The organism is Pseudomonas gozinkensis, assembly GCF_014863585.1.
GTDB classification, from domain to species: Bacteria; Pseudomonadota; Gammaproteobacteria; order Pseudomonadales; family Pseudomonadaceae; genus Aquipseudomonas; species Aquipseudomonas gozinkensis.
Genome location: NZ_CP062253.1, coordinates 2,941,929 through 3,052,558 on the forward strand (window position 1 = coordinate 2,941,929; position 110,630 = coordinate 3,052,558).

A 110,630-nucleotide genomic window follows, 5' to 3' on the forward strand; every position below is an offset into this window, starting at 1 on the left:
GATCGCCGCGTGCCGCCGTGACCGGGCTGACAAGCGAAGTGCCGTTTTTCAGCGTGACGGTGACGCGTGAAAGAATTTCATTGGGGAATCGCGCGGAAATATCGGCCGCTTCGACGATCTCGATGCGTGTGCTCAAGGCGCGGATGTCGGCGGCGTGGATGGATTCGCCGGTGACTTCGTCCGGCCCGAGTTTGCCCCTGACGATCAGCGCCGCCAGCGGAAAGGCCAGGGCGTATTGCGCCTGATCGGCATCCGCCGGAGTGTGACCTTGCAGGCACATCGACTCGTAAAAGGTCTCGACGCGGATTGTCTCGATGAGGTCAGCGTTTAGCGCAGGGTTGTCTTCTTGTAACTGAAGCATCGCGGTCAATGCTGGCTGAGCCCAGCGGCACACCGGCCAGGGTTTGAAATACTGGCTGTCGATTTCCCAGCGCTGGCCGAGATCACGCCAGTGCTCGGCGACCGAGGCGTCCTCGACAGTTTCCGCCGGCGCGCCGGTCACGCCTTCCCTGGCCATCAGCAGCGCATTCAATCCAACAAAGGCGCCGCTGCCGTGGGCATCGCGCAACATGGTCGGGAAGGCGATCAGGCGCATCATCGGGCAACGGGCGCTGAAGTACTCGGCAATGCCCAAGGCATGGCGAAAGGTCGATTCGTCAAAACCCAGCAAGCGGGCGCCAGCGCAGACCACGCCAATCGCCGAAAAACCGCCGGACGCGTGATAAGTCGGGGAGGTCGCCATCAAGGCCGTTCCGGCGCGCAATCCGGTTTCATAGCCGAGGCACAGAGCGCTCAACAGCTCATGTCCGCTGATGTTTTTGCCTTGGTGATGCAGGGCATCGGCGAGGGCGAGCAAGGCCGGCACCACGGTCGCGCCGGCGTGCCCCTTGGATCGGAAGTGGCCTTCGTGGGCATCGAGGCTGTCGGCTGAAAAGCCGCCGGCCCAACCCGCGCCCAGCAGGCTCACCCGCTGACCGTCGAACAGCAGACGGCTGCCGTACTCGCCAGCGGGGTAGTGCGAAACGGCGAAACGGCGCAACGCCACACTCGTGTCGTTGGACGCGGCACCGGCCATGACGCCGACGATATCCAGCAGGCTGTTTTGCAGGATCTCCCGGGTCTTGGCCGGTGCCTTAAGGAAATCAAAGTCGCGGTAGAATTCGTAGAGTGACATTCAACAATTCCTTCCTGTGAGGGGAACCGGCCAGATCCCGGCCGGCGCCGCTCCACAATGAGTCAGGAAGGTTGTGCGGCTCCAACGACATTTTCGTCGGGCAATTGATAACTAATCCGATGGCTAGCGGCGGGGAAACTTCGACAGGATCCATTCACGAAACCGGCGCAAGGCGTCTTCGTTGTCCGCATTTTCCCGGCAGGCCAGGTAGTGCCAGCTGTTGCGCAGCTGGACTTCCTGTTCAATCGGGCGCACCAGCAAGCCCTGTTGCACCAGCGGTGCGACCAGATGATTCCAGCCCAGTGCGATGCCTTGATGGGTGAGCACCATGCTGATCAGCAGGTTGTAGTCGTTGGCATTGAAAATCTGCGGGCTGGTTGCCGGGCGGTCATCGATATCGATGGCCTGAAACGCCAGCCACACGCCCCAATCGACATGCTCTGCCACTTGCGAGCGCCCGTAAGGGCTGAGATTGAGCAGGGCCGAATCGCGCACACCCTCGATGGTCGAGATCTCCGGATGCATCTCCAGATACTGCGGCGTGCACACCGGGTAGATCAGGTCATGGCACAACGGGTAGCTGCGGTAGCCTTCGCGGACACGCGAGATCTTGGTGATGAACACGTCAGGCTGGACACCGGGTTCCATGGTCAGGAAGTTCTGGGTGGTGATCAGGTTCAGCTCGATGCCTTCGCTCTGGGCAAAAAACTCCGGCAGATGATTCGACAGCCACAGTGCCGAAAACGCCGGGGAGCAGCAGATGGTCAGCACTTTCTTGCCGGACTGACTGCTGCGGATGCGCTCGGCAGCCTGGGCGATGTTCACGAATGACAGCTGCGCGGCATCAAAGAACAGCGCGCCCGCCGACGTGAGCTCGACGGCGCGCCCGACACGGGTGAACAACTGTGCCCCCAGGTAGCTCTCCAGTTCGCGGATCTGCCGGCTGATCGCAGCCTGGGAAACGCACAGTGCTTCGGCGGCGCGGGTGAAACTCTGGTACTTCGCGGCCGCGACAAATGCCTTTACGGCCCTCAAGGACGGCATCTTCAACAAGATGGTGTCGGGGTCGACATGCTTGGTCATTCGTACGGCCTCCTGATGTTGCGGGGTGCGGGTGAAGCGCGACGAGGGTAGCGGAAGCCTGCGGTCAGGGATACGCCAGCGTCGCAGCAAGGATAGTCCCGGTCGCGGATGAGCGATGTCTGTCTCGTTACGTCGGCGCTGGCGCGATCCATAACCCGACGTTATCAACATGCCCCTGTAAATGTCGTTGGATTAAGCCGGGGGATGCTAATAAATTTGAAACGTCCCTCGTTCCTGGGGTCCCAAAAATAATAAAAGGAAACCCGTCGTGACGACATATAACTATTACCGCTGCCGCTCTAAACCAGTTTCGCTCGATTGCATATTGTTTGAACCCGAATATGCACTACGCGATGGAGGCAAGGTATGACTCGCTCCGACGAAATAATTTGCGTAAAGAATGTTTATAAAGTCTTCGGTACTCAGCCATCACTGGCCATGAAGTTGATCGAAGAAGGCGCATCGAAAGCGGAAGTTTTCAAAAAGACCGGCCAGGCCATCGGTGTATTCGATGCCAGCTTCTCGGTCAAACGAGGCGAGATCTTTGTCATCATGGGTTTGTCCGGTTCCGGCAAATCGACCATGGTTCGACTGTTCAATCGCCTGATCGAACCGACCTCCGGCAGCATCTTTCTGAATGGCCGGGAAATCACCGGCCTGGGCGACAAGGACCTGTTGCAGGTGCGCCGCAAAGACATGGGCATGGTCTTCCAGTCGTTTGCCCTGATGCCGCACATGAGCGTCATTGACAACGTCAGCTTCGGCCTGGAAATCAGCGGTGTCAGCGAAAAGGAACGCTACTGCCGGGCCATGGGCGCTCTTGAGCAAGTCGGGCTTTCCGGGCAGGAAATGTGCTTTCCTCACCAACTCTCCGGCGGCATGCAACAGCGGGTCGGACTGGCCCGGGCGCTGGCCAACGATCCGGCCATCCTGCTCATGGACGAAGCGTTCTCCGCGCTCGATCCGATGATCCGCAGCGAAATGCAGGGCGAGCTGATCAAGCTTCAGGCCGAGCAGGATCGCACCATCATTTTCATCTCCCACGACATTGAAGAAGCCGTTCGCATCGGTCACCGCATCGCGATCATGGAGGGCGGGCGCGTGGTGCAGATCGGCACGCCCCGTGAGCTGCTGTGCAACCCGGTGAACAAATATGTCCGGGATTTCTTCAACGGTTTCGACACCAGCCGGATATTGCGCGCCGGTGATATCGCACAAACCGATTCGGGCATTGTTTACGAACCGGGTCGTCAAACTCCAATAAAGGCCGACGCTTCCTTGCGCGAGATCTTTCATCTTGTTGCGGCTTCATCCACGCCAATGCCGGTAGTTGATGAAGTTGGGCTTTATAAAGGGTCGATCTCGCAAGGGCATTTATTAAGTTGCCTCGGTAATAGCTGAGCTCCTGTTTAAAAAAAGAATGATCACGCAGTACGCAAGTGCGAGGTAGCGTCATGTCCGACTTTAACTTTCTGGATCCCTTCCAGAGTTTGAATATTCCGCTGGGGTCGTGGGTTGAAACGGCTCTTAAATATCTGGTGCATAACTTCCGGGATGTCTTCCGCTCGATTCGCTGGCCGGTCGATCAGGTACTCGACGGCGTCCAGTGGGGGCTGCTTTCGCTGCCGCCGACGGTGTTCATCATCATCGCCGGGCTGATCAGCTGGCAGATCGGCGGCAAACGCATCGCGATCTTCAGCGTGGCAACCCTTACGGGGCTTGGGCTGATCGGCGTGTGGAACGACGCGATGGTCACCTTGGCACTGGTGCTGACCTCGCTGTTGTTCTGCGCGGTGATCGGGATTCCGCTGGGCATTCTGTGTGCCCGCAGCGACCGCACGGAAATGGTCATCCGCCCGGTGCTCGATGCCATGCAGACCCTGCCGGCGTTCGTGTACCTGGTGCCGGTGGTGATGCTGTTCGGCATCGGCAACGTGCCGGGTGTGATTGTCACGATCATCTTCTCCGTCGCGCCGCTGGTACGGCTGACCAACCTCGGCATTCGTCAGGTGCCGGCGGACAAGGTCGAAGCGGCGCGGGCCTTTGGCTGCACACCGATGCAGATGCTGATGAAGGTTCAATTGCCGCTGGCCGCGCCAACCATGATGGCCGGTTTGAACCAGACCTTGATGTTGTCGCTGTCGATGGTGGTAGTCGCCTCGATGATTTCGGTCGGGGGGCTGGGGCTGATGGTGCTCAGCGGCATCGGTCGCCTCGACATGGGCCTGGCCAGTGTCGGCGGAGCAGGGCTGGTGTTGCTGGCGGTGTTCCTTGATCGCCTGACCCAGGCCATGGGTGAACGCAGTGCCGATCTGGCCACCGGGCAGCGCTGGTATGAAAGCGGCCCGGTCGGCCTGGTCATGAAGTTGAAGAAAAAGAAGAACGTTGCTCGTGCGGTTATTAACTGAACCTTTCTGCTCACCGATTAAAACTCCAAAGCGTGGTGAAACATGAAACTGGCAAATCTCAAGAAAAGCGTCGTAGCGGGTGTGGTTGCTTCAGTCATGGGCACGATCCTGTGCTCGGCAGCGTTCGCGGCGGACGCCAACAAGCCCGGCGCGGGTGTGTCGATCACGCCGATTTTCCCGACCATCGCCGAAGAGCGCTTTCGCGGTGAAGTGGTCGTGGCCGGGCTCAAGGAGCTTGGCTACGACGTCAAGCAGCCGAAGGAGACCGATTACCCGGCGATGTTCCTGGCGCTGTCCTACGGCGACGCGGATTTCACCGTGCATGAGTGGGAGCACCTGCACGAAGCCTTTTATGAAAAGGCCGGCGGCGATGACGTGATGGTCAAGGTCGGGCAGATCATGAAAGGCGTGCTGCAGGGTTACCTGATCGACAAGAAAACCGCAGACGCCTATCACATCAAGGACCTGTCGGATTTGAAGAAACCGGAGATCGCCAAGCTGTTCGACAGCAACGGTGACGGCAAGGCCGACCTGACCGGTTGCAACCCGGGCTGGGGCTGCGAAGTCATGGTCGAGCACCACATGAAGGCCTACGGCCTGGAACCGACCGTCGTCGACAACCGTGGCTCGTACTTCGCATTGATGGCCGACACCATTGCCCGTTACCAGCAAGGCAAACCGGTGCTGTTCTTCACTTGGGTGCCGCAGTGGATTTCCAGCGTGCTGGTCGAAGGCCGCGACGTGGTCTGGCTGCCGGTGCCGTACACCGATCTGCCTGACGGCAAGGAAAGCAAGGACACCTTCTACGAAGGCAAGAACCTCGGCTTCCCGGTGGATACGGTCAACGTTGTCATGAACAAGGAGTTCGCCGAGAAGAACCCGGTGGCCCGCAAGTTCCTCTCCGAAGTCAGCATCAGCACCGCCGACGAAAGCGCGCAGAACCTGAAGATGCAGCAGGGCGAGAAGTCCCTGGCCGACATCAAGCGCCACGCCGCCGAGTGGATCAAGGCCCACCAGCAAAGCTACGACAGCTGGCTGAGCGATGCGCGGGCGGCGGCCAAGTAAGCGGGTTGTTCCCGGGTTCGAGTGACGGTTATCCAGTGGCGCAAACGCCGGGCGAAGAGCCGTCATTGCGAACTTCCAACCGATTCAAGCGCATTTGATAACGCAACTTTGATGGCTGTTTTCATTCAACGCGATTCCGCGCGTTCGCTTCGTGTCGGGTTCGATTTGTCATTTCAACAATAAACGGTTCAACACTATGAAAGTCAGTTCGCTGCCCGCCGATGATGACAGCTGTGGCTGGTTCCACCTGAGCCGGCCACGCAGCCCCGAGCCTGGCCATCGCGGCCACCGTTCGGCGCGTTGGGTCGTCGTGGGTGCCGGCTTCACCGGTCTGGCGGCGGCACGCCAGCTCGCGCTGAACTTCCCCGACGATGAAGTGGTGCTGATCGAAGCGCAGGAAGTGGGGTTGGGGCCGTCCGGTCGCAATGCCGGTTTCGCGATCGATCTGCCCCACGACATCGGGGCCGAGGACTATATCGGTGATATCAATCTGGCCAGGATCAGTCTGAAGCTGAACCTGGAGGGTCAGTCGATCCTGCGCAATCTGGTCGATCAGTTCGGTATCGATTGCCAGATGAAAGCCTGCGGCAAGTATCAGGCCGCCGTGGAGGAACGCGGAATCGCGGTGCTGGAAGCTTATCGCCGAGGGCTCGACAAGCTCGGTCAGCCGTATCAGATGATCGAGGCCGAAGAACTGCCCGAGCATCTGGGCACCCGTTTCTATCGCAAGGCGTTGTTCACCCCCGGGGCGGTGCTGGTTCAGCCGTCGGCGCTGGTGAAGGGCCTGGCGGACAGTTTGCCGGCGAACGTCACCCTCTACGAACACACGCCGATTCTGGAAGTGGAATACGGCGCCAAGACGTTGCTCAAGCACGCTCACGGCAGTATCACTGCCGACAAACTGATCCTGGCCAACAACTCGTTCGGCATGCGCTTCGGTTTTCTGCAGGGCCGCATGTTGCCGATCTACACCTACGCCAGCATCACCCGCCCGCTGACCGATGAAGAGCAGGTGCGTCTGGGCGGCAAACCGTTCTGGGGCGCGATCCCGGCCGACCCGTTCGGCACCACGGTGCGGCGCACTCCCGACAATCGTTTGCTGATCCGCAACAGTTTCAGCTTCAACCCCGATGGCCGTAGCAACAGCAAATACAACGAGCGCTTCGTGCGCCGGCACCGCGCGTCGTTCGATCAGCGTTTCCCGATGCTGCCGGGGGTGAAGTTCGAATACACCTGGGGCGGGGCGCTGGCCATGTCGCGGAACCACAACGGCTTCTTCGGCGAACTGGCGCCGAACGTTTACGGCGCGCTGGGCTGCAATGGCCTGGGCGTCACCCGTGGCACGGTCACCGGCAAGTTGCTGGCCGACTGGCTGGCCGGGGAGCGCGACGGCTTGATCGATTTCCTGCTGCAGGCCCCGGGGCCGTCGGGCAACCCGCCCGAACCTTTTCTGTCGCTGGGCGTGAACATGAACCTGAAGTGGGGGCAATACCGCGCCGGCCGCGAAAGTTGAACGCTCATCGCCCGCCCTGCGCGATGAACTGAAGTAGCGATGCACTGAATACAAGGACAAGAAATGAACAACGTTGCTGTATCAATCGAGGACGTACCGCTCAATGGCTTTCATCGTCTGCTGACGATCCGTTCGGCCGGTGGCTCCTTTGTCGACGGGTATGTTCTGAGCATCATCGGTGTGGCACTGGTGCACATGTCCAGGTCTCTGGCGCTGGACGATTTCTGGGAAGGCATGATCGCCGCCTCGGCGCTGATCGGCATTTTCTTCGGCGGTTTTCTCGGCGGCTGGCTGACCGATGTGCTGGGGCGCAAGCGTCTGCTGTTTGTCGGGCCGAGCCTGTTCATCGTGGCGTCGCTGGCGCAGTTGTGGGTCGACTCGGCGGTGGCGCTGTTTTTTCTGCGGCTGTTGCTGGGAGTGGCGGTCGGCATCGAGTACCCGGTCGCGACTTCGCTGCTGGTCGAGTTCATGCCGCGCAAATATCGCGGCCCGCGTCTGGCGACGCTGACGATCATGTGGTTCGCCGGGGCCGCAACGGCGTATGTGGTGGGCGAGCTGATGTTCAAGCTGTGGGGCTCCGATGCCTGGCGGCTGGTGCTGGCCAGCGCGGCGATCATCGGCGCCATGCTGTTTCTGGTGCGCATCGGCACCCCCGAGTCGCCGCGCTGGCTGCTGAGCAAGGGCCGCGCCGCCGAAGCCGAAGCGATCATCAAACAGGTCTACGGCAACGATTTCTCCCTGGCCAATCTCCCCGAACATCGCGTGGGCGAGAAGCTGACGATCTTCAATCTGCTGCACTCCGGCTACGGCAAACGCATGCTGTTTGTCGTGGTGTTCTGGACCTGCTCGGTGGTGCCGCTGTTCGCCGTGTATGCCTTTGCGCCGAAGGTGCTGGCCGCGCTGAATCTGCAGGGCGACTGGTCGTCCATGGGGTCGGTGGCGATTACCTTGTTCTTTGTCATCGGCTGCGTGATTTCGACCCGGATCATCAACCGCGTCGGCCGACGCAATCTGCTGATCTACAGCTTTCTCTGCTCCGGCCTTGCGCTGCTCGGGCTGGCCGTCAGTCATGCCGGGCCCAATGCGCTGGTGCTCGCCTTCTTTGCCGTTTACGCCTTGTTCATCGGCGGCGCCCAGGTGCTGACGCTGGTGTACCCCAATGAACTGTTTCCCACGGAAATCCGAGCCTTCGCGGTCGGGGTCGGCACTTCACTGTCGCGCATCGGCGCAGCGGCGGGGACCTATCTGGTGCCGGTTTCCCTGAGCACGCTGGGCATTGCCCAGACCATGTACATCGCGGCGGCCGTCACGTTGGTCGGCCTGGTGCTGTCGTGGGTGCTCGCGCCGGAAACCCGCTCGCTCAACCTGCAACAGGCTGCCTCGCTGAATTGAACCTTGCCCGGGCCTTATCGGCTTCGGGCCAATGCATTGAACACTGCAACCACTGGAGAAAAACCTATGAACTTTGACGGCATCTTTACCCCTGCCATTACGCCTTTGTCCGCCGATGGCCAGATCGATTATTCGGCGTTTGCCGAAGTGGTCGAGTACCTGATCGAGTCGCGGGTTCACGGCATCGTCATCGGTGGTTCGACCGGCGAGTACTACGCCCACACCACCGCCGAGCGGCTGAAAGTGGCCGAGCGCGCGAAGGAAGTGATCAATGGCCGGATTCCGCTGGTGATCGGCACGGGCGGGATCCGCACCGAAGATGCGGTGGCCTTCGCCGAGCATGCCAAGTCGATCGAAGCCGATGCGATTCTGGTGGGCTCGCCGCCCTATGCCTTGCCGACGCAAAAGGAAATCGCCGCCCACGTGCTGGCCGTGGACAAGGCCGCCGGCCTGCCGATCATGCTCTACAACTACCCGGCGCGGATGGGCGTAGCGATGGGCCCTGAGTTCTTCGAGGCGATTGCCGGTTGCAAGAACATCGTCGCGATCAAGGAAAGCTCCGGCGACACCGCCCAGTTGCATCGTCTGGCGCATTCGCATCCTTCGATCCAGCTGTCCTGCGGCTGGGACGACATGGCCCTGGAGTTCTTCGCCTGGGGCGCGCGCAGCTGGGTCTGCGCCGGTTCGAACTTCATTCCGGCCGAGCACATCGCGCTGTACGAGGCCTGCGTTCTGGAGAAAAACTTCGACAAGGGCCGGCGGATCATGTCGGCGCTGTTGCCGCTGATGGACGTGCTGGAAAGCGGCAAGTTCGTTCAGTCGATCAAGCACGGCAGCGAACTGGTCGGCCTGCGGGCCGGTGGTGTGCGCAAGCCGATGCAGCCGCTGGAAGCGTCCGAGAAGGAAGTGCTGGAAAGCGTGATCAAAACCCTCAAACAGAATGTGGCGCGCGTCGTCGCGGAGGTTTGAAATGGCCGATCTTCTGAGTCAAGCGCAGTACCGCGAACTGGCGGCGAAGCTTGAGTTTCGCAATCAGGCGTTCATCAACGGCGAGTTTCGCAGCGCGCTGTCCGGCAAGACGTTCACCACGACCAACCCGGCGACTGAAGCAGTGTTGACCGAGATTACCGCCTGCGGTGCTCAGGACGTGGACGTCGCTGTCGCCGCCGCCAAGGCCGCGTTTGAAGACGGACGCTGGCAAGGGCTGGCGCCGTCGGCACGCAAATCGGTGTTGCTGCGATTCGCCCAGTTGCTGGACGACCACTCCCATGAACTGGCGGTCCTGGAAAGCCTGGACAGCGGCAAACCGATCCGCGAATGCCAGAACATCGACGTGCCCGAGACGATTCACACCCTGCGCTGGCACGCCGAGCTGATCGACAAGATTTACGACTCGACCGCCCCGACCGGTAACGGCGCGGTGACCATGGTCGTGCGCGAACCGATCGGGGTGGTGGGCCTGGTGTTGCCGTGGAATTTCCCGCTGCTGATGCTCGCGTGGAAGATCGGCCCGTCGCTGGCCGCCGGCTGCTCCATCGTGGTCAAACCGGCCAAGGAAACCACCCTGAGCACCCTGCGAGTAGCCGAACTGGCGCATCAGGCGGGGATTCCGGCCGGTGTGTTCAACGTGGTGCCCGGTGGTGGCAAGGAGGCGGGCGAACCGCTGGGCCGTCATCCGGACGTCGCCATGGTCAGCTTCACCGGTTCGACCGATACGGGGCGGTTGTTCCTCAAGTACTCCAGCGAATCCAACCTGAAGCGCATCGTGCTGGAATGCGGCGGCAAGAACCCGGCAGTGGTGATGAACGATGTCGAAGACGTCGATCTGGTTGCCCAGCACGTGGTTAACGGCGCGTTCTGGAACATGGGCGAAAACTGCTCGGCTTCGTCACGGCTGATCGTGCACTCGGACATCAAGGACGCGTTGCTACAGCGTGTGCAGGTGCATCTGGCCGACTGGAAAATGGGCGATCCACTTGACCCGGAAAACCGTCTGGGTTCGATGATCAGCAAGGCGCACTTCGAGAAGGTCCGCTCGTACCTCGACCATGCCCGGGATGAGAATCTTTCGGTGCTGGCGGGGGGCAACACGGCCGACAACATCTTCGTCGAGCCGACCATCGTCGATGGCGTCAGCCGTGACAGTCGTCTGTTTCAGGAAGAAATCTTCGGCCCGGTGCTGAGCGTGACCACGTTCACCTCCGTCGACGAAGCGATCAGCCTGGCCAACGACACAGCCTATGGCCTTGCAGCCTCGGCGTACACCGGCAGCCTGCGCCATGCGCTGAAACTCTCGCGGGGGATCCGCGCCGGTATCGTCACCGTGAACTGCTTCGGCGAGGGCGATGCTTCGACGCCTTTCGGCGGCTACAAAGAGTCGGGTTTCGGTGGGCGTGACAAGTCGATCTGGGCCCATGACCAGTACACCGAGCTGAAAACCATCTGGATCGACGCGTCCTGATTCATCGCGGTTTTTCGCAGGTCTTTTTCGCCCCGATCGGTACGCGCGTACCGGTTGGGGCGAATTGCGTTCATTCCCGAGTATTTTGCCGCCCCGGCGGTTAGCATGGCGCTACAACAATGAAACCGATGGACCACACCTTGATCGAACGACGCCAATTCAGCGGTGGCATGAAGGGCAAGAACCTTCGCTACCTGAACGAGCCCGCCAGCGGCCCGGGACGCATGACCCGCACCGGGTTTGTGCTGCTGGAGCATTTTTCCCTGCCAGCGTTTACCCAGGCGCTGGACACCATCATTACCTCCAACCTGCTGCGGCCCGGTCTGTTTTCCACCCGAACCTTCGGCCTGAGCGATGGCGAGGTGATCAGCGATCTGGGTTTGGTCATTCGCCCGGATGCGCGACTGGAGGCGGGCGCGATACAAGAACTGGATCTGCTGGTGATCTGCGGCGGTTACCGCACGGAGTTGAAAGCCAGCGACGAGTTTATCGGACTGCTGAAACTGGCCGCCGAGGCCGGCGTGATTCTGGCCGGGTTGTGGAACGGCTCATGGTTCCTGGGCCGGGCAGGGGTGCTGGAAGGCTATCGTTGTGCGATTCACCCGGAGCATCGGCCGGCGCTGGCGGAGATTTCCAAGGCCACGCAAGTCAGCAGCGAACCCTACGTGATCGACCGCGACCGGTTGACCGCGTCCAGTCCGTCCGGCGCATTCCACATGGCGCTGGACTGGATCAAGGGCCTGCACGACAAGGCGCTGGTCGAGGGCATCGAAGACATTCTGGCCTTCGAGGAATCCCGTTACCGGCGGATCAAACCGACCGAGAACATCTGCGTCAGCGCGCCGTTGCGCGAAGTGGTGAAGCTGATGGACGCCAATCTGGAGGAGCCACTGGAGCTGGAGCAACTGGCGGTGTATGCCGGGCGCTCCCGACGTCAGCTGGAGCGGCTGTTCAAGGAACAACTGGGCACCACGCCGCAGCGTTATTACATGGAACTGCGCATCACCGAGGCCCGACGTCTGCTGCAACACACCGAGCTGTCCCAGGTGGACGTGCTGGTGGCCTGCGGATTCGTGTCGCCAAGCCATTTCAGCAAGTGCTACAGCGCTTATTTCGGTTATCGGCCGTCCAAAGAAAAACGGCTCGTCAAATGACGAGCCGTTTGGCGTGCTGCTTCAGAGGTGATCGGCGTCGATGATCGCCTGAGCGAAGGCTTTCGGGTCTTCCTGCGGCAGGTTGTGGCCAATGCCGCCGTTGATCAGCCGGAACTGGTATTTGCCGGTGAAGCGTTTGGCGTAGTCCTCAGGTGCCGGGTGCGGCGCGCCGTTGGCATCGCCTTCCATCGTGATGGTCGGCACGCTGATCGACGGGGCGGTGGCGAGTTTTTGTTCCAGTGCATCGTACTGGCTTTCACCCTGCACCAGACCCAGGCGCCAGCGGTAGTTGAACACGGTGATCGCGACGTGATCCGGGTTCTGCAACGCCTTGGCGCTGCGGTCGAAGGTGGCGTCGTCGAAGGCCCATTTCGGTGATGCCAGTTGCCAGATCAGCTTGGCGAAATCATGGGTGTTCCTGGTGTAGCCCGCCTCACCACGGTCGGTGGCGAAGTAGAACTGATACCACCATTGCAGCTCGGCCTTGGGCGGCAGCGGATTCTTGCCGGCGGCCTGATTGCCGATCAGATAGCCGCTGACCGATACCAGCGCCTTCACCCGTTCAGGCCACAGCGCCGACACGATGTCCGCCGAACGCGCGCCCCAGTCGTAGCCGCCGAGCACGGCTTGCTTGATCTTCAGCGCATCCATGAAGTCGATCACGTCACTGGCCAGCGCCGCCGGCTGACCGTTGCGCACGGTCTTGTCGGACAGGAAATGCGTGTCGCCATAACCCCGAGCGTACGGCATCAGCACCCGATAACCCTTGGCCGCCAGCAGCGGCGCGACGTCGTCGTAGCTGTGAATGTCGTACGGCCAGCCGTGCAGCAGAATCACCACCGGGCCATCGGCCGGGCCGGTTTCGGCGTAAGCCACGTCCAGCAGGCCGGCCTTCACATGCTTGAGCGGGCCGAAGGGCAGGTCGGCTTTGACGCTGGCGGCTTCGGTCTTGACCGGCTCGGGTGCTGCGGTTTGCGCTTGAGCGAACGCGCCAAACTGCAGCAGCGCGGTGGCAAGAATCGACAGGCCTAGCAGGCAGCGACGGTTTTTCCCGGTGGTGACGGTGGCGTGTGGTGCGTGCTTCATGGCAAGTCTCCTTATGATCGGCGAGGGCCGGGTTCTGGCTGAACCCTTCGTGTCTGGCGTTCATTAAAGACTGGCCACGTATCTGCGCTGTTTCCGTTTTCGTCAGCTGATGCGCGGGCATGTATCCGGGAGGCGTTCGTACACACTGCGATACAAACCTGCGGCCAACAAAAAGCCCCGAATGTTCGGGGCTCTTGCTTGCCTTGGGCTTCAGGCCTGCGTGACGTGCTTGGGCCCGGCCAGCGCCCAGGCGATCAGCCCGAACAGCGGCACGAACACGATCAATACGATCCAGACGCCTTTGTTGCTGGCTTTCCCCTCACTCTTGCGCACCCGGTTGATCGCCCACAATTCGATGAGCAAAAGAACGACGGCCAGTACGATCCACGTGGTTTCAAGTTGCATGGGCTACCTCCTGATGGTCATTGGGTTAGGCGGGGCATGCCACTCAGGGTTCATTAAATTTGCTTGATCGCCTGCTTGGCGCAGGTGCACAAATGTTCTAAACGCTTCCGCAAAGTCGCGGTAACTTAGAGGTCTTCAACGACCAACACTGCCTTCGGAGCCTTGCGTGGACAAACGCAACTGGATCGAGCTGTCTCAGGATGCCGACACCGGCATCGAGTCGATTCGTGCCCATTTCCAGGGCCACGCCTACGATCCGCACTGGCATGACAGCTTTCTGGTGGGCGTCACCGAGCAGGGCGTGCAGCAGTTTCATTGCCGGCGCGTGCGCCATCTGAGTACGCCGGGCAAGATTTTCATGCTGGAGCCGGGGGAGATCCACGACGGGCACGCGCCGACGGAGGAGGGCTTCACCTACTCCATGCTCTACCTTGATCCGCACTGGCTGGAGCGCGAATTGCGCGTACTGTTCGAGCATGCGCCGGACAATAGCCAGCTCGGCTTCACCGATACCCTGAGTCAGGATTCGCGCCTGTCCACGGCCATCAATCAGGCCTTCAACGCCCTGCATCAAGGTGACTTGCGCATCGTGCGCCAGACCGCTATCGACACCTTGCTCGGTTCGCTGACGTCCCACCTCGACTGGCGTAAGCGTCAGCCGTTCGATCCGCGTCTGCCACGAGTGGCCCAGGTGGCGCGGGACTATCTGCATGCCCATGCCTTCGAGGACATCGGGCTGGACGATCTGGCCCAGGCCTGCGGGGTCGATCGCTTTCGACTGACGCGGGCGTTCAAGGCGGCTTTCGGCCTGGCACCACACGCCTACCTGATTCAGCTGCGACTGGCCCGCGCCCGCCAGTTGCTGGCCCGCGGCGAAACACCCGCCACCGTCGCCAGCGCCCTCGGTTTCGCCGATCAGAGCCATCTGGGGCGCTGGTTTCGTCGTGCCTACCACCTGACGCCGGCGGATTACCGCAAGCGCTGCTCAAACCTTCCAGACTGAACCCCGCGTAACCGCGACCATGAGCTCCTGTTCTGATTCGGGAGTCCTGTCATGGAATCGTTGTTGCCATTTCTGCTGTTTTCCTTCGTCGCCTCGATCACCCCGGGGCCGACCAATATTCTGGTGATGAGCCACAGCTCGCGGCGCGGCCTGATGGCGACAGTGCCGATCATCTTCGGCGCGTGTGTGTCGGCGGCGCTGGTGGTGTTGGTGGTCGGGCTCGGCGTGGGGGAAACCTTGCTGCGCTATCCTCGTGTGCAGCAGGCCATGGCCTGGGCCGGGGTGTTGTGGTTGAGCTGGCTGGCGTGGCAGATCTTTCGCAGCACGCCGCCGTCGTTGGACTCGGCGACAGAGGGTGAAACAGGCTTCAGCGTGTTCGGTGCCGCCGGCCTGCAACTGATCAACCCGAAGGTGTGGATGATGGCCGTGGCGGTGGTGAGTGTGTTTGGCGGCAACGGCGACGAGAGCGCGCGGATGCTGCTGTTGTCGGTGGTATTTCTGCTGGTCTGCCTGCCGTGCATGACGGCGTGGGCGCTGCTGGGCGTGGGCAGCGCGCGGTTCTTTGGATCGCCACGGGCGTTTCGGCGAATGAATGCCGTGCTGGCGTTTTTGTTGTTGGTGTCGGCCTGGTTGACGGTGTTGGTCTAGGCATCGGGACCTTCCGCATTCCTGACAGGAATGCACCGCATAAAATCAATGAATTTCTATTATCGATCTTCGTGACGTAGGGTGCTTCAAGGACACGGAGAAACGCCCTTGAACGCTTCCTCTACTCAAAAATTCGACACCTCCCGCGCCAATGAATACGGCAAGCAAAGCCGGATTGCCCTGGCGGGGTATGACGCTTGCCACGACCTTGCCGCGTGCATGCTGGCGGCCAGTCTCGGTAACGTAGGCTCGGCGCGGATTCTGGCGGTTGGCGCAGGCGGAACAGCTCAGGAAATCATAGCGATGGGGCGTCTGGAGCCAGGCTGGCGCTTCATGGCGGTTGATCCGTCCGAGCCGATGCTGACGGCGGCGACCGAGCAATTGCGGATACATGACTTGCTGGCGCGAACGGATCTGCATCTCGGGCCGGTCGACGATTTGCCTGCCGATGAGTCATACGACGCTGCTACGGTGATCGGCGTTCTGCATCATCTGGAAGGTGATGATGCCAAGCGAGCGCTTCTGCAATCCATTCGGGCTCGTTTGAAACCGGGTGCTCCGCTGATCGTGGCTGGCAATCACTACGCGTATGCCAGCCAACCGTTGTTGCTGGAAGCGTGGGGACAACGCTGGCGCCAGAACGGTGCCAGCGCCGATGAGGTGAAGGGCAAACTGGGAAAAATTCTTCAGGGTGCCGATCCTCCGCATTCCGAGGCAGCGGTGCAAAAGCTGTTGCATGAAGCCGGGTTTGGCGAGGTCACCCGGTTTTTCAGCAGCCTGTTCTGGGGCGCGTGGTTGACGCGTAGAACGAGCTGACCTGTGCCCTGGCGACGAATCCGACCACACGTATTTGAAATCCCCACCGTTGCCCCCCAGAATCGCGCCCCGATCCGGCCACCGGTGCCGGGCGTTCAGAGTGAAAGGGGTTGCGGTTGAACGAACAGACATTGTCCATGCGCCTGGAGCGGGTGGCGGCGCACGTGCCCGCCGGTGCGCGGCTGGCCGATATCGGATCGGATCACGGCTACTTGCCGGTGGCGCTGATGCGCCGTGGCGCGATCGCGACGGCGGTGGCGGGCGAAATGGCCGAGACACCGTTCCGTTCGGCGCAGCGCACTGTGCGCGAAAACGATCTTGAGCAGCAGATCGCCGTGCGCCTGGCCAATGGTTTGATGGCTGTCGAACAGGCAGACGGGATCACGGCGATTACTGTGTGCGGCATGGGTGGCGAGACCATCCGCGACATTCTTGAGGCCGGCAAGACGCGCCTGAGCGGCCGCGAACGTCTGATCCTTCAACCCAACGGCGGCGAGCAACCGCTGCGCCAATGGTTGATGGACAACGGTTACCGAATCCTTTGCGAAGAAGTGCTGCACGAAAACCGCTTCGACTACGAAATCATTGTGGCCGAGCGGGGCGGGCCGGTGATGTATACCGCCGAGGAACTGTACTTCGGGCCGCTACAGTTGCAAGCGCGCAATCCTGCGTTTGTCAGCAAGTGGCAGCATCGGCTGCGGCATAAGCAGCAGACGCTGAGCCACTTCGCTCGGGCGCAGCATGGGGTATGCGAGCAAAAGGTGCAGGATCTGAAGCAGCAGGTGCAGTGGATCACTGACGTGCTGGGGTGAAACCCTCGGGAATACTGAATGAGGGCGATCTTTTCTGAAGTCCGGTTTGCCCGGTGCTGCGCCTGCCAGCGCCACACCGGGCAATGAATCCAGCGCAATCAGCTACCGAAAGACTCCATCAACACCTGCACCAATTCACCGCCCTGAGGCGTCGCCCAGCTACCGGCCAGTTCGGCAATCAACTGGTTGGTGCTGGTCAGCGTGACACCGGCCTTGTCCATGCGGCGCAATGCGATGTCATCGGCTGCCTTGGTCGGTGAAGCGCCGGCATCGGCGACGACCTGGACTTCATAACCATCACGCACCAGCGAGAGTGCCGGGTAAACGGTGCAGACGTCGTTGGTGACGCCGGCGATGATCAGTTTCCGGCGACCGGTCGCCTTCACTGCGGCGGCGAAGTGTTCGTCGTCCATGGCGTTGACGATGCCAAGGCGTTTGATGCGGTTCGCAAACTCAGCCGGCAGGATCTGCTCAAGCTCACTCAGGAGCGGACCTTGTGCGTGCTCTTCCATGCTGGAGGTCAGCACGACGGGCATCTTCAGAATGCGTGCGGCTTTTGCGAGCATCAGGGCGTTGCGTTTGAGTTCTTCGAAAGCCATCGATTTGGCCCAGCCCATGGTCCCGACCTGGTGATCGATCAGCAGAAGGGCAGCATTGTCGGCACTGAAGTTTTCGTACGTCATGGTGGTTCTCCTGGCATTTGAAATGGGGGGAATGCCCCCGGTGGTGGAGTCAGCGAAGATTCAGATTTCCAAAATCACCCCGTTGATAGCGGGCCACGGCGGCGGTCAGGGCTTCTGAAGAAGAGAGCGCCATCGGGCCCTGCCAATGCACCGGCTGGTTCAAGGGCGTGCCTGAGAATACGACGGCCTTGGCGTTGCCGGTCGGCGCACTCAAGATGACGCTCCGATCCGCCCTTTGCGGGAGATTGACCGGTACTTTCGGATCGGACAGATCGAAGGGGTGGCCATCGACAGACACTTCGCCGTCTATGGGCATGACAAACGCCACATGGCCTTCGGGAATCGAGACACTCAGTTCGCGCCCGGCCTCCAGGGATATGTCCAGCAGTCGCACGTCGGTTGGCAGCGATAGAGGAGACACAACGTTTCGGAAGCTGCCCAGAGGTACTCGAACCTTCACGCCCGGCGAATGAACGACCGGCACCTCCTGAGATTCAACGCTGAAGGCAAACGGTGCTTGCGACTGTTTGTCCTCCGGCAGATTGATGAAAATCTGCAGCATGTGAACGGTCTTGCCGGGCTCGGCCGGAACTTCCTCGTGCACGACGCCATTGCCCGCCGCCGTCCAGTGCAGACCACCGGGCTGGATCAGGTTGCGATTGCCCAGTGAGTCCTGGTTATCGATACCGGTTTGCGAATCCATAAACAGGTAAGACACCGCCGAGAACCCTGCATGAGGGTGGGCCGGAAACGTCGGTCCGCTGATCCAGGCGTGATCGACGCCCAAAAACGGGTCGATCGGTTTCGCATGTCGATCGCCTCGCAGGGTGAACGCCCTGAATCGGCTGCCGTGGTTCATGCGCTGCAAACGTGCGGTGGTGAGCATGGCTGCGCTCCTCAAGCTTCTGCGGAGAGGGTCGGGTAGTCGATGTAGCCTTCAGGGCCCGGGGCGTAAAAGGTGTTTTTGTCCGCAGCGTTCAACTCGGCACCACTGCGCAAACGCTCGGGCAAGTCAGGGTTAGCGAGAAACGCACTGCCAAATACCACCGCATCGGCCTTGCCACTGGAAATCAGGGATTCGGCGGTATCTTTGTCCAGACCGCTGCCGATCAGGTAGCGCCCGGCAAAGAGAGGTCGCAGCGCTGCGTGGTAGTCGAACGTGGCACCGAACAGCGCGACATGCAGATAAGCGAGATTGAAAGCGCGCAGTTGCTCGACCAGGTGCGTGTAGGTTTCCTGCGGGTTGGCATCGACGATGTCGTTGAAGTTCATCTCGGGCGAAATCTTGATGCCGACCCGGTCACCGCCGATCTCATCCACCATGGCGGCGAGTACTTCCAGTACGAAGCGGACGCGGTTTTCAACCGGGCCACCATATTCGTCCTCTCGTTGGTTACTGCCGGTAGAAAGGAATTGCTCCGGCAGATAACCCGATGCCGCATGCAGCTCGACACCATCGAAACCCGCCTCGATCGCGCGGCGTGCAGCCTGGCGATAGCCTTCGACGACGGCGGCGATTTCGACGATGGTCAGGGCGTGCGGGATGACGAAATCCTGCAAACCGTTGGCGGTGTAGGTCTGTCCAGCGGCCTTGATGGCAGAGGGCGCCTGCGGCTGAGCGCCGTTGGCGAGCAATGAAGGGTGGGACACCCGTCCGCAGTGCATCAGTTGCATGAAGATGCGACCGCCACGGGCATGCACTGCGTCCGTGACCTGCTTCCAGGCCGCCACCTGTTCGGCGGTTTCGATACCCGGCGTTCGTGTGTAGCCCTTGCCGAGTGCAACGGGAAACACGCCTTCGGAAATGATCAGCCCGGCACTGGCGCGCTGACCGTAGTAAGTCGCGACCAGATCCGTCGGTACACCGTCATCATCGGCGCGCGAACGCGTCATGGGTGCCATGACGATACGGTTGGAGAGGGTGTGGCGGCCGACCTGGATTTCAGAAAAAAGTGGGTTCATCGCGGTGCTCCTCAGCAGTGATGGAGCTATCATCAGTCAATTCAAATTCGGGATAAATCCGTCAAAATTGAAATGACTGATCCACTGGTGGAGCAATCTTTTGGAATACCTGAACGACATGGCGTTGTTTGTGGAAGTTGTGAAAATGCGCGGCTTTCGTGGGGCGGCTGAATCGCTGGGCATGCCCAACTCAACGCTTTCCCGGCGTATCAGTGGCCTGGAAAAGGCCATCGGCTTGCGTCTGTTGCACCGCACGACACGCCGGATCGAGTTGACGGAGGCCGGGCAACTTTATTTCGAGCGCTGCAAACGGATCGTGGAAGAGGCGAGGCTGGCGCATGAGCAATTGGGCGAAATGCTTGCCCGGCCCAGTGGTTTGCTGCGGGTTTCGATGCCGGTGGACTTTGCCACTATTTATCTGGCGCCGCTGATTGCCGAGTTTGCCCGTGAATATCCGGGTATCAGCTTCGATCTCGACCTCACACCACGGCAGGTGGATCTGGTCAGCGACCCGGTCGATATCGTCATTCGGATGGGAGAACCGCCGAACTCAAACCTGATTGCCCGCAAGTTGGCGAGTATGAAACGTGGTTTTTACGCATCGCCCAGGTATCTCGAACTGTTCGGTGAGCCGGAGCAACCTGCCCAACTCATCAATCATGAGTGCCTCAGAATGCGCGGCTCCGGTTCTGACCGCTGGACACTTACCAGTGAAACAGGGAGCGAACAGGTGGAGGTCGGTGGACGTTTTGAACTCAACAGTGTGGGCATGCTCCGGCGCATGGCGTCTCTGGATCTGGGGATCGCGCTGCTACCGGAAGGTATCGCCGTCCAGGATGTGGCGAGCGGAACATTGCGCAGAGTGCTGGCGCAATGGCAGGCACCACCGGTTTCGGTCTACGCATTGACAGAGACGCGACTGCTCCCGGCCAAGACGCAACGTTTCATCGAGTTTCTGCGTGACAGGCTCGATTGCGCTTAGGAACGCACAAAGAATCGGTGTTGGACTCAAGCTGATATCATTCAACAACTTTCAAGCAGGCCAAAACACCATGAACCGTCAGAAAAAACTGCAACAGCTCTTCAAGGAAAAATCCAGAAAGGCCAACGCCAAACTGGCACCCAAGAGCAACAAGCCGAAGTACATCAGCAAGGCGGATCGCCTGAAACTGGAGGCTGAAGCGGGTCCAGAGTCGATTGGATCCACTGAAGTCTGATCCCGTTTTGCTGTAACCGGGCAGGGATCCTTACGTTGTGGGGCCTGACTCCGCTTGAGCTGACGTGTCAACCTCAGGTGGTAGCCTGAGGCTGTCGGTCAGGAAGCGGTCATTCGAAGTGTCGTCGAAGTCCGATCCGATTCATTTCCACATTCAAAGCATAGTCATCAGTGCGGCAACGATTTTTTCATGCCGCTCCTGAATTGCATCCTGCCCCCAGACGCGTCCATCGCTGACAAAACTATTGATCTCTCTCTGTTGAAAGTTATGGGTGTAGGTTTTCAGCTTTTCCGTGAATGGAATGTTGCCTACTGCACAGTTATGGGATTTGGAAAGCAGTAGATAGTTACCCAGGCAGTTCAGATATTCATGTTTGAAGGTATCGTCGTAGGTGTCATAGCCGTGGGGTAGCGACGAGGGTTCGGTAGTAGGGGCGATGTGTTCCAACTCGGGTCGCTTAGTGTCACTGTAGCGCCGCTGTGCATAGCCACGGTGTCCATCCCCTTCAAGGTGAACTTCATATTTCCACAGCAGGTGTTTCGCGATTCTGTGGTTGATCTCACCATCCAGGACAACAAGCAGTTTTTCGTTGTTCCAATAGGCCCACCACCAGTCACTCGAAGTCTTGAGACGCTCGATCCGATCAAGGATGGGGGCTATCGATGAGTTCTCGGTTAAAAAATTCTCGTAAACATCATTGATGCGAGAAGTAACATCCGCACGCGTGCCAATCAGGCGATGACGGACGATAAGGCTCTCAAAAGCCACGCAGAGCCTGTTTTTGTCAGAGAGACTCAGGCCAAATCGATAGGCTTTTAGAATGAATGGCAGTGCGATCGCGATCCCGCCAAGGCTTACCAATGAATGGATCGGGAAGTTTTTTTGTTCGTCCTCGCCAAAGAATACCGATAAGTGCTCAAAGCTGATGGCCAGGGAGTCAGTGAACGCCTGTACGAAGTCGAGTGGTGACGGCCCGGCCAGCATTTTCTCTACTCTGTCCAATGCCCCGCTCTCCCAGAGGGAGTTGAAATGAACACGGAGAGTGAACTGCAGCACTTCATCTTCATTGATTTTGTACTCAACCGCCGATATCGACTTGTAAATGGTCTCGAAGCGATTTTTGATCTCGTCGATAAGGCTGTCTTTTTGTTGTTGGTCCTCTCCGTGAAGGTGGATGGCATACATGAACTGCGCTTTTACCACCTCCAGATTGGATGGTCGTTTTCCGCGGTTATTCTGGAAAATGAACATCTGAATCGCTTCCGCTTCATCCCTTACAGGGTGCGTGCTGCACGAGGCTTGGGAAACGATTCTGAGCATGTCCGTCATGTACTCTTCAGATTGATCACTCAACATCATCTTGAAGTAATCGAAGGCCATGATCAGCCGCTTGGCTGAAGTGGTCTGTAAGGCAGGAATGTCGTGTCTGGATTGATTGATTACATAGTCGACATAGACCTGATTGTCATAGTCGACTGTTTTGAAGCGGATTTGCCTTTCCCGTTTGATCAGGTCCTTGTAGCAGTCCTGTTCATCTTCGGTGAGCGGCCGCTTGCGGTGCAGGCATGCGAATAGCGCTGCGAGGAAGAGGCTGATCGTGGTCAGACGTTGCTGACCGTCGATCACCCTGAACTCTCCTTGCGTCTCCTCAAACAGGAAGTGGCCGAAGTAATAGGGACTTCGAGTCTTGCTGCGCCGGTACGACTCAAGGTCGTAGAGAAACACATCCGTTTGCGTGGTACGGCTTGAGCCTTCGGTGGGCGTTTCCCAGGCATAGGCGCGTTGGTAGGCAGGAACAACAATTCGGTTGTTGGCCATCATGTTACGGATGGTCGTTGAGGCTTCCACAGAGTCTGTCCTTATGAATAGTGGCGTAGTGCCCATAATCTCTTGAGGCGAGAGATTTTGCACGTTCCACATACAGGTGCTCTGGTAGTCGACCTGTCCTCAGGTACTCGGCGGCTTCGCCAGTTCAATCCCCGCCGCCCCCAGCCGCTTGAGAATCTCGAACAGCAGATCACTCTTGGTCGTCCCGACAATCCTCGGGCTGGCGACATACCCGGTCACCGTCAACGTAATCCCGTCCGGCGTCAGCTTGCTGAAGCGCACGAACGGCGCCGGTTTTTCGAGGATGGTTTCGTGTTCCTTGTAGGTGTCGAACAGCAGGTTCTGCACCTGTTCGGGGTCGATATCCAGCGGGAACATCAGCTCCAGCGTCGCCACGCCCTGGGCGCTGCCGCCGAGGGTGACGTTGCGCAGGTTCTGCGAGATCAATTGCGAGTTGGGCACGATCACGATCGAGCGGTCGCTGAGCTGGATTTCGGTGGCGCGCACGTTGATCCGGCGGATATCGCCCTCGACGCCGCTGATGCTGATCAGGTCGCCCACCTTGACCGGGCGTTCGGTGAGCAGGATCAGCCCGGAGACGAAGTTCTTCACAATCTCCTGCAAGCCGAAACCGATGCCCACCGACAGGGCGCTGACGATCCACGCCAGGTTGGTCCATTGCACGCCCAGCGATGACAGGGTCAGCAGGATCACCACCGCATAACCGATGTTGGAAAACAGCGTGCTGAGCGAGGCGCACATGCCCGGGTCCATGTCGGTCTTTGGCAGGAACTCGTTGTCGAGCCAGCGGCGCAGGGCGCGGATCAGGTAGATGCCGATCAGCAGCGCCAGCATCGCGTTGAGCAAATGGCCGGGGACGATGTTCAGTTTGCGCAGGCCGGCGCCGCCGAGGATCGTGCCGATGTTGTTGGCCAGTTGGCCCAGGGTGGTGCCGATTCCGCCGACAAACAGTGTGATGACCGCCAACAGCAACAGCGCAGCCCGACCGAACCCGGCCAGCAGGGTCGAGGCCTGTTCGAGGCGTCGATCACCCACACCGAGCAGCTGTTTCAGCGCCTTGCCGCTTGAATGGCGGGGCGAGAAGAAATACTCGCAGCTGTCCTTGAGCAACTGCATCAGCAGGTAAAACCCGGAAAACACGATAAACGCCCACACCAGTTCGTAGGTGATGAACCGCGCCAGCGATACATACCCCGTCAGCAGGGCGCCGAACGACAGCACCATCGACAGGGTGGCTACGGTGTAAATCACCCCTGCAAAGGTGTTGCCCGACACCTGCGTATCCCCAGCCGCCACCAAGACTTTGCGCACTCTGCCGACACGCATCAGCAACGTCGTGACGATGCCCAGCACCACTATCGCAATCACTCCGCGCCCGGCGATCACGATCTGGCTGCTCATCCCTGAGGCATTGCTGACCTGCACCGCCGTGACCAGCACCAACAACGTCGCGGCCAGGATCCGCGCGAATGGCTGGAGCGTGTGTGCGACCTCGTCGGCCACCCCCGGCAGCCGCCATGACGGGTGCTCGGTGGACAGCAACGCGCGGCTCAGGCCGGTGATCAGCACGCAGGCGTAAACGACTTTCTCGAACTCATCGGAAAACGTCGCCAGCATCGGCGGCAACGGCACGTGACGGGTGCAGGCGTAGTACAGCAATTGCAGGGCGATGGCGGTGGTCGCGAGTGTCGCCAGTGCCGAGGCGAACGCCAGTGAACTGCGGCGCAGCCGACCCTCCGGCATGCGGTGAATGCACACCCACGCCAGCCAGCGGTCGGCCAGCCGCCGGCCCAGCGTCCAGACGATGAAGGCCAGCACCACCAGCAGCGCGGTGTAAAGGCGCTGGCCGGGTTGCCAGGCTTCCGCGCCGGTCTGTTGCACCTGTTCGACGAAAAACCGCAGGCGCTGGCGGTCGTCCGCCGATGGATTGAAAAGGGGCGTCCAGAAACCGGGATTCAGAATGCTGTGGGTGCTGAGCGTCAGTTCGCTTTCGAGCAACGTGCGGCGGATGCCGGCGATCTGGGTGATCAGATCCGTTGCGCTCTGCTTGAGGGTGGCGAGGTTCTTGAGTGCGGTATCGACCTTGTTTTTTTGCTCGATCAACGTCGCCCGCTGCGCCGCGATATCGGCTTGTTCGGCAGCGACCGCTTCGGCCGGCGCGGCCCCCAGCACGCCCAGTTGAACGGTCAATTGCGCCTGCTGCGGCAACAGCGATGCCGACAGTCGATCAATGTCCAGAATGAACGTCTGCACCCGGTCCTGCGGGCCTTCGAGCTGGTTGTAATTGTTGGCGGACGAGATCTGCTGCTTGAGCCCGTCGAGGCGCAGTTGCAGGGCTTGCAGATCACTTTGCGTGACGCCGGGGAGCGGGGCGCCGGTGCTGACATCGGCGGTGCCAGGCAAGTCGCCGGCCGACACCGCCACGAACCCCGAGCCGAACAGGATCAAAGCGACGAACATCAATGACTTCAATGCATTACGCATGGGACTGGCCGATTCCGGTTGATCACACAAACATTGAGGTTAGGTGATGGGACCGGCGGGCGCGGAAAAGTTTCGGTGACCCGGGTGACGGGCCACCGTTCGCGGCGTTGCGGTTGTTCAGATCGACCGCTGATTGACCCGCTGCATCAATTCCTCCGCCGACTCCTTGCGCTCGGAATAGCGATCCACCAGGTCCGGGCGATCACGCAGCAACAGCGTGAATTTCACCAACTCTTCCATCACGTCCACCACCCGGTCGTACAGCGCCGAAGGTTTCATGCGGTTGCCTTCGTCGAATTCCAGATAAGCCTTGGGCACCGACGACTGATTGGGGATGGTGAACATGCGCATCCAGCGGCCCAGCACGCGCAGTTGATTGACCACGTTGAAGGATTGCGAACCGCCGCAGACCTGCATCACCGCCAGGGTTTTGCCCTGGGTCGGACGTACCGCGCCGAGGGCCAGCGGCACCCAGTCGATCTGCGCCTTGAACACCGCCGACATCGCACCGTGACGTTCCGGTGAGCACCAGACCTGGCCTTCGGACCATTGCATCAGTTCGAGCAGTTCCTGGACTTTCGGGTGATCGCCCGGCGCATCGTCCGGCAGCGGCAGGCCCGAAGGATTGAAGATTCGCGTCTCGGCGCCGAAGTGCTCCAGCAACCGTGCGGCTTCTTCGACCAGCAAGCGGCTGAAGGAGCGCGGGCGGGTCGAGCCGTACAGCAACAGGATGCGCGGCTTGTGCGCGTCTTCGCCACGCGTGGTTTTTTGAACCAGTGAAGGATCGAGGTTGGGCAGGTCGGTCATGTCGGCTCCGGTTACAGCGTGCTGATGCGTTCGAGCTCGCGCTTGAGGGCATCACGGTCAAGTTCGGCGAAGGGCAGGGCGAGGAAGGCCCGGCAGCGGGTTTCGATTCGGGCGAGGGTGGCGTGGAAGGCGGCGTCGATGGTGCCTTCAACGCCGTGCACATCCGACGGATCTTCCAGCCCCCAATGGGCTTTCAGGGCCGGGCCGAAGTACACCGGACAGGCTTCACCGGCGGCCTTGTCGCACACGGTGATGACGATATCCGGCGGGTTGTCTTCGAAGGCCTCGTTGCCCTTGCTGCTCAACCCGGCGATGGAAATTCCGGCCGCCTGCAACGTGGTCAGGCTGCGCGGCAGTACCTGGCCCTTGGGGAAACTGCCGGCACTGACTGCTTCGAAACCGGCTGGCGCCAGATGGTTGAACATCGCCTCCGACAGAATGCTGCGGCAGCTGTTGGCGGTGCACATGAACAGGACGCGCATTTTCGGTCCTCAGCAGCAGGCAGACGTATTGAGCGGGCGATCGCCCATGGCCGCCAGCCGTGCGCTGTTTTCTTCCAGCCAGGCGGTGTTGGCGGCGAGCGTGGTTTCAAGCAGCGTGCGAATCCATGCCGGCAAATCGGGGTTCAGCCGGTAATAAACCCACTGGCCCTGGCGACGATCCAGCAACAGGCCGCAGGTGCGCAGTTGCGCGAGATGGCGGGAGATTTTCGGCTGACTGTCGTCCAGCGCGCAAACCAGTTCGCAGACACACAACTCACCTTCACGGGTGATCAACAGCGTGGCCCGGGCACGGGTTTCGTCGGCGAGGCATTTGAAAACGGAGGCGGGGGTGAGCATGACGATGCCTTCAGTACATATGGTTGTCCGAATATACGGATATCCATATGTGGTGGGCAAGCCTGGAGTTTGATGAAGGTGGCAGCTCTCGACCGAAGATTTTTTAGCGCAGGCGCTTCAACGCTTGCTGAACGCCAGCCGTGCGGCAAACAGCACGAAAATCATCCCCGTGGTGCGATCCATCCAGCGAATCACCTTCTCGCGACGCAGGAAACCGGACAGTGGCTGCGTCGCGCCAATCAACACCAGCGACCAGATCAGCCCGAGGACCACATGAATGCTCACCAGCCCGAACGTCCACGGCACCAGCGGCTGACCTTGCGGAATGAACTGCGGCAGAAACGATACGTAGAAAATCCCGATCTTCGGATTCAGCACATTCCCCAGCATGCCCTTGAAAAACCAGTTTGCCCCCGGCTTGCCGTCGCCCTCGGCCGGTGCCAGCGAGCGGCGAGGGCGCAGCAGCATGTTCAACCCCAGCCATGCCAGATACGCCGCGCCGCAATACTTCAACAGGTTGTAGGCCAGCTCCGACACCGCAATCAACGCCCCCAACCCAAACGCCACCGCCGCGCCCCACAACAGACAACCGGCATTGATCCCCAACGCCGCACGCAACGCCTGCTGCTTGCCTTCGACGGTGGCGGTGCGCAGCACCAGCGCAGTGTCGAGACCGGGCGTCAGGGTCAGCAGCGTGGCAGCGAAAGTGAAGGCGAGGAGGTTGTCGGCGATGGACATGGCGCGTGGGTTCCCTGTTCTGGATGAGGGGAACGGTAGCGGTTTCAGGCGGGGGGATCCAGCAGGGAAATCAGGCGCGGTTCGATGCGGTCGGGTTGTATCTCGAGGATCGCCAGCGTGACCGGCAACTTGAAACGCCGAGGGCCGGCGCTGCCGGGGTTCACGTAGAGACGATCACCGCGCCATTCGATGCGGGGTTTGTGGGAGTGGCCGGTGATGATGAGCCTGATGCCCGGATCGAGATCGGCGGGGACGTCGGCGATGTCGTGGAGGAGGAGGGTTGGCCAGCCGTTGAGGGTGAAGGTCAGAAGGTCTGGGAGATTTTCGGCCCACGGGCTGTTGAGATCGTTGTTGCCGCGCACGGCGTGGACAGGGGCGATTTTGGCCAGTTGTGCGAGGATGTCCGGGTTGCCTATATCGCCGGCGTGGATGATCTGGTCACAGCCCTGGAACGCGGCGAGGGCTTCGGGGCGGAGGAGGTTGTGGGTGTCGGAGATCAGGGCGGTTTTCATGGGGGCACCGTGGCGTTTTCGGGCAGAAGCTGATGTTTACGGCCAAAAGCGGACGCCGCCGTTACGCATGGTGGCGTCGAGTCATATCCAGACGTCGTTCAAGGCAGTCCGTTCACCGTCTTCATGCCCCGTGTTCAAAATGCCTCGTGGCTCGATCATCATCAGTTTCGCTTCACCTCGCGAGGCGGTCCTGTGCGCCACGCCGCGTGGCACCACATATAACTCACCCGGATTTACATGAACGCATCCCTCCGGCAAATCGATGCGTAGGGTGCCTTCCAGAACAAGAAATGCTTCATCAGTTTCCGGATGTGAGTGCCAGATGAATTCGCCTTCGATTCTAACCACCTTGAACTGGTAGTCGTTCATTTCCGCAACGACCCTGGGGCTCCACTGCTGTTCGATCAATGAAGCTTTTTGCGCGAGGTTTACGGGGGATGATGCTTGTGGATGAAGGGGCTCAGACATGACGGATCCTCTGTAGTTGGAGTCGTCAGCCTATAGAACAGGGTAGCTACTGTTCTTGTACGATCCTGCAAGTCAGCGGGCCAGTCGCAAGCGTTCCAGCCAACGCATGGGGGGGACCCCGTAGCAGCGCGTGAAGTGTCGGGTCATATGGCTTTGATCGTGAAAGCCCGCAGCAAGCGCGGCGTCCACCAGTGTGAAACCGTCAAGAACAAGCTCACGAAAACGGTCCAGACGACGTAAGGTGACGAAGCGGTAGGGACTGGTGCCATAGAGCGTCCTGAAGTCCCGTGACAGGCTCCAGCGTTCGCGTCCGCTGGAATGCTCCAGCATCTCCAGGGTAATGCTTAAATGCAGATTTTCCATAATGAAAGCCCTGGCGCGTTCGGCAGAGCGATAATCCAGGCGTTTGCGACCAGGCGGCTTGCCACCTACGGCACACAATGTCATTGCCAGATCATACAAGGCGTCCTGTTCCTCCAGCGTTTCCAGCGGATGATCCACCGCTCGCACAAATGCTTCGGTGGCGTGGTACAGGCGTGGATCGCTCGAGAGGCCACCGGCGATGAAGGGCAGAGGTTGCCCACCCAGGACGTTCTGGATCAGTCCAGGATCAACGTAGGCCATACGATAATGAAAACCTGCATCAGTGCCAGCCATACCGTCATGCAGTTCGTCAGGGTGTAACACAAGTGTGTTGCCTGGCACACCATGGCGCAGCGACCCCTTGTAATGAAAACTCTGCACACCTGCCAAGGTGCGGCCTATCGAGTAGGTGTCGTGACGGTGTGGGTCATAACCGTGGCTGCCGAACCATGCTTCGATACGCTCTATGTTGCCGGGTTGAGCACTGCGGATTACCCAGTCGGCGCTGGCAGGTCTGCTTTTTTTTCGGTCCATGAAGGTATTTTCCGTAGATGCACAGTATTTGGGTGCTGTAGACGAGATCAGCAGTCGAAATAATCCTCATGATTCAACCTCGAAGGCACTTGACCCTGCTCTCCGTAAGTTAGCTGAGCAAGACCAGTGCCCTCCACCAGAAAACGAAGTCGCTCTCAATTGTCAGCGAGTTCTCATCATTTACTTTGGCATCAACACTGTATCGACGACGTGTATCACTCCATTGGACTGCATGACATCGGCGATGGTGATAGCTGATTTTCCGCCTTTGGCGTCCTCAACCCACAACTTGCCATCGTGCAGCCAGACAGTAAGAGACTCTCCCTGAACGGTTGTGAGCATGACCTTGCCGCCATGCATTTTGGCGTCCTCCATGAGTTGCCTGGCGGTATGAGTACCGGGTACCACGTGATAGGTGAGGATCTTGGTCAGATCGGCTTTGTGCTCGGGCTTGACCAGCGTGTCGACTGTTCCGGCCGGCAACTTGGCGAAGGCCGCGTTAGTGGGAGCGAAGACGGTGAAAGGCCCTTTGCTATTAAGTGTATCGACCAGGCCGGCGGCTTTGACAGCTGCAACCAGCGTCGTATGGTCTTTAGAGTTGACGGCATTCTCTACGATGGTTTTGTTTGGGTACATGGCTGCCCCGCCAACCATCACGGTATCCGCAGCAAAGCTGAGTCCGGTGTTGATGCATAGAAGGGTAAAGCAGGCAATCGCAAAGCGTTTGATGAGCGTGTGCATGATACGTCTCCTTGATTTTCAACCCTTCGTATGAGGGTGACGTACTTACGTAGGAGACAGCGAACCGGATGCACCCCCGCGAAAAATAAATCAAGGCAGCTTTTGGCTGGTTATCGACCTTGCATCGGTTGGCCAGCCGTGCCCTTCGAGAGATGAGGGACTTGTCATGAACATCTTCGCTAACAACAGGCATTAGCCCGGCAACAAGGACAAATTGGTACGGCCTTGGTTTTTACCGAAAGGTTATAAAAAATCATATAAACCTAATTGCCAGCTTTATACCAAGTCAGAGTTATCACGGATTATTTAACTTTTCGTGAGGATTTGGGGATGTATAGATGGTCATTATCCTTACAACACAACGTAAGGAACTGGTCATGTCAGCCCTGCCCCGAACAACTCGCGTTGCTGATCTATCGCCGAAGAGTATTCATCCTCGCTGGTTGAGGCTGACTCACTGGATTAATGCGTTGGCCGTGTTGGTAATGGTCACCAGTGGTTGGCGAATCTACAACGCTTCACCTTTGTACGACTTCAGCTTTCCCAAGTCATTGACACTTGGAGGCTGGCTAGGCGGGGCACTGCAATGGCATTTCGCGGCAATGTGGTTGCTGGCCATAAATGGCATCGTCTACCTCAGCATCAATGTCACCAGCGGTCGTCTTCTTAAAAGGTTTTTGCCGGTATCACCAAAAGGTGTTTTTCATGATTTTTGGGCGGCGCTGAGAGGGCGATTGGGCCATGGTGACCCGAGCCACTATAACCAGGTTCAGCGAATCGCTTACCTTTTTGTCATGTTCGACGTCGCTGTGATGGTGGCTTCCGGACTGGTGCTGTGGAAGTCCGTGCAGTTCCCCATTTTGCGGGTATTGCTAGGCGGTTATGAAGGGGCGCGGCAGGTGCACTTTGTTGGAATGTCGCTGTTGATGGCCTTCCTTGTGGTTCATTTGGTGATGGTCGCTTTGGTTCCCAAGACTCTGTGGGGGATGATCGTCGGCCGGAAGGAATCCGTATGAAAAAGCGCAATGAAGCACCTGACGAGTCGTCTATCCTGATCGACGCCCGGAAAATATTGGCAGCGCGAATCGATGATCGCTCACGGCGCTCGTTCTTGTTGCGCAGTCTGACCCTTGGTGGCGTGGCAATGCTGTCGGGTTGCAACATCACCGACAACGACAACGTCGAAGCCGCGCTGTCCTCCATGTCGCGCTTCAATGACCGGGTGCAAGGATGGCTGTTTGATCCTGACAGGCTCGCACCGACCTACCCGCAATCCATGATTACCAAACCTTTTCCGTTCAATGCCTTTTACGGCATCGATGAAGCGCCCACTGTGGTCGAGGAAAACTATCGGCTGGAAGTGACTGGCCTGGTGGCCGACAAGCGAAGTTGGAAGCTTGAAGAGTTGCGAGCCATGGCGCAGATCGAGCAAATCACCCGACATATTTGCGTGGAAGGTTGGAGCGCAATAGGCCGATGGGGGGGCGTTCGGTTCAGCGACTTTCTGAAGCGGGTAGGCGCTGATACGGATGCAAAGTATGTCGGTTTCAAGTGTGCCGACGATTACTACACAAGCATCGATATGGCCACTGCATTGCATTCGCAAACATTGTTGACGCTGACATATGACGGCGCCGTGTTACCCCGTCAGTACGGTTTTCCGATGAAACTGCGCATGCCGACCAAGCTCGGCTACAAGAACCCCAAACATATACAGGCCATTTTTGTCAGCAACACCTATAGCGGAGGCTACTGGGAAGACCAGGGATACAACTGGTTCGGCGGTAGTTGAACCGTGTCTTGCAGCATCAACGCGCAGCAAAACTGCGTTCATTCGTAACCTACGCTTCAGGAGTTACATCATGAAAAAACTCGCCTCCGCTGTACTTTCCATGTGTCTGGCATTAGGCGTAGCCAGCGTGTATGCAGCCGATACAATGAGCAATGACGGCATGAGTAAAGACACGATGTCAAAGGACGCCATGAAAAAGGACACGATGAAAAAAGACAATATGTCCAAAGACTCGATGAAGATGGATAAAGGGTCGAAGGACACCATGAAAAAAGACAGCATGTCGAAAGACGAGATGAAAAAGGACGCAATGTCCGATGACGCAATGAAGAAAGATGAAATGAAACAGTAAATTGGCCTTTAAGATTGCTGTTGAGTTAAATCATTCGCGTGTGACTGAGCCGCCCTGTTGGCGGCTCGTTTTCCTGGCCAATCAAATCTTCCAGTTTCTCCGGGCTTTTCCTCAGTTCGACTCCGATACTGAGTCTCGCTCCAGGTTCGGCAGTGTCCGCAAGTAACATTGTGCCTATGTGCCTGGAAGGTTGACCTCGAGATAACTTCAAAAAAGATTGATGGGTGTGAGCCAGTAGCGAATCCGGAACCCCGGTACGGATCAACCCTCCCTCTTTGATCTACTCCTGAGTCGATAGAAAGGCGCGCTGCATTAACTGATCGGTTTGGGTGAAGTCGAATACCGAAGCACTCAAAGGGCACAGCGGGGCGACGACATGGATAGAGGCTCGCGAGGCAAACAATTCAATGTCACGTACTAGTTGACGCATGCTCATCAGATTAAGTGTGTGCAATGCCAGCGCCACAAGTCCTTTCGGGGGAGCAGGACAAGCGCAACCAAACCCGGTTGGTACGACTACAACTCGCGTTGCTCCTAGCGAAACCAAGCGCGGTCGCCGACGAAACTGTGTTCGTAGATAACGAAACGGGTATTGGGGCGTGCCTCTCGAGCCTTGGCAATTTCCTTGGCATATTCTTCAGGCGTTAACGTGCGGTCACCCAGTTCATCGTGCCGGATGTACGCTTGCGCCATGCACTGAGGAATCAGATCGTATTCACCCTCATGCCAGACGCGCTCCCAACGATCAAAAATGTCCTTATACAGTCGTTGACGAAAGGGCAACTCGAAGTCGATTTCTACCTCGTCGAGCGCCAGAGGCGGCCGTTATGAAACTCGCTGGACTTGACCCTGGTGACCTGAAGCTTGATGAAACAGCCTATTGGATACCTTAGGAAATTAGGAATACTCTCTGAACGCACTCATTTGAACCGCAGATCCATGACCAACCCAGAATTCTCTCAAGACATTAATGCTATCCATCGCATCGAAGCTGTGCCGGTGATATTGAGCATGGTCAAGCACCTCACTGGAATGCGGTTCGCCGCTGTCGCCAGGGTCACTGATAGAAACTGGGTGGCGTGCGCAGTAGATGACTCCATCGAGTTCGGCTTGAAACCCGGCGACGAGCTGGTGCTTGAGTCAACGATCTGTCATGAAATTCGCCAGCACAGAAAACCGGTCATTTTCGGCCACGCCAGTGAACATCCCGTTTTTTCCCTGCATCACACGCCCAGAACCTATGGATTGGAAAGCTATATTTCTATTCCGATCATAAAGGCCAACGGCGAGTTTTTCGGGACATTGTGTGCAATCGACTCTGTGCCAGCTCATCTCGATGAACCGGCCATTGCCAACACGCTTACGCTTTTCGCTCAATTGATAGCGATGAGCCTCGATGCCCAGAACAATCTCGAGATGACCCAAGCGGAGTTAGCTAATGCCCAGGAGCACGGAAGGTTGCGCGAACAATTCGTCGCCGTACTCGGGCATGATTTGCGCACCCCATTGAGCGCCATTCGCATGAGCGCCGATCTGCTGGAAACCAAAACAACGGACAAAAGATCGCTTAACTTGATTTCAGCCATTCGTACCAGCTCCACACGCATGGGCACCCTGATCGAAAACGTGCTGGATTTTGCCCGGGGTCGAATGGGGGGCGGAATTCCAATCAGACGCCAACTTGTCGATGATCTGGGCCACACACTACGTTTGACTCTGAATGAGGTTCAGATCTCGCATCCTCGAGCTACATTTAATGAATTGGTAGACATACCGACCGGTGTCTATTGTGACCCTCTGCGTATCAGTCAGTTGCTTTCTAACTTGCTGGGGAACGCCGTCACCCACGGCTCATTAGCGTCGCCTATCACTATTAAGGCCGTTACTGAATTGGACGAAATTATTATATCTGTGACCAACCAAGGCACGCCGATACCGCCGTTCTTGTCGCCCTTACTGTTTGAACCTTTCACCCGATCAGAGGCTGGGCAACGTGGTGAAGGCTTGGGCTTGGGACTTTATATCGCCTCCCAAATTACCACTGCGCACGGGGGCAACCTGAGCGTGGTGTCCACACTAGAATCGGGAACTTGTTTCGTAGCGAGATTTCCCGCTCGACTCCAATGAGCCTAATAGACAATCTTCATCCCGCAGATCATTGTTGAAGACAGCCAGGTCTTCATTCGGTTGCTCGCTAAGGCACGATGGAGCCTGGCTGTGACCGGTTGAATCCACAGTCGAAAGCTGCCATTCCCCATGGCAGCTTCGGCCAACGCTTATTCCCTTTGTCGCTCCGAACTAGCCGGTTACCCAAGAGGGCAAAGCGTTTAGCTCTTCACCTCAACATGATCCAACGCCTGATTCACCGCCAACTCACTCAACATCACCAACTGCGCGATCCCGATCGCAGTCTTGCGATGAGCAGGCTCCAGCGTGGCCGCAAAGTTGTTAAGCATTTCGCTCGCCGAACCTAGTGATTCGCTGGCGTTGGCCAGCAAAGATTCGGTGTCATACGCTGGGTTGGCCAGGTACATGGGGTCGTGTTTGTGGTGGCTGCCCATGATGCGTTGTTGGGGGGTGAGGTAGTGGTCGAGGGCGCGTTCGGCGGCTTCGTTAAGCGTTCGTGAGTCTGGGAATTTGTAGGGGGATACCGGATCGGTTTCCGGGGGATTCGGTGTTGGTTTGATCATGGTGAAACTCCTAATTATTTAAAAGGAGCCTTCACCCTCGCTACCAAACGAAGGGTGGCGGCCAATACGCGGGTTGGTAGACCGGTAACTAGGAACCCGGCGCACTCGAAAGTGCCCTGCGCATGGCCACCATCAAGTACAGACCTTGGGAGGCCTGCGAATGGCGCGCTATGCGACTAGTTAACTCGGGCTACCAAACCCCATCACTGTTTTTCAGTGACCCGGAAACGATAAAACCCGCGTCCCAGACGCACAAGCCGGCGGATTCTGGCTTAGTCGTAGGCAATGACGCAAGGCGTTGTAGCCTTGAGGAAGTAACGCTGAGTGTCTTTAAACACGGACGGAGGAAACCTTTAAACAACCTCCGATGGCTCCTTCAATAACCGCCGTATTGGATCTTTTTCCGGCGCTCTGCTGCCCTAGACTGGCTCCATCCCCAAGCCACCCGGAAAGGACACCACCATCGTGAACGACTTCAACTGGCAACCCGTTTTGTCCGGCAGCACCTTAAGCCTCCGACCGCTGACCGACAGTGATTTCGAGGGCATGTTTCTGGCCGCCAGTGATCCAGGCATCTGGGCCGGCCATCCCGCCAGTGATCGCCATGAACGGCCGGTATTCGAGGCGTATTTCGCCGCTCGATTGGCCACCGCCAAAGCGCTCACCATCACCAATAGCGAGTCCGGGCAGATTGTCGGGATGTCGAGTTACTACGTGCCGCCCGACCTGCCGGAAAGTATCGCTATCGGGTACACCTTTCTGGTGCGGGCGAAGTGGGGCGGTGATGCCAATCGCGAGTTGAAGGACCTGATGCTGGCACATGCCTTCAAGGCGTACGACACGGTTTATTTCCATATCGCGCCGACAAACATTCGCTCACAAAAAGCTGCGCTTAAGATCGGTGCGAAGCATTTGTATGACGCCGAGTTGCAGCTCTCCGCGGTGCCCGCCTGGTGTCAGTGTTACGGGCTGAAACGGGATCAGTGGGCTGTGTCGACCGGTTGAATCCATGGAAACGGAGTTTGCAATTGCTCACTGTGTGACATGAAAATGCCGCCGGGTTCCGTGTATTCCTGAGCCGTTGTTACGGCTCCTGCCATAGAGGCAAGAGTGCAGGTTTAATCATTGGATTGTTGATGTACAGGGAGTATTCATGCCTGTTTTTGAAATTTTACCGCGTGAAGCCATTGGCCCCATCCGGCTTGGTGCTTCTCGCGAAGCAGCAAGGGAAGCCATGTCTGTGAATGGATTCCCGCTTGAACACACCCATGGTCGCCTCGACTACTTTTGCGAATCTTCCATTCAGTTTGAGTGCGACGCAGGCGATCAAGTCCAGTTCATAGGCGTCTCCGGAAACTCTCGGTTCAACGTCATGTATAGAGGGATTGATGTTTTTTCGGTATCTGCGACTGAATTGTTTTCACTGATGGCCGCCTCGGACGACTCCGGCCCCCATGAGTTCGACCGTTATGAGTATCTGTTCCCGACCCAAATCCTCACTCTTTGGGATGCTGATGAGCAATACGACCGTCAAGGCGCAGAGGAACGACAGGTGTGGAGCCAGGTCGGTATCGGCAATGACGTTTATCTGGCAGCCATCGCTGCTATTGAGAACGAGCCATGACGGGTTATTCGTCACTCGCGCAGAAGCTGTCTTGAAATGCATTAAGGAAAAAGGCGATCTCGGTGAGTTAGGCGGGATGTCCGGGTCGCCGATCTCGCCGGCGTGGACGATCTTCCTGTTCACACCTACGATGCTTAGGGTTGGCACTGGAGCCAAATCTTGCGCCGTGGAATCAGGGAGCTTTCTAAAAGCTGAAGAGAATGTTGTTCGCCACATCGCTGGTAGCAACCATTATGGCTGCCGTGCCCATCACGGCGGGAGCTTCGGTTAGCGTGGATGAGACCCGGAATATCGCGAAAGAAGCCTACGTTTTTGGCACGCCGATGGTGGATACCTATCGGGTCATGTATGCGTTCTCGATAGACAAAAGCAACCCGCAATACAAAGGCCCTTTTAACTGCATTCTCAATGTGTCTCGGGTTTTTACACCGGCAGACACCGCATTCGTCACTCCGAACTCTGATACGCCTTACTCGTTCGTCGGTCTGGATCTGCGTGCAGAACCGGTGATTATCAGTGTCCCGCCGATGGAGAAAAATCGCTACTTCGTGTTCCAGTTGATGGACCTCTACAGCTTCAACTTCGCGTACATAGGCAGCCGTAGCACTGGTAACCAGGGCGGTACGTACATGATTACCGGGCCGGAATGGAAAGGTGCAAAGCCCAAGGGCGTAGACAAAGTCATCAAGGCCGAAACGGAAATGGTGTCGGTGGTAGGCCGTACTCAGTTGTTCAATCCTGCCGATCTGGATAACGTCAAAAAAATCCAGGCCAACTACAAGGTTCAAACCCTTTCCGCCTTCCAAAACAAGCCAGCCCCCCAAGCGGTTGCGCAGGTGAACTGGATCAAGCCAATAGCGCCTGCCATCGAACGTACATCCAGGGAGTTCTTCAACCAGCTTGCTTTTCTGTTGCAATTCGCTCCGACCCACCCGAGCGAAATCGCGTTGCGCAAGCGTTTTACCGAGATTGGTATCGAGCCGGGAAAACCTTTTGACGCCTCAAGACTGTCGCGCGCCCAGCAAGCTGCGCTGGTGGCAGGCATGCAGGATGGCCAGAAAGAAATCGACAAGTTGCGCAACTCGCTTGGCGGTAAGACAGACACCCTGTTCGGTACGCGGGAATACCTGAAGAACAACTACGTCGTCCGTGCGACAGGCACACAAATGGGGATTGGCGCGAACTCTCGTGAAGAAGCGATGTATCCCATTTACGACAAGGACGCCTCGGGTCAGCCCCTTGATGGTAGCCAACACAATTACACACTGAAATTCGCGAAGGGTAAGCAACCGCCGGTGGAAGCGTTCTGGTCTCTGACGATGTACGACCTGCCCAAACAATTGCTCGTGGAGAATTCTCTCGATCGCTACTTGATCAACTCGCCCATGCTGCCAAACCTGACCAAGGATGCCGACGGCGGGCTCACTCTGTACATCCAGCATGAGTCGCCGGGCAAAGATAAAGAGGCTAACTGGCTACCGGCACCCGATGGGCCCTTTATGGTCACAATGCGCTACTACTGGCCGAAACCGCAATTGTTGTCCGGGAGTTGGCATTCCCCGCTGATCGAGCAAGCAAAGTAATCAACAATGCGTTGCCTATAACCACCGGCAGCTATCGGCCAACGCTCAGGCCCTCTGTTGCTGCGTACTTTGTGGTCGCAGAGGGCAAGCGTTCAACTCTTCAACCCAATCTGATCCAGCGCTTGATTTGCTGACCCGTTGTTGTGAGATGAGGTCGTGATCGAGGGCGCGCTCTGTGGCTTCGTTGATTGGTTGATTGGTTGATTGTCAGGTATTTGGTCATTCAGCCTCTATAGAGCAGCGCATCCACCACAACCCCAAACGCCGACGAATGTTCCCGGCGATTCGGATAGTAAAGGTGGTAACCCGCAAAGGGCTGACACCAATCCTCAAGCACCCGCACCAGATTGCCGTCAGCCAATTCCCCGGCGACCATATCTTCCGGAAGAAACCCCAAACCACATCCAGCCACTGCCGCACGCAGAATCGGCACGCTGCTGTTGAACGTCCATTGCCCCTCGACCCGGGCCTTCAGTTCGCGGCCGTCCTTTTCAAAATCCCATTGCATCAGGCTGCCGTGGGTGGGCAGGCGCAGGTTGATGCAGTTGTGCGCGGCCAGATCGCCCGGCGCCTTCGGAATCGGTCGGTCTTTGAAGTACTTGGGCGAGCCCACGACGGCGATGCGCAACGAAGGGCCGATGGGCACGGCGATCATGTCCTTGGCCACTTGTTCGCCCAGGCGAACACCGGCGTCATAGCGTTGCGCAACGATGTCGGTGAGGGCGTAGTCGACAGTAATTTCGACCTTGATGTCCGGGTAGTCAGGCAACACTTTCGACAGCTTGGGCCAGAGGATATTGTTCGCCGCATGTTCGGACGCCGAGATCCGCACATTGCCCGCCGGGGTGTCACGAAAGTCGCTGACCGCGGCCAGTTCCAGTTCGATCTCATCGAAGCGTGGCGCCATCGATTGATACAGGCGTTGACCTGCTTCGGTCGGCGACACGCTGCGGGTGGTTCGCGTCAGCAGGCGCACGCCCAGCCGTGTTTCCAGAGTGCGCATGGTGTGGCTCAGCGCCGATTGCGAGACGCCCAGTTGTGCGGCCGCGCGGGTGAAGCTGCCTTCGCGGGTGATGACCACGAAGGCCAGCAGGTCGTTGAGATTGGCGCGGGACATTGATGAAAACCTCTCATGAGGGGCGCGGAATTAATCCATGAAAGCAGGTTGCGCTCGGATGCGCGACCCCCAGAGCGTTCATCACAAGGTGCGGGCGTAAAACGCGCTCAGCTTGCCGATGGCGGCGTCGACATAGCGCGGCACCCAATAGGTTTCGATGTGGGTGGCGCCCTCGAGGATGAACACTTCCTTGTCTGTGGTGCCGGTGGCTTTGGGGAAGGCATCCTGAGTCATGTACAGGCTGTCGGCCTTGCTGCCGGCGATCATCAGCAACGGTTGATTGATCAGCTCGATCTGGTTGGTGGCGTCAAAGCGCATCAGGTCGAGGAGGCTGCTGGTGGTGTATTTGAAGGTCGAGTTCGGGTGCGCATGGGTCTTCCAGTAATACTCGTAGCCCTGGCGATAGAGTTCGAACGGCAATTTGGCGATCTGCTCATCCGTCAGGTTGGCATCACCGGAATACAACACCGCGCCACCGGCGGCTTCCTGCGCGCGGGCGGCCGAAGCCTGTTGCAGACGTTGCTCAATACTGTCCATTTGCGAGTCGTTGTAACCATTGCGGCGCACCCGGCCCGAGTTGAACATGCTGACGGTCGCCAGCGATTTGAAGCGTTTGTCGGTTTGCGCCGCCGCCAGTGAATAACCGCCGCCGCCACAAATGCCGAGCAGGCCCAGGCGTTTGTTATCGACACCGGCAAACTGGCTGATGAAGTCGGCCATGCCGTGAATGTCTTCGATGCGATACGCGGGTTTATCGATGCTGCGTGGCTGACCACCGCTGGCACCCTGGTACGCCGCGTCGGCGGTGATGGTGATGTAGCCCTGTTCGGCCAGGCGCTGGGCGTACAAACCGGCGACTTGCTCTTTCACGCCGCCATTGGGATGCGCGACGACCACGGTCGGGTAGGTTCGCTTCGCGTCGTAGTTGGCCGGGGTGTAGACGTTGGCGGCGATGTCCAGCCCATTGAGTTTGTAGCTGACCGGATGAATGTTGACCTTGCCCGGTTCGTTCTTGGTGAGCGCGCCGTCATAGGCCAGGGTGAACGGGTTCTTTTTGAAGTCGGCGGCCAGGGATTCGCCGGCAGATAGGCCGACCAGTGCCGACATGAACGTGGCTTTGAGCGTGTTTTTCACGTGAAGCTCCTGAGCAATCAAAAGGGCGGCAGTCGAAAGAAGGGGACGGTCAGTCCAGCTGTTTTTCTTTGAGGAATTGCGCCACCAGATCGGCGATCTGCATTTGCGGCGCAGTACGTTCCGAGTCACTTGCCCGTCGTTGAAACCGTTCGGCCACAGGTCGATGCGGAACTGGTTGAACCACAGAGGGCCTGGGTCAGCGCGGTGTTGGCCCGTTCGGCGGTCTGTTGATCGCCGTGTTTTTTCAACTGCTCGGTAACTTGGCGCAACTGCGCCGCGCTGAACCCAACGCGCAGGCTCGCCAGCATGTGCGAGCGCAATTGCGGCTCCACGCCCGGCGTCGCCGCCAGTGCCCCGACAGTCGCCAGTTCGCGGCTTTGCCAGTCGAGGTTGTCACGTTCGAAGATGTCGCCGAACAGGTGGGTTTGCAGGAACCGGTTGATCACCGGGGCAAACTCGAACACCGGGCCTTTGACCGGGCCGCCGGAAATCTTCGTTTGATTGGCGGTGCCAGCCGCCAGCAACTCATCCCCGATTGGAATGGCCCGGCTGGGTTCACGCCCCGGCGCATCCTCAATGCCGCGTTGCTTGCGCGCCTGCACCACGGACATCAACTCATTCAAGGCATTGAGGCTGCGCGGGAAGCCGACGTAGGCGTAGAGCTGCACGAGAATTTCCCGTGTTTCGCTGACGGTCAGACCTGCGTCGAGCCCCTGGTTGAGCGCCACGTTGAGATTGGGCATGTCGCTGGTCGCCATGAACGCGGCGATCAGCGGAATCGACTGTTGCTTGCTCGACAGTGTGTCGGCGCTGGCTTGTGGGCTGGTCATGTCTTGCGGTGCCTCCGCTGCTTGAGTGGTAACGCTGAACATCGCCCCGACGCTCAAACACAGCGCCATCAGGGCGGGGAGGGCAGTCGTCTTGCGTGCGAAAGTGGTCATCGTGAAAAGCTCCATCCTTCATTTACCGGCGTATTGCGTCTCCGAGACTTTCTCTGCCCAGGTGACCGTCTTGCCGTCCTCGGCTTCAGCGATCGCAATGTGCGTCATGCCGTTGCTCGCTGTGGCGCCATGCCAGTGACGGGTATTCGGTGGTATCCAGACAATGTCGCCCGGGCGGATTTCCTGACGCGGCCCGCCTTCTTGCTGCACGTAGCCAACCCCGGCCGTGACGATCAGCGTTTGCCCCAGCGGATGGGTGTGCCACGCGGTGCGTGCACCGGGTTCGAAGGTCACCGTGCCGCCGCCGACACGCGCCGGCAGATCGCCCTTGAACAGGCCGTCCACGCGCACCGTACCGGTGAAGTTCTCGGCCGCGCCTTGGACAGAAGGTTGGGAACCGTTCGGGGTTATGCGGATTTCACTGGCGGCCTGGGCTTCTGCGCTGATGAGTGACATGGCAACGAATGGCGCGAGCAGTCGGTTCATCGGCCGACCCGCGCCTTGAGAGCTTCGGGATAGCGCTCGCCCTCGATGTGGATCTGCGCCAGTGCCGTATCAATCGCCTTGAGCTCGCTGGCGTCGAGCGTGATGTCAGCGCCACCGAGGTTTTCTTCCAGGCGATGCAGTTTGGTTGTACCGGGAATCGGCACGATCCACGGTGCCTGCGCGAGCAGCCAGGCCAGTGCGATCTGCGCAGGTGTCGCCTGTTTCTGCGCGGCGATCTGCCGGATCAACACCACCAGCCCCTGATTGGCCTGCAACGCCGACTGGCTGAAGCGCGGGACGATGCTGCGAAAATCGTCACTGCCGTAAGTGGTATCGGCAGACACGGTGCCGGTGAGGAAACCCTTGCCCAGCGGACTGAACGGCACAAAGCCGATGCCCAACTCCCAAAGCGTCGGCAGAATTTCCTGCTCGGGCTCGCGCCACCACAACGAATATTCGCTTTGCAGCGCCGTGACCGGTTGCACAGCATGGGCGCGTCGGATGGTTTGCGCACCGGCCTCCGACAGACCGAAGTGTTTGACCTTGCCTTCGCCAATCAGCTCTTTCACCACGCCGGCCACTTCCTCGATCGGCACATCCGGATCGACCCGGTGCTGGTAGAGCAAATCGATGTAATCGGTCTTCAACCGACGCAACGAACCCTCGACGGCGATCCGGATGTGCTCGGGGCGGCTGTTGAGGATCTGCTGTTTATTGTCGTCGCCGAAGGTAAAGCCGAACTTGGTGGCGATGACCACTTGATCACGGATTGGCGCCAGTGCTTCACCGACCACTTGCTCATTCAAGTAGGGGCCGTAGACCTCGGCGGTATCGAAGAACGTCACGCCTTGATCAACTGCTGAGCGGATCAGGGAAATGGCTTGCCGGGTTTCAGTGGCGGGACCGTAGCCGTGGCTCAGGCCCATGCAGCCAAAACCCAGGGCCGATACGGTGAGTGAGCTGTTGCCGAGTGTTCGCTTGTGCATTCTGATCTCCCGTGGTTTGGCGTTGGGGGAACAGTAAGCGAGCGCGGGAGAGGGGACTAGACGGGTAAATCGGCAAGGGTTTATGAGATGCTTTCATCAATCCGAGAAAAGGGGACTGATCTATTCTCCGAGAATAAATCAGTCCCCTTTTGATTCTTGATACTTGGGAGGCTTCACGTTTCGTCTTATGGAACAATTTCTAAGGATGTCAGCCATGGGGCTGTGTTTGGATCGCCCGTTCTCTGAACAAGAACTGGCCGAAAGCGACGAACTCGATCTACGGAACATTTCGGCAAAAACATGGCCGACGGTGCTCTCTGGATGTAAAGCCAAGGAGCTGTCCCTTTACAACCTCAAGCTTGCTTCGCTTGAGGGGATCGAGCGGTTAACCAATACACGAAGGTTGACACTGGAACGGGCACCAAAAATTGAAACGGTGGAACCTGTTTCCAGACTGAGTGGCCTGACGCATCTGGCAATTGGAGACTTCCCAAAATTACGACGCCTCGACGGGCTTGAGAAGCTAAGTGAACTGACCGAGCTGCGTCTGTGCGGTAGCCTGGGTGGCGGTTCAGCTCTACGCCTTGAATCAATCGAACCTGTTAGTCGTATTTCCAGGCTCACCCGATTTTCGCTGGCCAACGCGAAGTTCGAGGTCGATGACATCACTGTCCTCGCTCGCTGCACGCATCTGCGTCACTTGAGTTTGACGAACCAGTTTGATCGATCGCAGATCGCCTTTCTCGCCAGTCGATTGAATGACCAGCTTGTCGAGCCTCTGACTGCCTATGTGGAAACACATCTGCGTTGTGTGAAGTGCAGTGGTCTGACGTCCATGTTCAGGGGACGAAGAATGCCTTTCCTTTGTCCGGCATGTGATGCACCTCGATTCGAAAAGCTCACCCGTCAGTTCGAGCAGTTGGTGAACGATGCATGAAGAATTAAGGAAAAGGGGCTGAAGAGAAGGGGGTTGATTTATTGGCTGAAAAATAAATCAGTCCCCTTTTTTCTTTTTTTACAAAGGATGAGCGTCTGGGACCAGCATCACAAAACTAGCTAAGCAAGTTAGCTATATGCTAGTGTCGCTAGCCCCAGACCGAACCATCCTCAATTCCCGGACACCTCCTGCGTATGTCATCACCCACATCTGCGCCCAATCCCGCCGAAGATCCACGCAGCCTGCAGATCGCCAGCGATGCAGTGGGACAGCAGTTGCAACAGATCGCGATCCTGACCCGTGCTGCGGCCGGCCAGTTGGGCGTGGTGCTAGGCATCAACCAGACCGACGTGGCGGCGCTGGAGCATCTGATCACCGACGGGCCGTTGCCACCGACCGAGCTTGCCTCGCGTCTGTCCGTGACCACGGCGGGCGTCACCCAGGTTATCGACCGGCTGGAGCGCGCCGGGCACGTGGTTCGCGAGCGACAGCTCAACGACAAACGTCGGGTGCTGGTGTGCCCGGTGCCGGAATCGGTGGCGCAGGCCTATCGGCATATCGCGCCGATGCTCAATGGATTGAGCGCGGTGCTGGGGGCGCTCGACGACCGGGATCGTGCAGTTATCGAGACCTTTCTCGGGCAGGTGATCGAGGTCTACCGCACCACGTTGCCGGGCAGCACGACCGCCATTTCTGAAACGCAGGACGCAGAATGAAACCACAGAAAATACTCGTCACCGGTGCAAGCATCGCCGGCCCCGCGTTGGCGTATTGGCTGTCGCGTCAAGGTATGGACGTCACGGTGGTCGAGCGGGCGCCGGCGTTTCGCGATGGCGGGCAAACCATCGACGTGCGTGGCGCCGGGCGTGAAGTGGTGCGGCGGATGGGGCTGGAGGAGCTGATTCGGGCGAACACGACTCACGAGCAGGGCATTGCTTTTGTTGATCGGGACAACCAGACCCGAGCCTTCATCGGAGTCGATGCGTTTGACGGTGACGGGCCAATCGCGGAACTGGAGATCCTGCGCGGTGAACTTGCCAAGCTGTTGATCCAGCACAGCGAGGACCGGGTCACGTACCGGTTCGGCGATAGCATTGAAACCATCAAGGACGATGGCGAGCAGGTTCTCGTGCGTTTCGAGCAGGGCGGGGAGCAGGTGTTCGATCTGGTGATCGTGGCTGAAGGCATCGGTTCGACGACCCGCAATCAGGTGTTCGGCGATGAAGTGAAGCGGCGCCCGCTCGATCTCTACACGGCCTATTTCACCGTGCCTCGACAGCCGAGCGACGGCCAGGTGATGCGCTGGCACAACCTGCCGGGCGGTCGCTGCGTCTGTTTACGTCCTGACAACCTGGGCACCACGCGAGCGTTTTTGTCTTTTCAGCAGGCGCCGAGCGGATACGAAAAGCTCGCGCAGGACGAACAGAAATCCTTGCTCAAAAAACTGTTTGCCGATGCCGGTTGGGAAACGCCTCGCGTACTCGCTGCGCTGGATGATACGACTGATCTTTATCTGGAAGCGGTGGGTCAGGTCAAAATGCCCCGCTGGTCCAAGGGGCGCATCGCGCTGCTCGGGGACGCGGCGTACTGTGCGTCGCCCATCAGCGGCATGGGCACCAGTCTTGGACTGTGCGGCGCCTACGTGCTGGCCGGAGAACTCGGGCGCCACGCCGATCACCGCCAGGCCTTCGCCGCCTACGAAGCGCTGATGCGTCCATTCGTGGCCCAGGCGCAAAGCGTGCCGAAATTCGCCCCGAGACTGGCCTCGCCGCATTCGCGTCTGGGCATTGCACTCGGCCATGCCGTGCTGCGGATGGCTACTGCGCCGGGGCTCAAGAAGCTGTTCGGCAAAATCCTTTCGCCGAAAGCCGACGCTATCGTCCTGCCTGACTACGACGACTCACCGCGGGCATAAACCTCACAACTCGATCGCCCAGGTCTGACTCACCAGCTCTTTGCCGAAGCTGTGAATCGGCTCTTCCTCGACCAGCTCAAACCCCGCCCGCTGATACAACCGGCGGGCATCCACCAGATTGCTGGTGGTCCACAAAATCATCTTTGTGTAGCCGACATCCCGGGCAAACCGCAGGCATTCCTCGACCAGCCGATTGCCGATCCCCAAGCCCCGCGCACTGGCATCCACGTAGAGCATGCGCAGTTTCGCGGTGGTTTCGTCGTGGCGGATCACGAACACCGAACCCACCACCTTGCCGTCCTTTTCCGCAATCCAGCAGCGCTCGCCCGTGGGGTCGAATTCGCGCAGGTATTTGGCGACGACCTCTGACACCAACGCTTCGAACTCTGAATTCCAGCCGTATTCACGGCTGTAGATCGCGGTCTGCTGATGCACCACCAGACCCATGTCACCGGGTTGCGGATCGCGCAGCAGATAGGTCGTCGGCTGACCGCCCTCGAGCAGCGTCTGGATCTGCTTCATCGATGCGATCAGTTGCAGTTGCTGCGGATCGGACAGGCGTTCGAGCAGGGTGATGACCTCTTGCCGCGAGGCTTGCTCCAGCGGCGCCAGGATCTCGCGGCCGAGGTCGGTGATGTGCAACTGACTGGCGCGGGCGTCGGTGGCGGAGGGGACTTTCTGGATCAGGCCCTTTTTGTCGAAACCACTGATGATCCGGCTCATGTAACCCGCGTCGAGGCTGAGCATCTGCCGCAGGTCGGCGCTGGTCAGATCGCCGCCGGACGCGAGTTCGTAGAGGATGCGCAGTTCTGTCAGCGAGTAATCGCTTTGCAGCAGATGCTCCTGTAACACGCCGATCTGATGGGTGTAGAAACGGTTGAATTGCCGGACGATGTCGGCGCGGTCGGTGATCGAGGACATGGTGTGAGGCTCATGTGTTTGCTTTAGGCAACTATATAGTTGCCTGAGGCAATCAAGTCAAATGAATGATTTCATGATCCCGAACGCAAAGTCTGCCGGATCGAACCGCTCAGCCGTGTCCATTTGTATGTTTCTGAGGTTCACCGTTTCCAGGTGTGTGGCGTAGAGCGATTCGGAAAAACAGGTGATCAACAGCGTGCGACGGCGTGCGCCGCTGGAATTCAGGCTGCCGGCGTGGATCAGGTCGGCATCGAAGATCAGGATGTCGCCCGCGCTGCCCGTCAGTTGCACGGATCGGGACTCGTCGGTGAAATCGAACGGAGGCTCGCTCAGAGCAGAGCGATGACTGCCGGGAACGATGCGGGTTGCACCGTTTTCGGGGCCGTAGTCGTCGAGATACACCAGCGCGTTGACGGTGTCGCCGGGGCGTTGCGCCGACAAGTCGCGGTGCAACTGCTGGTGGCCGCCATTGATGAGCGGTTCGCGGCCCTCGACCTGAGAGAGGAAGAAGCGCTCGCCGATCAACTCGCCGACCACCGCCAGCAATGGTGGCAATCGGCACACGGCCTGGACGGTCGGGTCAGTGTCCAGCTGCGAATGGCGCCAGTCGATGCCACGGGGCACGGGCCATTCGCTTGAAGGCTTCACACCTGCATCGAAGACAACGCGCAGAGTGTCCAGCCATGCCGGCGCAATTACCTGGCGCAGCAGCACGTAGCCGTTTCGGTGGAGTTGCTCACGGTCAGCCACAGACGCCCTCGGTTTTGTTGGTTACCGCAGAGCGTAGACAAAAGCCTCAACGACGGCGCCGTCATCCAGCGTCACCTTGGTCAACACCCGCTGATACTCAGCCCCTTCAAACTCATCCAGCGCCGCCCAGTGCAGGTGGAAATTCTCGGAGGCAAAGACGTAGCCTTCGATCACATCACCATCCTCGGCAATCACCAGACCGGGAAAGCCCATTGCCGCGCCCCATCCGGCCTGCGACAGGCGCCCCTTCAGCGAAGCGGCCTGCCATGTGCCGCCGATGTTCAGCATCACATGCTCATTCGGCCGGCCAGGGCCCAGGGTTCCATAAACGAAGAGACGTTCCACGATTGCTCCTGCCTGTCAAAAAGGGAGGGATCCTGACCTATGCGCGTTGTGCAGGCAACACTGCGATCAGTTCTGCGCCGACCGGCTCAGAAACCCGTCGATCAACGCCACCACCTGTTGCTGGATCACCTCCCGCGAGCGAGCGCCGCCGTCCTCGCAAATGATGCCGTCGCCCGGCGAATCTTCTTCGAGCAGCGCCACGGCGCCGGGCTTGCACAAGGACATGAAGCTGAAATGGCTGGCGTCGCTGATCTCGACATACTGCGAGGTGGCCGAAGGCAGGCGCGTGGCGAGATTCGCCGATTCGAGTTGGGCGGGAAGGTCTTCGGACGGTACGCCCGCGCCGATCACCAGTGTCGGAACCGGCAACGCGGCGAGGCTGGCGTCGGTCATCCCGCGTGACAGGCCCAGGTCCAGTGAAACGATGGCGCTGACGCGTTTGTCGCTCAAATCCGCGCTGATCTGGCTCTTCGCCTCCGGCGTGTCGGCGACGTTGATCGTCTTGTAGACGGAGCAACTGGCGAGTTTTTGATGGGCTGCGCAGTCCTCGGCAAAGTGCTCAGGGTCGAAGCGTGTGCCGGCAATTTCCAGAGCGGTCCAGCCGCCAAGTGAATGGCCGGCGACTGCAATTCGGCCCTTCGAGACTGCGCCAAATTGCTCCGGTTGAGCGATGACCGCATCGATCACACGGCTTATGTCGGCAGGTCGCTGCCACAACTGTGCAGCAGCTTTCAGACTGCGGTCATGAGTCGTGGTGCCAGGGTGATTGACCGCCGCGACAATGTAACCCTGGCGGGCCAGCGCACTGGCCAGCCATGCCTGATTGCTCCAGTTGCCCCTGAAACCGTGGGACAGCACCAGCAATGGATGATCGCCGGCTGTTGGCGGCGCCTCGCGCACCGCCGAAGTCCCGACGAACACCGCGTCGTCGGCAATCAATTGTGCGGGGGCGGTGGTCTTGGCGGGATACCAGACGACCATGTCCAGCGGGCGCTCGTTGCGCGCGTCCGACAGCGTGGCGGAGCGGAAACCGATGGGGTTTTCGTCAGCGCTTGCGCTGGCCGAAAGGCAGATCAGAAGCAGCAGACCGAAAGCGTTTTTCATTGTTTTTATCGTCCTTGATCAAATCGGGCAAACAGGACGTTCGCCCAGACGTTGTACCAGTCTTACGAGATAACCGTCCGGATCCTGAACGAGAAATTCACGCTGGCCAACTTCGACGTCGTCAGCGCGATACCAGGTGTCTTTGCAGGTTTTATAGAGTGAGACCTGGGCGGCGCCGAGTCTTTCGATGATGGGAGCAACCACCTCAACGTCAATCTGCAGATTGACGCCTCTTCCGAAGGGCTTGCTCAGTTCCGCCGTCAGCCACTGGCCTGCATCCGGATCAACCTGCTCGAGCATGACTTGAGCGCCATTCAGGTCGAGGTAGGCGAAGCCATCTTCCGGGCGTTGATAAGCTACGTTGAAGCCCAGGCAGGAAACCCAGAACGCGAGGCTGGCCTGCAGATCCGTGACCATCAATTCTGGAACCAGTTTGTTCCGTTGAAACATGGGGTGAATTCCTTTTCATTCGAGGGGTTGATCAGTTGAAGGCGTTGCGCAGTGCTTCGATCACCTCTTCAACAGAGCGGCCCTGAATGGCCGGCGGTGTGGGGTTCTCGGCAAATTCTCGCCAAACGAACAGCGTCAGCTCTGCGCCATCGGTCGATGGCAAGGGATTCTCGGCGTAGGCAAAAGATTCGAGCAGGCGATAGCGGGAGTCTCTCCAGAACAAGTCTTCGACCCAGTCATAGACCGGAATAAAATGGAAGTGGAAAGGTAGACCCGGCTCATGGCCGAAGCGGCCGATATAAAGACGCTTGGGCTTCAGATAATGCTCAATGATCTGCTGGGTTCTTGCGAGCAGCCCTCCGAGCTCCGCCAATGCCTCTGTCGACAGCTCGGTCAGTGAGTTGGTTTTGATCCTGGTTCCCAGCATCAGATAGCCGGGAAGTGCACTGGCCAGATGGTGGTTGACGATCCAGTGCTCGGTTTCATGAAGAATGAAGTGCGGGGCAATTTCCATGTGCCATTGGTCCTGGGGCAAGCGGTGCGCCAGCGTAGCAAAAGTGCAGGTCTTTCAGCTGAAGACAGAAAAATAGATCTGTCCCCTTTCTAGTCGACTTTGATGCGGCGTTGCTATCTCTTCTTAAGAAAGTGCTCGCAGTGACGATAACTACCCCAGTCCTGAAATAGGTAAAACCGCTCAAGGTTCAAGGAAAAAGGTTCATGGTCACTGAAGGATCCGGGCGCTCACGGATGACATCCGCTTCGGGCGTGCAGTACTTTACAAAACAGCTTCCGTTTCTGGCATTGGCCAGCCTGCTGGTCGCAGGCTGTTCCAGCCATGAACCGACTCGGTTCCCGGCCGCGCCCGATCAATGCCTGATTGCAGGCCCGGTCAACAGCACTGAGTACGACAGGTGCGTAAAGGATCGGGAAATCAGAAAAGCGGAAGCGCTTGAAGAGCTTCTCGATAACGACGCGGTAAGGATGCAAGTACGCACCGATATCCAAAGTAAGTTTCAGGAATCTGATTTTCCAGCTACGCCTCTTCCCGGGACTTTCGCCGTAGTGGACTCTATCTCGGCAACTGAAAAACAGGCGTTGCCATTCAAAGCCCGAATCACCTGGAAATATTCCTCCCCGACTCACGCGCCGGGATATCGGGTCGGCAAGCGCATGGCCGAAATGGAGAAGCTGATACTGCCGGCCTTACAGGATAAAGGCCTGGCCAAATGGATATGCACAGTGACGGGAGGCGGGCAACGTGAATGGATCTTCTACACACAAAGCGACGAAGCATTCATTGCCAGGACACAGGCAGTTCTGGCGCAGACCGGTCCATACCCGATCGAACTGACGGCGAAAAAAGAAGCGGTGTCGGGAACTGAGCTACAGAGCGCTGAAAATCTGACTGAAGACATCCGCATGACCCCCAAGAAATGCATGGAGTAACCCGAATGAAAAAGCCCGGCGGTTAAGGCCGGGCTTTTGTCGAGTGCTGCGGTAAAACCCAGCATTCAGACGTTACGACGTTCGATCAGACGGTCAGAGCCACCTTCGGCAACCGCATCGCTGAACAGCGGATCGGTTTCGGTCGCGGCAACCGCATCGCTGAACAGCGGATCAGTTTCAGTCGCGGCAACGGCATCACTGAACAGCGGATCGGTTTGAGTCGCAGAGGCAACAGCGTCACTGAACAGCGGATCAGTCTGGGTCGCAGCAGCAACGGCATCACTGAAGAGTGGATCAGTTTGAGTCGCAGAGGCAACAGCATCGCTGAACAGTGGGTCGGTTTCAGTCGCCGCAAAAGCATTCAGGGCGAAGAGCGAGAAGGCGATACCGAAGAGGGTTTGGCGTTTCATGGTTCTGTACTCCGTGTGCAGTGGGTTGGTATGGAGCAGATCCTACGCTTTGGATTCGATATGAGAACTTCATTGAATTAATGGTTGTTATTGATGCAGTCAATGATTGGGCTCGGTCGCCCGGAGCGCTCTGAACTGCTGCGCCAATCCCAGCGCCACGCGGCCGCTGTCCACTGTGGGCAGCAAATGGGTGAAGGGAATGTCGATCATCCGGTTCTCGCGCACTGCGCGCAGGGTCGATAACACTGGATCCTGCCTAAGCAACTGACGCTTGCGACTGGCCGGCGACCATTGCGCATCGGCCAACAGGATCACGTCCGGATCACTGGTGAGCAGGGTTTCGCGGCTCACGGTCACGCGGTACTGGTTGATGTCGGCAAACAGGTTTCGCGCCCCGGCAGCAGCCAGCAGCGGAGTGACGAAACCCCGTCGGCCCTCGCTGTCGAGGCCGTTGACCTCGCTGTCCAGATAGAACACCGACAGCGGTTTGCCTGAGCCGGCCAAAGCTCTCGCGCGGTTCAGATCGGCGTCCAGCGCATCACTCAGTTCCCGGGCTCGCGGCTGTTTGTGCAGCAGCGCACCGAGGGTCGAGAGGTCGTTGCGGATGTGTTCGAAGTAGTCGAGCGAGTGCCCGTTACACGCCGACTCCAGCAGATAGGACGCCACGCCGTTGCGCCCCAGCCCGCTGCGCGACGTCACGCCATGGCCGAAGGCCGAGGCGAACCCGCCGATCACCAGATCCGGCCTCTGCGCGTACAGCACTTCGCTCGACGGATAGCGCGGCGCAATCACTGGCGCCCCGAAATACTCGGACTGCGACGCACCAGTGTCATCCAGGTAGGCGACGCCCGCCAGCGCCGAGCTCGCACCCAGTGCCAGCACCAGATCGGCGGCGTGCTGATTGAGGGCGACGATCCGCGAAGGTGGTGCGGCCGGTGCGTTCCAGGTCTCGCCACAGTTGCGGTAACTGTCGGCCCAAACGGGGCATGCGCAGAGCAGGGCGCCCCAAAAAACGAGCTTTCTCATGGGCGCGCCCTGATCAGCAGATCCTCGACCACTTCACCGCCCACCAGATGCCCTTCGACCAGCCGTTGTGCATCCGCGTGACTGCGCACGCCATACCAACAGGCTTCCGGGTACACCGTCACGATCGGCCCCAGGTTGCACGGGAACTGACAATGAGTGCGGGTCAGCAGAACGCCGCCCGGCGTTTCTATGCGGTCATGCGCCAGCAGATGCCGGCGCAGGGTTTTCCATAACTGCAAGGCGCCGCGCTGGGTGCAGCGCGGGCCGGTGCAGAGGAATACGTGGCGCGCATGCTCGGGAACATGCGACCAGTCCGGATGCGAATCGACGCCGTCGGTAGTGATGATGTCAGCCATCAGAAGCGGTACGTGTAGCGAACTTCGGAAGTGAACGGCCGCCCGAGGTTGTCGACGTTGTTCGAGCGGCTGGTGACGTAGTCGCGGTCGAACAGGTTCTCCACCAGCAGGCTTACCCGGTGCTGATGGGCACCATCGAGGTAGCGATAAGCGTCGGCATCCACCACCGTATAATGACCGTACTCGACCTGTTTCGAGCTGATGACATCGCGGATGTAACGGATCGCACCGCCGGCGCCCCACATCCGGTCGACCGACTCATAGCCAATGCGTGAACGGGCGAAGAAGCTCGGCACATCGTTCAGCGTGACGCCGGCGCGCGACTCGGTGAGGTTGCGGGTCATGTCGGCCTGCAGGCTCCATTGCTCGTTGAGCGCGAGTCTGGCGTCCGCCTCGAAACCGCGCATCTGCACCCGGCCCTGGCCGTTGACCCACTGGATATCGTCGAGGGTGATTAGGTCGTCGATCTTGCGTTTGAACAGGGTGACACTGGCGCTGAACTCACGGTCGAGCAGCAGGCCTTTGTAATCCAGACCGAGCTCGGCGTTACGGCTTTTCTCCGGTTTCAGATTACGGTTGCCCAACTCGTCGCCGGGTTCGTTGACGAACAATTGCTCGGCGTTCGGCAGTTTGTAGGCCGTGCCGTACTGCCCGCGCAGGGCCCAGTTTTCGTTGAGGTCGTACAGCGACGTGAGCATGCCGACCGTGGCGCTGTCGCCACCGCCCATGGCTTCGTGACGGATGCCGATGCTCGGGTGCCAGTCTGGCAGGGCGTCGATCTGCGGGCGCAATTGGGTGTACAGCGCGTGGGCTTCGGCCTTGTCGTTGTCGATGATCAGCACGTCGTCCTGACCCTTGAACCACTGGTTGTCCGTACCGAACACCAGCACGTGGCCGCCGGGCAGTTCAGCCTTGCCTTCGGCCTGCACGCCCCAGTCGGTGAAGCCCCAATAGTCGTTGTGGTTGATGGTTCTGGTGCCGCCGTTGGCGGTGTTGTTGATGCGCGTGTAGCGAGTGTCCCAGTCGTTGATATGACCTTTGACGAAGTAGCTCAGGCGCTCGTTGATAGTCTGCTCGAAGGTCGCCGTGGCGATCTGCTGGATGCGGTCGTTGGTGGTCTTGTGGTTGTCGACCGGGCGGGCGAAATCGAGGTTGGCGTCAGCGTATTGGTAGAACAGCTCCAGGCGTTTGTCATCGCCGAACGACTGAATCGCCTTGCCGCCGAAGGTCGTGACTTCATAGGCGCGTTTCTTCTCGGTGACGTTTTTCAGGTCGCGATTGCGAAACGGCTGATAGCCGTCCGAGACGTTATGGCTGACGTAGGCCAGCAAACCCAGATCGCCGAAACCGTTGCTGAAAATATTCTCGACCCGCGCATCGCCGGTGGTTCCGCCGAAGGTGTCGAGACCCATGTTCACTTCGCCGGACGCTTTGCGGCTCTGCGGGCTGCGGGTGACGATATTGATCACCCCCGACACCGCTTGGGTGCCGAACAACAGGCTCTGCCCACCCTTGAGCACTTCGATGCGCTCGATAGCGTTGGCCGGCAGCGTGTCCAGGTACAAACCGCCGTACAGGCGATTGTTCAGGCGCACGCCGTCGAGCAGGATCAGCGTGTCGTCGTTGCGCCCGCCCAACAGGGAATAAGTGCCGTAGTCGAACGGGCCGTTTTTCGGCGCGACGTACAGGCCGGGAATGAACATCTGCATTACGCGGCTGACATCGGCGCTGGGGCCGGCGCGCTCGATCTGCTCGCGGGTGACGATCTCGACCTTGCTGCCGAATTGCGCCATGTCGGCCACGGTGGTGGACTCCACGGACGGCGCGGAAACGATTTGCTGATGGAGTTCGAGCGGCGTGTCATCCGCCAGCAACAGGGGGCTGAACAGGCAGCCGAACAACAGGGATGGAGCCGGAGAGTTGAAAGGTTTGATCATTGTCTTCTCGAAAGGATCTTCGCAGAAGAGCATGCAGGAGAAGGCATCGCGCACACGCCGACACCGGCCCATGCCCGCCCACCGCAGGATTTTGCCAAACAGACATCTCAGGCCGGTCTCCGGGCTCGCGCGTATGGACGCTTTCACCTTCCCATGGCCGTCTGGCCACAGTGGTGTGTCGAAAGCATCACGCGCCTACCGTTGCGGGGGCAGCACCGGACTTGTTCGAAAAGAACGTACCGGTTTCCCGTTTCACCCCATGCACGGCGGCATGGGACACCTGAAACAGGGCGGCATCTGAACATTCGGGTGGGCGTGCGTCAACTACCCGCACGTGTCGAGGATGACGAGGGCTCTTTTCAGGTTACTGCGCGATAAACCTGCGAATCGCTTGAGTGGTTTCGACGGGCGCTTCCTCCATCAGCCAATGCCCCGCGCCGGCAACCACCAGTTCGGTGACGTTGTCGGCGGCATTGCGCATCACGATGGCTTCGTTGTTGCCGAAGGACTTCTCGCCGCCGATCGCCAGCACCGGCATCTTCAGTTTGGTCTTCATCGACGCCTCGTTGTCCACCGCGTCCTGGCGGATTGCGCGGAACTGGGCGAACGCCGCGTGCATGGCGCCGGGCCGGGCGTAGAGTCTGGCGTAGTGCTGGCGGGTGGCTTCGTCGACCTTTTTCGGGTCGCCGGCGAACTCGTTCCAGAAGCGGTCGAGGTAGATGCGCTCACGCCCGGCCACCAGCCGTTCTGCATCCGGTCCACCGAAATCGAAATGCCAGAGCATCGGCGAGCGCACGATATCATTCCACGGCGGAATCCCCGGAACGGGCGCGTCCATCACCACCAGGCGATCGGTCTGCTGCGGATACCGCGAGGCGTAGGCGAAGGCGACCATGGTGCCGATGTCGTGGCCGATCACCACCGAATGCTCGATGCCCAGCGAAGCCAGCACCGCGCGAATATCACCGGCCTGGGTCTTCTTGTCGTAACCATCGGCCGGGATCGACGACAGGCCCATGCCCCGCAAATCCGGCACCACCACGGTGTGATCCTTCGCCAGATCCGCCGCCAGCGGCGCCCACATGTCACCGGTGTCGCCAAAACCATGCAACAGCACCACCGCCGGGCCTTTGCCGCCGATGCGCGTGTGGATTTTTGCGCCATCCACGGCGATGTCCTGAGTGCGGAACGAGGCAGGGAAGGGCGTCACGTCGGCATGGGCCGGAACACTCAGGGCCAGCAGCAGGGAAGCGGTGAGCAGGGCGCGGATCATGGCGTTCACTCCAGAGGGGGTGGCTGGAGCGTAGACGGATTTGTCCTGTCCCGACGTGCATTTCAGCCGCTGCTCAACGGGTTGCCTGCAGCGCCGCACCTTGTTGAACAAAACGCTCGATCAACCAGCGTGCGGCGGGGCCCGGTGGCAGGTCCGAGCGGTAGATGATGCTGAAGGGGTATTTGCCGCTGGTGTATTCCGGCAGGTTCAGTGGCACGAGCCGGCCGCTGTCCAGATCTTCCTGGATCATCGGCGTCGGCATGTTGCCCCAGCCAATGCCTTCGCGCAGCAACATGTGCTTGGCGCCCAGATCCGCCAGCCGCCAGGTGCGGTTGCTGAGCACCGCAAACTCCTTGCCCTTAGTCAGTTCCGAGCGGTCGGACAGCACCAGTTGCGTGAACTCGCGTCCGGCTCCCGGCGCGTTCTGTTCGGCCAGGGCCAGCGGATGATTTGGCGCGGCGACGGGAATCAACTCGACGTTGCCGGCGCCGACTCTTTCAATGCCGTCGATGCTTTCATTCATGGGGCCGCTCACACCGATGACTGCGTTGCGGTTGATCACTCGCTCGGTCACGGCGCCAAGGGCCTCCATGTGCAAATGCAGGGCAACCGTGGGGAATTCCTCCTGAAAGGCTTTGAGCGCGTCCACGATCCGTTCGGCGGGAAGCATCACGTCGAGTACCACGTGAACCTCGGCTTCCAGCCCCTGAAGCAGGCCTTTGACCTTGGCGCGCAGGCCATGCACGCCGTTGGCGATGGTCCGGGCTTCGGCCAGCACGGTGCGCCCGGCTTCGGTGAGTTGCGGTTTACGGGTGGTCTGGCGATCAAAAAGCGTCACGCCCAGCTGCATTTCAAGGTTGGCGATCGAATAGCTGATCACCGAGGTGGCCCGGTGAAGTTTGCGCGCAGCCCCTGCAAAACTGCCGACTTCCACGACGGTGAGGAAGACGCGCAGTTGATCGAGTGTCGGTGTGCCTGGGTCGGAGATCATGCCGGGTTCCTCGAATTACGATTGAAGTCCTTCGTCTGAGGTGAGCAGCTTATCTATTTTATCGACACTAATGATCTAAATTAGTCGGCTATTCAGATGAGTAGCCGAGGCGCAACATTTCTTCACCCGGGCGATTCAGGTCGAATCGCACCCTCATTGAAGGAAATGCCCTGATGACGTCTTCCGCAAATCTCGCTGCATCCACCTCTGCTCACCAGAATCATTCCGACGTGAAACAGGCTTCGGCCGCGCTGATCGGTCGTGTATTGCTCAGTGTGATTTTCATCCTTTCCGGTTTTTCCAAATTGGCTGCGCCGGCCATGATGATCGGCTACATCGGCTCGGTGGGTCTGCCGCTTCCACAAGTGGCGCTGGCCGTGGCGATCATCGTCGAAGTCGGCGGTGGCCTAGCACTGATCGCCGGATACCGCACCCGCACCGTCGCCGCCGTCCTGGCGTTGTTCAGCGTGTTCACTGCGCTGGCCTTCCACAGTGCACTGGCCGATCAGAACCAGTTCATCCACTTCTTCAAAAACATCGCGATGGCGGGTGGCCTGTTGCAGGTCGTGGCCTTCGGCGCCGGCCGCTTCAGCCTCGACGCTCGCCGCGGTTGATCCTCGTGCGCGGTGAAGGGTCGCTTCCTTCACCGCGCTTCAGCCTGTTTGTTGAGCGCCCCCGCAACAGAATCGAGTAATCATCATGACCGTCCAGCAACAACTTTCTGGCTACACCCGCGAACCCGATACCCTTCGTGCCATCCGCTACCGTACCAGCGGCAACGGGCATGGCTCGATTGTCCGGTTGATGAGCCCTTCGGATCTGGGCCAGTTGATCAAGCCGTTTGTGTTCCTCGATCTGTTTGAAGGTGAAGCCTCGTTCATCAACCGCATGCCCATGCACCCGCACTCGGGGATCGCCACGGTCACGCTGATTACCGAAGGCAACTTGCGTTTCGAGGATGCCGATTCGGGCAAGGGCATGATCGACTACGGCGGCGTCGAGTGGATGCGCGCGGGTGGCGGGGTCTGGCACGGCAAGGAAATGTCGGTCGGCACTTCCGAGCGGATCCAGGGGTTCCAACTGTGGGTGGCGCTGCCGCCAGCGCTGGAAAACGCCAGTGTCGACAGCCAGTACCTGGCGTCCGGCGCGATGCCCGAAGTGGGGCCGGCACGGGTGATTCTCGGCCTGCACCAGGGTGTCCAGAGCCCGGTTCGGGCGCCGGCGGGAATGAATTATCTGTTGGTCACATTGGGCCTCGGAGAGACCTGGACTTACACGCCACCTGAAGGTCACGAATCGTTATGGTTGAGCGTCAGCCGTGGATTGCTGGCGGCACCCGATCTGGTCAGCGCCGGTGAAATGGCGGTCTTCGAACCCGGCAACGGCGCCGTGACGCTGAAGGCCCTGCGCGAAGACACTGTGTTCGTGATCGGCTCGGCGCAGCCTCACCCCTTTGAACTGGCGCTGGGAAATTACTCCGTACACACCAACCCCGAGGCCTTGCGAGAAGGAGAGGCGAAGATTGCGGAAATCGGTGGGCGGTTGCGTGAGTATCTTCAGCAGTCAGATGAGTCGGTTGCCGTGCCGGTGTTCAAATAATCCGGATCTGGCCTGAGCTCCGTTCAGGCCATGTACCCCTCCACACCGTCCCACAACAGTTTCAGCGCCGTGACCACCAGCAAGCCATAGCACGCGCGGTACATCTGGCGTTGATCCAGCCGGGCGTGCAGCCGCCAGCCCAGCCAGACGCCGCAGGGTACGGCGAGCAGGCTGACGAGCATCAACGTCAGCACGTTGCCCGTGGGTTTGGCCAGCAGCAGCCACGGTACGGCTTTAAGCAGATTGCCCACCGTGAAAAACAGGCTGGTCGTGCCGGCATACATCTGTTTGCTCAACCCCAGTGGCAGCAGATAGATCGCCAGCGGCGGTCCACCGGAGTGTGCAACCATCGTCGTGATGCCCGAAGTGATACCGGCGGCCACCGCTTTGGGCGACGAACGCGGCTTCACGTGGACCTCGGCACCCGCCTTGAACCACAAACCGACAAACAACAACGTGACCGCTGCCATGACAATGGCGATGGCGCGGTGATCCAGTACCCGGAAAAGCAAATAACCGGCGCCGATGCCGACAATCAATCCTGGCACCAACAACTTCAGATCCGGTTTTGACCAGGTGGAAGGCTTCCAGTAGCGCAGGCTGAACAGATCCATGGCGACGAACAACGGCGCGAGCAGTCCGCCAGCGGTGATCGGATCCATCACCAGCGACAGCAGCGGAATCCCGACAATTGCAAAGCCGCCACCGAATGCGCCCTTCATGAAGCAGATCAGGAACACACCGGCGAAGGTGACGAGGAGAGTGCTGACGGTCAGTTCCACGGTGCGTGCTCACTTCACTTCAGGCTGGGGAGTGGCCTAATTTCGCTCGTGGTTTGCCGGATGAACAGTTACAGATTCAGGATTTTTTCATGGTTCAGTATTAAAAAATACACCGCACGCATTCATACGAAATCCGGCAACAGTGTTTGTCCAGCCTGCCGATTTTTCAGCATCACCCCACCCCTTAGCATCGTCTCCAACCCGTGAACAAACACGGTCCTCAACGAGACGGTGAACATCATGAGCCTCAAGAAAATCGCGCTGGTTTTAATGCTTGGCAGTTTCGGTGCGCACGCTTACGCCGATAACGCGGACGCGGCGAATATCCCGGTCGAGACCTACAGTTCTTCGACCAATCTGGACATCGAGCACGTCATTTCCATCACCGAACCGGCCAACGAATGCGCCCCGGTGCCGGTGCAGATGACCTACGAAGATTCCCATGGCGAGCGCCACGTTCTGCAATATCAAGTGATGGGCACTGGCTGTTCCAGTTGAGTCCGGTGCAGGGGATGGAGGGTCGACACTCCATGTCTGCTGCACTCAAAGCGCTTTCGCTCCGACAACCTCTTCATCCGATGCCAGCAATTGCGGGATCGACTGCTTCAGAAATTCCACCCAGGTCTTGATCTTCGCATCGACGAACTTGCGCGACGGATAGATCGCGAACAGGTTCAACTCCTCCAGCCGATACTCCGGCAATACCCGCACCAAGGTTCCCGCCCTTAAACCATCCACGGCCGATGCTATTGGCTGAATGCCGATGCCCATGCCTTTTCTGATCGCGATGGTCATGCCGTCGGCGGTGTTGATGTGAAAGGGCGACACGGGGATGGTGATGGTCTCCATGCCTGCGGGCCCTTCGAATGTCCAGTTTTCCACCGGCATCACTGTGTTGACGATGCGCAGACACTCGTGTTCGCAGAGTTCGCCGGGGGTTTGCGGCTGGCCGCGCTTTGCCACGTAGGCGGGTGAGGCGCAGAGGATGCTGTAGGTGATGCCCAGGCGTTGCGCGACGAAGCCGGAATCCGGCAGGTCGCGGGCCAGCACGATGGACATGTCGAAGCCTTCTTCGAGCAGGTCCGGGACGCGGTTGGTCAGGGTCAGGTCGAACATCACCGTGGGGTGGATTTCGCGATAGCGGGCGATGGCGTCGATCACGTAGTGGTTGCCGATGGCCGACATGGTGTGAATCTTCAGGCGGCCGACGGGCAGGGTCTGGGCGGTGCCGGCTTCTTCGTCGGCTTCGCGCACGTCATCGAGGATTTTTTCGCAGCGCTCCAGATAACGCACGCCGGCTTCGGTCAGGGCCAGACGGCGGGTGGTGCGGTTGATCAGCCGTGTGTGCAGGCGCGCTTCGAGGGCGGAGATGGCTTTGGATACGTTGGTGGTGTTGGTGTCCAGCAGCTCGGCAGCGGCGGTGAAGCTGCCGCTTTGGGCGACGGCGATGAAGAAGCGCATGCTTTGGAAGACGTCCATCGGTGTCGTCTCAACAGTCAGGTGGAAAGAGTATAGGGGCGACCTCGCAGGAGGCCGCCCCTTTGCCATGCGTCACTTCTTGCGGGGAATGAAACCGGGTACGCCGGTCTCGACCACGGAATTGAAGCGGATCCGCGTCGTGATCTCTTCCTTGATCTCGCGCATCGCCCGGTGCGGCAAGGTCGCGATATCGAAGTTTTCCTGAATCCGGCTCGGGTTCGCCGAGGTCGTCAGGAACGCCGTACCCCGTTGCACCGCCCAGGCCAGAGCGACTTGCGCCGGGGTTTTCTGTACGTGCCGGGCGATTCCGGTGAGCACGGAATCGTCGAGTACATTCGGCTCCATGCCATGCCCCAGCGGGGCGAAGGCGAGCAGGATGATGCCGTGTTCCTTGCAGAACTCCAGCATCTCCCACTCGGGCAGGTACGGATGGGATTCGATCTGCACCACCGCCGGTTTGATCCGTGCGGCGGCGACGATGTCTTTCAGTGCATCGAGGGTGATGTCGGAAAGACCGATGGACTTGCAGCGGCCTTCATCCACCAGCGCTTCGAGCGCACGCCAGGTGTCGATCAGACGGGTTTCGCCATCGTAGATCACGTGTCCGAACGCATCCCGTGGATCCTGATCGTCGCCGGGCTGAAAGGCGAACGGCGTGTGGATCAGGTAGCAGTCGATATAGTCGACCTGCAGCCGCTGGCAACTGGCTTCGAACGCTGGTTTCACCCGCTCTGGGCGATGGTTGGTGTTCCACAGTTTGGTGGTGACGAACATGTCTTCGCGACGGATCTGCCCCGCCGAAAACACCTGCGCAAAAGCCTCGCCAATCTGCGTTTCGTTGCGATAACGCTCGGCGCAGTCGAAGTGGCGGAAGCCCACCTCCAGCGCACATTTGACCGCTTCGGTGGTGGTGCTCAAATCGCGAAACAGCGTGCCGAACCCCACGGCCGGCATCGAGCCTGCGCCGTTGTTCAGCGCAATTCGGGTGTCGCGAAGTTCATCGTGAAAGGCTTCGTAAGTCATGTCGTGTCTCCGGTATCTGCCGTTAAAGAAGCGTTGAGGTCTTGCGGGCGGCGAGTTTCTGATCGAACACACCCACCGAATTGCCGCCGAGCGCCACGAACAGGCGCACCGAGTCGAGATAACGCGCGGTCTTCACCTGAATCTGCCCGAGCAGTGCCTGTTGGTAAGCGCGTTCGGCTTCCAGCACCTGCAGCAGGCTGGTTTCGCCTTGGGCGTAGGCCTGACGATTGAGACGCAGGCTGGTGTCGGCGGCGCGCAAGGCATCGTCCTGCGCCAGGTTTTGCTCGGCGCCGTGGTTGAGCGCCTGCAAGGTGTCCGCAACCTGGCCGAAGGACTGAATCACCGTCTGTTGATAGCGCGCGAGTGACGCGTTGTAGCCCTCGACAGCGCCTTCGCGTTCAGCCTGAAGCGTGCCGCCATTGAAGATCGGCGCGGTCAGCCCGGCGGCAAATCCCCAAAGCGCGGCGCCACCGTTGCCCGCCGCGGCTTGCATCAGCGAGGCCGACAGCTCGACATGCGGGTACAGGTTGGCGGTCGCGACACCCACCGCCGCGCTGGCGATGTGCAGTTCGGATTCGGCTTGCAGAATGTCCGGCCGGGTGCGGGCCATTTCCGAAGGCAGGCTGACCGGGATGTTTGACGGCAAGGCGAATTCGTCGAGGCTGAAGTCCGGCGCGATCCAGTCCGCCGGGCCTTTACCGGACAGAATCGACAACGCATGACGCGCCGCATCGCGCTGCTGGGCGAGGGGCGGCAGCAGCGTGCGATCCTGGGCGAGGCGGGTTTCGGCCAGCGACACATCGATTTGCGTGGTGCTGCCGCTCGCCTGGGCTCGGCGGACCAGATCGAGGTTCTTCGCGTCGTTGGCCAGCAGGGTTTCCACGGCCCCGATCTGCGCGTTGGCCGACGCCAGCAGCAAGGCCTGGCTGGCAACGTCGCCGGTCAACGTCAGCCAGGCTGCTTCGTAGCGATGCTTTTGCAGATCGGTCAGTGCTTGCTGCTGTTCGACCGCGCGTTTGTTGCCGCCAAAGACATCCAGATCGAACGCGACCCGTGGCCCGATCCCGTAGAAATTGGAGACCACCGGTTGCGGGCCGTTGTGGGTGCGCTGGCGCCCGGCCGAGACAGCGAAATCCACCTGCGGATAAAGCACACCTTCCGCTGCCGCGACTGAAGCGGCGGCCTGACGAAGGGTGGCGTCAGCGGCGACCAGTTCGAGGTTGCCGTTGATGGCGCGGCGCACCACTTGATCGAGCTTCGGCGAGCGGAACGCCGACCACCAATCGCCGTTGAGCCGCTGGCCCATCGCGAAATGCTGTTCGGCCGCTTGATCGTAATGCTGCGACGCGCGCTCGGCAGGCCGCTGAAAATCAGGGCCGACGGTGCAGGCGGACAATATCACCAGCATCGCCAGCGGGGTGAAGCGCATAAAAGCTTTCATGGTTCAGACTCCACGTCATCAGTTGGCCGCAACAGGTTTGCGCAGGAACATCACCAGCGGACTCACCACGAGCATCGCCAGCATCAGAATCTTGAATTGGCCCATCACCGCGACGAACGCCGCCTGGTGGGTGACCAGATGGTTGAGGCCTTCGAGCGCCGGCAACGACGTCGGCATGGCCACGCGATAAGGCGTGAGCTGACTGACCAGCGCCGAGTGCATCGCCTGGGTGTTGTTGAAGAAAAAGATCTGCACCACGGCCACGCCGAGGGTGCTGCCGTAAACCCGCATCAGGTTGAAGAAGCCGGTAGCTTCCGGGCGCAGCTTCGGGTCGATGGTGCTGAAGGCGGTCTTGCTGAGCGCCGGCATCAGGATGCCCAGCCCCACGCCCTGGATGAACCCGGTGACGGCCACGGGCGTCCAGTCCATCAGCGGCGAATAACCGAGCATCAGCCAGTTGGCATACACCACCAGCGCGATGCCGGCGGCGACGAACAACCGGGCGTCGATCCATGCCGGGGCGCGCATCATCAGCACAAATGCACCCACCAGACCGACACCGCGCGGGACGGTCAGCAATCCAGTGGTGTCCGGCGGATAACCGAGGATTTCATCGAGCATCGGCGAGGTCAGCGCCATGGTCGACAGCAGCACAAATCCCAGGGCGAAGAACATCACCGTCGACAGCATGAAGTTGCGGTCGCCGAACAAACCCTTGCTGAGAAAGTGAATCTTGCGGGTCAGCGCATGGACGACGAACAGGTACAGGCCGAGGGCGCAGGCGAGCGCTTCGATCCAGATTTCCGGCGAGTCGAACCAGTCCAGCCGTTCGCCGCGATCAAGCAGCATCTGCAGGCCGATCATGCCGACCGTGAAACTGGCGAAACCGAAGAAATCGAACGTCGGACGCGGGTCTGCTTTCTTCTCGGCGAGCAGCAACGTCACCACCATCAGGATGTACCCGGTCAGCGGCAGGCTGAGGTAGAACATCGGGCGCCAGTCGAAATACTCGCAGATCACACCGCCGATGCTCGGGCCACTGACGATGCCGAACAGCACCAGCGCTGTCCATTTCGGGCCGAAGGCCGGGCGCTTTTCTGCTGGCAATGTCTCCAGGGCGATGGCCATCGACAACGGCGCAATCACTCCGCTGGCCAGACCTTGCAGGATGCGTGCGCCGATGAATTCCAGCGGCGTGCCGGCCAATGTGCCGAGCCACAGACCAAGGCCGAACAGCACCAGTGCGGTCTGGTAAACCCGCTTCAACCCCAAGCGTGCGGCGAGCCATTGCGCAACCGGCATCGTGATTGCGCTCGCCGCGAGGTAAGCGGTAAAAATCCATCCGGCCTGATCGTCGGTCATCGACAGACTGCCCTGAATCAACCGAAGTGCAGCGTTCGGCAACGGCAGGTTGGCCGACTGCATATAAGTGGCGAGCAGGGCGACAAACCGCAGTGCCCGCGCATCGGCTGTTGAGCTGTTCATCACGAATTACCCGCAGACAACAACGACTTGAGCGGATGCCACCATGGCGTGCGGTGCCCGGTATCGACCTTGACCGTGGCGCTGGTGCCGGAGAACAGCGGCAGGGCAGGGTCGGCCTCGTCCAGTTCCAGGCGCACCGGCACCCGCTGCACCACCTTCACCCAGTTGCCGGTGGCGTTTTCCGGCGGCAACAGCGCGAAGTCGGCACCGGCGCCGGGGCTCATGCTGATGACGTGCGCCTTGAACGGGCGATCCGGGTAGGTATCGAGGGTGATGGTCGCGGTCTGGCCGGGGCGCATGTGGGTCAACTGGGTCTCGCGAAAGTTGGCCTCGACCCAGATTTCCCGGTCGGAAATCAGCGCAAACGCCGGCGCGCCGTTGTTCACGTAATTGCCAACCTGCAAGTCATCGACCTTGGCGACGATGCCGTCCTCCGGCGCCGTCACCGTGGCGTAGGACAGATACAACTGCGCTTCATCGAGTTGCGCCTTGGCCTCGCGCACGGTCGGGTGACTGTCGAGGGCGATGTCCGGGTTGCCGTTCAACGCAACGACGGTGCTGGCGATCTGTTGTTCGATGGACGCGATGCGCTGGCGTGAGACTTTCAGGTCGGTTTCGGCGCGCTCGTAGAGGGCCTTCGACACAAACTCGGTGGCGATCAGGGCTTTCTTGCGTCCGAACTCTTTCTGGTCGTAATCCGCAGAGGCTTTCGCCGATTGCAACTCGGCCAGTTCCTGGCGGTAGCTGGCCTTGAGGCCGTCGATGCGCAGGCGCGCGTTGGCCAGTTGCGCTTCGGCCCGGTCGACCGCGATCTGCAACGGTTTGGGATCGATGCGAAACAGCACCTGGCCTTTGTGCACGGGCTGGTTGTCGTCGACGGCGATCTCGACCACTTGCCCGGAAATTCGCGCGTTGATCGAGGCCTTGGCCACGCGGGCATAGGCGTTGTCGGTGGAAACGAAGGGCTCGTTGGCAACGTACTGGCCGTAGCCAATTGCGGCGGCAAGCGCGGGAACGCCCCACATGAAGACCGGGCGCAGTCTCTGCTTGAGCGGCATTTTCGGCGGTGCGTCGACGGGGTGCGAGCGGGCTTGTTCTGCGGTGAGATCGAATTGCTGAGTCATGAACGGCTCTCCAAAAGGCTGGGCGCCTGGACGGCATTGAATGCGTGAGTCATCAAATCCATTCGCGGTGGGGGAGGATCACTCCGTGCCGCTGTTTTCGTCGTCGCCAGACCCGGTTCGAGCGCTGTTACAACAAACCTGCCGATCAAGGAATTTCTGATTCCTTAATTTTGTGCGATGGTGTAAGAATATGAGCGACTTCATTTCCCCGCAAGGAATTTGTACGACATGGCACAAAATAAACCGACAGAAGGAAAAGGCCGTGGTCGTCCACGGGCATATGACCCGCAAACCGCGCTGCAGCAGGCCCTTGGCGTGTTCTGGAACACCGGTTATTCCGGTGCTTCACTGGACAGCATCGCCAGCGCCGCCGGCATGAACCGCCCCAGCCTGTACGCCGCGTTCGGCGACAAACACGCGCTCTACATCAAGGCCCTGGATCAATATTGGGCCACCGCCCACGCCGCCATGCAGGCCGCGCTGAACGACAGCAGCCTTACCCTGGAACAGGCCCTGACCGGTTTTTACGAAGGGCAACTGGCGATCTATTTCTCCGGCGACGGCCAGCCACGCGGCTGCTTCGCCATCGGCACCGCGACCACCGAAGCGGTCGAGGATCCGGAAATCCGCAACGTGCTGTCCCAGCGCTTGAGCCAGCTCGATGCCGATCTCGAAGCCCGTCTGCAACGAGCGATCGAGTCCGGCGAGCTGAACGGTGATGTGGATGCAGCGGCGCGGGCCATGCTCGCCTCATCGCTGCTGCACAGCATCTCGATCCGCGCACGCGCCGGTAAATCCCGCGAAGAGTTGGCTGGGCAGGCGCGTGATGCGGTGAAGGTGATCTGCGGTTGAACGGGCTTGAGGACATCCTCACGCAAGACCTTTGCGTGGTGTTCTGCGGGATCAATCCGGGTTTATTGGCGGCAGAGCAGGGGCATCACTTCGCCGGGCGCAGCAATCGCTTCTGGCGCACGTTGCACCTGGCCGGTTTCACGCCTCACGAAGTGCGCCCGCAAGACGACCGCTCGATCCTGCAATTCCACTGCGGCTTGACTGCTGTGGTCGAGCGGCCGACGGCGAGTGCGGATCAACTGTCGGCGGAGGAATTCACTGCCGCCGCCGTCAGCTTCGAGCGCAAGATCGCCCGGTACGCGCCGCGCTTCGTGGCGTTTCTCGGCAAGGCGGCGTATGCCGGGCTATCCGGCAGGAAATCGATTGAATGGGGGCTGCAGGAGGATACATTTGGCGGCGCTAAAGTCTGGATTTTGCCCAACCCCAGCGGCCGCAATCTGGCGTTCAATCAAGCGCAGTTGGTGATGGCGTATCAGCAGCTTCAGCGGGCGTCGAGCGCCACCACGTAAGCGCTGAACATGTCCGCCATCCCCTCGGCACGGTCGGTGATTTGCGCGTCGGTGCGCGGGCTGAGTGAGAAATCCTTGCCCACCTTAGCTCTCAACTCACGGAAAACCATCATGACAACCCTGACCACCGAACCGCTGGCGACCCTCATCGAACGCCTCTACACCCAGGCCAGCGCCGCCACCAGCCCGGCGCTGAACAACGTATCCGGCGAAGAACGCGAACGCCTGATGCACAGCAAAACCGAATACCGCGAACTCTACGCCATGCTCAAAGACCTCTGGCTGCCCGTCTCCCGCGACACCGGCAAACTGCTGTACATGCTGGCGCGCAGCACCAAGGCCAAAGCCATCGTCGAATTCGGTACCTCGTTTGGCCTCTCCACTTTGCACCTGGCGGCAGCGCTGCGGGACAACGGTGGCGGTGTGCTGATCGGCAGCGAGTTTGAACCGTCGAAGATTGAGCTGGCGCGGCGTAATTTTGTTGAGGGCGGGGTGAGTGATCTGATTGAAATTCGCGAAGGGGATGCGCTGGTCACCCTGGCTCGCGACTTGCCACCGACTGTGGATCTGCTTTTGCTCGATGGTGCGAAAGCGCTGTATGGCGACTTGCCAAGCCATGATTCGCCTGCTTGCATACCAGTCCCATGTCAGCAGGCAGTCAAGGAGACAATCAATGAAAACCATGGTGGTCGGTGCAAGCAAAGGGTTGGGCAGAGCCTTCATCGATGGACTGGGCGAATCTGGGGACACGTTGATCGGCGTCTCCCGGATGCGCCCCGACAACCTGACGCCCAGGGCGGGCATCGACGTAAGCTGGATTGAGGTCGACCTCGGCGAACCGGCCAAGGCGGCGCGGGTCATCGAACAGGTTGCGGCTGTTGGCGGTCTGGATACGCTGATTTACAACCTGGGTATCTGGGAGGAGCTTGCCTTTGCCCCGGCCTATGACTTCCTGTCCGACCAGGACGAGCAAGTGGAAGCCATCGTCACCTGCAACATCACCTCGACCATTCTGTTGATCAAGCGTCTGCTTCCGTTGCTGCTCAACAGCGCCAACCCAAGAATCATTTTGACCGGTTCAACCTCCGGCCTGCCGCAAAGCGGACGCCCCGAAGTCACCTTCGGCGCTTCCAAATTCGCACTGCGCGGCATCGCCGACGCACTGCGCGAGGGCTACCGTCAGCAACGGCTGGGCGTGACCTGTCTGAACCTGGGCTACCTGAATACCGAAGACTCACTGCACACGCCAAGAACCATTGCCGAGCAGCGTGGCGAAGGCCATTTCATTCCAGTGCATGACGTGGTGCAGGTGGTACGCATGATCTTGAGCCTGTCTTCAGCCAGTTTCGTCAGGGACATTACCTTGCCGGCGATACTGGATGAGCGTTTCTGAAGACTTGCCACTGTTTTGGAGCAATAAAGCCGAATCCTTCTAGGATCAAGTGATGACACGCAAGGAGCGGGCTTGATGGATTACCTGATTCGAAACGCCACGAATGCAGATGCGCCAGCGATCAGTCGAACGATCCTCAGTGCTTTGCGCGAGTCCAACGTTCAGGACTACTCCGCCGAAATCATCGAGCAAGTGGCGCAAAGCTTTTCTCCCCCGGCGATCCTTCATCTGTTGATTGAGCGTCAAGTCCTCGTGGCTGCAGCCGGCAGCCATATCGTTGCAACCGCGAGTCTGGATCACGACATTGTCCGAAGTGTGTTTGTCGACCCGCGCTATCAAGGAAAGGGTATCGGAAGGCAACTGATGGAGAGGCTTCAATCACTTGCCATAAATGCAGGCCTTAATTGGCTGCGTGTTCCTTCTTCAATCACCGCAGAAGGCTTCTATGCTTCGCTTGGGTTTGAAAAGGTACGAGACGAGTTTCACGGGGCTGAGCGCACGGTCATCATGGCGAAGGCATTGAAGCTGTAGCGCCCCAGAGTGGAGGCGTTTTTCGATTTGATCCTCCAGATATTCGACAGGATTCGTCTATCGTCTAAAAAATCATCACAGGATCAAGATCAGGGAGCTGATCATGAATCGTCAGGAAGACCTGAACATCATCTGGAAGCGGATATTCTGGATTTTCATCGCCCTGTTGGTGCTGGCGATTATCGTCACCTACAGTCTGCCCGACTACAAAGTACCCTTTATCGTTTGTATCGCCGGGAATATCGGGGGTTACGTTGGGTTTCACAGGCGACTGTCGATACTCACTGATCCGGAAATCGAAAACCTCTCCAGATCATGGTTCGCTTTGATACTGCCTTCATTCATAGGCGGGATTTTGGCGGGGCTTCTGTATCTTTTGTTCCTCTCCGGCGTTATCAAGGGCGATCTGTTTCCGGTGATCGTTCCCGACGACGATCCGCAATGTTTGAGGCAAATCTTCAACGATATTTTTTGCCAGCATGCCGAGGGGTATGCGGCCTACGCCAAGTTGTTGTTCTGGTCATTCGTGGCGGGTTTCAATCAAGATTATGTCGTTGACCTGATCGAGAACATAAAGGGCTCCGACAAAAAGGCGAGCTGAAGCAGAAGGAGGCTGTTGCCCCATTTTTGCGATTTTTTGAATACCTGACATGACGATCAAACCTTTTGCACAAGCGTCCCGCGCTGAGTACGCGGGGCGGATAAATCGTGTGCTCAACTACATCGACGCCCATGTTGCGAGCGGCCAGGTGGATACTCAAACGCGGCCGGGTGGCCGTTATGCCGTAGCGAGTTTCAAAGGCAACTCCCGTGTACCGCCTGGGGTTAGCGGTTCGGTTTTGGCAAACAGGCAGCCCGGTATTGTCACTGGACTGCCGTTCGCCAATCTGGTGCAGGGCAATTGAATGGTTACTTCGCTTGCTCAATCAGTGGTGACTGCCATTTCCCGGACAACAATGCCGGTTTCGGCCAGTAGTAGCGCATCGTGACCATAAACGGCCCATTGGGTGCCGGCAGCCAGTTAGCCTCTTTGTCTTTACCCGGAGACTCATACTGGATGTACAAAGTGAGTCCGCCGTCAGCATCCTTTGTCAGGCTCGGCAGCATCGGCGAGTTGATCAAGTAGCGGTTGAGCGCATTGTCCACCAGCAATTGTTTTGGCAGGTCGTACATGGTCAAAGACCAGAAAGCTTGAACTGGCGGTTGCTGATCCTTGGCGAATCTCAGTGTGTACTTGTGCTGACTGCCATCGAGGGGCTGACCCGAGGCGTCCTTGTCGTAGATGGGGTACATCGCCTCTTCACGCGAGTTCGCGCCAATGCCCATTTGTGCGCCTGTCGCGCGGACGACATAGTTGTTCTTCAGGTATTCCCTTGTACCGAACAGGGTGTCTGTTTTACCGCCCAACGAGGTGCGCAATTGGTCGATTTCTTTCTGACCGTCTTTCATACCTTCCACCAGAGCTGCTTGTTGTTCCTGTGACAGTTTCGAGGCGTCGAAAGGTTTTCCCGGCTCGATACCGATCTCGGCGAAGCGTTTGCGTAACGCTGCCTCACTCGGGTGGGTCGGGGCGAATTGCAGCAGGAAGGCGATCTGGTTGAAGAACTCCGGGGAGGTACGTTCGACAGCAGGTGATATCGGCTTTATCCAGTTCACCTGGGTCACCGACTTGGGAGGCGGCTTTTTCTGGAAGGCGGAGAGGGTTTGCACCTTGTAGCCACCCTGGATTTTCTTGACGTTATCCAGGTCAGCGGGATTGAACAGCTGAGTACGGCCTACCACCGAAACCACTTCCGTTTCGGCCTTGATCACCTTGTCTACCCCCTTGGGTTTTTCACCTTTCCAGTCGGGCCCGGCAATCATGTACGTGCCGCCCTGGTTACCCGTGGTGCGGCTACCGATGTACGCGAAGTTGAAGCTGTAAAGATCCATCAACTGGAACACGAAATACCGATTCTTCTCCATCGGCGGGACACTGATAACCACTGGTTCTGCGCGCAGATCCAGGCCGACAAACGAATAGGGCGTATCAGAGTTCGGGGTGACGAATGCAGTATCTGCCGGTGTGAAAACCCGGGAGACATTAAGGATGCTGTTGAAGGGGCCCTTGTACTGCGGATTGGTTTTATCAATCGAGAAGGCGTACATGACCCGATAGGTATCCACCATCGGTGTGCCGAAAACATAGGCATCCTTGGCGATGCCCCTGGTCTCATCCACACTCACTGCCGCGCTTGCCGTGACGGGCGTGGCAATCATCAAGGTTGCTAACAGCGATGTAGCAAACAACGTTTTCTTCAGCATGTACGACGCTCCCTGATTCCATGGCGGCAGTCCTGGCTTTCAATGGCCAAGCCTAAGGATCGTAGGTGCGGATGCGAAGATCGTCCACGCGGTCTTGAAAATGAGTTATCGGCATTTATAGCTTTGTTCACCCAATCCCTTTCATTTGTCCGTATGGGAAATCACACCGCTCATATATTGATTCAAGTCGCGAAAGTCGTTAACGCTCCAGGCGTGCGGCGGGATCTTCACGCCATTCTCGCGCAAGGTCTTTGGAATCAAATCCCCGTTGGGGCGAAGAATCACCGAGGACACGATAACGCCCGGATAATCACTCAGCCGTTTCTTGAAAGCGGCGGTTGTCAGGTCAGGTGTTGGCGGATTGCTTTTCCTGGCCAACGGGCCGGTGCCCTTGATATCGGCTCCGTGGCACACGGCGCATCGCTGAGAATAGAGGGCTTTTCCATTGGCAGTATCCGCGAGGGATATGGCGGTTTGGGGGAGGGCAATGAAGCCTGACATGACGACGAATAATGTTTTGAGTCTCAGGCGTCCCAGTATGGGCACGCCCACACACGATGCCCCTGTCACGTAAATCCGCACTTTTTCCTCCATGAATGCACGTCGATTTCGAGGCCGGCACGATATCTCATGCCGGCCTGAGTCGCACTTTTTCCTGCACTGCGCATTCAGGGCGAGCCTCAATCAACGCGGGAACAAGAACGTCACGGCTGCCCGAAAGCCCCAGCCCTGGGGCCCGTCGCCCGATCGATCCAGCCAATACCTCGGGCCTGCCTGAATCGTCAGGGGATGGCCGCCGATTTTCAGCAGCTGGGTGACGGTCAGGTTGATGGGTACCGACCACTCGCGTGCTTGCCAGTCATAGGTCGACTCGGTGTTGATACCGTAAGTGGTGAGTGTCTTGGTGGTGTAGGACAAAAAGGGTTGCAGGAATGTCTGGTTGACCTTTTCCTTGTCGTCCGGCGGGCTGCCGTCCAGGCCCCAGATATGGTTGGCGAGTATGCCGCGGGTCCAGCCATTGGATTGCTTGAGTGCCACGGCGGTCGGACCTATGCCCCATTGTTCGTTGCTCAAGAGTTCGTGGCTGCCGGTTGGAATCAACAGGGCAGGGCCCGCCCCCAGAATCCAGCCACTATCGGTGGATTTGCTGGGGGAGAAGAAAAAGCTTTGCGTGATATCCCCGACACCCGACTTGTCTGCCGCCCCATTGGGGGCCAGGCCGTGCTGGTCGATGACCGGCAGGATGGTGCGCGAAATGAGGTTCCAGTCCTCGTTCAATGTGAACGGCAGCACCGGCTGGATATTGGTCACGCTGTGCATGCCCTCGCCGGTGGGCCCCATCTTCTGGTCCCAGTTGTATTGCACGGGCAGGCTGTACATGGCCGCGACAGGATTGAGCGCAGCCTTGGCCAGTTCTGCAGAGTCTTCGGCGTGGGCGGGTTCGACCTGGGCGACAACCACCATGACGGACACGAATGAGAGATGTATTCGGTGCATGTGCGCTCCCGGTTGAACATCGAGTGCGATTGAAGGCGGTTCCTCCCTCGCCGTTGCAAGGATGCCCTCCCGCCCGGAAGGGCAATACCGGGCAGACCGGATCGTTTTCAGGGCTGGAGTCAGGCACCCGCGCAAGTGTAGTCGACCGTGACGACTGCGCTACTCGCGCCTGATCGCTGCGGGCAAATCTGACAAGTAATGGGCGCTGAACTAGGCTGCGATCTGAACGCTCAGTCCTCACACCCGTGGCGCAAGGAACCCGGTTATGCGAAGCAGGTTGTTCGCCGTCCTGTTGGTCATTTGCGGTCTGTGCTGGTCGGCACTGTCATTGGCCGTGGACGAACCCAAGTCGACGGATGATTTCGTCGAGCTGAAACTCGCCAACCGCAGCATCATGGTGTTTCGCGCCACGTTGCTGGGCGAGGCACCGGCTTCGCGGGTCAAACGCGCCAGAACCGTCATCAGCGAAGCACTGGATGAGTCGGATGCTCCGACGGTGACCGTTGAGCCTCTTCAGGAAGACTACCTGGTGCTGCTGGGCAACAGGCGTGCCTTCATCGTTGCCCCCAAGGACGTCGACGAACTCGAATACAGCTCTGTGCAGCAGGCTGCCCAAGGGGCGGCGGACAAGCTGCGGCTGGTGGTGGCGGAAACCCGCGAAGCGCGAAGCTTGCACCTGATGCTGCGCTCGGCCGGTCTGGCAGCCGTCGCGACGGGCATCTACCTGGCGTTGTTGTGGAGCATCGCCTGGTTGCGGCGCCGGTTGCTGCAGCGCTTGCCCGACCTGATGCATCGGCACACCCGCGCGCTGAAAGTGGGGCAGGTGCAGGTCATTGATGCCAACTACCTGTATCCGCTGGTGATACGCCTGTTCTGGCTGCTGCGCTGGCTGGTCATCCTGTTGCTGACGTATGAATGGCTGGGCTTTGTCCTTTCACGCTTTCCTTACACCCGCCCGTGGGGTGAAAGCCTCAACAACTACCTGATCGAAGTCGCCAGCTATCTGCTGCAAGCGATTGTCGGAGCGATCCCCGGTCTGGGTGTGGCCCTGGCGATCTTTTTCATTGCCCGTGGCGCCTCGGCCTTCAGTCGGCGGGTGCTCCGGCGCATGGCGACGCCGGGCACCTTCAGCTGGCTGAACCACGAAACCTTGCAACCCACCCAGCGCCTCACCTCGCTGGCGATCTGGCTGTTTGCACTGGCGATGGCTTATCCGTATCTGCCGGGGGCGGGCACCGACGCGTTCAAGGGCCTGTCGGTGCTGATCGGCCTGATGATCTCGCTGGGTGCCTCCAGCGTGGTGGGGCAGGCGGCTGCCGGGCTGATCCTGACGTACACCCGCACCTTGCGTCCCGGCGAATTCGTGCGCATCGGCGAGTACGAAGGCACCGTGACCGAGCTGGGCATGTTCACCACCAGCATCCGCACAGGGCTGGGTGAAGTATTGACCCTGCCCAATTCGATGATCACCGGCACCGTCACCAAGAACTATTCGCGCACCGTGCAAGGGGCGGGTTATGTGGTCGATACGGTCGTGACCATCGGCTACGACACCCCGTGGCGTCAGGTGGAGGCGATGTTGCTGGAGGCAGCCCGGCGCACGTCCGGTGTCCTGCAGGATCCACCGGCGCAGGTGTTCCAGACCGCACTGTCCGATTTTTACCCCGAATATCGTCTGGTGGCCCAGGCCATTCCCAGCCTGCCGCGACCGCGTGCGGAGCTGCTGAGCATGCTGCACGCGAACATTCAGGATGTGTTCAACGAGTACGGCGTGCAGATCATGTCGCCGCACTATCTGGGCGATCCCGAGCAAGAAAAACGAGTCCCCAAAGACAACTGGTTCGCGGCACCGGCCAAAGAACCGAAAGATACCTAACCGGCGTTGAGCGGGAGTCCGTCAGATGCTCGATTTTTTCCTGAACGCCCTGCGCGCCGATCCCGAAATCGCCGTGTTCCTGGCCATTGCTTCCGGCGTGTTCATTGGCCGCCTGCACATCGGCAGCTTCCACCTGGGCTCTGTGGCAGGCGCATTGTTGATGGGCTTGCTGATCGGGCAGATCGGCGTGGAAGTCCCGGCGGGGTTGAAGTCGATCTTCTTCGTGCTGTTCATTTACGCCGTGGGGTTCAAGAGCGGGCCGGAGTTTTTCGGCAGCCTCAATCGAGGCACTTTGAAGCTGGTGGTGCTTTCCGTGGTGCTGTGCGCCACCGCTTTGGGCTCGATCCTGTTGATGAACGCGATCTACGGCTTCGACGCCGGCTTCACCGCCGGGCTCGGCGCCGGTGCATTGACCGACACCGCGATCATGGGCACCGCCACCAGCGCGCTCAACCAACTGCCGATCGACAGCGCCGCCAAAGCCATGCTCAACAGCCACATGGCCATTGCGTATGCGATCACCTATCTGTTCGGCACCATCGGCCTGATTGTCTTCGTCGGCAGCATTGCGCCACGGTTGCTCGGGGTCGACCTCAAGGCCTCGGCACGGGAGCTGGAACTGGAGCTGGGGATCGAGAAAGACGAAGACGCGATCACCGTTTCCTATACCCGCATTGTCGTGCGCGCCCATCAGGTGGCAGCCGTCGGCCAGGCCTGCGGACAGTCCATCGCCGATCTTGAAAGGTTGCATGACTCGCTCAGCATCGAGCGCGTGGTGAGAGGCGGGAAGGTCATCGAGCGCGATGAGAGCTTCGTGCTCATGGAAGGCGATATCGTCGGCGTGTATGCGTTGCGTGAGGCGGTCGGCACGCTCAGCCACTGGATCGGGCCGGAAATCGATCATCCCCTGTCGTTGTCGTTTCCAACCCGCGAGGCAGACATCGTCCTGACTTCGAAAGAATTCGCCGGCAAGACCCTCCACGAAGTCCGGGCTCAACTGAAAAACACCCAGAGGCTGGGCTGTTTTCTCAACACCATCAGCCGGCAAGGCTACGAACTGCCGCTGCTGCCCAATACCGTCCTGCGCCGAGGCGACGTGATCCGCGTGACGGGGCGCACCTCCAGCGTCGAAGCGTTGGCGCAGCGCCTGGGGCGAATTCGCAAGCAGGGCTATAAAAGCGACATTGCGATGCACACCCTGGGCATGGTTCTGGGGGCACTGTTGGGGCTGCTGTCCACGCACATCGGCATGATTCCGGTGGAGTTGGGTATCGGCGGTGGGGTGCTGGTGGTGGCGCTGGCCATCGGTTGGTACAACTCACGTCACCCGGAAGTCGGCGCGCTGCCACCGGCTGCGCAATGGGCATTTTCCGAATTCGGCCTGACGGCCTTCGGCGCGGTCATCGGTTTGCTGGCGGGGCCCGCCGCGTTTGAGGCGATGAAGGAGCAAGGCGTGTCACTGCTGATCTCCGGCGCAGTGGTGACCATTCTGCCGCCGCTGGTGGCGCTGTATTTCGGTCGCTACATCCTGCGCCTGCACCCGATGGTGCTGTTCGGCGGTCTGGCCGGGGCGCAGACCGAAGCCGCGTCGATGAACAAGATCATCGAGCAGTCCGGCAGCAATACGCCGGTGATTGGCTTCACGGTTTGTTATGCGGTGTCCAACGTGCTGTTGGCTGTTTGTGGCCCCATTATCATCTTTGCGGTCGGGGGTTAGATTGTTCCTGGATTGCATCGTGAACAGGGCTAACGATTCAGTGAAATCAATTCATTTTCAGTCAGTCAATGGCCCGGCCTAGAATGCACCTTAATTAAAGGCTGCCAAGTAAAACCAGAAAGAAATTGAAAAGCATCAATCAATGGACTCAGGTTTTATTTCAAGGACCAAGGTGCTGGACTGTATGAACAAAGATTTTGAGTTTGCTATCAAGCGCATTCGTTTCGACGAACATTATCACCCCTCTGAAAATACCCGCATTACCACGAATTTCGCCAACCTGGCTCGGGGTGAGAGTCGTCGGGAGAACTTGCGCAACACCTTGAAGATGATCGACAACCGTTTCAACGCTCTGGCCCATTGGGATAATCCTCAAGGCGATCGATATGGCGTTGAACTTGAAATCATTTCCGTTGAAATGAACGTTGATGCGCAACGCAGCGGTCATTCAATTCCCCTGATTGAGGTGCTGAAGACCAGTGTTGTTGATCGAAAAACCAACGAGCGCTTCGAGGGCGTCGTAGGGAATAACTTCTCTTCCTATGTCCGGGATTATGATTTCAGCGTTGTGTTGCTGGGGCATAACAAGGGGCAGGCCGGATTCAGCACGCCAGCCGATTTTGGCGATCTGCACGGGAAACTGTTCAAGTGCTTCCTGAATTCAAGCGCTTACCGAGAGAATTTCAGCAAGCTGCCGGTGATCTGCCTGAGCGTTTCCAGCAGCCGAACCTATCACCGAACTGAAAACCAGCATCCGGTGTTGGGTGTTGAATACCAGCAGGATGAATACTCTTTGACGGATGAGTACTTCAGCAAAATGGGGCTGAAAGTTCGCTACTTCATGCCGCCGAACAGTGTTGCGCCTTTGGCTTTTTATTTTTCCGGCGACTTGCTGGCGGATTACACCAATCTTGAACTGATCAGCACCATCAGCACGATGGATACTTTCCAGAAGATCTACCGGCCCGAGATCTACAATGCGAACTCTGCCGCAGGCAAATCCTATCAGCCAAGCTTGAAGCACGAAGATTATTCACTTACCCGAATTGTTTATGACCGAGAGGAACGTAGCCGGCTGGCTATTGAACAGGGAAAGTTCGTCGAAGAGCACTTCATCAAACCCTACCAGGCTGTTCTTGAACAGTGGTCGGCCAACTACGCTCTTTGACTCATCAAAAATACAAGGCAAATCGTTATGAAAAAACTGTTACCCACGTCGACTGCTGGCAGCTTGCCAAAACCTTCCTGGCTTGCGCAGCCTGAAACACTTTGGTCGCCCTGGAAGTTGCAGGATGAGGAACTGGTCGAAGGCAAACAGGATGCTTTGCGGTTATCGCTGCAAGAACAACAACGGGCAGGCATCGATATCGTCAGTGATGGCGAGCAGACCCGCCAGCATTTCGTCACCACCTTTATCGAACACCTCGACGGCGTCGACTTCGAGAAACGTGAAACCGTCAGGATTCGTGATCGCTACGATGCGAGCGTGCCGACGGTCGTGGGTGCGGTTGCTCGCAAGAAACCGGTATTCGTTGAAGATGCCAAGTTCCTGCGTCAGCAAACAGACCAACCCATCAAATGGGCTCTGCCGGGCCCAATGACCATGATCGACACGCTTTACGACAGTCACTATAAAAGCCGCGAAAAACTGGCCTGGGAATTCGCCACGATTCTCAACCAGGAAGCCAGGGAACTGGAGGCCGCCGGTGTCGATATCATCCAGTTTGATGAGCCAGCCTTTAACGTGTTCTTCGATGAAGTGAACGAGTGGGGCGTTGCCACGCTGGAACGGGCCATTGAAGGGCTTAAATGCGAAACGGCCGTGCACATCTGCTATGGCTACGGCATCAAGGCCAATACCGACTGGAAAAAGACGCTGGGCTCAGAGTGGCGCCAATACGAAGAAGCGTTCCCCAAACTGCAAAAGTCCAGCATCGATATCGTCTCGCTGGAATGCCACAACTCTCATGTCCCGATGGATCTGATCGAACTCATTCGCGGGAAGAAAGTGATGGTGGGTGCCATTGATGTGGCGTCCCATACCATCGAGACGCCGGAGGAAGTCGCCAATACCCTGCGCAAGGCACTGCAGTTTGTCGATGCCGACAAGCTCTATCCGTGCACCAACTGCGGAATGGCTCCATTACCTCGCCAAGTAGCGAGAGGCAAGTTGAGTGCCTTGAGTGCAGGCGCAGAAATCGTTCGCAGAGAACTCTCGAACTAATGCCGGGCTGAAGGGGGATTGAAGCGTTAGATCGGGAAACCATCCAACGGCTTCAGGCCCTCCTTGGCACTTGCGAGTTGCACCCAACATTCAGGATTTTGTATGTCATTCCCCAGTACTGCTATCGAGCCATTGAGCTTTCGCGAAGCGCTCGGGCACTACGCATCCGGCATCACGGTGATTACATCCCACATCGATGGCGAGCCGGTGGGCTTCACGTGTCAGTCGTTCTACAGCGTATCGATGAGCCCGCCGCTGGTGTCGTTCAGCGTAATGTCCAGCTCGGCCAGCTATCCGAGGATCCGCCAGGCCGGTCGATTCGCGGTCAATATCCTGTCCGGTGAGCAAGTGCGGATTTCCAACCAGTTCGCGCGCAAAGGCACGGACAAGTGGCACGGCGTCGACTGGCAGGCATCGCCGCTGGGGAATCCGGTTATTGCCGGCAGCCTGCACTGGCTGGATTGCGAAATCCACGCCGAACACGCCGCCGGTGATCACCTGATCGTGATTGGTGAAGTGAAAGCGTTAAACCTGCAAGAAGCGGCGGCCAGCCAGCCACTGCTGTATTTCAAAGGGCAGTACTGCAACATCGCTGCGCATAGTGTGGTTTGAGTTTGCTTTTCTTCTAAGCAACCGGAGGCCGCGGGTCAGATTCTCTCGGAGGGTGGAAGCGGCCCCACAAACATCACCTTCAGCCGGTCACGTCCGATGACACGCGCCAGTTCTGCGATCACGCAATACATGAATATCAGCGTGAGGAGCAGTATTTGCACCGCCCAGAACCTGGGCCAGTTCATCGAAGACCACAGCAGGGTGTTCGCATCCATCAGGCTCGGGGCTTCCTTCCAGTAGTCGTATAGCCGTTCCAGATAATGGACGATCAGCGCGACCAGGTTGTACATGAGTGTCTTCCAGGTGACATTCCAGATCAGCGGCTTATCGGGAAAACGGTTGATGAAGGGCAGCATGTCCGCGACCAATACCGACTTTCCGAGAATGAGGGACGTGATCAGAACAGAGGCTGAAACCGGAAGGTCGACCCCCGATCCTTTGATCATGAGCGCACGGATCAAAGCAACGATATGCAAGATCACGAAAAAGAAGATCGTGGGTGGAAGCGCTTTCATGAATTCATGTTTGATTTTGTTTATCACCGGGCTCATATCGGCGTCCTTCAGAAGTCAGGAAAACGGTTAGCCGAGACAAAAGTGCCTCGGCATTCAAGGCTCAAAAACGCCACGTCGCGCCGCCACCGATGATGTGCAGCGCAGCGTTTCGGTAGGTGCCGGACAGGGTTTCCCCGGAGCGGGACTTGGTCTGTTCGACGTCCATATCGCCGAGCCAGACCAGGGTGTAGGCCGCATGGACATCCAGTCCTTCATCGATCTGGTAATTGACGCCTGTCGCCAGACGCCAGGCCTCGCCCATGGGGTTGTCGACAGTCCTATCCTTGTCATCCACCGCCGAGCTGTCATACCCCAGCCCCATGCTCCAGCGCAGGCGCGGCGTCATCTGGTATTGCGCGCCCACCGAAGCGTGCCAGGTGTCCTTGTATTTGCGGTCGGCGGTCCGGCTGACGTCGGCCGCATTGGCGTCGACCTCCACGCCGATGTCGCCGAACTGGCTCCAGTCCTGCCAACCGAGGCTGCCCAGCAGTTTCCATTGCGGGCTCAGGTCGTGGGCGACGCTGAGCAAAACGGTTTGCGGCACCGACATGTCCAGTTCCAGCGAGTCGACGTCCAGGCGCCGTAGCGCGGCATTGATGATCGGGTTGTCGACCTTGCGCACGCTCGGGCTGTCCTTGAACTCCAGGTCGATCTTGCTCGTGTAGGCCAGGCCGATCTGCGTACGTTCGCTCAAGCGATAAAGCAGACCGAGGTTGATGCCGGCGCCGACGTCGGTGTCCTTGTATTCGAGTTGGCCGTCGGGACTGTCGCGCAGCCCGAGCAGGTTGTTGTTGATCGCTGTTTCATTCCGGTAATAGGCGTACATGATGCGCGGGCCGATGCCGATCGACAGGTCATCGGTGAACTTGTGCGCCAGTGTCGGCTGAAAGGACACGCCAATGACCGCGGCTTCCTGATTGAAATATCGACCTGCCCAATCGTCGTCGTAATCCAGGGCCAGACCAAAGTTGCCATACATGCCAAAGCCAACGGCCGAGCGATCATCGATCTGGTGACTGACGAACAAACTGGCACCCGGCAGGTACTGCAGGGCATTGCCGCCCTCGTTGCCATCAAACTGGTTGTTGCTGTCGCGTGAGAAGCGGATGTCACCCAGAATCAACTGCCCGTTGGCGCTGATTTGCGTGCCTTTGAGTTCGGTGAGTCCGGCGGGGTTGCTCATCAATACACTGGGATCGGTAGCCAGTGCAGCGGCCCCGGCATTGGCCAGGCCATTACCTTCCTGACCTGCTTCATAAATAAGAATGCCGCCGGCCTGAGCATTGCTGCTCAGAAAACCCAGGGCCAGAACAGAAACACTGAGTCGGCGAGCGTATCGGCTTAAGGTCATGGCGCGTCCTCTGCGAAATCATCAACACATTGAATGTCTGAACTGCGACTACCGGTTTCTTCGAGGTTGTCTTGAAGTCAGATAAACATTAGTAGTGATTGGACGTTCCGGCAGAGAAACGACGAGTGGTAGCTTTCAAGTGGCGATTTTGTGAAGTTGGACGGGTTCACGAATGCTTTCTGAACACTACGGCCGCCTGGAAAGTGGGGACTGACTTATGCGAGTCCCCATTTATGCGTCAAGCAGATTGCGCCCCGAACAGGTGACCACGTTGAACGCTCTCTTACGTTGATCGTGGGGAGGGGTCAAGAGCCTGCTCGGGGAGCGCTAGTCGGGTTGAATGCGGTTCATATGTGCAAGTTGTGCAGCAATACAGCGGGGGATCACAGGAGGAAATGCGACGCCCGTTTCAACGGGCGCCGCCGTACAGCTCAATCAGCCGATCTGGATAATCGGGCCGGTCGGGTTTCCGCTTGGGCCGTTTGCTTCAATCGGGCCGAAGGTGAGCGAGACAAGATCCAATTTATTAGTGAAAGTCTCCATACCGCGCCCGCTCGACACTGAAGTAGCCCAGCGGACCTGGTTGTACCCGGCAGTGGTGGGAGAACAAATGCCCACTTCACCGGGACGAATATCTTCGACGATGAATTCCATGGTCTGTTTTCCGTCGAAAATCTCGTCACTCCACCACCGTACGTTCGCAATCACGTTGCTCGAACCATCGATTACATCTTCGAGCTTGATGGTGAACTTTGCCGATTTGATGGGGAACTTCGTATTGTTGTGCAGCATGGGAGCTCCTTCTCCCGGAGTAGGTTTCGGAGGGTACACCTCCTGTCCGTCGCGATTGATCTGCAATGCCTTGGGCAGATTCAAAGTGATCTGGATGTCGTTTTGATTGAAAAGGGTAAAGGGTATGGCGGTTTGCTGGAGCAGGATCGAGGTTTTTTCCTGAATAGCTTGGTTCATTGTAATTTCCTTATTCGCTATTTCCGTATGTGCTGAAATTCCATTGGCAAGGAATTTCTCCTGTGTACGCGACTCCATGCCTTGGAATCGCGTTTGCAGTTTTGATGGGGCTTTTGACTCTGTCAAATGATGTAGCGAAGTAATCTAACGGAAGGAGCATTTAGAATTTTTAGTTAAAGAGCACGGTTTTTATTATTACAATGCTCCAGTTTTTAATCGAGAAAAGTTATATTTCTGGATTGGTATATAGCGAATTATAAGTTGCAACTAACCGTCGAAGCAGCCCGAGAGCCGCCTCTACCGGACGTGATTTGTTTAACTCAGCTCAACGTGATCCAGCGCCTGATTCACCGCCAGCTCGGCAATCATCACAATCTGCGCAATACCGATCGCCGTCTTGCGATGCGACGGATCGAGCGTGGCCGCGAAATTGCTGAGCATCTCACTGGCCGCCCCGAGGTTTTCACTGGCATTGGCCAGCAAACATTCAGTGTTGAACTTCGGATTGGCCAGGTACATCCGCTCGGGCTCGTTCAAGGACGACATGATCCCGGCGGCGGGGAAGAGGTAGTGATCCAGTGCACGCTCGGCGGCGTCGTGGAGTTTTTTGGAGTTCGGGGATTCGTAGGGGGAGGTGGGGTCGGTTTCGGGTGGGTTGGGTGTTGGTTTGATCATGATGTATCTCCTGGAAAGCAATCTAGGAGCCATCACCCTTCGCTACCAAACGTAAGGTGGTGGCCATGCTCAGGTTGGTAGACCGGTCCAGGAACCCGGCGCTTCCGAAGAAGCCCTGCGCACGGCCACCATAAAAAAGCAGAGACGAGAACGATCCCTGCAAAGAGGTGGCGCTATGCGCCTGGAAATACCGGGCTACCAAACCCGATCACTGATTTTCAGTGACCCCAGAACGATAAAAGCCGCATGCCAGGCGCACAAGCCGGCGGATTCTGGCGTAGTCGTAGGCGATGACGCAAGGCGTTGTAGCCTTGGGGAAGTTACGGCGCGTTGCTTTAAACGGGCTTGTTTAAGCGCTCAAAGGTGAGGGCTTATTTCCTGAAAACAGTCCCGACCCTTATTGGCTGAAAGGGAAAATGCGAAGTTATTTGGAGGTCGGAGAAGGCGGGATCGTGCGAGTAGTTCACAGCAGAGAGAAGCGCTTGGCACGGAACCAAGCGCTCAGGCGAGAGTGGGGCACTTACGGCTCCACCCTGATGTTTCAGTTTTTGCTGGCGTTCAGCTTGCGCAGTTCTTCGTAAGTCGCCGACTGGACGAACCAGAAGCCGGAAATGATGCACCAGCACAGGGTGCCGGCCACGAAGATACCCAGCGCCGGCAAGAACCCACTGGTGAAAATCGCGACGATAGCGACCAGCCAGATGAATGCCAGGGAGAGATAGAGGACGGTGTTGTTAACGCTGATGACGAAGTCTTTCACGGGGCATATTCCTTGCGGGATGTAGAAAAATTCCCCCTCTCCGGGGGGAGGCGCAAGCATGCTATCACAATGCCTTCACTGATCAAGAAAAGAGAGGTGGACTCATTATCTGAAAATAATTTCGCACTCTTTCCAGATTTTTTGGAGATATATAAGTTCAGCGGGTTTGTAATTCAAAATTTTTCAGTCTGAAAAAAGTTACCTAAAGATGCTTTTCCGGTTATTTTCCCCCGAAAGTGCTCTGTCATAGCTGATGCAAAATTCGATGCAACAATAGCAGGATCAAACTTAGCGTCGTGCTGGAAAAGCACTGCGTCGTGCATAGGTACTTTTATTTCAAACCGAGAGTCTTCGCGTAGGCGCAAAAGCGCTTTTTTGAATATTAATGACGCTGTGCCTTGAACCACTTGGCTCACAGCTGATCTTTTTTCTTGCTCCGATAATGCTCCTGTTCTATCTCGTCTCATATGATTACCCATAGATGTTCCTATAACTCCGTTTGCGCTGTATTCACTATGGATAGAGGTCTTCCATTTTTCAAAATCAGAAAATCTGTTGAAAAAGTCTTTGGCTAATTGTCTGTCGGCACCATAGTTGGCTGCCGCATCGTATAAACTGGGCTTCTTCATCCCATATGCGTATGAAAGAAATAGTCGTTTTGCTTGTTTTCGAAAGGTTTTATCTTTAAAAATTTCTTCCGATGCTGCTTCATACAAGTCGCCAATTTTGTAAAGTTCGAGCAATTCAGTGTCGTCAGATAGAGCGCCCATTATTCCTGCTTCAAATTGATCGAAATCTACATATGAAAGTAACTTTCCTTCGTCTGGGTACAATATATCTCTATGTTGCTTTGCGAGGTTTTGTAGTGGTGGGTCCTTGTAGTAAATTCGAGAGGTTATGGAGCCGAATATGTCTGTAATGGGGAATATTCTTTTTTGGCTAAGAGGGATTAGGTTAAGAACTTTTCGTGATTTTGAGATTTTCAAAAGATTTATTGCGTCGAACGCAAAGTTATCTTGCATCGGTACGAATTTTAGAACGTAGTCAACATTTACCCCGGTGAAGTCATACCCTTTGGGCTCTAGGAATTTTATTATGGCTTCATCTGTGGGAACTTCTAAAGGCATGTTATATTTCGAGGAGAAATTTTTTAGCGCCATGTAGTATTCGAAGTCGATATTTTTTTTGTGTAATCGTAACTGGTCTGTATTTATTCCAATTCCCTCGGACGTTGATATTATTAACTGTTCTGTGACTGGGCGCTCTATCTGTACGAATCGCTCCCATTCATTCTGTTGTTTAGCCTCGATTTCTATTTTCTCTGATAGCGCTATTAATGCTGCCCCTATGGCGGAAAGTACCTCCTCGTCAACCAAGGTTTTTCGATTAAATATTGCTAAATAATTCTTTACTATGGTGCTATCTGCGAATTTGCTTAGGGAGTTGGATATGTCAATTTTTTCTTTTAATTCTCTGTCCGTTCTTCTGCCTGATGTGGAAATTCGTAATTCTTCGATGTCGGTGATTGATCTTGGTAGTTTTTTTGTTGCTTGATATATCGCTGGCGCAATAAGCCAATAGTCATGGCAAATTAGCTCGGCATCTTCATTGATTATCTTTTCTGCCGACGTTTTTTCGATATTGCTGCCATCCCAGATGTACAGTAGGTCGTCACCTTGTTCACTATAGTCACGCACAAAAAGAAAAGCTTTTTTGGGGTTACTCATAGGGGCTTATCTCCTCGTAAATGCTTAAAGCGCTTGCTGGCTCCCGATCAATTAAAGGGATTCCGTTTTCGAAATAAGGCTTGGCTCGAATGCCTGTCCACAGAAGTTTTGTATCCAGGAGTGGAAGAAGTGGTGCGAGCTCATCCCTAGAGAAGTCGCTTACAGCTAACATAAAATTTCTTTTATGATAAAAAGGCCAATCTATACTAAATTTTTGGATCAGCGGTTGCAGATGTACAGTTTCGTCAGTGCAGCGTAAGTAAATAAATATTGCAGAACATTCAGATTGAAGCACATCTGAGGAGAGCTTGTTTTTTGCGAACTCGATAAGGGAGTCGCTTTTAAATTTTGCTTTTGCAAGTAGAATCCAAAGATGGAAGTTTTGCCATGAGTAAATTGAACGGTCGTGGTCTTGCAAATAAACAGCTATTTTAGATAGCTCGTCGGATGTTGGCTTTAATGTCCATAGTATTCGACAATATTGGTCGGTAGAGGCAGCATGGTCTTCGAAGGTGTTGATTATTAGTGCTTTTAGTTCTGTGCTTAGATCTGTTTGGATGTCAAATAAATTTGCTTCGGTTAATTGGATTAGGCGATTTACCGCAAAGCGAAATTGCCGCGACTGTGATTGTTTTTGATTTATACATTCGCAAATGAGTTGGTGGATGTATTTAGCTGATCTTGCAATTACTCTCCTGCTTCTGGATCGCCACATAGAGTCTATTGTTAGGCTGCGATCATCAGTTGAGGGAAAGCTTTCATCGATATCTTCTGTAGAGCTTTCGTGCGTCAGAATTTTGGTTTTTCCTGAATTTATATTCATGCCGACAGTTCTAAGTTGATTTATCAACTCGCTTAGTGCGACTTTGGCCGTTCGTGGCGAATCGCAAATTATTCTAATGTCATCAACATATCTGTAGTAATCATAATTTAGTTCGATCATTTTTTGATCGACGGCGTTTAGTACGACATTTGCGATGAAAGAGGAAGCATCTCGGTTTTGAGGGAGACCATGGTTTTCACTGTATCCCCAGCGAGATAATAGTTCGCATAGTGTTGTAATTGCGTTTCTAATAAGTAGTTTTTTTGGGCCGCTCGCTATGATTTTATCTATTCCTCCCTCAAATGCGGATCGCACAGCTTCTATAGAAATATTTTCAAAGTAGTTGATGAGGTCTGTGACTAATAAAGCTTGATTGTTTTGAAGTGCTGTTTTGGTTACGCCTTCAAATGTGGTCCATAAGTCTATTCTACTTTTGAATATATACCTTTCGGAAGTTCTATTCTCGTTATACCTATGGCTGAGAACTCTGTGGGATAGCAAGGGGTCGTAAAACGGAATCAGGAATGAGCAAATTGCTTGGTATACAAACCTGTCGTAGAAATCTGTTTCGAGGGAATATCTTAATCCTATGCTTTTTTTAGGGATGTCGTAGACTGTTCTTTTTGCGCCTATGTATTTTCCATTGCCGTCTAATATTAGTTTTTGTAAGTTATCGTGTAAGTATTTTTTATTTTCGAAAAGGTCTCGATGTTGAATGACGTCGAAGAACCAATCGTCACGCATGTCTTGTGCTAGGTGTTGTAGTACAGCGTCTATGTCTATATCAAAGGTAAGTAAGTCAGTGGGTTGCTGTTTGTCTTTGTTTTTAATGATGTTGTGGGCGGCGCAGGTTGAAAAGAGTTGGTAGATCTTTTTTTGTATTTTTTTATTTTTTGTAATGGGGTGATTTGTGATGATTTTTTCAATTATGGAGTTTATATCATCTAATATTTTTTCAGTTTCTGATCTGCCGTCTGAGGTGGTTTGTGTTTGGATTTCCTGTTCCGTAACTACTTGATCCTGCGACATATACTTTTCCTAGAAAGATCGACTTAAATCGTATTCTTAGACAGTTCACCCTAAGCCTTAACCCACCGCCCCCGACTCCAACCACTCAACCAATCCACCCCCCACACCAAAATCAGCATAGCCAAAATCACCGTCCCCGCCTGCGCCTCCTGAAACAAACTCAAGCTCACATACAACATCTGCCCCAACCCCCCAGCCCCGACAAACCCCAGCACGCTGGCCATCCGAATATTGTTCTCCCACCGATACAAACAGTACGCCAGCAACTGCGGCGCCAGGTTCGGCAGCGTGCCGTAACAGAACGCCAAAACCGGATTTCCCCCCTGCAACCGAATTGCATCCGCGGGCTCCGGCGGTGTGTTCTCCAGCGCCTCAGCAAACAACCGCCCCAATACGCCCGTGGTGTGCAGGGCGAGCGCAAGTGTCCCGGCATTCGGCCCAAGCCCAGCCGCAAGCACCATCAACGCAGCCCACACCAGTTCAGGAATCGCGCGCAGTGCATTGAGCAGCAGGCGCGCGGCACTTTGAAAAAACCAGCCAAATCGGCCAGCAGCGGGGAGTGCCAATAACAGCCCCAGCACGGCAGCAAGCAGGGTGCCAAGCGCAGACATGGCGAGTGTTTCCATCGACCCGCGCAGGATGGCCGTCAAGTAGTCGGAGCTGAGATCGGGGCTGAGAAAGCGCGCCACATACAGGCCCATCTGTTTCAGACTGTTGGGGCTGCCGAGTTCTTCGAGATCGAGCCCCAGATAGGCAAACGACGCGATGACAGCAGCGACAATGGCAAGGATCAGCAACGGATTGATCAGGCGTTTCATGCCAGCCTCCAGCGCAGCAGGCGGCTGAGTTGGTCGGCGCCGAGGACGAGGAGGAGGAAGGTCAGGAGCATGCTGGCGACTTCGCCGCCGGCGAACATGCGGATCGACAGGTCGATCTGTTGGCCGAGGCCGCCGGCGCCGACGAAGCCCATGACCACCGAGGCGCGGATGGCGCATTCCCAGCGGTAGACGGTGTAGGAGAGCAGTTCCGCGGCGACGTTCGGCAGTACGCCGTAGGCGAAACTGGCGAGGCGGCCGCTGCCGGCCTGGAGCAGGGCGTGGGCCGGGCGTTGGTCGGTGGATTCGTAGATTTCGGCGTAGACCTTGCCGAGCATGCCGCTGTAGGTGATGGCGATGGCCAGCACGCCCGCCGCCGGGCCGAGGCCGACGGCGCGCACGAACAGCAGCGCCCAGACGATTTCCGGCACGCTGCGCAGGAAGATCAGCAGTCCGCGCACCGGCCAGCGCAGCAGTCGGCCCAACAGGCTCGGGCGGCCACTGCGGGAGGCGGCGGTCAGCGACAGGGCGCGGCTGGCGAGCAGGCTGGCCGGCACTGCCAACAGCAGCGCCAGGGCCATGCCGGCGGTGGCGATGGCCAGGGTTTGCAGGGTGGCTTTGAGGAGTAATTGAAGAAACTCGCGATCATGCTCCGGTGGCCAGAACATCGAGACGAAGCGGCCCATTTCGCTCTGGCTGTCGGCGTGGAACAGCACGCCCAGATCGAGTTCGCTGAGCTGGATGCCGGGCCACAGCAAGGCAATCGCCAGCCCGGTCAGCAGCAACCGTGGCAGCGCGGCGGGGTCGCGGGTGTCGGCGCTCAGCATCGGGGAATCTGCACAATCAGCGGCGCGACGGCGGGCGCCGGGGATTGCAGTTGTTCGTTGGCGTAGAGGGTGTCGAGCATGTCGCGGCTGACCTGCGCAGACGGGCAGTCGAACAGGATTTGCCCCTCGCGCAGACCGACGATGCGCGGGAAGTGCGACAGCGCCAGTTCCACCGCGTGCAGGCTCGCGACCAGCGTGACGTTGTGCTCTCGGGCATGGCGCGACAAGATCGACAGCGTGTGCCCGGCCAGCACCGGGTCCATGGCCGAGACCGGCTCGTCGGCCAGCAACACTTCCGGCGCCTGATACAGCACGCGAGCAATGCCGACCCGCTGCAATTGCCCGCCGGACAGTTGCTGGCATTGGCTGAAGAGTTTGTCGGCCAGATCCAGCCGCGTCAGTGCGGCGCGGGCGCCGGGCACGTCGAGCGGATGCAGCAGGTTGATCAGGCTTTTGCCCAGGCTCCATTGGCCAAGTTTGCCAGCCAGCACCGCCGTCACCACCCGTTGCCGGGGCGGCAGGGGCGGCGCCTGATGCACCAGACCGATGCGCGCACGCAGGCGTTGCCGTTGGCGGGCGGACAAATGCCAGGCGCGTTCGCCCAGCACTTCGATGTCGCCGCTGCTGGGGCGAATGGCCGTTGCCAGCAGATTCAGCAGGCTGGATTTGCCGGCGCCGGACGGGCCGATGATCGCCACCTGCTCGCCGGCCTCGATGTGCAAATCCACGCCGCGCAAGGCCTCCACGCCATTGGTGTGGTGCAGAAAACCCTGTTTGAGGCGCAGCGTCATTTCAGCAAGTCGGCGGCGCGGGCGGCTTCCTCGATGCCTTTGTAATTGTCCGGGCTGGTTTCGATGAAACGGCTGGCGGCTTGCAGGTCGAGGATTTTCTTATGCTCGGGGTTGGCCGGGTCGAGGTCGAGGAAGGCTTTTTTGATCTTCGCCGCCAGCGCCGGGTCGAGGGTGCCGCGCACGGTCCAGTTGTAATCGAAGTAGGCCGGGGTGGTGGCGAAGACCTTGACCTTGTTGGTGTCGACCTTGCCGGCGTCCACCAGTTTCTGCCAGACGCTGGCGTTGAGCACACCGGCGTCGACCTTGCCGGCCTGCACCCAGGCGACGGTGGCGTCGTGGGCGCCGGAGTAGCCGACGCGGCTGAAATAGCTTTCCGGTTTGATGCCGTCCTTGAGCATGAAATAGCGCGGCATCAGGCTGCCGGAGGTGGACGACACGGAGCCGAAGGCGAAGGTCTTGCCCTTGAGGTCGGCGAGGCTTTTGACGTTCGGGTCGGCGGTGATGAATTTGCTGGTGAACTGGGCGTCTTGTTCGCGCTGCACCAGCGGAATGACCTTTGGATCACTTTTCAGCTGTGCCTGAACGAAGGTGAAACCACCGAGCCAGGCCAGATCGAGACGGTTGGTGGCCAATGCTTCGACCACCGCCGGGTAGTCGGCCACCGGCACAAACTCGACTTTCATGTTCAGTTGCTTCTCCAGATAAGACCCCAGCGGCTCGAACTTGCGCAGCAGCTCGGTCGGGGCTTCATCGGGAATCGCGCTGACCTTCAACACCTCCGCGGCTTGCGCCAGCACGGCGGACAGGGACAGGGCCAAACCAGCGGTCAGTGCCAGGGTTCGCTTGAGCATGGAATTCTCCGTTTCGTGGGCATCAAGATCAGTGCGCCGACGATGGGCAGTCATCGTCGGGTGCAAGGTCAGGTTAGACGAAACGGCGCGTCTTGCCGGTGGGAATGAAGGTGTCTGGACCGACGCTATCGCGGGCAAGCCCGCTCCCACAAGGACGGCGCAAATCCTGTGGGAGCGGGCTTGGTCCGGGCGGCGATCCGACGATGACGTCAGCACAATCAAACCCGTTCCTGGGCGGATCCGGGGCTCAGTCAACCTGCGCAAATCGCTCCACCAGCCAATCGATAAACACCCGCACCCGATTGCTCAAATGCCGGTTCGGCGGATACAGCACATGAAACGGATACGCCGGCGGGCGCCAGTCTTCGAGGATCGGCACCAGTTCGCCGCGCTCGATGGCCGTCCTCACCGTGTAGCTGAAGGTGTGGATGATCCCCAAACCAGCAAGGCCTGCTGCCAGATGCGCGTTGCTCTCGTTGACGCTGATCAGGCCTTTGCCTTCGATCTGATGGCGTTCGCCGTTGCGCTGGAAGTTCGATGGCAGGATGCGCCCGGTGGAGGCCGAGCGGTAGGCGATCACCTGATGGCTGGCCAGTTCGAGCGGGTGGCTCGGGGTGCCATGGCGTTGCAGATAGTCGGGCGTGGCGCAGGTGGTCCAGGACACTTCGCCGAGACGGCGCACGGCCAGGGTTTGTTCGGTCAGGGGGCCGCCGCGAATCACGCAGTCGACGCGTTCGCTGATCAGATCCACCGGGCGGTCGCTGACGCCCAGGTCAATCTGGATGTCCGGGTAGCGTTCGAAGAACTTCGGCAGTTCGGGGATGACCAGCATCGTCGCAGTCGAGCCGCCGATGTCCACGCGGATTCTGCCGCGCGGCAGTCCCTGAGCCTGGCTGAAACCCTGATCGATATCGTCCAGTTGATGCAGCAGTTGTTGGGTCAGCTGGTAATAGGAAGCGCCGTCGGCCGTGACGGTGAGGCGGCGGGTGGTGCGTTGCAGCAGGCGCACGCCGAGGTGGTTTTCCAGTTGGCCGATCAGTTTGCTGACCGTGGTTTTCGGCAGGTTCAGCGAGTCGGCGGCTTTGGTGAACGAACCGCTTTCCACGACGCGGGCGAAGGTGCGGATCGCCATTAACTGATTCATCGGTTCGGGCTCAGTGGATTGGACAGGGCTGAGTATTGTGCATGCGTGTGCACAAACAAAACCGATTTAGCGGATTTTTCAATTCAATCCATCGGCCTAAAGTCGCTTCCAACGGCTCACCTACGACCCGTCACCTTCCTCGAAACGGTTACTGGAGATTCATCATGAGCAACAGACTTGAAGGCAAAATCGCACTGATCACTGGCGGCACCACCGGCATCGGCCTGGCCTCGGCGCAGGAGTTCGTCGCCCAGGGCGCTACCGTATTCATCACTGGCCGTCGTCAGGCCGAACTGGACAAAGCGGTCGCCGCCATCGGCCCGCGAGCCATCGGCATTCAGGGAGATGTGGCGAATCTGGAGGATCTGGATCGCATCTACAGCGAGATCGCCGCGAAGGCCGGGCACCTCGACATCCTGTTCGCCAACGCCGGCGGCGGTGACATGCTGCCGCTGGGCTCGATTACCGAAGAGCACTTCGACCGGATTTTCGACGCCAACGTGAAGGGCACGCTGTTTACCGTGCAGAAGGCCTTGCCGCTGCTGCGCGATGGCGCATCGATTCTGCTGACCTCATCGACCACGTCGGTGCAGGGCACGGAGAACTTCAGCGTCTACAGCGCGAGCAAAGCGGCGGTGCGCAACTTCGCCCGGTCGTGGCTGCTGGACCTGAAACCACGGCGCATCCGCGTCAACGCCATCAGCCCTGGCCCGGTGCGTACGCCAGGTCTGGCAGGGTTGGTGCCGGCGGAACACACCCAGGGGCTGTTCGATCAACTGGCGTCTATCGTGCCGATCGGGCGTCTGGGCGAGCCGAGCGAGATTGCCAAGGCTGCGCTGTTCCTGGCCTCGGATGACAGCAGCTTCGTTAACGGTATCGAGTTGTTCGTTGACGGCGGTACTGCGCAGATCTGATTTAAGTCGTTTGATGCCCCGGCACTTGTTCAGTCGAGTGCCGGGGTTCTTCCGTTTCTTCGTCCGGCGCGTTGTCCCAGATCAGGCGCGGGTCGAAGCTCATGGCCGAGAGCATGGTGAACACCACCACCAGGCCGAAGAACAGAATCCCCGGTCGCGGCTCGATATCCCCCAGCGCCTGGAATTTCACCAGTGCCGCCACCAGCGCCACCACCAGCACATCGAGCATCGACCAATAGCCGATCAGCTCGACGAAGCGGTACAGCTTCGAACGCTCTTTGCGCGCCCAATGACTGTCCCGTTGCACGGTGACCAGCAGCAAGGTCAGCGCCACGAATTTCACCCCCGGCACGGCGATGCTGGCGATGAAGATGATCAGGGCGATGTCCCACGCGCCGTGTTCCCAGAACTCCAGCACGCCGCTCATGATGGTGCTGTCGGCGCCACTGCCGAGCAGGGTGGTGTTCATCACCGGCAGCAGATTCGCCGGTACGTAAAACGCCAGCGCCGCGAACATGTAGGCCCAGGTGCGGGTCAGCGAGTTGGTCTTGCGTCGGTGCAGCGGTGCGTCGCAACGCGGGCACTGGTGCGGTTCGCCGGTCATGTCGCAGGCCAGTCCGCAGCTGTGGCAAAAGCACAGGTTGAGTTCGGTTGCCGTCGGTGGTCGTTTCACAGGATCTCCCACAATTCACGCACGTCGCGCCCGGCGATGCGGATCAGCAACAGACTGAGCACGGCCAAGGCAAACAGGCCGATGCCGGGAATGACGTCGAGCATGCCCGCCAGTTTGAACACCGCGACCATGGCGCCGAGCAGGCACACTTCGAGCATGCTCCAGGGTCGCAATGTCTCCAGCCAGCGCATGCACAGCTTGAACGCGGGGCAACGGCGCGAGGCGAGGGCGAAGCTCAAGACCCAGATCAACAAGACCAATTGAAAGGCCGGGGCGATGATGATCGAAATGGCCGCGACCATCGCCATGAACGTGATCGGCCCCTGACTCAGGGCCAGCACCGAATCCCACAGGGTCGCGCTGTTTTTCAGGCCCTTCATGCTGATGCTCATCACCGGGTAGAAATTGGCGAACAGCCACAACATTGCCGCCGTGAAACTCAGGGCCAGGCGCTGCTCCACGCTCAGGCCGTTGTAGCGCTGGAGCACGCCGCCGCACCGCACGCAGAGGGTCTTCTGGTGTTTGGCCAGCGTGACTTTTTCGTACACGCAGTCGCAATGCTCGCAGATGATCAGTTGATCGGTGCTGGCCATGGGACGCTCGACGGGAGGAGGGCTTGAACCCCTTCACTATAGAAGCGCTGGGGCATTCAACAACTTTCACCTCGCGAAACGCGCCTGTGGCGATGAAATCAGCAATCCTGCGGGGAAGAGCAAACTGTCCTGGTACCGGATTTCCGGGCGTGTCAGAGGACCGGGTGCGTGGCGTCCTCTGCCGCGATGGCAGCCCGCACGCTGGGACGCTCGGCGATGCGCGCCATGTAGTTCGCCAGCGCTGGCCAGTCTTCAATGGCGATACTGAAGGTCGGAAACCATTTCAGCACCGTGAACAGATAGGCATCCGCTACGCCGAACGCCTGCATGAGAAAGGGCTGGGTGGCGAGGATGCGGTTCAGGTAATCCAGACGCTTGAACAGCTTGTGCTTGAAGATCGTTTTGCTCGCCTGGGCAAACTCGCTGCTGAACAACGGCGCGCTGACCCCATGAATTTCCGCGCTGATGAAGTTCAGGTATTCCTGCAGACGCGAACGCTCCCAGGTGCCATTGGCCGGGGCCAGCGCATGGCCGGGTACGAGGTCGGCGAGGTACTGCAGAATCGCCGGACCTTCGGTCAGCACATCACCGTTATCCAGCATCAGCGCGGCCACGTAGCCCTTCGGATTGATCTGGCGAAAGTCCCGGCCATCGGCGGTTTGCTTGGTCTGGTTGTTGACCCGGATCAGCTCGAACGGCAGTCCAAGTTCGCGCAACACGATGTGCGGCGACAGCGAGCAGGTCATGGGGGCGAAGTACAGTTTCATGGGATCTCCTTTCTGATGAAGCCTCAGAATCGGCTATCGCCACGCTGCTTCGCAAAGGACAAATCCAGTGCTAGCGTATGACAAAATCTCATGGACTGAAGAGGTCATATGCTCCCCCGACTACCATCGCTCAATGGATTGAGAGCCTTCGAATGTGCGGCCCGGCACCTGAGTTTTACCCGCGCCGCCGAAGAATTGAGCGTCACGCAGACTGCGATCAGCCATCAGATCCGTCGCCTTGAGGATGAACTCGGCGTGCGCCTGTTCTTGCGCTCGAAGGACGGGTTGGCGCTGACGGAAGAGGGCAGCGCCTATTTTCCCGGTGTGCGTTCAGCATTTCGGGAGTTGCGCCATTCGACCGAGCGTTTGCTGGAGTCCAGCGACCACAGCGTCCTGACCATCAGTACTTTGGTGTCGGTGGCGTCGAAATGGTTGTTGCCGCGTCTGCCGTCGTTTCGCGAGGCGCATCCCGAGATCGATGTGCGGATCAGTGCCATGACCCGACTGGTGGACTTTCGCAAGGTCGGCGTTGACGCGGCGATCCGCTACGGTAACGGCGAATGGCCCGGGCTGCGGGCTGACTGGTTGATGTCCGACGAGATCTTCCCGGTGTGCAGCCCACGACTGCTGACCGGCGACAAGCCGTTGAAGACGCCGGCGGATCTGGCCCATCACCCGTTGCTGCAAGTCAGCGGCCTGACCGCCAACGACTGGAACGACTGGCTGCACGCGGCAGGCCAGCCACCGCTCACGGCCAAAGGCCCGCGTCTGACTTTCGATCTGGCAATGATGGCCGTGCAGACTGCGATTGACGGGCAGGGCGTGTGCATCGGGCGCTCGACCTACGTCGATGACGATTTGCGCGCCGGGAGGCTGGTGGCACCTTTTGATCTGAGGCTGAAGTCCAGTTCGGGTTTCTACTTTGTCACGCCCCAGGAAAATGCCGAGTCGAAAAAGATCGTGGCATTCAGGCAATGGCTGTCAGAAGTGCTGTGAGTTGTATGCGCGTGTATCAATGGTGCCGCCATACACAATCGGGTAACAAACCCCGACCTCAGGACACATCCCGCGTACATGCCTCGCCCAAAGTAGTTACCAGCACATCACTACTTCCAAGAGGGCAATACCATGCGCCGCACACTTCTGATGACCGCAGCCGCCGTACTCGTTTCGATGACCGGCCTCGCCCACGCGGCTGACACCCCATCCGCCGCCCCGGCGAAAAACTGGCAGCAGGGCCTGAGCCGAACCGATCTGGTCCGTCAGGACCTGGGGGCTGCGGATCGCGAAGTGATCCAGACCCGCGTCGACTTCGAACCGGGCGTCACGTCGCCCAACCACGCGCATCCGGGTGTGGAAGTGGCCTACGTGATCAGCGGCACGTTCGAATACCGTCTCGAAGGCCAGGCACCGGTGACGCTCAAGGCGGGTGATTCGCTGTTCATCCCGGCGGGTATAGCGCATATCGCGAAGAACGTCGGCAACGAGAAGGGCTCGGAACTGGCGACTTACATCGTCAAGAAGGGCGAGCCGCTGCTGATTCTCAAGCAGTAACGGTCGCTGAAACGAAAAGGCCTGCCGATCTGGCAGGCCTTTGTGCGTCAGGTGTTCAGCGTATCAGTGGGCGTGCAACGGGTAGTCGGTATAGCCACGCTGATCGCCGCCAAAGAACGTGCTCGGGTCCGGTGTATTGAGCGCCAGGCACTCACGGATTCGCCGAGGCAGATCGGGGTTGGCCAGGAACGGTCGGCCAAACGCGATGATGTCCGCACGGCCGTCGGCCAGTGCCTGTTCCGCCGACTCGGGGTCGTAGCCGCCGGCGATCATCAGCACGCCACCCCACGCATCACGCAACTGAGCGATGATCGCGTCCCAGCGCGGGTCGAAGTTTTCATCCTTGACGGTGCCGACCACGGCCGGCTCGACCAGATGCAGGTAGGCCAGCTTCCAGCGGTTCAGCGAACGCACGATGTAGCCGAATGTGGCTTCCGGCGATTCATCGCCCATGCCCATGAAGCGGCCCATGGGCGTCAGGCGCACGCCGACACGGTCGGCACCGACTTCGTCGACCACGGCCGCCACCACTTCCAGCAACAGGCGCGCACGGTTTTCCAGCGTGCCGCCATAACCGTCAGTGCGCTGGTTGCTGTTGCTGTTGATGAACTGATCCAGCAGATAGCCGTTGCCGGCGTGAATTTCCACGCCATCCATCCCGGCGTTCAGCGCATTGCGCGCGGCGCGGCGGTAGTCGCTGATGATGGCGGCGATTTCCGACGTTTGCAGTGCGCGGGGTACGGGTACGTCGCCCCAGACACCGTTGCCCTCGTCGTCGACGATGAAGGTCTTGCCCGGCACAGGCAATGCGCTTGGCGCCACCGGCAGTGCGTTGTCAGGTTGAAAGCTTGGGTGCGATACGCGGCCCACATGCCAGAGTTGCATGAAGATCAACCCGCCGGCCTCGTGTACCTGGCGGCTGACTTCACGCCAGGCTTGCACTTGTTCATCGTTGTAGATGCCAGGCGTCCATGCGTAGCCCTGACCCTGGCGGGAAATCTGCGTGGCTTCGGTGATGATCAGCGCGGCACTCGCACGCTGGCGGTAGTACTCGGCGTTCATGGACGTCGGGATGTCGCCCGGCTGGCCGGCACGCGAGCGTGTCAACGGCGCCATCGCCACCCGGTGGGGAAGTGTGTAGGGGCCGAGGGCGATGGGACGGAACAGTTGTTGTGTCATGGGGGGCTCCATTCTTCGAAAAGGGTCGGTGGATGGTGTCGGGTATTGGGTCCGGCACCGGATGGCCCTACGTTAAGCGGCTGTCCGGCGCTTGATAATCCACACGCGACGCCACGCTGCATTGCGTGAAATGCAACATGGCGCAGTTCAGGAAGGCTGTTGCGAGCGGGTCAGCGGAAGGTTGAGCCAACGCCGGCCGGTGGCATTCGCCACGGCGTTGCCGATGGCGGCCGCCATGGGGCCCTGAACAATTTCGGCGGCACCCAGAAACGGTTGCCCCGGCTGGTCGAGCAGATGGACGTCGACCTTTTTGGGGAGTTGCGAGAAGCGCAGGATCGGATAGCCGCTCCAGTCGTAGCTGCGGATGCCGCCGGCGTCATAGGCGACCTTTTCATACAGCGTCCAGCTGGTGGACTGCACGATTCCGCCCTCGACCTGGTTACGCAGGCCATCGGGACTGACGATCTGCCCCACATCCACCGCCGTGACGACGTGATCGATCTGCACTTCGCCGGTCTGCGGATGCACTCGAAGACGCACGGCGATGGCGCAATAGCCCATGATGTTTTTGTAACGAGCGAACGCGAAGCCAATGCCTGCACCGGGTTCGCTGCTTTTTTGTGGCCAGCCGACCGCATCGCGAACCTGCTCCACGACGGCCCTTGCTCGGGGATCGGTCAGGTGTGCCAGGCGCAGGGCAACCGGATCGAGCCCAGCCTTGGCGGCGAGTTCGTCGATGCTGGCTTCGATGGCGAAGACGTTGATGTGCGCACCCAGCGAGCGCATGGCCGAGGTGCGGAACGGCATCTCGGTGACGAAGTTCATGTCGATGCGCGAGGAGCCCAAGGTGTACAGCGGCACCGCGTTGCGATCGCCGTCGCCTTCCGGCTGAGCGATCGGCACCGACGGCGCGGAGGCGAACGGCCGGGCCAGCAGGCGTGCGGGCAGCAAGCGCCCGGCGTTGACGATGCGTTCGTTGTGCGGCGTGGTCCACAGTTCATAGTTCCAGTCCTGCAACCGACCTTGCGCATCAAGGTTGGCTTGCACTTCGGTGACCATCGCCGAGCTGTAGGGCTCCCAGAGGTTTTCCTGCTCGCGCATCCATTGCACCCGCACCGGCGTGCCCGGAACGCGCATGGCAATCAACGCTGCGTCGGCTGCGGCATCGTCTGCGCCGTTGTGGCCGTAGCAGCCGGAACCTTCGGTGTGGATACAACGCACGCGCTCGGGCGGCAGCCGCAACATTTCGGCGATCCCGGCACGCAGGGGATAGACGCCCTGGGTGTGGGTCCAGACGGTGAGGGTGCCGTCCTTGAACCAGGCCACGGCGCAGGACGGGCCGATCGAGCCGTGCATCAGGTATTGCTTGGTCACCCGGGCGCGATATTGGTTGTCGGTCGTGCCTTGGGGCGTGCCTTCATGGCTGATCGGATAGCGACGCGAGGGCAGGCGTTTGAGCAAGGTGTGGATGTCGCGCGATTGGGGAATCGCCTGTCCGCCGCTCCAGCGCGCCGAGGCGTATCCGTGACGCATGGCTTTGATCGCTTGCCATTCATCCTTCGCCACCACTGCCAGATAATTGCCGTCGCGAATCACCTGCACCACCCCGGACAGCGTCTTGATCGATTCAGTATCGATGGCTTCCAGCGTGCAGCCGGGACGCGGCGGGCGGATGACCCGGGCGTGGAGCATGCCCGGCAGGCGAATGTCCTGCACGAACGCGGCGCCGCCGCTGACTTTGCCCGGAATATCCAGGCGTGGCAGCGAATGGCCGATGAGCTTGAATGATGCCGGCGGCATTGAGGGCGATGCGGATTTTGCATAGCGGTGCAGATCGACCTGCTGCACGGCGTCGGCGTAGGACATGCGTTGCCCGGTCGGGCCGAGAATGATGCCGTTCCGAGTCGTCAGCAACGCCGGCGCAACGTTCCAGCTGCGCCCGGCCGACTCCAGCAGCATCTCGCGCACTTGGGCCGCCGCGTTGAACAGCGCCGTGCCGCTGTCGAAAATCGTGTGGCTGCCAGCGGTGTAGCCTTCGTTTGGCGTCAGTGCGGTGTCGGCGGTGAGCAGGTTGATCGCGGTCGGGGCCACCTCCAGGCGCTCAGCGGCAATTTGCAGCAACGCGGTTTTGACGCCGGTGCCGAGCTCGACCTTGCCGGTGTAGACGGTAATGCCATCAGGGCCGACGCGGATCCATGCATCGAGCCAGGGATTGGTGCGCAGGCTGCCGGGCAGGTCCGGCGCCAGCACGACCGTGCCCAGGGTATCGACTTCGGTATCGGCCAGGGCGCGGCGCGAGACTGGCACCAGAGCAAAAGCCACCAGCAGGGCGCCGCCGCGCAGGAACGCACGGCGACTGTGATCGACCTCATTGATCGTCGTCATAGCGCGCTCCCGTTTTGCCGGGCGACAAGGCTGATCGCCTCGATGATGCGCAAGTGCGTGCCGCAGCGGCACAGGTTGACGGACATGTGTTCGCGAATGGTCTGTTCGTCGGGGTGCGGGTTGCTTTCCAGCAGTGCCTGCGCACGCATCAACATCCCGGCGATGCAGTAACCGCATTGAGCGGCCTGCTTGTCGATGAACGCTTGCTGCAGAGAACCGGGGTGTTCGGCGGTGCCCAGGCTTTCGACCGTCCGAACCTTTTTGTCCTCGAGGCCCGCGCAGGGTGTCAGGCAGGAAAACACCGGTTTGTCATCGACGATGACGGTGCAGGCGCCGCACTGGCCCAGGCCACACCCGTACTTGGCGCCGTTAAGGCCCAGGTGATTGCGCAGCGCATAGAGCAGCGGCATGTCGGGTTCCAGCTCGAGAGCTTGGGAGGATCCGTTGACGTTGAGGGTGATCCGAGTCATTTCGTCTCCTGACGTAGCGCGTCGAGGGTGGCAGGAAGGTCTGTCCAGGATTGGTCGGGTCTGGCCTGATGGCGCAGCCAGGTCGCCAGAACGGTGAGTTGGGCGTTGTCGAGACTGGCGGCGAACGAGGGCATCACCGGACCCGGCTGGCCGGGCTCTGCCGGGATGCCTTCGAGTACGGTTTTGAGAAAGTTGCGCGGGCTTGAGGCTCGCAGCGCTGACGTCTGATCCAGTGCCGGGCGGCCGTCGATTTCACGCATCGGCGCGCCTTGGGCATGGCAGCCGGCGCAGGCGCTTGCGAACAGCAGGGCGCCAGAAGATGGATCCGCAGGTTCAGCGCTGGCGTTCGGAATCTCGTTGATTGTGGTTTTCGTCGGCAGACTCAGCAGGTATTCGGCAATCGCCTGTGCATCTTCCACGGGCAAGCGCGCCAGACCGAGACTGACCGGGCGCATCGGTCCCGCTGCGGCGCCATGTCCGTCGACCACTTCGGCCCGCAGGTAACTGACAAGCTGCTCGCTGCTCCACGAGTTTTCACGGCGCGCCATGCCCAGCAGTGACGGCGCGTCCCAGCCATCCACGCTGCCGCCGGCCAGGCTTTCGCCGGACTTCTCGGCACCGATCAGGTTCAACGGCGAATGACAGCCCGCGCAGTGACCGGGCCCCTCGACGAGGTAACGCCCGCGATTCCACGCCTGCGATTGCTGCGTCACCGGCGTCAGCGGCTTCCCGTGCAGGAACAGCAGGTTCCAGAACGACACCAGTGGCCGGATGTTCATCGGGAAGTTCATGCGGTTCTGTTGTGGCGGCGAGTTCACGGCCGGCCCGCTCATCAGGTACGCATAGGCGTCGGCGATGTCGTCTTTGCTCATGCGCCGGTAATGAACGTAGGGGAACGCCGGGTACAGGAAGTGGCCGTCGCGGGAGATCCCTTCGTGCATCGCCCGCTCGAAGGCCGGCAACGACCATTGGCCGATGCCGGTCTGTGGATCCGGGGTGATGTTGGTGCTGTAGAGGGTGCCGAACGGCGTCACCAGCGGCAGTCCGCCGGCCAGGTATTGACCACCGGGTCGCGTGTGACACACCGCACAGTCGCCCGCCTCGACGACGTGTGCGCCGCGTTGCAGTTGTGCGGAGTCGAAGGTCAGCGGGCGCTCGATGGGTGCAATTGCCGGACGCCACATCAGCGCCAGGGCAGCGATTGCACCGAACGATGCGAGGGCTGCTGCGCTGATCCAAAGCGCTCTGGATCTCATGAAGTGGCCGTTCATGAGCGGTTGCCCAAGAGGCACGCAGTGGGCGTGGTGGACGGATGCGGCATCTCGGCAACTCCTTGAACGACCGGGGAAGGGCGCCGATGCAAAGCCCTGCGCCAGGTGCCCAAGGGTAGAGAAGACGCCTGCGTCCGAGTATTGCCAGACCGCGCAATAGCACGTTGCGCCAAGTGCAACGCCCGGGGTCGTTGCATTTGACGCATCACTCAATTGCCCGAGGGATGGATACTCGAAGGCCCGCGCGACCCTTAGCCTTGGCGTCACTTCTCCAAACTCATCGAGGTGTCATCATGCTTACGGGCAATCCGGCAGCGGCGGCCAAGGCCGAACAATCCGCTTCTCTTTCCGGCCTGATGGTCGCGTTCCTGGCGTTCTGCTGCGGCGCGGTCGTGGCCAACCTTTATTACGCTCAGCCGATCGTCGAACTGATCGCGCCGCAGATCGGCCTGTCCAGCGCGAATGCCAGTCTGATCGTTTCACTCACGCAGTTCGGTTATGCACTGGGACTGCTGTTGCTGGTGCCGCTGGCCGACCTGATGGAAAACCGCCGGCTGGTGGTGGGGTTTACCGTAGCGGCGAGCGTGACGCTGTTGTGCGCCGGTCTGACGCACTCGCCGTCGATGTTCCTTGTCCTGTCGTTGCTGATCGGCCTCACTTCGGTGGCGGTGCAGATCCTGGTGCCGTTGGCCGCGCACCTGGCGCCAGAAGCGACCCGTGGGCGGGTAGTGGGCAACATCATGAGCGGCCTGTTGCTGGGTATTCTGCTGTCGCGGCCACTGTCGAGTCTGCTGGTGGAAGTGTTCGGCTGGCGCGGGGTGTTTTTCAGCGCAGCGGCACTGATGGCCGTCATCGCCCTGATCACTGCGATTGCCCTGCCGCGCCGCGTCCCGACCCATCAGGCGACGTACGTGGCGCTGATCGGCTCGGTGTTTGCGCTGGCCCGTCGGTATGCGGTTCTGCGTCAGCGTTCGCTGTATCAGGGCTTGCTGTTCGCCAGCTTCAGCCTGTTCTGGACCCTCGCACCGATTGAGCTGATGCGGCACCACGGTTTCAGTCAGGCACAAGTGGCGATATTTGCCCTGGTCGGCGCCGTCGGCGCGATCGCAGCGCCGATTGCCGGGCGGCTGGCCGATGCCGGGCACGGTCGGCGCGGAACGCTCGTTGCACTGTTGCTGGCGCCAGCCTCCTTGCTGATCGCCGCGCTGCCGGGCAGCAGCTATGTCTGGCTGGTGGTTTGCGCGGTGCTGCTGGACTTCGCCGTGCAACTGAACATGGTGCTGGGCCAGCGCGAGGTGTACGCCATCGACCCGCACAGCCGGGCCCGCCTGAATGCGGTGTACATGACCAGCATCTTCGTCGGCGGCGCCCTGGGATCGCTGGTGGCCAGTCCGCTCTACGAGCAGTTTGGCTGGAACCTGTCCGCCGTGACCGTGGCGTTGCTGCCGGCGCTGGCCCTGGCGCTGTTCCTGAGCCGCAAGGCCGATGCCTGAACCTCAGGCACCGCTGTGTCCGATGAAGCACGGTCCTACAAGACGATTGGCGAACGGTGATGCACAATCATCACCGTTTCCTTTCGATCGGGCTCCGCTTATGGACAAGTTGCTGGCACTGAAGATGTTCGTTGAAACCGTCCGTTGCGGTGGCTATTCCTCGGCGGCGCGCAAACTCGGCATCTCCACATCCTCGGTGACACGCCAGGTGGCGGGGCTGGAACACGAATTGGGTGCCAGCCTGCTCAATCGCACGACACGCAACACCAGCGTGACGGTCGCCGGACAAACCTATTTCGAGAAAGCGGTGGCCATTCTCGATGCCATCGACGAGGCCGACGCGGTTGTCGCCGACCGTGGCAGTGAGGCGCAGGGGCGCCTGCGCATCAGTGTGCCGGTGGAATTCGGCCGACAGATCATTGCACCGCAACTGGGGGTATTGCTCGACCGCCATCCGGGGCTTGAAATCAGTGTGTCGTTGAGCGATCAGGTCAGCGATCTGCTGAGCGAGCAGATCGATGTCTCGGTGCGACTGGGATCGTCGGTGGTCAGTGACGATATCGTCAGCAAGCGCGTGGGCGGCTTCCAGCGCTGGGTGGTGGCGAGTCCGGATTACCTGAGCCGTCACGCTGTGCCGGCGCATCCGCGAGAATTGCTCGAGCATCAATGCCTGCGCTTCGACTACGGTGGTTCGCACCAGCACTGGACGTTCCAGGGCGACGAGGAAACCATCCAGCTCAATGTGCATGGCCGCCAGCAAAGCAACAACGCCGACATCCTGCGCGAAGCGGCGGTAGCGGGGCGCGGGGTGGCCCTGCTGGCCGACTGGCTGGTGCGCGCCGATGTCGAGGCGGGTCGGTTGACGCGGTTGCTGGAGAAGTATGAGGTCAACCCCGGTAATGCGAGCTGCTGCATCAATGCGTTGTATCTGCCCAATCACCGGGGTTCCAGCCGTATCAATGTATTCATAGACTTTCTGGAAGAAATTCTGGCAGCCGAGCCATCTACTCAACGCTAGATCGCCGTTTACTGCCGCCGCGCTGCTGGTGGGTCAGGATTCTCCCGCCGGCCGTGCTCCATTCCCTTAACACCTTCGTTTGATTGCCGCGTGTCGGTTTTACTGCAAAGATTTTCGTTGGTTTTTCCCCCTGCATTTCTCTCAGCTACGGTTAGCAAGGGTGCCGAACGGCATACAGGTAACGGTGCCCCATGATCCAGCGATTACCAACGGCTGCGACGGCGATGAATGAAGGCATGCAGATTCTGTGGGACGACGGAGAACGCATTCTCCACCGGGGCAGGCGTGCCTCTGGCAGCCGCGACGTTGATGTCCTGATTGCCTCACTCGCTCTGGAACAACCGTCGGGCGCCAGCGTCGAGCGCCTTGCTCACGAGTTTTCCCTGAAAGACCAACTGGAGGGCGACTGGGCGGCGCGCCCCCTTGAGTTGTCGCAGGACGATGGCCGCGTGCAACTGGTGCTCGAAGACCCGGGAGGTGTGCCGCTTGCCCGTTTGCTGACGGCCCCCATGGACGTTGCAACTTTTCTGCCGCTGGCCCTCAGCGTCGCGGTGGCGCTGGGCAAGTTGCATCGGCGCGGCCTGATTCACAAAGACATCAAGCCTGCGCACCTTCTGGTGAACTGCCCCGACGGCCATGCCCGACTCACCGGTTTCGGCCTGGCATCGCGCCTGCCTCGCGAACGCCAGACCGCCGAGCCGCCCGAGACGTTGTCCGGAACCCTGGCCTATATGGCGCCGGAGCAGACGGGCCGGATGAACCGCTCGGTGGATTCGCGCAGCGACCTCTATGCCTTCGGCGTCACGCTCTATCAAATGCTCACCGGGTCGCTGCCGTTCAGCGCTGCCGATCCGATGGAATGGCTGCATTGCCATATCGCTCGCACGCCGATGCCGCCGAGTGCACGGGTGACGACCGTGCCGCAGATGCTGTCGCGAATCGTCATGAAACTGCTGGCCAAGACCGCCGAGGAGCGTTATCAGTCTGCGCTTGGCGTCGAGCAGGATCTGCGCCGTTGTCTGGCGGGCTGGCACCAGCAGCAACTGGATGAATTTCCGCTGGACGAACAGGGAACGTGCGACCGTTTGTTGATCCCCGAAAAACTCTACGGCCGGGAATCGGAAGTCCAGACGCTGATCGCTGCGTTCGAACGGATCGCCGTCAGCCGCCGACCGGAGCTGGTGCTGGTCTCCGGGTATTCTGGGATCGGAAAATCCTCGGTGGTCCACGAACTGCATCAAACCCTGGTGCCGGTGCGCGGGTTTTTCGCGAGCGGCAAGTTCGACCAGTACAAGCGCGACGTGCCTTATTCGACCCTGGCCCAGGCGTTTCAAGGCCTGGTGCGCACGCTTCTGGGCCAGAGCGATTCGCAAATGGCCGACTGGCGCAATGCGCTGCAGCAAGCCCTGGGCGCCGAAGCGCGGCTGGTGACGGACCTGATCCCGGAGCTGAAACTGATCATCGGCGATACGTCGGCGGTGGCGGATCTGGAACCGCCACAGGCGCAACGCCGGTTCTTGCGGGTATTGCGACGGTTCATCGGCGTGTTTGCCCGCGCCGAACATCCACTGGTGCTGTTTCTCGACGATTTGCAGTGGCCGGATGTCGCGACGCTCAATTGGCTGGAGGAGCTGCTCACCCGTTCCGACCTGCAGCACTTGATACTGATCGGCGCCTACCGCAGCAATGAGGTGGACGCTTCGCACCCGTTGACCACCCGGTTGAGCGCTATCAAAGCGGCGGGCGGCCGGGTGCAGGAGATTACTTTATTGCCGCTGGTCCGATCGCACATCGAGCAGTTGGTCGCCGAGTCATCGCACTCCGAGCGGTCGTACATCGCGCCACTGGCACAACTGATTCGGGACAAGACAGGGGGCAATCCCTTCTTCGTCATTCAGTTCCTGCAAGCGCTGGTCGAGCACAATCTGCTGACCTTCGACCATGACCGCCGGCAGTGGGTCTGGGACGCGAAACGCATCCACGCCAAGGGCTACACCGACAATGTGGTCGACCTGATGCTCGACAAACTGGCGCGGCTGCCCGCTGAAACGCAACAGGCGTTGCAGCAGCTGGCCTGCCTGGGCAACGTCGCCGATGTTGAATCCCTGGCTACCGTTCTGGACTTGTCTGTCGCGCAGGTTCACGGGGTGTTGTGGCCGGCGGTTCGTCACGAGTTGATCACCCGTCAGGACAGCGTCTATGGGTTTGTTCACGACCGGATCCAGGAAGCCGCGTATCTGCTGATTGATGAGGCTTTACGTGCGCAGCACCACCTGCGGATCGGGCGTTTGCTGGTGGAGAAGACGCCGGCAGACAAGCATGCAGAAAAGATTTTCGAGATGGTCGGCCAGCTCAATCGTGGCGCCGTGCTGATGGACCGGCAACAGGAGCGCGAACACCTGGCGCAGCTGAACCTGCTGGCGGGTGAACGGGCCAGGGCATCGACGGCCTACGCTTCGGCGCTGACGTATTTCGCCCAGGGCGCAGTGCTGCTGAACGAGGGCGGCTGGGAGCATCAGCGTGAGTTGATGTTTGCGCTGGAGTCCGGCCGGGCCTTGTGCGAATTCCTCACCCGACAATTAGGGGCAGCCGAAGCCCGCCTGCGGCAATTGTCACGTCGTGCAAAGACGCTGAACGAAAATACCCGGGTTGCCTGCCTGCAAGCGGATCTCTACCTGATTCTGAATCAGAGCGACAACGCGGTCGCGGTCTGCCTGACTTTCCTGCGTTATCTGGGGATCGAGTGGTCGCCTCATCCCGATGACGACGAGGTGCGTGACGAATATCAGCGGATCGCGCAACGGCTGGGCGACCGCCCCATTGAAGCATTGATCGACCTGCCGCCCATGGTGGATGAAACCGCGCTCGCCACCCTTGAAGCACTGACCAAGCTGATCGTCACGGCGGTCCACATGGACGGCAATCTTCCGGGCCTGGCCATGTGCCGGGCGATCAACCTGAGTATCGAATACGGCAACAGCGATGCCTCGTGCGTGGCCTATGCCAACGTCTCCAGGATCGCCGGGCGGCGGTTCGCGGACTATCCGGCCGGCCTGGCGTTCGCGGAGCTGGGCTGTCGGCTGGTCGAACGGCGCGATCTGGAACGCTACAAGGCACGTACGCAACTGGCGTTCTGGCTGTTTGCCAAGCGCTGGGCTCAACCGATACGCACATGCCTTGAACCACTGGCCCAGATATTCGAAGTGGCGAACCGCACCGGCGATCTGCCGATTGCCGCATTTACCGGCAACAGCCGGGTTTCCAATCTGTTGGCCACCGGCGAGCCCTTGGCCGGGTTGCAGGAGGAGGCTGAGCGCGGGCTGGCGTACGCCAGAAAAATCGGTTTCGGCGTGGTCATCGACTTCATCGAGACCCAGTTGGCGTTTATCCGGATGCTCCGTGGCCAGACACCAACCTTCGGCGATATCGGCCCGGGAGCGTTTTCCGAGCGCCACCCCGAGGAACACCAGAACTCGCTGGTCGCCATTTGCTGGCACTGGATTCGCACCTTGCAGGCCTGCTATTTCGCCGGTCAGTACGAGACAGCGGCGGAGGCCGGCGCAGCCGCTCGACAATTGCTTCGGTCATCGCACTCGTTCCTCGAAGAGGCCGAATATTGCTTCTACCAGGCCTTGACCTTCGCCGCCCTGCGCAGCGCCAAGCCTGCCGGTGAACGGCAAGGACAACTCGACGTCATTACCGCGCACCATAGGCAGTTACAGGTCTGGGCCGAACTCTGCCCGGACAATTTCGCTAGCCATGCCGCGTTGCTGGAGGGGGAAATCGCCCGTCTTGAAGGTCGGCTGCCGGAGGCCGAGCATTGCTATGAGCAGGCGATCGAACGGGCTCAGCACAGCGGCTTCCTGCAGATCGAAGCACTGGCCAACGAGCTCGCCGCGCGCTTTTATGAAAACCGTGGGCTGCACAAGATTGCCCGGGTCTATCTGCAGGACGCGCACTATGGCTACCAGCGCTGGGGCGCCGAGGGCAAAGTGCGACAACTGGAGGCCGAGCATCCGTTTCTGCGGGTCGAAAAACCGCTGCCCGGTCCCACCAGTACTATCGCGACACCGGTCGAGCATCTGGACTTGGCCACTGTGTTGAAGGTGTCGCAAGCGGCCTCCAGTGAAATCGTCCTCGAAAAGCTGATCGACATGATCATGCGCACCGCGATCGAACAGGCCGGCGCGCAACGCGGCGTGCTGATCCTGACGGAGCAGGGCGAGCAGCGGATCGTCGCCGAGGCGACCACTCGCGATGACACCACGCAGCTGGATCTGCGCGATGCGCCGGTGGCGGCGAAGCTGCTGCCGGAGTCGGTCCTCAACCACGTACTGCGCACGCAGGAAAATCTGGTGCTGGATGACGCCTTGGCCGAACCGTCGTTCGCTGCCGATCCGTATGTTCGCCAGCGTCGCGCGCGTTCGGTACTGTGCCTGCCGTTGCTCAATCAGGCGAAACTGATCGGCGCGCTGTACCTGGAAAACAACCTGACCTCACGGGTATTCAGCCCCTCGCGGATCGCCGCGCTCAGGCTGGTCGCTTCACAGGCGGCGATCTCGCTGGTCAATGCACGGCTTTACCGCGATGTCGCCGAGCGCGAGGTCAAGAGCCGCGAGAGCGAGCAGCGTTATCGCGAGATACAGGCGGAGCTGGCCCATGCCTGCCGCGTCGCGACAATGGGGCAACTGTCGGCTTCAATTGCCCATGAGGTCAGCCAGCCGCTGGCCTCGATACTCGCCAGCGCCCAGGCCGCGCTGCGCTGGTCGGGTGCCGAGCCGCCGAATCTTGAAGAAACTCGTCTGTGTCTGGAGCGCATCGTCAAGGATGCCCATCGAGGCAGTGAAGTGCTGGACCGTATTCGCGGGCTCATTCGCAAGGCCCCTCAGCCGAAGGAGCCGGTCAACCTCAACGAGGTGATTGGCGAAGTCATCGAGATCACCCAGAGCCAGGCGCAGAAGGGTGGGGTTTCGGTCGAGGCGCAGATGGCGTCCGGTTTGCCGCGGGTCGATGGCGACCGGGTCGAGCTGCAGCAAGTGGTGCTCAACCTGGTGATGAACGCCCTGGAAGCCATGAGCGGTGCCGGCGTCCTCAAGGGAGTGCTGCGCATCTGCACGCAGACCAATGAGGCTGGGCAGATTTGGGTCTGTGTCAGTGATTCGGGACCGGGTTTCGGCGCGCATTCGATCGGGCAGCTGTTCACGCCGTTCTACACCACCAAACCCACGGGGCTGGGCATGGGACTGTCGATTTGCCGTTCGATCATCGAGACCCATGGCGGTCAATTGTGGATCGAGGCCAATCAGCCGTGCGGTGCGATCGTCCAGTTTGTTCTGCCGTCGGATGCCGTTCTGCTTCCGTGAGCACAAAAAAAGGCGCCCGCCAAAATAACCGTGGCGGGCGCCTGGGAGTGCGCAGCAGTATGGTGATCGTGGAGCGTCGGGGGATCAGGCCACCGGAATCAACGGGTCGGCAGCGGCCAGTGCGGTTGCACGATCGGCGGCCGGCGGGTAAATCCACACGGTGTTGATCTGGGTCTTGAGGTCTTTGGCCTCTTGCCCGACCAGTTTCAATTGGCGGTCCCAGCCTTCGGTGAACACCGCGCCCCAGGCGCCGAGGTCAAGGCAGGTCACGTACTTGGGCTGGCTGTAGGTCATCGGGGCGACACCGATCAGATCAGCCGCCACGTTGTTGCCGGCATAACGGCCCAGGCAAATCGCATGCTGGCAGGACATCGCGGCGTAGTTTCCGAGATCGTCCGTGGCGGCATAAGCCACATCGCCGGCGGCGAAGACATCCACGTGCCCCAGCACTTTCAGGTGACCGTCGACGTGCAGACGACCTTGCGGATCACGGCTGCCCGGCACCTGTTCGGTGAGCGGGCTGGCGCGGAAGCCAACGGTCCAGACGACGGTGTTGGACTCGATCCGTTTGCCGTCGGCCAGAGTCACGCCGCCGGCATCGACCGAAGCGACCGAAGCGTCGAGCACCCACTCGATGCCCAGTTCTTTGGACGCTTCGACAATGGACGGGCGAATGCCGTCGCCCAGTGTCGCGGCGATCTGCGGTGCGCGATCCACCACGATGACCTTGATCTGCGCATCGTCACCCAGGGCGGCACGCAGACGGGCCGGCATTTCGGTGGCGGTTTCGATCCCGGTAAAACCGCCACCGGCGACCACCACGGTATTGCGCGCAGCGCTCGGCGGCTGGTTCTTCAAGGACTTGATATGGGCTTCAAGGCGGGTGGCTTCTTCGATCTGATCGACGTCGAAGGCGTGTTCGATCATGCCCTTGAGCGGTGGGCGAATCACGCGACTGCCGGCGGCCAGTACCAGGCGGTCATAGTTAAGCGTGCCTTGTGTGCCGAAGGCATCGCTGTAGGTCACTTGCTTGCTGGTGGTGTCGATGCTGTCGGCGATGCCTTTGACGAATTTCACGCCGACCGCATCGAACAGTTCACCCAGCGGCGCCTTCATGTTGTGGACATCCGGCTCGTAGAAGCGCGGGCGGATGCGCAGTTCTGCCTGGGGTGCGAGGACGGTGATCTGCACGTCGTTACGATCATGCTGGTCCAGCAGACGTGCGGCGCTCAAGGCGCTCCAGACTCCACCAAACCCTGCGCCTATCACTAAAATGTGCTGTTTCATCGGATGACTCCTGAGGAAATTCTGATCGTTGAACGGCTTGTCTGTTCACGCGTGACCGTCTCCCGGTCTGCACGAAGCTGGTTGTTGTGAACAACCGCAGAACCGGTTCGATTCGCT

112 protein-coding genes, 1 pseudogene and 1 riboswitch (1 of these 114 only partly in view) are annotated in these 110,630 nt (G+C 59.1%); of the genes and pseudogenes, 46 read left to right on the forward strand and 67 right to left on the reverse strand.

What is annotated here, in order from left to right:
* Both IHQ43_RS13025 and IHQ43_RS13030 read right to left on the reverse strand, forming a co-directional pair.
* On the reverse strand, positions 1-1,174 hold the 5' portion of the coding sequence (locus tag IHQ43_RS13025) for an MmgE/PrpD family protein (protein ID WP_192564682.1). Its footprint begins 167 nt before the window's first position; 1,174 of the gene's 1,341 nt are visible here — the first part of the coding sequence; the start codon lies at positions 1,172-1,174; its stop codon lies beyond the left edge, outside the window.
* Positions 1,175-1,297: 123 nt separating this feature from the next.
* Complete coding sequence (locus IHQ43_RS13030) at positions 1,298-2,257, reverse strand: LysR family transcriptional regulator (RefSeq protein ID WP_192564683.1); 960 nt, start codon at positions 2,255-2,257, stop codon at positions 1,298-1,300.
* A gap of 366 nt (positions 2,258-2,623) precedes the next feature.
* Between IHQ43_RS13030 and IHQ43_RS13035 the strand changes: the two genes are divergently transcribed.
* The 8 genes from IHQ43_RS13035 (at position 2,624) to IHQ43_RS13070 (ending at position 12,250) form a co-directional block, all read left to right on the forward strand.
* A complete protein-coding gene (locus tag IHQ43_RS13035; protein ID WP_192564684.1) occupies positions 2,624-3,658 on the forward strand; it encodes a quaternary amine ABC transporter ATP-binding protein in 1,035 nt (344 codons plus the stop codon).
* A gap of 53 nt (positions 3,659-3,711) precedes the next feature.
* Positions 3,712-4,665, forward strand: a complete 954-nt coding sequence (proW, locus tag IHQ43_RS13040) for a glycine betaine/L-proline ABC transporter permease ProW (RefSeq protein ID WP_169430059.1) — start codon at positions 3,712-3,714, stop codon at positions 4,663-4,665.
* Between the two features lie 42 nt (positions 4,666-4,707).
* Complete coding sequence (gene proX / locus IHQ43_RS13045; RefSeq protein WP_192564685.1) at positions 4,708-5,730, forward strand: glycine betaine/L-proline ABC transporter substrate-binding protein ProX; 1,023 nt, start codon at positions 4,708-4,710, stop codon at positions 5,728-5,730.
* Positions 5,731-5,926: 196 nt separating this feature from the next.
* A complete protein-coding gene (locus IHQ43_RS13050) occupies positions 5,927-7,243 on the forward strand; it encodes an NAD(P)/FAD-dependent oxidoreductase (RefSeq protein ID WP_192564686.1) in 1,317 nt (438 codons plus the stop codon).
* A gap of 63 nt (positions 7,244-7,306) precedes the next feature.
* Positions 7,307-8,635: an MFS transporter gene (locus tag IHQ43_RS13055; protein WP_192564687.1), complete on the forward strand. Its 1,329-nt coding sequence runs from the start codon at positions 7,307-7,309 to the stop codon at positions 8,633-8,635.
* A 66-nt stretch (positions 8,636-8,701) separates the two neighbouring features.
* On the forward strand, positions 8,702-9,604 hold the full coding sequence (locus IHQ43_RS13060) for a dihydrodipicolinate synthase family protein (protein WP_192564688.1): 903 nt from the start codon (positions 8,702-8,704) through the stop codon (positions 9,602-9,604).
* A 1-nt stretch (position 9,605) separates the two neighbouring features.
* A complete protein-coding gene (locus IHQ43_RS13065; protein WP_192564689.1) occupies positions 9,606-11,096 on the forward strand; it encodes an aldehyde dehydrogenase in 1,491 nt (496 codons plus the stop codon).
* Positions 11,097-11,224: 128 nt separating this feature from the next.
* Entirely contained in the window at positions 11,225-12,250 is a 1,026-nt protein-coding gene (locus IHQ43_RS13070; RefSeq protein WP_192564990.1) for a GlxA family transcriptional regulator, read from the forward strand.
* A gap of 21 nt (positions 12,251-12,271) precedes the next feature.
* Here the strand turns inward: IHQ43_RS13070 and IHQ43_RS13075 are convergent, their stop codons facing one another.
* Both IHQ43_RS13075 and IHQ43_RS13080 read right to left on the reverse strand, forming a co-directional pair.
* On the reverse strand, positions 12,272-13,336 hold the full coding sequence (locus IHQ43_RS13075) for an alpha/beta fold hydrolase (RefSeq protein WP_192564690.1): 1,065 nt from the start codon (positions 13,334-13,336) through the stop codon (positions 12,272-12,274).
* Positions 13,337-13,546: 210 nt separating this feature from the next.
* Positions 13,547-13,741, reverse strand: a complete 195-nt coding sequence (locus IHQ43_RS13080; RefSeq protein ID WP_007955366.1) for a PLDc N-terminal domain-containing protein — start codon at positions 13,739-13,741, stop codon at positions 13,547-13,549.
* Positions 13,742-13,907: 166 nt separating this feature from the next.
* Here IHQ43_RS13080 and IHQ43_RS13085 point away from each other — a divergent pair, with 166 nt between their 5' ends.
* The 4 genes from IHQ43_RS13085 to IHQ43_RS13100 all read left to right on the forward strand — a co-directional run bounded on the left by IHQ43_RS13085 (position 13,908) and on the right by IHQ43_RS13100 (position 17,020).
* Positions 13,908-14,744 (forward strand): AraC family transcriptional regulator, encoded by an 837-nt coding sequence (locus tag IHQ43_RS13085; protein ID WP_103387259.1) that lies wholly within the window; start codon positions 13,908-13,910, stop codon positions 14,742-14,744.
* Between the two features lie 51 nt (positions 14,745-14,795).
* Positions 14,796-15,392, forward strand: coding sequence for a LysE family translocator (locus tag IHQ43_RS13090; RefSeq protein ID WP_192564691.1), 597 nt, complete (start codon positions 14,796-14,798; stop codon positions 15,390-15,392).
* A 108-nt stretch (positions 15,393-15,500) separates the two neighbouring features.
* A complete protein-coding gene (locus IHQ43_RS13095; protein ID WP_192564692.1) occupies positions 15,501-16,208 on the forward strand; it encodes a class I SAM-dependent methyltransferase in 708 nt (235 codons plus the stop codon).
* A 116-nt stretch (positions 16,209-16,324) separates the two neighbouring features.
* Positions 16,325-17,020 (forward strand): tRNA (adenine(22)-N(1))-methyltransferase, encoded by a 696-nt coding sequence (locus IHQ43_RS13100; RefSeq protein WP_192564693.1) that lies wholly within the window; start codon positions 16,325-16,327, stop codon positions 17,018-17,020.
* Between the two features lie 98 nt (positions 17,021-17,118).
* On the opposite strand, the gene IHQ43_RS13105 is transcribed toward IHQ43_RS13100, so the two are convergent.
* From IHQ43_RS13105 to IHQ43_RS13115, 3 genes are read right to left on the reverse strand one after another with little or no spacing between them, the layout of a single operon-like run.
* On the reverse strand, positions 17,119-17,703 hold the full coding sequence (locus IHQ43_RS13105) for an isochorismatase family protein (RefSeq protein WP_192564694.1): 585 nt from the start codon (positions 17,701-17,703) through the stop codon (positions 17,119-17,121).
* 49 nt (positions 17,704-17,752) lie between these two features.
* Positions 17,753-18,589: a pirin family protein gene (locus IHQ43_RS13110; protein WP_192564695.1), complete on the reverse strand. Its 837-nt coding sequence runs from the start codon at positions 18,587-18,589 to the stop codon at positions 17,753-17,755.
* A gap of 11 nt (positions 18,590-18,600) precedes the next feature.
* Complete coding sequence (locus IHQ43_RS13115; protein WP_192564696.1) at positions 18,601-19,665, reverse strand: alkene reductase; 1,065 nt, start codon at positions 19,663-19,665, stop codon at positions 18,601-18,603.
* A 100-nt stretch (positions 19,666-19,765) separates the two neighbouring features.
* Between IHQ43_RS13115 and IHQ43_RS13120 the strand changes: the two genes are divergently transcribed.
* Together IHQ43_RS13120 and IHQ43_RS13125 are read left to right on the forward strand one after the other, a co-directional pair.
* A complete protein-coding gene (locus IHQ43_RS13120) occupies positions 19,766-20,647 on the forward strand; it encodes a LysR family transcriptional regulator (protein WP_192564697.1) in 882 nt (293 codons plus the stop codon).
* Between the two features lie 70 nt (positions 20,648-20,717).
* Entirely contained in the window at positions 20,718-20,882 is a 165-nt protein-coding gene (locus IHQ43_RS13125; protein WP_192564698.1) for a DUF2986 domain-containing protein, read from the forward strand.
* Positions 20,883-21,035: 153 nt separating this feature from the next.
* Here the strand turns inward: IHQ43_RS13125 and IHQ43_RS13130 are convergent, their stop codons facing one another.
* The 10 genes from IHQ43_RS13130 to IHQ43_RS13175 all read right to left on the reverse strand — a co-directional run bounded on the left by IHQ43_RS13130 (position 21,036) and on the right by IHQ43_RS13175 (position 30,216).
* On the reverse strand, positions 21,036-22,730 hold the full coding sequence (locus IHQ43_RS13130; protein ID WP_244142265.1) for a DUF262 domain-containing protein: 1,695 nt from the start codon (positions 22,728-22,730) through the stop codon (positions 21,036-21,038).
* Positions 22,731-22,829: 99 nt separating this feature from the next.
* Positions 22,830-25,214 carry a DUF3772 domain-containing protein gene (locus tag IHQ43_RS13135; RefSeq protein WP_192564699.1) on the reverse strand — a complete coding sequence of 795 codons (2,385 nt, stop codon included), beginning with the start codon at positions 25,212-25,214 and terminating at the stop codon, positions 22,830-22,832.
* Between the two features lie 117 nt (positions 25,215-25,331).
* Positions 25,332-26,021 (reverse strand): arsenical resistance protein ArsH, encoded by a 690-nt coding sequence (gene arsH, locus IHQ43_RS13140; RefSeq protein ID WP_192564700.1) that lies wholly within the window; start codon positions 26,019-26,021, stop codon positions 25,332-25,334.
* An 11-nt stretch (positions 26,022-26,032) separates the two neighbouring features.
* Positions 26,033-26,503 (reverse strand): arsenate reductase ArsC, encoded by a 471-nt coding sequence (locus tag IHQ43_RS13145; protein WP_192564701.1) that lies wholly within the window; start codon positions 26,501-26,503, stop codon positions 26,033-26,035.
* A gap of 9 nt (positions 26,504-26,512) precedes the next feature.
* On the reverse strand, positions 26,513-26,860 hold the full coding sequence (locus IHQ43_RS13150; RefSeq protein ID WP_085611839.1) for a metalloregulator ArsR/SmtB family transcription factor: 348 nt from the start codon (positions 26,858-26,860) through the stop codon (positions 26,513-26,515).
* A gap of 117 nt (positions 26,861-26,977) precedes the next feature.
* The gene (locus tag IHQ43_RS13155; RefSeq protein ID WP_192564702.1) at positions 26,978-27,598 is read right to left on the reverse strand and encodes a LysE family translocator; all 621 of its coding nucleotides are present in this window, start codon (positions 27,596-27,598) and stop codon (positions 26,978-26,980) included.
* Positions 27,599-27,642: 44 nt separating this feature from the next.
* Positions 27,643-28,110: a metallophosphoesterase family protein gene (locus IHQ43_RS13160; RefSeq protein WP_192564703.1), complete on the reverse strand. Its 468-nt coding sequence runs from the start codon at positions 28,108-28,110 to the stop codon at positions 27,643-27,645.
* A gap of 81 nt (positions 28,111-28,191) precedes the next feature.
* A complete protein-coding gene (locus IHQ43_RS13165) occupies positions 28,192-28,578 on the reverse strand; it encodes a cupin domain-containing protein (protein ID WP_192564704.1) in 387 nt (128 codons plus the stop codon).
* 72 nt (positions 28,579-28,650) lie between these two features.
* Positions 28,651-29,475, reverse strand: coding sequence for an AraC family transcriptional regulator (locus IHQ43_RS13170; RefSeq protein ID WP_192564705.1), 825 nt, complete (start codon positions 29,473-29,475; stop codon positions 28,651-28,653).
* Positions 29,476-29,655: 180 nt separating this feature from the next.
* Positions 29,656-30,216 carry a fasciclin domain-containing protein gene (locus tag IHQ43_RS13175; protein ID WP_192564706.1) on the reverse strand — a complete coding sequence of 187 codons (561 nt, stop codon included), beginning with the start codon at positions 30,214-30,216 and terminating at the stop codon, positions 29,656-29,658.
* Between the two features lie 377 nt (positions 30,217-30,593).
* On the opposite strand from IHQ43_RS13175, the gene IHQ43_RS13180 reads away from it, so the two are divergent.
* The 3 genes from IHQ43_RS13180 (at position 30,594) to IHQ43_RS13190 (ending at position 32,360) form a co-directional block, all read left to right on the forward strand.
* Positions 30,594-31,232 carry a cytochrome b/b6 domain-containing protein gene (locus tag IHQ43_RS13180; RefSeq protein WP_192564707.1) on the forward strand — a complete coding sequence of 213 codons (639 nt, stop codon included), beginning with the start codon at positions 30,594-30,596 and terminating at the stop codon, positions 31,230-31,232.
* Positions 31,229-32,008, forward strand: a complete 780-nt coding sequence (locus IHQ43_RS13185; protein WP_192564708.1) for a molybdopterin-dependent oxidoreductase — start codon at positions 31,229-31,231, stop codon at positions 32,006-32,008. Before IHQ43_RS13180 ends, IHQ43_RS13185 begins: the two co-directional genes overlap by 4 nt.
* A 70-nt stretch (positions 32,009-32,078) precedes the next feature.
* A complete protein-coding gene (locus IHQ43_RS13190; RefSeq protein WP_192564709.1) occupies positions 32,079-32,360 on the forward strand; it encodes a pentapeptide MXKDX repeat protein in 282 nt (93 codons plus the stop codon).
* 220 nt (positions 32,361-32,580) lie between these two features.
* On the opposite strand, the pseudogene IHQ43_RS29570 reads toward IHQ43_RS13190, so the two are convergent.
* Both IHQ43_RS29570 and IHQ43_RS13195 read right to left on the reverse strand, forming a co-directional pair.
* Positions 32,581-32,904: pseudogene (locus IHQ43_RS29570) on the reverse strand (patatin-like phospholipase family protein); the annotation flags it as partial.
* Positions 32,895-33,143, reverse strand: a complete 249-nt coding sequence (locus tag IHQ43_RS13195; RefSeq protein ID WP_192564710.1) for a hypothetical protein — start codon at positions 33,141-33,143, stop codon at positions 32,895-32,897. The gene IHQ43_RS13195 and the pseudogene IHQ43_RS29570, both read right to left, overlap by 10 nt.
* 156 nt (positions 33,144-33,299) lie before the next feature.
* Here IHQ43_RS13195 and IHQ43_RS13200 point away from each other — a divergent pair, with 156 nt between their 5' ends.
* The gene (locus tag IHQ43_RS13200) at positions 33,300-34,487 is read left to right on the forward strand and encodes a GAF domain-containing sensor histidine kinase (RefSeq protein ID WP_192564711.1); all 1,188 of its coding nucleotides are present in this window, start codon (positions 33,300-33,302) and stop codon (positions 34,485-34,487) included.
* A gap of 200 nt (positions 34,488-34,687) precedes the next feature.
* Here IHQ43_RS13200 and IHQ43_RS13205 read toward each other — a convergent pair whose 3' ends face one another.
* A complete protein-coding gene (locus IHQ43_RS13205) occupies positions 34,688-35,050 on the reverse strand; it encodes a DUF6124 family protein (protein WP_192564712.1) in 363 nt (120 codons plus the stop codon).
* Positions 35,051-35,515: 465 nt separating this feature from the next.
* Between IHQ43_RS13205 and IHQ43_RS13210 the strand changes: the two genes are divergently transcribed.
* The 3 genes from IHQ43_RS13210 to IHQ43_RS13220 all read left to right on the forward strand — a co-directional run bounded on the left by IHQ43_RS13210 (position 35,516) and on the right by IHQ43_RS13220 (position 38,257).
* On the forward strand, positions 35,516-36,055 hold the full coding sequence (locus tag IHQ43_RS13210) for a GNAT family N-acetyltransferase (RefSeq protein ID WP_244142266.1): 540 nt from the start codon (positions 35,516-35,518) through the stop codon (positions 36,053-36,055).
* 148 nt (positions 36,056-36,203) lie between these two features.
* Complete coding sequence (locus IHQ43_RS13215; RefSeq protein ID WP_192564713.1) at positions 36,204-36,674, forward strand: hypothetical protein; 471 nt, start codon at positions 36,204-36,206, stop codon at positions 36,672-36,674.
* A gap of 200 nt (positions 36,675-36,874) precedes the next feature.
* Complete coding sequence (locus IHQ43_RS13220; RefSeq protein ID WP_192564714.1) at positions 36,875-38,257, forward strand: DUF1254 domain-containing protein; 1,383 nt, start codon at positions 36,875-36,877, stop codon at positions 38,255-38,257.
* A gap of 223 nt (positions 38,258-38,480) precedes the next feature.
* Here IHQ43_RS13220 and IHQ43_RS13225 read toward each other — a convergent pair whose 3' ends face one another.
* The 5 genes from IHQ43_RS13225 to IHQ43_RS13245 form a co-directional block, all read right to left on the reverse strand.
* A complete protein-coding gene (locus tag IHQ43_RS13225) occupies positions 38,481-39,374 on the reverse strand; it encodes a LysR family transcriptional regulator (RefSeq protein WP_192564715.1) in 894 nt (297 codons plus the stop codon).
* 81 nt (positions 39,375-39,455) lie between these two features.
* On the reverse strand, positions 39,456-40,508 hold the full coding sequence (locus tag IHQ43_RS13230) for an alpha/beta hydrolase (RefSeq protein WP_192564716.1): 1,053 nt from the start codon (positions 40,506-40,508) through the stop codon (positions 39,456-39,458).
* A gap of 125 nt (positions 40,509-40,633) precedes the next feature.
* The gene (locus IHQ43_RS13235; RefSeq protein WP_192564717.1) at positions 40,634-41,449 is read right to left on the reverse strand and encodes a carboxymuconolactone decarboxylase family protein; all 816 of its coding nucleotides are present in this window, start codon (positions 41,447-41,449) and stop codon (positions 40,634-40,636) included.
* An 18-nt stretch (positions 41,450-41,467) separates the two neighbouring features.
* Complete coding sequence (locus IHQ43_RS13240; RefSeq protein WP_192564718.1) at positions 41,468-41,935, reverse strand: (R)-mandelonitrile lyase; 468 nt, start codon at positions 41,933-41,935, stop codon at positions 41,468-41,470.
* Positions 41,932-42,921 (reverse strand): aldo/keto reductase, encoded by a 990-nt coding sequence (locus IHQ43_RS13245; RefSeq protein WP_192564719.1) that lies wholly within the window; start codon positions 42,919-42,921, stop codon positions 41,932-41,934. The genes IHQ43_RS13240 and IHQ43_RS13245 overlap by 4 nt, the downstream gene beginning before the upstream one ends.
* A gap of 214 nt (positions 42,922-43,135) precedes the next feature.
* Here IHQ43_RS13245 and IHQ43_RS13250 point away from each other — a divergent pair, with 214 nt between their 5' ends.
* From IHQ43_RS13250 to IHQ43_RS13260, 3 genes are all read left to right on the forward strand, one after another.
* Positions 43,136-43,858: a leucine-rich repeat domain-containing protein gene (locus IHQ43_RS13250; protein WP_192564720.1), complete on the forward strand. Its 723-nt coding sequence runs from the start codon at positions 43,136-43,138 to the stop codon at positions 43,856-43,858.
* A 194-nt stretch (positions 43,859-44,052) separates the two neighbouring features.
* Positions 44,053-44,574 carry a MarR family winged helix-turn-helix transcriptional regulator gene (locus tag IHQ43_RS13255; protein WP_192564721.1) on the forward strand — a complete coding sequence of 174 codons (522 nt, stop codon included), beginning with the start codon at positions 44,053-44,055 and terminating at the stop codon, positions 44,572-44,574.
* Positions 44,571-45,773 (forward strand): FAD-dependent monooxygenase, encoded by a 1,203-nt coding sequence (locus IHQ43_RS13260; RefSeq protein ID WP_192564722.1) that lies wholly within the window; start codon positions 44,571-44,573, stop codon positions 45,771-45,773. The genes IHQ43_RS13255 and IHQ43_RS13260 overlap by 4 nt, the downstream gene beginning before the upstream one ends.
* A 3-nt stretch (positions 45,774-45,776) precedes the next feature.
* Here the strand turns inward: IHQ43_RS13260 and IHQ43_RS13265 are convergent, their stop codons facing one another.
* The 6 genes from IHQ43_RS13265 to IHQ43_RS13290 form a co-directional block, all read right to left on the reverse strand.
* Positions 45,777-46,694, reverse strand: coding sequence for a bifunctional helix-turn-helix transcriptional regulator/GNAT family N-acetyltransferase (locus IHQ43_RS13265; RefSeq protein ID WP_192564723.1), 918 nt, complete (start codon positions 46,692-46,694; stop codon positions 45,777-45,779).
* Between the two features lie 57 nt (positions 46,695-46,751).
* Positions 46,752-47,444: a phytanoyl-CoA dioxygenase family protein gene (locus IHQ43_RS13270; protein ID WP_192564724.1), complete on the reverse strand. Its 693-nt coding sequence runs from the start codon at positions 47,442-47,444 to the stop codon at positions 46,752-46,754.
* 21 nt (positions 47,445-47,465) lie between these two features.
* Positions 47,466-47,789 carry a gamma-glutamylcyclotransferase family protein gene (locus tag IHQ43_RS13275; protein ID WP_192564725.1) on the reverse strand — a complete coding sequence of 108 codons (324 nt, stop codon included), beginning with the start codon at positions 47,787-47,789 and terminating at the stop codon, positions 47,466-47,468.
* 66 nt (positions 47,790-47,855) lie between these two features.
* Complete coding sequence (locus tag IHQ43_RS13280) at positions 47,856-48,893, reverse strand: alpha/beta hydrolase family protein (protein ID WP_192564726.1); 1,038 nt, start codon at positions 48,891-48,893, stop codon at positions 47,856-47,858.
* A gap of 18 nt (positions 48,894-48,911) precedes the next feature.
* On the reverse strand, positions 48,912-49,343 hold the full coding sequence (locus IHQ43_RS13285; protein ID WP_192564727.1) for a bleomycin resistance protein: 432 nt from the start codon (positions 49,341-49,343) through the stop codon (positions 48,912-48,914).
* 31 nt (positions 49,344-49,374) lie between these two features.
* Positions 49,375-49,857 carry an HIT family protein gene (locus IHQ43_RS13290; protein WP_192564728.1) on the reverse strand — a complete coding sequence of 161 codons (483 nt, stop codon included), beginning with the start codon at positions 49,855-49,857 and terminating at the stop codon, positions 49,375-49,377.
* A 203-nt stretch (positions 49,858-50,060) separates the two neighbouring features.
* Between IHQ43_RS13290 and IHQ43_RS13295 the strand changes: the two genes are divergently transcribed.
* A complete protein-coding gene (locus IHQ43_RS13295; protein WP_192564729.1) occupies positions 50,061-50,789 on the forward strand; it encodes a DUF695 domain-containing protein in 729 nt (242 codons plus the stop codon).
* Positions 50,790-50,854: 65 nt separating this feature from the next.
* Here IHQ43_RS13295 and IHQ43_RS13300 read toward each other — a convergent pair whose 3' ends face one another.
* From IHQ43_RS13300 to IHQ43_RS13325, 6 genes are all read right to left on the reverse strand, one after another.
* Positions 50,855-51,199, reverse strand: a complete 345-nt coding sequence (locus IHQ43_RS13300) for a hypothetical protein (RefSeq protein ID WP_192564730.1) — start codon at positions 51,197-51,199, stop codon at positions 50,855-50,857.
* A 99-nt stretch (positions 51,200-51,298) separates the two neighbouring features.
* Entirely contained in the window at positions 51,299-52,225 is a 927-nt protein-coding gene (locus IHQ43_RS13305; RefSeq protein WP_192564731.1) for an ABC transporter substrate-binding protein, read from the reverse strand.
* Positions 52,222-52,581 carry a (2Fe-2S) ferredoxin domain-containing protein gene (locus tag IHQ43_RS13310; RefSeq protein ID WP_192564732.1) on the reverse strand — a complete coding sequence of 120 codons (360 nt, stop codon included), beginning with the start codon at positions 52,579-52,581 and terminating at the stop codon, positions 52,222-52,224. The genes IHQ43_RS13305 and IHQ43_RS13310 overlap by 4 nt, the downstream gene beginning before the upstream one ends.
* Positions 52,581-54,518 carry a TonB-dependent receptor plug domain-containing protein gene (locus tag IHQ43_RS13315; RefSeq protein WP_192564733.1) on the reverse strand — a complete coding sequence of 646 codons (1,938 nt, stop codon included), beginning with the start codon at positions 54,516-54,518 and terminating at the stop codon, positions 52,581-52,583. Before IHQ43_RS13315 ends, IHQ43_RS13310 begins: the two co-directional genes overlap by 1 nt.
* Positions 54,519-54,611: 93 nt before the next feature.
* Positions 54,612-54,817: riboswitch (cobalamin riboswitch) on the reverse strand.
* A 65-nt stretch (positions 54,818-54,882) separates the two neighbouring features.
* Positions 54,883-55,791: an alpha/beta fold hydrolase gene (locus IHQ43_RS13320; RefSeq protein WP_192564734.1), complete on the reverse strand. Its 909-nt coding sequence runs from the start codon at positions 55,789-55,791 to the stop codon at positions 54,883-54,885.
* Between the two features lie 73 nt (positions 55,792-55,864).
* Complete coding sequence (locus IHQ43_RS13325) at positions 55,865-56,782, reverse strand: LysR family transcriptional regulator (RefSeq protein WP_192564735.1); 918 nt, start codon at positions 56,780-56,782, stop codon at positions 55,865-55,867.
* A gap of 173 nt (positions 56,783-56,955) precedes the next feature.
* On the opposite strand from IHQ43_RS13325, the gene IHQ43_RS13330 reads away from it, so the two are divergent.
* Positions 56,956-57,396: a DoxX family protein gene (locus IHQ43_RS13330; protein WP_192564736.1), complete on the forward strand. Its 441-nt coding sequence runs from the start codon at positions 56,956-56,958 to the stop codon at positions 57,394-57,396.
* Positions 57,397-57,481: 85 nt separating this feature from the next.
* Entirely contained in the window at positions 57,482-58,381 is a 900-nt protein-coding gene (locus tag IHQ43_RS13335) for a pirin family protein (RefSeq protein WP_192564737.1), read from the forward strand.
* 23 nt (positions 58,382-58,404) lie between these two features.
* Here the strand turns inward: IHQ43_RS13335 and IHQ43_RS13340 are convergent, their stop codons facing one another.
* Positions 58,405-59,163, reverse strand: coding sequence for a sulfite exporter TauE/SafE family protein (locus tag IHQ43_RS13340; protein ID WP_192564738.1), 759 nt, complete (start codon positions 59,161-59,163; stop codon positions 58,405-58,407).
* A 240-nt stretch (positions 59,164-59,403) separates the two neighbouring features.
* Here IHQ43_RS13340 and IHQ43_RS13345 point away from each other — a divergent pair, with 240 nt between their 5' ends.
* Positions 59,404-59,661 (forward strand): DUF2790 domain-containing protein, encoded by a 258-nt coding sequence (locus tag IHQ43_RS13345; RefSeq protein ID WP_115077640.1) that lies wholly within the window; start codon positions 59,404-59,406, stop codon positions 59,659-59,661.
* 45 nt (positions 59,662-59,706) lie between these two features.
* On the opposite strand, the gene IHQ43_RS13350 is transcribed toward IHQ43_RS13345, so the two are convergent.
* The 5 genes from IHQ43_RS13350 to IHQ43_RS13370 all read right to left on the reverse strand — a co-directional run bounded on the left by IHQ43_RS13350 (position 59,707) and on the right by IHQ43_RS13370 (position 65,715).
* Positions 59,707-60,642: a LysR family transcriptional regulator gene (locus IHQ43_RS13350; protein ID WP_192564739.1), complete on the reverse strand. Its 936-nt coding sequence runs from the start codon at positions 60,640-60,642 to the stop codon at positions 59,707-59,709.
* Positions 60,643-60,714: 72 nt separating this feature from the next.
* On the reverse strand, positions 60,715-61,665 hold the full coding sequence (locus IHQ43_RS13355) for an aldo/keto reductase (RefSeq protein WP_192564740.1): 951 nt from the start codon (positions 61,663-61,665) through the stop codon (positions 60,715-60,717).
* 22 nt (positions 61,666-61,687) lie between these two features.
* Complete coding sequence (locus IHQ43_RS13360) at positions 61,688-63,106, reverse strand: efflux transporter outer membrane subunit (RefSeq protein ID WP_192564741.1); 1,419 nt, start codon at positions 63,104-63,106, stop codon at positions 61,688-61,690.
* 18 nt (positions 63,107-63,124) lie between these two features.
* Positions 63,125-64,591 (reverse strand): MFS transporter, encoded by a 1,467-nt coding sequence (locus tag IHQ43_RS13365; RefSeq protein ID WP_192564742.1) that lies wholly within the window; start codon positions 64,589-64,591, stop codon positions 63,125-63,127.
* The gene (locus IHQ43_RS13370; protein ID WP_192564743.1) at positions 64,591-65,715 is read right to left on the reverse strand and encodes an HlyD family secretion protein; all 1,125 of its coding nucleotides are present in this window, start codon (positions 65,713-65,715) and stop codon (positions 64,591-64,593) included. The genes IHQ43_RS13365 and IHQ43_RS13370 overlap by 1 nt, the downstream gene beginning before the upstream one ends.
* Before the next feature lie 228 nt (positions 65,716-65,943).
* On the opposite strand from IHQ43_RS13370, the gene IHQ43_RS13375 reads away from it, so the two are divergent.
* Positions 65,944-66,567 carry a TetR/AcrR family transcriptional regulator gene (locus IHQ43_RS13375; RefSeq protein WP_085747415.1) on the forward strand — a complete coding sequence of 208 codons (624 nt, stop codon included), beginning with the start codon at positions 65,944-65,946 and terminating at the stop codon, positions 66,565-66,567.
* Positions 66,564-67,076, forward strand: coding sequence for a G/U mismatch-specific DNA glycosylase (gene mug / locus IHQ43_RS13380; RefSeq protein ID WP_192564744.1), 513 nt, complete (start codon positions 66,564-66,566; stop codon positions 67,074-67,076). Before IHQ43_RS13375 ends, mug begins: the two co-directional genes overlap by 4 nt.
* Here mug and IHQ43_RS29575 read toward each other — a convergent pair.
* The gene (locus tag IHQ43_RS29575) at positions 67,049-67,171 is read right to left on the reverse strand and encodes a hypothetical protein (protein WP_425220298.1); all 123 of its coding nucleotides are present in this window, start codon (positions 67,169-67,171) and stop codon (positions 67,049-67,051) included. The two genes, mug and IHQ43_RS29575, sit on opposite strands and share 28 nt — an antisense overlap.
* A 16-nt stretch (positions 67,172-67,187) precedes the next feature.
* Here IHQ43_RS29575 and IHQ43_RS13385 point away from each other — a divergent pair, with 16 nt between their 5' ends.
* The 5 genes from IHQ43_RS13385 to IHQ43_RS13405 all read left to right on the forward strand — a co-directional run bounded on the left by IHQ43_RS13385 (position 67,188) and on the right by IHQ43_RS13405 (position 69,905).
* The gene (locus IHQ43_RS13385) at positions 67,188-67,898 is read left to right on the forward strand and encodes an O-methyltransferase (RefSeq protein ID WP_244142267.1); all 711 of its coding nucleotides are present in this window, start codon (positions 67,188-67,190) and stop codon (positions 67,896-67,898) included.
* On the forward strand, positions 67,783-68,469 hold the full coding sequence (locus tag IHQ43_RS13390; protein ID WP_244142288.1) for an SDR family NAD(P)-dependent oxidoreductase: 687 nt from the start codon (positions 67,783-67,785) through the stop codon (positions 68,467-68,469). The genes IHQ43_RS13385 and IHQ43_RS13390 overlap by 116 nt, the downstream gene beginning before the upstream one ends.
* 75 nt (positions 68,470-68,544) lie before the next feature.
* Positions 68,545-69,000, forward strand: coding sequence for a GNAT family N-acetyltransferase (locus IHQ43_RS13395; RefSeq protein ID WP_192564746.1), 456 nt, complete (start codon positions 68,545-68,547; stop codon positions 68,998-69,000).
* 103 nt (positions 69,001-69,103) lie between these two features.
* Complete coding sequence (locus IHQ43_RS13400; RefSeq protein ID WP_192564747.1) at positions 69,104-69,601, forward strand: hypothetical protein; 498 nt, start codon at positions 69,104-69,106, stop codon at positions 69,599-69,601.
* A gap of 49 nt (positions 69,602-69,650) precedes the next feature.
* On the forward strand, positions 69,651-69,905 hold the full coding sequence (locus IHQ43_RS13405; protein WP_192565075.1) for a hypothetical protein: 255 nt from the start codon (positions 69,651-69,653) through the stop codon (positions 69,903-69,905).
* 4 nt (positions 69,906-69,909) lie between these two features.
* Here IHQ43_RS13405 and IHQ43_RS13410 read toward each other — a convergent pair whose 3' ends face one another.
* The 3 genes from IHQ43_RS13410 to IHQ43_RS13420 form a co-directional block, all read right to left on the reverse strand.
* Positions 69,910-71,304, reverse strand: a complete 1,395-nt coding sequence (locus IHQ43_RS13410) for a DUF1254 domain-containing protein (protein WP_192564748.1) — start codon at positions 71,302-71,304, stop codon at positions 69,910-69,912.
* A gap of 141 nt (positions 71,305-71,445) precedes the next feature.
* Positions 71,446-71,805: a c-type cytochrome gene (locus IHQ43_RS13415; protein WP_244142289.1), complete on the reverse strand. Its 360-nt coding sequence runs from the start codon at positions 71,803-71,805 to the stop codon at positions 71,446-71,448.
* A gap of 183 nt (positions 71,806-71,988) precedes the next feature.
* Entirely contained in the window at positions 71,989-72,801 is an 813-nt protein-coding gene (locus tag IHQ43_RS13420) for a transporter (RefSeq protein WP_192564750.1), read from the reverse strand.
* Between the two features lie 265 nt (positions 72,802-73,066).
* On the opposite strand from IHQ43_RS13420, the gene IHQ43_RS13425 reads away from it, so the two are divergent.
* The 5 genes from IHQ43_RS13425 (at position 73,067) to IHQ43_RS13445 (ending at position 79,230) form a co-directional block, all read left to right on the forward strand.
* On the forward strand, positions 73,067-74,677 hold the full coding sequence (locus IHQ43_RS13425) for a mechanosensitive ion channel family protein (RefSeq protein ID WP_192564751.1): 1,611 nt from the start codon (positions 73,067-73,069) through the stop codon (positions 74,675-74,677).
* Positions 74,678-74,702: 25 nt separating this feature from the next.
* Positions 74,703-76,394, forward strand: a complete 1,692-nt coding sequence (aspT, locus tag IHQ43_RS13430; protein ID WP_192564752.1) for an aspartate-alanine antiporter — start codon at positions 74,703-74,705, stop codon at positions 76,392-76,394.
* Between the two features lie 184 nt (positions 76,395-76,578).
* Positions 76,579-77,562 (forward strand): DUF1852 domain-containing protein, encoded by a 984-nt coding sequence (locus IHQ43_RS13435; protein WP_192564753.1) that lies wholly within the window; start codon positions 76,579-76,581, stop codon positions 77,560-77,562.
* Between the two features lie 27 nt (positions 77,563-77,589).
* Positions 77,590-78,618, forward strand: coding sequence for a methionine synthase (locus IHQ43_RS13440; RefSeq protein ID WP_192564754.1), 1,029 nt, complete (start codon positions 77,590-77,592; stop codon positions 78,616-78,618).
* 102 nt (positions 78,619-78,720) lie between these two features.
* Complete coding sequence (locus tag IHQ43_RS13445; RefSeq protein WP_192564755.1) at positions 78,721-79,230, forward strand: flavin reductase family protein; 510 nt, start codon at positions 78,721-78,723, stop codon at positions 79,228-79,230.
* A 35-nt stretch (positions 79,231-79,265) separates the two neighbouring features.
* On the opposite strand, the gene IHQ43_RS13450 is transcribed toward IHQ43_RS13445, so the two are convergent.
* The 12 genes from IHQ43_RS13450 to IHQ43_RS13505 form a co-directional block, all read right to left on the reverse strand.
* Positions 79,266-79,781, reverse strand: coding sequence for a hypothetical protein (locus IHQ43_RS13450; protein WP_192564756.1), 516 nt, complete (start codon positions 79,779-79,781; stop codon positions 79,266-79,268).
* Positions 79,782-79,845: 64 nt separating this feature from the next.
* Entirely contained in the window at positions 79,846-81,135 is a 1,290-nt protein-coding gene (locus IHQ43_RS13455; protein ID WP_192564757.1) for an OmpP1/FadL family transporter, read from the reverse strand.
* A gap of 435 nt (positions 81,136-81,570) precedes the next feature.
* The gene (locus IHQ43_RS13460) at positions 81,571-82,104 is read right to left on the reverse strand and encodes a hypothetical protein (RefSeq protein WP_192564758.1); all 534 of its coding nucleotides are present in this window, start codon (positions 82,102-82,104) and stop codon (positions 81,571-81,573) included.
* Positions 82,105-82,419: 315 nt separating this feature from the next.
* Positions 82,420-82,779, reverse strand: a complete 360-nt coding sequence (locus IHQ43_RS13465) for a DUF6124 family protein (RefSeq protein ID WP_192564759.1) — start codon at positions 82,777-82,779, stop codon at positions 82,420-82,422.
* Between the two features lie 541 nt (positions 82,780-83,320).
* Positions 83,321-83,539 (reverse strand): hypothetical protein, encoded by a 219-nt coding sequence (locus IHQ43_RS13470; protein WP_011333849.1) that lies wholly within the window; start codon positions 83,537-83,539, stop codon positions 83,321-83,323.
* A gap of 173 nt (positions 83,540-83,712) precedes the next feature.
* The gene (locus IHQ43_RS13475) at positions 83,713-85,266 is read right to left on the reverse strand and encodes a DNA polymerase (RefSeq protein WP_192564760.1); all 1,554 of its coding nucleotides are present in this window, start codon (positions 85,264-85,266) and stop codon (positions 83,713-83,715) included.
* A complete protein-coding gene (locus tag IHQ43_RS13480; RefSeq protein WP_192564761.1) occupies positions 85,259-87,118 on the reverse strand; it encodes an RNA-directed DNA polymerase in 1,860 nt (619 codons plus the stop codon). The genes IHQ43_RS13475 and IHQ43_RS13480 overlap by 8 nt, the downstream gene beginning before the upstream one ends.
* A 50-nt stretch (positions 87,119-87,168) precedes the next feature.
* Positions 87,169-87,936, reverse strand: coding sequence for a phosphonate ABC transporter, permease protein PhnE (gene phnE, locus IHQ43_RS13485; RefSeq protein ID WP_192564762.1), 768 nt, complete (start codon positions 87,934-87,936; stop codon positions 87,169-87,171).
* Positions 87,933-88,760, reverse strand: a complete 828-nt coding sequence (locus tag IHQ43_RS13490) for a PhnE/PtxC family ABC transporter permease (protein WP_192564763.1) — start codon at positions 88,758-88,760, stop codon at positions 87,933-87,935. The genes phnE and IHQ43_RS13490 overlap by 4 nt, the downstream gene beginning before the upstream one ends.
* Entirely contained in the window at positions 88,754-89,551 is a 798-nt protein-coding gene (locus tag IHQ43_RS13495; protein WP_192564764.1) for a phosphonate ABC transporter ATP-binding protein, read from the reverse strand. Before IHQ43_RS13495 ends, IHQ43_RS13490 begins: the two co-directional genes overlap by 7 nt.
* A complete protein-coding gene (locus tag IHQ43_RS13500) occupies positions 89,548-90,402 on the reverse strand; it encodes a putative selenate ABC transporter substrate-binding protein (protein WP_102718319.1) in 855 nt (284 codons plus the stop codon). The genes IHQ43_RS13495 and IHQ43_RS13500 overlap by 4 nt, the downstream gene beginning before the upstream one ends.
* Positions 90,403-90,649: 247 nt before the next feature.
* Positions 90,650-91,546 carry a LysR family transcriptional regulator gene (locus tag IHQ43_RS13505; protein ID WP_192564765.1) on the reverse strand — a complete coding sequence of 299 codons (897 nt, stop codon included), beginning with the start codon at positions 91,544-91,546 and terminating at the stop codon, positions 90,650-90,652.
* A gap of 164 nt (positions 91,547-91,710) precedes the next feature.
* Here IHQ43_RS13505 and IHQ43_RS13510 point away from each other — a divergent pair, with 164 nt between their 5' ends.
* On the forward strand, positions 91,711-92,460 hold the full coding sequence (locus tag IHQ43_RS13510) for an SDR family NAD(P)-dependent oxidoreductase (RefSeq protein WP_192564766.1): 750 nt from the start codon (positions 91,711-91,713) through the stop codon (positions 92,458-92,460).
* A 1-nt stretch (position 92,461) separates the two neighbouring features.
* Here the strand turns inward: IHQ43_RS13510 and IHQ43_RS13515 are convergent, their stop codons facing one another.
* The 3 genes from IHQ43_RS13515 to gstA all read right to left on the reverse strand — a co-directional run bounded on the left by IHQ43_RS13515 (position 92,462) and on the right by gstA (position 94,493).
* Positions 92,462-93,133, reverse strand: a complete 672-nt coding sequence (locus IHQ43_RS13515; RefSeq protein WP_192564767.1) for a paraquat-inducible protein A — start codon at positions 93,131-93,133, stop codon at positions 92,462-92,464.
* Entirely contained in the window at positions 93,130-93,726 is a 597-nt protein-coding gene (locus tag IHQ43_RS13520) for a paraquat-inducible protein A (protein WP_192564768.1), read from the reverse strand. Before IHQ43_RS13520 ends, IHQ43_RS13515 begins: the two co-directional genes overlap by 4 nt.
* Before the next feature lie 152 nt (positions 93,727-93,878).
* On the reverse strand, positions 93,879-94,493 hold the full coding sequence (gene gstA / locus IHQ43_RS13525) for a glutathione transferase GstA (protein WP_192564769.1): 615 nt from the start codon (positions 94,491-94,493) through the stop codon (positions 93,879-93,881).
* A 108-nt stretch (positions 94,494-94,601) separates the two neighbouring features.
* Here gstA and IHQ43_RS13530 point away from each other — a divergent pair, with 108 nt between their 5' ends.
* The gene (locus IHQ43_RS13530) at positions 94,602-95,489 is read left to right on the forward strand and encodes a transcriptional regulator GcvA (protein ID WP_192564770.1); all 888 of its coding nucleotides are present in this window, start codon (positions 94,602-94,604) and stop codon (positions 95,487-95,489) included.
* Positions 95,490-95,621: 132 nt separating this feature from the next.
* Complete coding sequence (locus IHQ43_RS13535; RefSeq protein WP_192564771.1) at positions 95,622-96,047, forward strand: cupin domain-containing protein; 426 nt, start codon at positions 95,622-95,624, stop codon at positions 96,045-96,047.
* Positions 96,048-96,110: 63 nt separating this feature from the next.
* On the opposite strand, the gene IHQ43_RS13540 is transcribed toward IHQ43_RS13535, so the two are convergent.
* The 4 genes from IHQ43_RS13540 to IHQ43_RS13555 form a co-directional block, all read right to left on the reverse strand.
* Positions 96,111-97,226 carry an alkene reductase gene (locus tag IHQ43_RS13540; RefSeq protein WP_192564772.1) on the reverse strand — a complete coding sequence of 372 codons (1,116 nt, stop codon included), beginning with the start codon at positions 97,224-97,226 and terminating at the stop codon, positions 96,111-96,113.
* A 147-nt stretch (positions 97,227-97,373) separates the two neighbouring features.
* Positions 97,374-99,611, reverse strand: a complete 2,238-nt coding sequence (locus tag IHQ43_RS13545; RefSeq protein ID WP_192564773.1) for a xanthine dehydrogenase family protein molybdopterin-binding subunit — start codon at positions 99,609-99,611, stop codon at positions 97,374-97,376.
* Positions 99,608-100,081, reverse strand: a complete 474-nt coding sequence (locus IHQ43_RS13550) for a (2Fe-2S)-binding protein (protein WP_192564774.1) — start codon at positions 100,079-100,081, stop codon at positions 99,608-99,610. Before IHQ43_RS13550 ends, IHQ43_RS13545 begins: the two co-directional genes overlap by 4 nt.
* Complete coding sequence (locus IHQ43_RS13555) at positions 100,078-101,337, reverse strand: cytochrome c (protein WP_192564775.1); 1,260 nt, start codon at positions 101,335-101,337, stop codon at positions 100,078-100,080. Before IHQ43_RS13555 ends, IHQ43_RS13550 begins: the two co-directional genes overlap by 4 nt.
* A 308-nt stretch (positions 101,338-101,645) precedes the next feature.
* Here IHQ43_RS13555 and IHQ43_RS13560 point away from each other — a divergent pair, with 308 nt between their 5' ends.
* The 3 genes from IHQ43_RS13560 to IHQ43_RS13570 all read left to right on the forward strand — a co-directional run bounded on the left by IHQ43_RS13560 (position 101,646) and on the right by IHQ43_RS13570 (position 109,226).
* A complete protein-coding gene (locus tag IHQ43_RS13560; protein WP_192564776.1) occupies positions 101,646-102,845 on the forward strand; it encodes an MFS transporter in 1,200 nt (399 codons plus the stop codon).
* A 100-nt stretch (positions 102,846-102,945) separates the two neighbouring features.
* The gene (locus IHQ43_RS13565) at positions 102,946-103,863 is read left to right on the forward strand and encodes a LysR family transcriptional regulator (RefSeq protein ID WP_192564777.1); all 918 of its coding nucleotides are present in this window, start codon (positions 102,946-102,948) and stop codon (positions 103,861-103,863) included.
* 236 nt (positions 103,864-104,099) lie between these two features.
* Positions 104,100-109,226 (forward strand): trifunctional serine/threonine-protein kinase/ATP-binding protein/sensor histidine kinase, encoded by a 5,127-nt coding sequence (locus tag IHQ43_RS13570; protein ID WP_192564993.1) that lies wholly within the window; start codon positions 104,100-104,102, stop codon positions 109,224-109,226.
* An 84-nt stretch (positions 109,227-109,310) separates the two neighbouring features.
* Here the strand turns inward: IHQ43_RS13570 and IHQ43_RS13575 are convergent, their stop codons facing one another.
* Positions 109,311-110,513, reverse strand: coding sequence for an NAD(P)/FAD-dependent oxidoreductase (locus IHQ43_RS13575; protein WP_192564778.1), 1,203 nt, complete (start codon positions 110,511-110,513; stop codon positions 109,311-109,313).
* Positions 110,514-110,630: the final 117 nt, after the last annotated feature.

Excerpts from the sequence above, each read along its gene's own strand:
- IHQ43_RS13220 (WP_192564714.1), top strand. The coding sequence starts at position 36,875 with ATGTTGTTCGCCACATCGCTGGTAGCAACCATTATGGCTGCCGTGCCC.
- IHQ43_RS13450 (WP_192564756.1), bottom strand. The coding sequence starts at position 79,781 with ATGAGCCCGGTGATAAACAAAATCAAACATGAATTCATGAAAGCGCTT.
- IHQ43_RS13225 (WP_192564715.1), bottom strand. The coding sequence starts at position 39,374 with ATGTCCCGCGCCAATCTCAACGACCTGCTGGCCTTCGTGGTCATCACC.
- IHQ43_RS13385 (WP_244142267.1), top strand. The coding sequence starts at position 67,188 with ATGACAACCCTGACCACCGAACCGCTGGCGACCCTCATCGAACGCCTC.
- IHQ43_RS13165 (WP_192564704.1), bottom strand. The coding sequence starts at position 28,578 with ATGTCTGAGCCCCTTCATCCACAAGCATCATCCCCCGTAAACCTCGCG.
- IHQ43_RS13030 (WP_192564683.1), bottom strand. The coding sequence starts at position 2,257 with ATGACCAAGCATGTCGACCCCGACACCATCTTGTTGAAGATGCCGTCC.
- IHQ43_RS13205 (WP_192564712.1), bottom strand. The coding sequence starts at position 35,050 with ATGATCAAACCAACACCGAATCCCCCGGAAACCGATCCGGTATCCCCC.
- IHQ43_RS13400 (WP_192564747.1), top strand. The coding sequence starts at position 69,104 with ATGAATCGTCAGGAAGACCTGAACATCATCTGGAAGCGGATATTCTGG.
- IHQ43_RS13285 (WP_192564727.1), bottom strand. The coding sequence starts at position 49,343 with ATGTTTCAACGGAACAAACTGGTTCCAGAATTGATGGTCACGGATCTG.
- arsH (WP_192564700.1), bottom strand. The coding sequence starts at position 26,021 with ATGACCGACCTGCCCAACCTCGATCCTTCACTGGTTCAAAAAACCACG.
- IHQ43_RS13035 (WP_192564684.1), top strand. The coding sequence starts at position 2,624 with ATGACTCGCTCCGACGAAATAATTTGCGTAAAGAATGTTTATAAAGTC.
- IHQ43_RS13355 (WP_192564740.1), bottom strand. The coding sequence starts at position 61,665 with ATGACTTACGAAGCCTTTCACGATGAACTTCGCGACACCCGAATTGCG.
- IHQ43_RS13055 (WP_192564687.1), top strand. The coding sequence starts at position 7,307 with ATGAACAACGTTGCTGTATCAATCGAGGACGTACCGCTCAATGGCTTT.
- IHQ43_RS13245 (WP_192564719.1), bottom strand. The coding sequence starts at position 42,921 with ATGCACAAGCGAACACTCGGCAACAGCTCACTCACCGTATCGGCCCTG.
- IHQ43_RS13280 (WP_192564726.1), bottom strand. The coding sequence starts at position 48,893 with ATGAAAAACGCTTTCGGTCTGCTGCTTCTGATCTGCCTTTCGGCCAGC.
- IHQ43_RS13540 (WP_192564772.1), bottom strand. The coding sequence starts at position 97,226 with ATGACACAACAACTGTTCCGTCCCATCGCCCTCGGCCCCTACACACTT.
- IHQ43_RS13500 (WP_102718319.1), bottom strand. The coding sequence starts at position 90,402 with ATGCTCAAGCGAACCCTGGCACTGACCGCTGGTTTGGCCCTGTCCCTG.
- IHQ43_RS13435 (WP_192564753.1), top strand. The coding sequence starts at position 76,579 with ATGAACAAAGATTTTGAGTTTGCTATCAAGCGCATTCGTTTCGACGAA.
- IHQ43_RS13375 (WP_085747415.1), top strand. The coding sequence starts at position 65,944 with ATGGCACAAAATAAACCGACAGAAGGAAAAGGCCGTGGTCGTCCACGG.
- IHQ43_RS13460 (WP_192564758.1), bottom strand. The coding sequence starts at position 82,104 with ATGAACCAAGCTATTCAGGAAAAAACCTCGATCCTGCTCCAGCAAACC.
- IHQ43_RS13115 (WP_192564696.1), bottom strand. The coding sequence starts at position 19,665 with ATGAACCCACTTTTTTCTGAAATCCAGGTCGGCCGCCACACCCTCTCC.
- IHQ43_RS13410 (WP_192564748.1), bottom strand. The coding sequence starts at position 71,304 with ATGCTGAAGAAAACGTTGTTTGCTACATCGCTGTTAGCAACCTTGATG.
- IHQ43_RS13475 (WP_192564760.1), bottom strand. The coding sequence starts at position 85,266 with ATGAGTAACCCCAAAAAAGCTTTTCTTTTTGTGCGTGACTATAGTGAA.
- IHQ43_RS13560 (WP_192564776.1), top strand. The coding sequence starts at position 101,646 with ATGCTTACGGGCAATCCGGCAGCGGCGGCCAAGGCCGAACAATCCGCT.
- IHQ43_RS13255 (WP_192564721.1), top strand. The coding sequence starts at position 44,053 with ATGTCATCACCCACATCTGCGCCCAATCCCGCCGAAGATCCACGCAGC.
- IHQ43_RS13510 (WP_192564766.1), top strand. The coding sequence starts at position 91,711 with ATGAGCAACAGACTTGAAGGCAAAATCGCACTGATCACTGGCGGCACC.
- IHQ43_RS13565 (WP_192564777.1), top strand. The coding sequence starts at position 102,946 with ATGGACAAGTTGCTGGCACTGAAGATGTTCGTTGAAACCGTCCGTTGC.
- IHQ43_RS13185 (WP_192564708.1), top strand. The coding sequence starts at position 31,229 with ATGAAAAAGCGCAATGAAGCACCTGACGAGTCGTCTATCCTGATCGAC.
- IHQ43_RS13365 (WP_192564742.1), bottom strand. The coding sequence starts at position 64,591 with ATGAACAGCTCAACAGCCGATGCGCGGGCACTGCGGTTTGTCGCCCTG.
- IHQ43_RS13290 (WP_192564728.1), bottom strand. The coding sequence starts at position 49,857 with ATGGAAATTGCCCCGCACTTCATTCTTCATGAAACCGAGCACTGGATC.
- IHQ43_RS13305 (WP_192564731.1), bottom strand. The coding sequence starts at position 52,225 with ATGAGAAAGCTCGTTTTTTGGGGCGCCCTGCTCTGCGCATGCCCCGTT.
- IHQ43_RS13075 (WP_192564690.1), bottom strand. The coding sequence starts at position 13,336 with ATGAAGCACGCACCACACGCCACCGTCACCACCGGGAAAAACCGTCGC.
- IHQ43_RS13295 (WP_192564729.1), top strand. The coding sequence starts at position 50,061 with ATGGTCACTGAAGGATCCGGGCGCTCACGGATGACATCCGCTTCGGGC.
- IHQ43_RS13170 (WP_192564705.1), bottom strand. The coding sequence starts at position 29,475 with ATGGACCGAAAAAAAAGCAGACCTGCCAGCGCCGACTGGGTAATCCGC.
- IHQ43_RS13150 (WP_085611839.1), bottom strand. The coding sequence starts at position 26,860 with ATGCTCACCCCCGCCTCCGTTTTCAAATGCCTCGCCGACGAAACCCGT.
- IHQ43_RS13080 (WP_007955366.1), bottom strand. The coding sequence starts at position 13,741 with ATGCAACTTGAAACCACGTGGATCGTACTGGCCGTCGTTCTTTTGCTC.
- IHQ43_RS13370 (WP_192564743.1), bottom strand. The coding sequence starts at position 65,715 with ATGACTCAGCAATTCGATCTCACCGCAGAACAAGCCCGCTCGCACCCC.
- IHQ43_RS13570 (WP_192564993.1), top strand. The coding sequence starts at position 104,100 with ATGCAGATTCTGTGGGACGACGGAGAACGCATTCTCCACCGGGGCAGG.
- IHQ43_RS13490 (WP_192564763.1), bottom strand. The coding sequence starts at position 88,760 with ATGCTGAGCGCCGACACCCGCGACCCCGCCGCGCTGCCACGGTTGCTG.
- IHQ43_RS13550 (WP_192564774.1), bottom strand. The coding sequence starts at position 100,081 with ATGACTCGGATCACCCTCAACGTCAACGGATCCTCCCAAGCTCTCGAG.
- IHQ43_RS13535 (WP_192564771.1), top strand. The coding sequence starts at position 95,622 with ATGCGCCGCACACTTCTGATGACCGCAGCCGCCGTACTCGTTTCGATG.
- IHQ43_RS13325 (WP_192564735.1), bottom strand. The coding sequence starts at position 56,782 with ATGATCTCCGACCCAGGCACACCGACACTCGATCAACTGCGCGTCTTC.
- IHQ43_RS13265 (WP_192564723.1), bottom strand. The coding sequence starts at position 46,694 with ATGTCCTCGATCACCGACCGCGCCGACATCGTCCGGCAATTCAACCGT.
- IHQ43_RS13575 (WP_192564778.1), bottom strand. The coding sequence starts at position 110,513 with ATGAAACAGCACATTTTAGTGATAGGCGCAGGGTTTGGTGGAGTCTGG.
- IHQ43_RS13155 (WP_192564702.1), bottom strand. The coding sequence starts at position 27,598 with ATGTCCATCGCCGACAACCTCCTCGCCTTCACTTTCGCTGCCACGCTG.
- IHQ43_RS13090 (WP_192564691.1), top strand. The coding sequence starts at position 14,796 with ATGGAATCGTTGTTGCCATTTCTGCTGTTTTCCTTCGTCGCCTCGATC.
- IHQ43_RS13190 (WP_192564709.1), top strand. The coding sequence starts at position 32,079 with ATGAAAAAACTCGCCTCCGCTGTACTTTCCATGTGTCTGGCATTAGGC.
- IHQ43_RS13175 (WP_192564706.1), bottom strand. The coding sequence starts at position 30,216 with ATGCACACGCTCATCAAACGCTTTGCGATTGCCTGCTTTACCCTTCTA.
- IHQ43_RS13505 (WP_192564765.1), bottom strand. The coding sequence starts at position 91,546 with ATGAATCAGTTAATGGCGATCCGCACCTTCGCCCGCGTCGTGGAAAGC.
- IHQ43_RS13240 (WP_192564718.1), bottom strand. The coding sequence starts at position 41,935 with ATGAACCGACTGCTCGCGCCATTCGTTGCCATGTCACTCATCAGCGCA.
- IHQ43_RS13555 (WP_192564775.1), bottom strand. The coding sequence starts at position 101,337 with ATGAGATCCAGAGCGCTTTGGATCAGCGCAGCAGCCCTCGCATCGTTC.
- IHQ43_RS13135 (WP_192564699.1), bottom strand. The coding sequence starts at position 25,214 with ATGCGTAATGCATTGAAGTCATTGATGTTCGTCGCTTTGATCCTGTTC.
- IHQ43_RS13060 (WP_192564688.1), top strand. The coding sequence starts at position 8,702 with ATGAACTTTGACGGCATCTTTACCCCTGCCATTACGCCTTTGTCCGCC.
- IHQ43_RS13330 (WP_192564736.1), top strand. The coding sequence starts at position 56,956 with ATGACGTCTTCCGCAAATCTCGCTGCATCCACCTCTGCTCACCAGAAT.
- proX (WP_192564685.1), top strand. The coding sequence starts at position 4,708 with ATGAAACTGGCAAATCTCAAGAAAAGCGTCGTAGCGGGTGTGGTTGCT.
- IHQ43_RS13065 (WP_192564689.1), top strand. The coding sequence starts at position 9,606 with ATGGCCGATCTTCTGAGTCAAGCGCAGTACCGCGAACTGGCGGCGAAG.
- aspT (WP_192564752.1), top strand. The coding sequence starts at position 74,703 with ATGCTCGATTTTTTCCTGAACGCCCTGCGCGCCGATCCCGAAATCGCC.
- IHQ43_RS13350 (WP_192564739.1), bottom strand. The coding sequence starts at position 60,642 with ATGGACGTCTTCCAAAGCATGCGCTTCTTCATCGCCGTCGCCCAAAGC.
- IHQ43_RS13425 (WP_192564751.1), top strand. The coding sequence starts at position 73,067 with ATGCGAAGCAGGTTGTTCGCCGTCCTGTTGGTCATTTGCGGTCTGTGC.
- IHQ43_RS13480 (WP_192564761.1), bottom strand. The coding sequence starts at position 87,118 with ATGTCGCAGGATCAAGTAGTTACGGAACAGGAAATCCAAACACAAACC.
- IHQ43_RS13215 (WP_192564713.1), top strand. The coding sequence starts at position 36,204 with ATGCCTGTTTTTGAAATTTTACCGCGTGAAGCCATTGGCCCCATCCGG.
- IHQ43_RS13405 (WP_192565075.1), top strand. The coding sequence starts at position 69,651 with ATGACGATCAAACCTTTTGCACAAGCGTCCCGCGCTGAGTACGCGGGG.
- IHQ43_RS13315 (WP_192564733.1), bottom strand. The coding sequence starts at position 54,518 with ATGATCAAACCTTTCAACTCTCCGGCTCCATCCCTGTTGTTCGGCTGC.
- IHQ43_RS13360 (WP_192564741.1), bottom strand. The coding sequence starts at position 63,106 with ATGAAAGCTTTTATGCGCTTCACCCCGCTGGCGATGCTGGTGATATTG.
- IHQ43_RS13345 (WP_115077640.1), top strand. The coding sequence starts at position 59,404 with ATGAGCCTCAAGAAAATCGCGCTGGTTTTAATGCTTGGCAGTTTCGGT.
- IHQ43_RS13395 (WP_192564746.1), top strand. The coding sequence starts at position 68,545 with ATGGATTACCTGATTCGAAACGCCACGAATGCAGATGCGCCAGCGATC.
- IHQ43_RS13050 (WP_192564686.1), top strand. The coding sequence starts at position 5,927 with ATGAAAGTCAGTTCGCTGCCCGCCGATGATGACAGCTGTGGCTGGTTC.
- IHQ43_RS13455 (WP_192564757.1), bottom strand. The coding sequence starts at position 81,135 with ATGACCTTAAGCCGATACGCTCGCCGACTCAGTGTTTCTGTTCTGGCC.
- gstA (WP_192564769.1), bottom strand. The coding sequence starts at position 94,493 with ATGAAACTGTACTTCGCCCCCATGACCTGCTCGCTGTCGCCGCACATC.
- IHQ43_RS13320 (WP_192564734.1), bottom strand. The coding sequence starts at position 55,791 with ATGATCCGCGCCCTGCTCACCGCTTCCCTGCTGCTGGCCCTGAGTGTT.
- IHQ43_RS13310 (WP_192564732.1), bottom strand. The coding sequence starts at position 52,581 with ATGGCTGACATCATCACTACCGACGGCGTCGATTCGCATCCGGACTGG.
- IHQ43_RS13110 (WP_192564695.1), bottom strand. The coding sequence starts at position 18,589 with ATGCTCACCACCGCACGTTTGCAGCGCATGAACCACGGCAGCCGATTC.
- proW (WP_169430059.1), top strand. The coding sequence starts at position 3,712 with ATGTCCGACTTTAACTTTCTGGATCCCTTCCAGAGTTTGAATATTCCG.
- IHQ43_RS13545 (WP_192564773.1), bottom strand. The coding sequence starts at position 99,611 with ATGACGACGATCAATGAGGTCGATCACAGTCGCCGTGCGTTCCTGCGC.
- IHQ43_RS13420 (WP_192564750.1), bottom strand. The coding sequence starts at position 72,801 with ATGCACCGAATACATCTCTCATTCGTGTCCGTCATGGTGGTTGTCGCC.
- IHQ43_RS13250 (WP_192564720.1), top strand. The coding sequence starts at position 43,136 with ATGGGGCTGTGTTTGGATCGCCCGTTCTCTGAACAAGAACTGGCCGAA.
- IHQ43_RS13105 (WP_192564694.1), bottom strand. The coding sequence starts at position 17,703 with ATGACGTACGAAAACTTCAGTGCCGACAATGCTGCCCTTCTGCTGATC.
- IHQ43_RS13300 (WP_192564730.1), bottom strand. The coding sequence starts at position 51,199 with ATGAAACGCCAAACCCTCTTCGGTATCGCCTTCTCGCTCTTCGCCCTG.
- IHQ43_RS13520 (WP_192564768.1), bottom strand. The coding sequence starts at position 93,726 with ATGGCCAGCACCGATCAACTGATCATCTGCGAGCATTGCGACTGCGTG.
- IHQ43_RS13335 (WP_192564737.1), top strand. The coding sequence starts at position 57,482 with ATGACCGTCCAGCAACAACTTTCTGGCTACACCCGCGAACCCGATACC.
- IHQ43_RS13260 (WP_192564722.1), top strand. The coding sequence starts at position 44,571 with ATGAAACCACAGAAAATACTCGTCACCGGTGCAAGCATCGCCGGCCCC.
- IHQ43_RS13145 (WP_192564701.1), bottom strand. The coding sequence starts at position 26,503 with ATGCGCGTCCTGTTCATGTGCACCGCCAACAGCTGCCGCAGCATTCTG.
- IHQ43_RS13530 (WP_192564770.1), top strand. The coding sequence starts at position 94,602 with ATGCTCCCCCGACTACCATCGCTCAATGGATTGAGAGCCTTCGAATGT.
- IHQ43_RS13445 (WP_192564755.1), top strand. The coding sequence starts at position 78,721 with ATGTCATTCCCCAGTACTGCTATCGAGCCATTGAGCTTTCGCGAAGCG.
- IHQ43_RS13160 (WP_192564703.1), bottom strand. The coding sequence starts at position 28,110 with ATGAAAACCGCCCTGATCTCCGACACCCACAACCTCCTCCGCCCCGAA.
- IHQ43_RS13125 (WP_192564698.1), top strand. The coding sequence starts at position 20,718 with ATGAACCGTCAGAAAAAACTGCAACAGCTCTTCAAGGAAAAATCCAGA.
- IHQ43_RS13070 (WP_192564990.1), top strand. The coding sequence starts at position 11,225 with ATGGACCACACCTTGATCGAACGACGCCAATTCAGCGGTGGCATGAAG.
- IHQ43_RS13180 (WP_192564707.1), top strand. The coding sequence starts at position 30,594 with ATGTCAGCCCTGCCCCGAACAACTCGCGTTGCTGATCTATCGCCGAAG.
- IHQ43_RS13235 (WP_192564717.1), bottom strand. The coding sequence starts at position 41,449 with ATGACCACTTTCGCACGCAAGACGACTGCCCTCCCCGCCCTGATGGCG.
- IHQ43_RS13495 (WP_192564764.1), bottom strand. The coding sequence starts at position 89,551 with ATGACGCTGCGCCTCAAACAGGGTTTTCTGCACCACACCAATGGCGTG.
- phnE (WP_192564762.1), bottom strand. The coding sequence starts at position 87,936 with ATGAAACGCCTGATCAATCCGTTGCTGATCCTTGCCATTGTCGCTGCT.
- IHQ43_RS13440 (WP_192564754.1), top strand. The coding sequence starts at position 77,590 with ATGAAAAAACTGTTACCCACGTCGACTGCTGGCAGCTTGCCAAAACCT.
- IHQ43_RS13415 (WP_244142289.1), bottom strand. The coding sequence starts at position 71,805 with ATGTCAGGCTTCATTGCCCTCCCCCAAACCGCCATATCCCTCGCGGAT.
- IHQ43_RS13200 (WP_192564711.1), top strand. The coding sequence starts at position 33,300 with ATGACCAACCCAGAATTCTCTCAAGACATTAATGCTATCCATCGCATC.
- IHQ43_RS13465 (WP_192564759.1), bottom strand. The coding sequence starts at position 82,779 with ATGATCAAACCAACACCCAACCCACCCGAAACCGACCCCACCTCCCCC.